Genomic DNA, 115,343 nt, shown 5'->3' on the forward strand with positions numbered 1-115,343 from the left:
CGAAGAGAGGAGTCAATCCACTGGATTGGCTCTTTTTCCTATAAGAGAAGGGGAGCACATGGAACCAAAAGCAGAGAAGAAATATGAAGCTGACATGTACGAACCGATTCGGAATTATTTTGTCACACAAGGATATGACGTTTTTGGTGAGGTCAAGCATTGCGATTTAACGGCCATCAAAGGCGAGGAACTGATTATTGTTGAGTTTAAGCGCAACCTAAGTGTGGAGTTGCTCATACAGGCAACCAAGCGACAACGCTATACCGATTTTGTTTATATGGCAATCCCTAAGCCCAAATACAAATTGTTTTCGAAAAAATGGCAAGATATATGCTACTTGGTTAGACGCCTCGAGCTTGGTCTCATTCTCGTGTCCTTTCCAAAAAGAGGGCCGGCAGTCATGGAAGTAAATATTTCACCGGGACCGTTTGATCGGGTAAAAAGCAAGCAATTCAATCAAAAAAAGCGAAACCGCATCATTGAAGAGATGCGGGGAAGATACGGCGATTACAATGTTGGCGGCAGCTATCAAACCAAGCTCATGACGGCATACAAGCAGAGCTGCATTCAAATCGCGACGTTGCTTCAGCAGTATGGGCCGTTATCGCCTAAAGTACTCAAGAGTAAAGGGGCGGGGGAGAAAACCTCGTCGATTCTTATTCAAAATCATTATGGATGGTTTGCTCGAGTGCAACGAGGGCTGTATGCGATCACTCCGACAGGAGAGAGAGAAATCGCGGAATATCCTGAGCTTATTGCTCACTATCGTGAACAGGCAGAGGAAATACACGATACGCTTACTGTGGATTCAGAGTTGCCGTCTTCATCAACTACCGAGGGACAAACCAGAAAGAAAAAACAAAGGCAGCCTGCTGTGAAAGAATGACAGGCTGCCTTTTCCTATTGAAGGGATGAATTAGTTCGCGATCCATTCTGCTGTCATTTGCCCCACCAGTGCACGCCCAGCCACAATGTCTGGATGGAACTGAATCGTTGCGTTTTGGCGGACGAATTTCACCTGTTGAATGGCATCCGATAACGGCTGTTCATTCTTCAGCTTCCCCCGAGCTTTTGCGATAGAAAGTCCAGCGACAGTGCCTTGAGCCATTGCCACTTTAGCACTTTCAATTCCCGTGATATTGCCGGCAACATAGAGTCCAGAGACTGGCGTTCGCATGCTTTCATTGTGTAAGGGGACATGCCCGCCCAAGGAGGGAACATAGGCAAAAGGGCACCCGGCAATCGCTGCCAATTCGGCGAGTGGGCTTAATCCACCTGCGATACAGACGAAATCAGCTGGAATGACTTGTTCAGTTCCAGCTATGGGTGAACCATCGGCGGCAACTCGGGCGATACGGACACCCTCGACTTGAGAGGTACCGACGATCTCCAGTGCTGCTGTTCGCAGTTGAATCGGGATGTCCCACATAGAAAACCCGTTTGAGGGGTAGAGGGACACTGCCAGCTTTTGCATCCATGAACTTCCCATTACTTTGCTCCCCATCCGAATCATCAGAGAAGGGGCAAGATGGGCGACGCGCAATAAAGATTGCATCACTGCTTGTGGTTGTCCCGCAGTGCCACTGACAGTCGTACTAGATGGGAGAATCATTCGATCCAACGCAATTCCAGCCAACTGCAATTCCCGGGATATCGCCACCGATAAGATATTAATTCCAATGACTACCCCGCGTTGTCCTACTCGCACGCGCTGCACATTTGTCATGACTTGAGCAGCTCCGATGGACATCACGCCAGGTAACGTCCACCCTGGCACGGGTACGGCTGCTTCAGAAGCCCCCGTTGCGATCAGGAGCAATGGGACTATCATTTCCCCCTGTGTCGTAGAGACGACCCAGCCACTCTGGGATTGCGTCAAATGGAATACGGAGACGCCGCAACAGAGCTCTACACCGAGATGTTTCGCTTCCTCCGTGAGCCGGGCTGCCTCATCCAGTCCATTCCACCACACACCGTCCGGTTCTTCGTGAAGCTGTCCAAGCAAGCGGCCCCCAGGGCGATAAAACTCATCGACTACACGAACAGCCAATCCCTGCCTGGCACTTGCAATTGCTGCAGATAAGCCTGCAGGACCAGCCCCGATGATGAGAAGGTCGATCATGCACCATGCCCTCCTTTTTTCAAAGGGGTAGGAAGGATTGAACCCGCATTCACTTGCATGCCTTCCTGCACAAGCGTCATACAAGCACGCACGGTGGGAACACCATCTACATGGACGCGACATTCATAGCAGTGACCGATATTGCAGTAAATTCCTCGAGGTGTTCCCTTTTCCTCATGCACCCGAAGCGTACGGACCCCTGCGGCCAATAGGGCTCCCGCAATCGTCTCGCCTTCGTAAGCCGTATAGACAGAGCCGTTATAATAAAAAGGAAGCTGCTTTCTGTCACCAAGTGAACCGAGGACCGGATGGTGATCAATTCGTTGGCTCATGTCCGTTGCCCCCCAATCGTTTGAAATGAGACAGGACGGATAGGCGGTTGGTATCCAAGAGGTACAGTATGAGAAGGCGCTTGGCCAGTTACTTGCTGAATGACCTGATCGATCAATGTACGGCAGGTTCTCCCACCGCAGCAGCCCATTCCGGCTCTGGTCCGTAGTTTCAGCTCGCGTGCGGTACATGGATAGGTTTGGGCGGTCTCTACCAATTCAGCGAGAGTTACTTCTTCACAACGGCAGATAATCAATGGATGCGATTCCATGATGATGCCTCCTTTCATTCTTGCTTGATGAAAATGCAAGTGTCGTGCCATGGAGAACCGAGTGAGATCGTCCTGACTGGCACAATACTTGCTGAATATTCTCAAAGAACGAGCCTAATCACGACAAACAAAAGAGGGATGACAGAGATGGAAAAAGTAACAAGACTGCGTGAGCAATTCGATTCACTTGGGATTGACGGGATTTTGATCACCAATGGACAAAACCGCCGATACCTCACAAACTTTACAGGTACATACGGAGTTGTCCTCATTTCAAGGGACCAGGCCAAGCTCTTCACAGATTTCCGTTACACAGCCCAAGCGCAAGCACAAGCAACAAGCTTTGAGATCGTTTATTTGCCGACAAAAGAATCCGTATACAGTGAAGTAGCGCGCCAGGCGGAAGCGATGGGGATCAACCATCTCGGCTTTGAGGAGGAGAATGTCTCGTTTGCCTTGCATCGCAAATACAGCGAGGCCGTCCAAACAGCATTCATTCCGACGTCAGGTGTCATTGAGGGATTGCGGATGATTAAGACAAAGGAAGAACTGGCGATCATCAGAACGGCTGCGCAAATCGCCGATGCGGCATTCTCTCATATTACGTCCTTCTTGCGCCCCGGGATCACAGAGCTTGCGGTGTCTAACGAATTGGAAATGTTCATGCGAAAAGAAGGGGCGTCGGGTTCTGCTTTTGACATCATTATTGCTTCTGGTTATCGTTCCGCACTTCCGCATGGCGTAGCGAGTGAAAAAATGATTGAAGCCGGAAATATGGTCACGTTGGACTTTGGTGCATTGTACCAAGGGTATCGCTCTGATATTACCCGAACGGTTGCTATTGGCACTCCTGATGAACAGCTCAAAGCCATCTACGAGATCGTTTTAGAAGCACGCAATCGGACTGTTGCAGGCATTCGTCCTGGTATTACCGGGAAAGAGGCAGACGCTTTCTCAAGGGACTACATTACGGAGCACGGCTATGGCGAACGATTTGGGCATGGGATGGGCCATGGAGTGGGTCTCGATATTCATGAAGAGCCATTTATGTCCACACGTTGTACCGCTGTTCTTCAAGAAGGCATGATTTTGACCGTGGAGCCGGGGATTTATATCCCAGAGCTTGGTGGGGTCCGTATCGAAGACGATCTGGTTGTTACAGAGAGTGGCAATGAGGTCCTTACACATTCACCGCGCGAATTGATCATTTTGTAAATCGAGAGACAAAAGCCTTGGCCGAGTAAGTGGGCTGAGGCTTATTTTGTCTAATAGCGGTGTCTAAGATTTGAAACACAACAAGGCATACAGTGTACAAAAAAATTTACAACAACTCACTCTAGAATAAAGAGACTGCCGCCTTCCATTTTGGCATACCTCTTGCATTCTGATAATTCTGAAAACCAACACATAACGACTGAACAATGGGGGTTGATCGAATGAAAAAAAGTATGTTCGCAGTAATGAGTAGCCTAGCAGTCATGGGATTAGCGTTAGCAGGATGTGGAGGAGGACAGCCAGCAGCGAAGCCAGCCGAGCAAGCATCACAGACTGGACAGTCGAGCACGCAGCCAGCACCTGTCACCACGTCTAAAGAACCAGCAAAAGCACAAGTTTTACGCTGGAATCTTCACTCCGAACCACCTACAGGTGATCCTGGACTTGCGGAAGACACGACTTCTGCTGCCATCGTCAAAGCAGTTTTTGATGGACTGACACGCATCGGGCCTTCGGGCAAGCCGGAGGAAGCAGTAGCTGAGAAGATTGAAGTATCGAGTGATATGAAAACATACACCTTCAAGCTGAGAGACTCCAAGTGGAGCAACGGAGAACCGGTCACAGCCCACGACTTCGAATACGCGTGGAAGCGAGCTCTCGATCCGAAGACAGCGTCTAATTATGCCTACCAGCTCTATTACATCAAGAATGCGGAGAAGGCCAACAAAGGGACTGGCAGCTTGGAGGATGTCGGCGTAAAAGCATTGGATGACAAGACCCTCCAAGTAGAGTTGACGAATCCAACCCCGTTTTTTCTGGAGCTAACCGCCTTCCAAACTTATTTCCCGGTAAATAAAAAGGTAGTCGAGACAGATGAAAAATGGTCTGGAGAAGCCAAAACACACGTAGGAAATGGTCCATTCAAAATGGAGTCTTGGGAACACAAAAGCAAAATGGTACTCGTGAAAAGCGACAACTACTGGGACAAAGATAGCGTCAAGCTGGACAAGATCGAGTTCTCGATGGTGGAGGATGAAAACACAGAGCTGTCCATGTTCGAAAATGGCGAGATTGACTGGGCAGGCAGTCCGTTAAGCTCGCTGCCAACAGATGCGATGCCAGCGCTTAAAGACAGCGGAAAGCTGCAAGTGAAGCCTGTCGGTGCTACTTACTGGTACAAGTTCAATACTGAGAAACCTCCGTTCAATAACGTGAAGATTCGTAAAGCTTTTGCCTACGGCATTAACCGTCAAATTTTGATCGACAACGTACTCCAAGCGAATCAGCAGCCAGCAATGGCAGCAGTTCCTCCGACAATGGGACTCAATACAGGCGGTTATTTCAAAGACAATGATCAAGAAACGGCCAAACAGCTGTTAGAAGAAGGAATGAAAGAGTTGGGCATCTCTAAACTGCCGCCGATCAAGCTCAGCTACAACACGTCGGAAGGGCATAAAAAGATCGCAGAAGCGATTCAGGACCAATGGCGCCAAAACCTTGGAGCAGAAGTGAAGCTGGAAAATCAAGAATGGAAGGTGTACCTCGAGACCATGCACGAGGGCAACTATCAGGTCGGGCGTCTTGGCTGGTCGGGTGACTTCAACGATCCGATCAACTTCCTGGAGCTGTTCAAGGAAAAGGACGGAGGAAACAACGATACGCGTTGGGAGAATCCGAAGTTCAAAGAGCTGTTGAACCAGTCAGCCACAGAGAGTGATCCGGAAAAGCGCAAGGTGATTCTGCGTGAAGCCGAACAAATCATGATGGACGAAATGCCGATTATGCCGATCTACTTCTATACGCATACATGGGTGAAGAATGACAAGGTAAAAGGAATCTTCCAGGATGGTCTAGGTGCAATCGACTGGAAATGGGCATCAATCGAATAATATTCGAATGGGGGATGGGCTATGAAACAATGGGGAAGTGTGATCGTCGCAGCGATGTTGACTCTAACGCTTGCTGTAGCGGGATGTGCCAATCAAGGATCTTCTTCTGGTGGTGCAGACGCTAGCGAGATACTCGTCGGTGTGATTTTACCAGTAACTGGTAATAACGCAACGGATGGAAAAGACATGCAAAACGCCATCGAAATGGCTGTCAAAAAAATAAACGACAGCGGTGGAGTTGTTGGAAAAAAATTGAAGGTCGAAGTGGCTGATGATGGCTGCGATCCACAAATGGCGACGACAGCAGCCAATAAGCTGGTCTCCCAAAACGTAGTGGCTGTCGTCGGTGGCTACTGCTCAGGCGCGACACTACCCTCATCGGGTGTATTCAAAAACGCCAACATTCCCATGATCGTTCCCGCAGCCAACTCAGCTAAATTACCCGCTCAAGGCTATGACACCCTCTTTTTGATCAATGGCCTAACCCCAGACCAGGCACAAACCGCAGCAGATTATATGGCAGTGAACCAGGCGAAAAAAGTTGTGCTCATCCATGATAATTCTGCCTACGCGAAAGACTTGGCTGATTTTGCCAAAGCGTCCGTTGAAAAATCCGGAGGTACTGTCATTGCGTATGAAGCAATCAATCCAGAAGAAAAAGATTTCAGTGCGCTGGTAACCAAAATAAAAGGCCTCCAGCCGGACGCGACGTATTTTACCGGCTATTATGCGGCAGGCGGACTCATGGTCAAGCAATTCAAGCAAAAAGGCGTATCTGGTCTGTTCTTCGCAGGCGATGGCTCATTCAGTGAGGACGTCATCAAGATTGCAGGCGCAGACAATGCGGAAGGGCTTTTGATCACCGCGACACCTACAGCAGAATTCATCGAGGGAGCAGAAGCGTTCACTTCTGATTACAAGCAGACGTACAACAACTTGGCACCGGGTCCTTTCTCTGCGTTGAGCTACAATGCGGTCAATCTACTGGCAGATGCGATCGGACGAGCGAACTCGACTGATCGTGACGCCATCAAAAAAGCGATCAAAGAAACAAAAGATTTCAAGGCACTCGGTCAATCAATCTCGTTTAATGCCCAAAATACGCTGGATACCTCCAACTTCGCCGTCTTGAAGGTGACGGGTGGCAAGTTCACGTTAGCGAAGTAGGGCATACGTCAATCTTGCTTCAAGTAAGGATGGTGGAGGAATGGACATTCTCGTCCAAACGCTGGCGGACGGACTGGTCATCGGTGCTTTTTACAGTTTGATTGCATTGGGCTACACAATGGTTTTTGGCATTATCAAGCTGCTCAATTTCGCGCATGGCGATTTGTACATGCTTGGTGCATTTGTCGGATATACCTTGCTCAGCGTGCTCGGCGGAGACTCTTCCGGAGCGGGCTTGATGGGAATATTGATTGTCTTATTGCTGACGATGGTGATTGTCGGCGTCATCGGGATGGGGATCGAGAGGGTGGCTTATCGACCGCTCCTGTTGGCTCCACGACTTTCTATCCTGATTACGGCAATTGGTGTCTCTCTCTTTTTGGAAAACGGCTCGATGATTGTTTGGGGTGCGCAGTATCAAGTGTATCCCTTGCAGCTTTCTCACGACGGAATTAGCCTCTTAGGGGCCAAAATCACGTATGTCCAAATCGGTCTTGTCTTCATCTCTTCGCTTTTAATGCTGGGCTTGCATCTTTTCATCAATCGCTCCCTGTACGGCAAGGCTATGCGGGCGATTGCGCTCGATCAGACGGCTTGTCATTTAATGGGCATCCATGTGCATAAAGTCATTGGCTTGACCTTTTTCATTGGTGCTTCGCTCGCAGCAGGTGCAGGCACGATGGCAGGTGCTTATTACGGAACCGTCAATTTCATGATGGGCTTTGTCATTGGACTCAAGGCGTTTACGGCGGCGGTTTTGGGGGGAATTGGCAGCATTCCGGGCGCGATGTTGGGTGGGCTGCTGCTCGGGATGATGGAGACAGCCGGAACATTTATTTTCGGCGGTTCATGGAAGGACGTCGTGGCGTTTTCTTTGTTGATCTTGATTCTCGTATTGAAGCCAACGGGGATTATGGGTGAGAAAGTGACAGAGAGGATGTAGCGGATGAATCCATCTCGAAAAAAAATCGCTGTTGTCCTGTTGCTCGCCGTCGCGTGTGTACTGCCGTTTCTGTCCAACAACTACTGGCTGGATGTTGCGACACTTGCCTTGTTTTACGTTGTCTTGGCCCAGGGGTTGAATGTGGTAGTCGGCTTTGCTGGATTACTCGATTTGGGCTACGCCGCCTTTTTTGCGGTAGGAGCTTATACGACAGGCATTCTGATGACGGTGTATCAATGGTCGTTTTGGCTGACCTTGCCTGTGGCCATGATATTTGCGGCTATTGTGGGTGTGATCATCGGTGCGCCGACACTTCGACTGCGCAGTGACTACTTGGCAATTGTCACCCTCGGATTTGGGGAAATTATTCGTATTTTAGCGATCAATCTTACTATTACCGGATCAGCTTCAGGCATTTACGGAATCCCACGTCCTTCTATTGGGGGCTATGTTCTTGGAGGCCAGATCGACTTTTACTATTTGATCTTGATCATTGCTGTTTTGGCGGTCGTGGCTGTAAAACGGTTGGGCACATCTCGCATCGGCAGGGCGTGGATGTATATCCGCGAAGACGAGGATGCTGCCGAGGCGATGGGCATTAACCGGATCAATATGAAGCTGTTGGCGTATTCGATCGGAGCTGTCATCGGGAGTCTGGCTGGTTCTGTTTTTGCTGTCAAAATGAGTGCGATTGCGCCGCTCAGCTTTAGCTTTACCCAGTCCATCATGATACTCCTGGCAGTGGTATTGGGAGGCTTGGGCAGCATTCCTGGCGTCGTCTTGGGTGCCGTGCTGGTCATTGCCTTGCCGGAGCTGCTGCGTTCAGTGGAAGATTGGCGGTATTTGATCTTCGGCGCCGCGCTGGTCGCGATGATGCTGTTTCGCCCCCAAGGACTGTGGCCTGCCCGCTATGAGATGAAACGAGGCGCTAGACGTAGCAAGACCGAGGAGGCTACGGAAGGGGGCAGTGGTAATGACGTCAAGCTTGACAATGAAAAATGTAACGCTTAAATTCGGTAGTCTGACTGCGGTAAACGATTTGTCTTTTGATATCAGCGCAGGCTCGATCAGCAGTATCATTGGCCCGAATGGAGCGGGGAAAACATCCGTCTTCAACATGATCACCGGATTTTACCGTCCGACTGCGGGGCAGATCATCCTTTCAGGCAACCAGCTCGTAGGAAAAAAGCCAAGCCAAATCACACGGCTCGGCATGGCGCGAACGTTTCAAAACTTGCGGCTGTTTCCGAATTTGACGGTCTTGGATAATGTCAAATCAGGCATGCACAGCCGCACGAGCCAAACCGTCTGGGGAGCACTCTGGCAGACAAGGGCACAGCGCCGAGAGGAACAGTTGATCGAGGATACGGCAAGGGACTGCCTTCGCTTCGTGGGGATGGAAGACAGTTGCTGGCGCATTGCCAAAAACTTGCCGTATGGCGCCCAGCGGTATTTGGAAATCGCGCGAGCCTTAGCTACCAAGCCGCGAGTGCTGCTCCTCGATGAGCCTGCTGCGGGGCTGAATTATGAGGAGAAGGAAGACCTGATTGCTTTGATCAAGCGAATCCGCACCCATTACGAGTTGACAGTGTTGATTATCGAGCACGATATGGGTTTGATCAAAAAAATTTCGGAAAAAGTAATCGTCCTCGACTACGGACAGAAGATCGCAGAGGGAACTCCCGAGGATGTGCTTAGCAATCCGCGTGTCGTAGAAGCCTACCTGGGAAAGGAGGAGGAGGCGATATGACACCACTTTTGACAATCCGCGGCATTCATTCGTTTTATGGGAAAATTGAAGCGCTTAAAGGCATTGACCTACAGGTGCATGAAGGAGAGATTGTCGCACTGCTAGGAAGCAATGGTGCAGGCAAGAGCACGACACTCAAAACGATTTCTGGAATCGTTCGACCAAGCAGTGGAGATGTCTTGCTTCATGGACAGAGTCTCGTAGGCTGGGCTCCTCACCAAATTGTCGAGGCAGGCATCATCCATGTACCAGAAGGCAGGCGGATTTTTGCTGGATTGACTGTGCGTGAAAACTTGGAGCTAGGCGGTTTTACACAGCGAAAAGAGAAGGCGGCCATCGCAGAGGGGATTGAGCAGGCTTTCGCGCTGTTCCCTCGATTGAAGGAGCGGAGTGAACAAATGGGAGGAACGCTGAGCGGAGGCGAGCAGCAAATGCTCGCAATCTGCCGCGGTCTCATGGCACGTCCAAAGCTCTTGATGTTAGATGAGCCGTCGATGGGGCTCGCCCCGATTATTGTGGTTGAGATCATGAATATAATCAGAGAAATAAACAGGCAAGGCACGACGATCCTTTTGATCGAACAAAATGCCAAGGCAGCGTTGAAGCTTGCTCATCGCGGCTATGTAATGGAGACAGGGCGCATCGTTATGGAAAATAAAGCAGACGTGCTTCGGGCCGACGATTCAATCGTCAAGGCGTATTTGGGCGCGTAAGTAAGTGCCCGATGACAAAGGAGGAATCAACCATGGAATTGATCCGTATTTTGTCTGAGGTGTTGCCGCCCAAAGAGGGGCGAAGGTTTCCTGATTTTTGTTCGAGGTGGCGTGCGTTTTTGGCGTGTAAAAAGCGGCTGTAGTGGAGGGAAGAAGCGTATTTCCAGTCTGCGCTTCGGCCTACGCCCCGCAAGGGGGATTGACTGTCCGCTCCGGAATGAATGGCGGGAGCGCTTCAAACGTAGAAGTTTCGAGGAAGGATTCCATAAGTGAAGCTGAAAACCCCCGCCATTCATTCCTGCGCTGGGGCGGGCTCCAGAGGCGCTTGGACTGGAAATCCACTTCTTCTTACGCAGCTTTGGTAACACATAATTGTAAGTCGATTCAAGAAGGAAAAACGCCTGTTCACGAGCATTGAGTCATCAATACGAACCACAAATGCTTCACGATCATGATTCGATAACTCAAGATGATCAGTTAGCACATGTAATCTACCTTGATCACCCCCAAAAACGGTTTGAAAAGCTGGATGTACACAAAACAGCTCGAAAAGCCCTGTCACATGTTTGGAAGGAGACCGCCCGAACGAAGAGAGGATACAGGCGACTGGAAAACATGTGGCAGGGCTTCCCCATACACAACCGTTGACGAGCAACGTATTTTCTTTTTTACTTACCCAATTTGTTATAAAGAGTAGCACGCGATATGCCAAGTCTTTTCGCAGCGGCCTGCTTGTTGCCGTTTTCCAGCTCGATGGCTCGCAAAATGACACGGCGCTCATGCGCTTCGATTTCTTCTTGCAGAGAAAAGAGATCGGGAGGGAGCTCAATCGGTACCTGTTTCGTCTGACCTTGCAAGGAATACGGCAAATCTTCTTCTTTAATAATACCGTCTGTCGCAAATACCACCAATCGTTCAATGGCATTTCGCAGCTCGCGAATGTTGCCTGGCCAGTCGTATTGGAGCAGGTTTTGCATCACATTTTGCGAGATGGCATGAATGGGACGGTTGTAACGTAAAGAGAATTCATAGAGAAAAAAGTGGGCGAGTTCAATCGTATCTTCAATGCGTTCTCGAAGCGGAGGAATTTTCAGCGTCACGACATTGAGCCGATAGAACAGGTCTTGGCGAAACTTTCCTTCCTTTACTAACTCCTCCAAATTTTTATTCGTGGCGGCAACCACGCGGAAGTCCGCCTCAATCTGCTTGGTCCCTCCGACCGAATAATATTTTTTCTCTTGAAGCACGCGAAGCAGCTTCACTTGCATATCGAGCGGCATTTCTCCTACCTCGTCGAGAAACAGCGTTCCTCCACGTGCCAGCTCTATCATTCCTTTTTTTCCTTTTTGATCCGCACCAGAAAAGGCACCTTTCTCGTACCCGAACAGCTCACTTTCAAACAAAGTAGGCGAAATCGCACCGCAGTTAATGGCGATAAAGGGCGCATTGGAGCCTTCCCGCACATCATGCACGGCTTTGGCGAAAAGCTCCTTGCCGACGCCACTTTCCCCTGTGATCAACACGGTTGCTTGTGTAGCGCTGAGCTTTTGGATCATGGACTTGATATGGCGAATGGGGAGACTCGTTCCCTTGATCTGTGCAAATGGATCAGGGGTCGGACTGAGCTTCGCCATTTCTTGCTGTAAGTGGTTCACTTTTTTGTTGGCGTTCAACAGCTCCTGATTCAGTCGGACCTGGCTCGTGATATCGGTTTCCGCCGCGACAGCACCGATGATTTTGTCATGCAAATAGATCGGATTGGTATTGATGAGCACGACGAGATCCTCCCGCGGCTGATGCTGATGACGGTAGAGAGACTGTCCGCTTTGCAGAGATTTGAGCGTTTCGAGCATCTCGAGCGGGAAAAATTCGGTGATCGGGCGACCAATCGTTTCTTTTGCTTTCAAGGAAAAGATTCGTTCAGCCCCTTCTGTCCAAACCATCACACGTGCTTTTTCGTCGATGACGGATATAGAAGCGTCCATGGTCTTGATCATCGTCTCGAAATACGCTTCCAAGATCTCATGCGAGGAAAAAATGGCTTGTATGACAGCACCTCGATGAAGGTAGCCGACAGGGACTCCAGGCTGTTTTTCGATCAGGAGATAGTTGTGAGTAGCTAGCAGGTGGATAGCGTCAGCCAATGTTGAATCCAGTGTCGTCACAGCAGCTGGTTCCCAAGGGGCTTGTGTGCAATCGATCGTCAAGTTGACGGTTAAATGGGAAGAATTGGCCACATACCAGGTGGCTTGACGCTGGACAAATACAGGAATGGTTTCGTCCAATTGAGGAGGGAGAAGTTCTTGGGCGTTAAAAATCCGCATGTTTGTCTGTATCAACTCGGTTAAGGCAGGAAGTTTGTGATTCAACTCGATCATCCCTTTTAAAAGAGGTAGTTCAAGTGTATAAAATTTTGAACATTTTCTCATTTATTATACATTCGCTCTTTCGGTTGTCAAAGAATTTAGACGAAATATTTTGGGAATCTCGCTTGGAACGATTGGCATGGCTTTTGCAAAAAAGAGTAAGAGAGTAGCAGAATACGCATTTGAGGAGAATCAGCATGACAGTACAAACCCATGCGCAGATTGCGGTAATCGGCGGTGGCATAATCGGTGCGGCGATTGCGTATTACGCTGCGAAGGCTGGATTGGATGTCGTTGTCCTGGAAAAAGGCGAGTTGGCATCAGGGACGTCCTCACGCTGTGACGGGAATATTTTAGCGATCGACAAGGACCCCGGCTTTGACAGTCAGATGTCCCTGAAAAGCCAGATGCTCGTTGATCAGCTGAGCCGAGAGCTGGACCATACGTTTGAATATCGGGCGCCGGGAAGCATTCTCGTCTGCGAATCAGAGGCAGAGATGGAAGCCGCTCATGAATGGGTGAGACGGCAAAAGGAAGTCGGACTGCCATTTCGGATGCTGGACCGATCGGATATTCGGCAGGAGTCGCCTTACTTTGCCGACGACTTGCTGGGAGGCTTGGAATGCGCCACCGATTCTACCGTCAATCCGTACATGCTGACCTTTGCCCTGTTTGAAGGAGCGAAAAAGCATGGAGCGAGGATCATGCGCCGTACAGAGGTCAAGTCGCTTAGACGTGATCAGGTGACGGGGACGTTTCACATCGGGCTTGGTACAGGCAGCATGACAGCCAAGCAGGTCGTCAACGCCGCAGGGGTGTGGGCGCCAGTCATTGGCAACATGGTCGGGGTGGATATTCCGATCGTTCCGCGCAAAGGGCATTTGATCGTCGCCTCGAGACAGATGCCTGTCGGCGTGCGAAAGGTGATGGAGTTCGGCTACCTCATCTCGAAGTTTGGCGGAGTGCGACAAGTAGATGAGGAGACAGAGAAGTATGGAGTCGCGCTCGTATTTGAACCGACAGAAAGCCAGAACTTCTTGATTGGCTCCAGTCGTCAGTTTGTAGGCTTCGATTCGCGGATTGATCTGAATGTCGTCAGGTGCATGGCGAGAAGAGCACTGCGCTTTTATCCGAAGATCGCCGACTTCGCCATCATCCGCACGTATTGCGGTTTGCGCCCGTGGACAGAGGACCACTTGCCGATTATTTCTCGCGTAGAAAAAGTTCCTGGTTACTTTATCGCGGCTGGTCATGAAGGAGATGGAATCAGTCTGGCTGCCGTCACAGGCAAGCTGGTGTCCGAGATGCTAGTCGATCAGACAGACACCATCATTCCGACAGAGCCGCTGCGCTTGGAACGGTTTACGAAAAAAGGAGTGTTGCATCCATGAAAGCAACGAGGGTGTTTACCACCATTGACACGCATACCGGGGGAAACCCTACCCGGACGGTAATCAGTGGTCTGCCAAAGCTTACTGGGGCCACGATGGGAGAAAAAATGCTGCAGATGAAGGACGAGTACGACTGGATTCGCACGTTTTTGATGTATGAGCCGCGCGGGCATGATGTGATGTCGGGTGCCTTGATTGTTGACCCATGCCATCCGGATGCGGATGTGGGAGTGATCTATATCGAGACAGGCGGATACTTGCCGATGTGCGGCCACGATACGATCGGTCTATGCACCGCGCTGGTGGAGACAGGCATGATCCCCGTGACTGAGCCGGTGACAAAGCTTACGCTCGATACGCCAGCAGGACTGGTCGAGGTAGACATACAGGTAGAGGGAGGAAAAGCCAAGGAAGTATCGTTTGTGAACATTCCAGCCTTCCTCTATCAGCAAGATGTGACGGTAGATGTAGAAGGGATTGGAGCGGTGACCTGCGATATTGCGTACGGTGGAAACTTTTATGCCATCACAGATGCACGCAAGCTCAATCTCGAACTGACGCCAGCCCATGCATCCACCATTGTCGATACGGCTGTCACGATTCGAAAAGCGATTAATCAGGCCATGGAGATCGTTCATCCAGAGAAGCCGTTTATTCGCGGACTGACCCATGTGGAGTTCTTTACGGCCCCTGACAATCCGGGAGCGGATGTGAAAAATACCGTCGTCGTACCGCCGGGCGGAATCGACCGATCGCCATGTGGAACGGGCACTTCCGCCAAGCTGGCGACTCTGTTTGCCAAAGGGGAGATCGGGATAGACGAACCGTTTGTGCATGAGAGCATCGTCGGTTCTCTGTTTACAGGAAGAGTGCTGCAGGTGACGGAAGAAGGAGGGCTGCCTGCTGTCATCACCCGAATTGCAGGCTCGGCCTGGCTGATGGGCAAGCATACGATTTTTTACAATCCGGAAGACGAGCTAGCGAATGGCTTTTTGCTCATACCAGCCGCAACTGATCATTAAAACACAAACCCAAACGTGAGAGGAGAATGAAAAATGGGAAGATTTGAAGGAGTGTACGTGGCGATTGTCACACCGTTTACAAGCGACTATGAGGTGGATTACAAACGCTTGACGGAATTGTGTGACTGGTTGATTCAAGAGGGCGTAGACGGTCTGGTACCATCCGGTTCGCTGGGAGAATACGCGACGATGACAGGAGAAGAGCGGGCAAAAGTCATTCATACCGTGATTGCTGCCGCAAAAGGTCGAGTACCGGTGGTCGTAGGCTCTGCTGCTCCGTCTACCCGTCAAGCAGTGGAATGGGTGCAATTCTCCAAGGATGCGGGAGCAGCAGGCGTAATGGCCTTGCCTCCGATTAACTACAAGCCATTGGAAAATGAAGTGTTTGCCCACTATGAGGCACTGAACACAGTCGGGCTGCCGATTATTGCCTACAACAATCCTCACGATTACAAAATCGACCTGACACCGGACATTTTGGCAAGACTGGCGAAGTTTGAAAATATCGTCGCGGTGAAGGAATTCTCCGGAGACGTACGCCGCATGCAGGACATTCTTGCCCTGACGGATTTAGAAGTCATGGTCGGTGTAGACGATCTCGTCATGGAGGGTGGCTTGATCGGGGCGACAGGCTGGATCTCAGGTGTACCGAATGCACTGCCAAAAGAAGGCGTGGAGCTGTTCCGTCTGGCACGGGCAGGCAAGCTCGCCGAGGCACAGGCGCTTTATCGTCGATTGTTGCCGTTGTTCCACTACGACGCGAGTCCACAATTGGTACAGTCGATCAAATACATGATGGAGCTGGCAGACTTCCCAGTAGGACCGACTCGTCCGCCGCGTCTGCCGCTGTCTGAAGAATACTACGCGGGCATTAAAAAGGCGTTTGACTACGCTGTCGGCGCTGCAAGTGGACGATAGGGGGACGGGCAGAATGCACAGCAAAAACTGGATTGGCGGCGAATGGATGACGCCGTCAGGGAAGGAACTAACGGTCAAGAACCCATCGCGTATCACAGAAGAAGTCGGCGTTCTGCACCTGTCTGATCGGTCACATGTTATTGCCGCTGAACAGGCAGCTCGTGCGGCACAGATCGGCTGGGCAAAACAAACGGGGGCGGCTCGTGGCGAAATCCTTTTTCAAATGGCTGCCGCACTGGAGGCAAATGCAGACAGCTTGGCACAGCTGGCAAGCCGGGAAATGGGCAAGCAGCTTGGCGAGATGCGCGGAGAAGTGGCGCGCGGGGTCAGTCTGTTACGCTATTATGCCGGAGAAGGGATGCGTTCCAACGGCAACCTGATTCCCTCTTCAGATACGAACGTTCTGCAATACAGCCGTCGTATCCCGCTCGGAGTCGTGGCGGTCATCACTCCATGGAACTTCCCCGTTGCGATCCCCATCTGGAAGATCGCCCCTGCACTCATTTGCGGGAATACAGTCATCTGGAAGCCAGCGGAAAATGGTTCGCTCACAGCGACACGATTAGCTGAAATATTTGCGGAAACAAAGCTGCCTGCGGGTGTGCTGAATCTGGTGATTGGCAAGGGCCGAGAGATCGGCAATACACTCACGAATGAAGCCGAAGTCGATGCAGTCAGCTTTACAGGCTCATCTGAAACAGGCAGACAGATTGCCATCGCGTGCGCGGGTCGCAATATCAAGTATCAAACCGAGATGGGCGGAAAAAATGCGGCAGTCGTTTTGGCTGATGCTGACCTGGATAAAACGATTCCGATTTTGCTCAGTGGCGCGTTTCGATCGGCTGGTCAAAAATGTACGGCTACCAGCAGGATCATTGTAGAAAAAGCGATCTATCAGCCACTGGTCGAGCGATTGCAATCGGCTATGGAGACGTGCCGGGTGGGAGATGCCAGCGATCTGGAAGCGTATTTGGGGCCAGTTGCCTCGGCTGCACAGTATGAGACGGTTGGGCAATACATCGCATTGGCTAATGATGCAGCAACAGTCATTGCCCAAAGCCCATCATATGCAAAAGAGGAGCAAGGCTATTACATCCGTCCCCAAATTGTCGAGGGTGTCGCTGCCAATCATCGCCTCGTTCAAGAGGAAGTGTTCGGACCATTGGCTGTGCTTTTGACAGCAGACGGTTTTGACGAGGCAGTGGAGCTGTGCAACCAGTCTGTATACGGACTAAGCGCTTCGCTGTTCACCCGAGATTTGGCGAGTGCCCATCGCTTCTTGGATGTGGCGCAGGCGGGAATGGTTCGGGTCAATCAGGAGACGGCAGGTGTGGAATACCAGGCTCCATTTGGCGGCATGAAGCTGTCCAGCTCACATACACGGGAGCAGGGTCAGGCGGCGCTTGATTTCTACAGTACGACGAAAACATGCGCGATCAAATACGCGTGGTGATCCATCGAGCTTTTCGCCAATCGCATAAAAAGGTGAGGATGTTATGCACATCAATCAGTTGTTTACGACAGTCGAGGCCCATACCGGAGGGGAGCCACTGCGCATCATAACAGGCGGCATCCCACCGCTCGCGGGCAAAACGATTCTAGAGAAGCGGCGCTATTTTCGGGAGAAGCTGGACTATATCCGGCGGATCCTTATGTATGAGCCGCGCGGGCATCATGGGATGTACGGTTGTGTCATGACAGAGCCCGTCAGTCCAGATGCGGCATTTGGAGTGCTGTTCATGCATAACGAGGGCTACAGTACCATGTGCGGGCATGGAATCATTGCGGTTGTGACGGCTGCCATTGAGACTGGAATCCTTCGGCTGGAAGATCCAACAGAGCGTATCGTGATTGACAGTCCAGCAGGAAGAATCATTGCACACGCTAACGCGGAAGAATCGCTGGTCCATTCCGTCTCGTTTGAAAATGTCCCCTCTTTTGTTTTGGCACAAGACGTTCCTGTTGAGTGGGAAGGACGTACCTTTTCAGTGGACATTTCTTTTGGCGGAGCCTTCTATGCAGTAGTACAGGCGGAGGATATCGGGGTTCAGGTAGAAATTGAGCAATTGGCCGAGCTGCAAGAGTGGGGCAAACGAATCAAGGAACAAATCGAGGCGAAAATGGAGGTTGTTCATCCGTTGGAACCTGAGCTTAAAGGAATTTACGGGGTGATTATCTCGGATAAGCCGAGAGTGAAAGGATCAGACCTACGTAACGTGACGATTTTCGCCGACAAACAGATCGATCGCTCACCATGCGGTACAGGTACTGCGGCTCGCGTAGCCACTTTGCATGCGCGAGGCAAGCTGTCCGCTGGAGAATCGTTTGTCCATGAAGGAATTGTCGGGAGCCAGTTTATCGGCAAGGTGGTAGCCACCACACAAGTGGGGAGCTATCCGGCTGTCATTCCGAGCATAGAAGGAACGGCGTTCATCACAGGTCTGCATCAATTTGTCGTTGACCCTACGGACCCGCTAAAAGACGGATTTTTACTGCGATAGGATCGTTTGCTAGAAAAAAGAGGTTGCCGATCACAGGCAGCCTCTTTTTCATCCCCCTAAAAGCCTGGTCACAATACTGCCACGCATTGGGATATCAGCATTTTTCCCCTTCTTCTGGTATAATGGACAAGATTGAATTTAGGAGTAAAGGGGTTGAATTTTTTGCCGTACAAAGCGTTAATTGAAGCGCATGTGGGTAGCTGGGAAGTCGCATTCGTGCTCTTGATCGTTGCCTACATCCTGTATCGCGTGGGTAAAGCAAAAGCAGGCAAGATCGTACATATGCTGCTCAGACTCATGATGGTCATCATTCTTGTATCGGGAGCTTGGATGCTTTTCGTGGGTCACGCAACAGATTTCTATTTCTACATGAAGGGCATCATCGCGGTTATCGCCTTTGGTTTGATGGAAATGTCTCTGGGCAAAGCAAAGCGACAAGAAGGCAGCATCGGCTTCTTCATCGGCTGTATTGTCGTTTTGGTGCTGGTTATTCTGCTTGGCTATCGCGTATTTATGTAAGATAGGCAATACGGGAAGGAAAAGGGTTTCCTCGCAAGAAATATTTGCGGGCGAAGGCCCTTTTTTTGTTGGGACGGGCACGGACAAGCCAATTAGCAAAGGGAGGGCCGGGGCCATATCACTCTATGTACATATGTTAGAGGGGAGAGGTGAGGAAAAATGGCCTATCCTTCTGACAGTCAATTCATCCCGTTTATGCTCGGGGGAAGTCCATTCGGAGACGTCCCAAACGATGAAAGTCCCGGCTCTGCCGACATGGTAGGAAACTCTACGTTTCCCGTTGTCTTTTTGGCGTATGATGGAACGAATCTTTACTTTCGGATGAGAGTCAACGAAGATCCAAGAAATTCGCAGAAAACAGGCTTTCAAAATTTTGCCTGGGGATATTTAATTAATACAACTGGGGTGGCTGGCACATACCAGTGGATGTTGGGTGTGCAAGGCTTGCGTAATCGTATTGCGTTGATTCAAAACACGATTGTTGAATTCAACTCGTGGACGGATCAGGCAGAGGGCACAAACGGCAGTGGAGCGCCGAACTGGCAAGCGCCGATTATCAATTTTGACACAGCTCGTGTGCGGCTGACGAATGACGGCTCTAATTTCAGCGGCAATCCTGATTACTTCATTGATCTCGTCATGCCAGCTGCTACTTTTTTTTCAACGATCGGTGTTACCTCCCTTACTTCCCTTCAATTCCTGCCCTTTACCTCTACCAATGACAACAATTACAACAAGGACTCTCTGCGGACCAGTGAAGGTTTTAGCTTTGTCAATTCCTTGAGCAATACGACTACCATAGCGACGGGAGACGTACGGGCCAGTCTCGCAATCGACAAGCAGCTAACAGCAGGACCGGCAGTCGTTACCACAGGACAACTATCGCAATGGACGGGATCGATCAGTGTTACCAATACGGGGAAGAGCCAGGCAACGACAGTCGTTGTCAACGATTTGATTGAGCTGGATCAGGTAACGGCTTTTACAGTAAATACAACAAGTATCGGCTCTGTCATCTATAATCCCCTCACGAAGGTGCTCAGCTGGACGATCGGCAATTTGGCCGCTGGTTCTACTGCCAGCTTGTCATTTACGGTCAATGGGGTTTTCGCGGTCTCTCCAGTCGGAACGCGGCGGTTAAACACAGCGACAGTCACGGGCGTAGATAGCTTTTCTGGCGCGATGCTTTCTCCTGTTCAGGATAATATTGTCATCACGGTTAACTTGGCTGGAAGTGTTGCTGGCGTAGTGCTTGACCAGTCCACGAACTTGCCTGTGGCAGGTGCGCATGTCGAGCTGTATGATTCGATTCCCGTACTAATCGGTACGACGACAACGGACACAGATGGTGCCTATTCGTTTACTGGATTGGCTCCTGGTCTGTATTCTGTGTCGGTGACCGCGTCGACTTATGACCCCAAAATTCAGTTCGTGAGCGTTTTAGCAGGGCAAACCACAAGATCAGACATTCTGCTTCCTCCGAGTCCAGGTCAGGTGAATGGGACGATAACAAATACCGGATTGGCACCCATATCAGGGGCAGTGGTAAAGCTCATTAATACGACAGGCGTGACCGTAAACCAGACAGTGACAGGGGGAGGGGGGACCTATTCGTTTACCAATGTCGTGCCGGGTGCCTATACCCTTGCAGTCAGTGCGGATACATTCCAGCCAGCAACAGTCGCAATCAATGTCATTCGAGCCCAGACGACTACACAAAATGTAGTGCTCCAGACATCCGTTGCCCAGCTATCCGGTCTGGTGACAGGTCCGGGTGGTATACCGATTGCCGGGGCATTGGTGGAAGTGCTGAACCAGACAGGTATTACGCTGACGGAAACGACGACAAATGGAGCTGGCACGTATCTGCTGACCAAGCTCGCAGAGGGTGTTTATCAAATCCGTGTCAGTGCCGCAGGCTTTTCCACACAATTAGCTGGAATCAGTCTGCAAGCGGGCGATGCCAAAGTCCTTGATTTTTCTTTGGCGACTGCATTTGGAACGGTAAGTGGAACCATTTCCGATGCGCAAACGGGTGAGGAAATCCCAAATGCGAGCATCAAGGTGGTAACTCGTTCGGGAATTGCTGTAGGAGAGACATTAACCGACGTGAATGGAGACTACTCCTTATCTTTACTAGGTCCCGAAACCTATGTCCTTGCGGCTGCTGCAGAGGGGTATGCGGGCCAAACGGTTGGGATTGGAATCATTGCTGGAGCTACTACAACGGTTGACCTCCAATTGGAAAAGCTGGCAGGGGTATTGAATGGGACTGTCTCGGACACAGGGAGCAATCCGCTTGGTAATGCCACTGTCATTGTTATGAAGGGAATTGTTCCTGTGGCGCAGGCCATTACCGACAGCGCTGGCACCTTTTCCTTCCCGCACTTGGCCCCAGGCACGTATACCGTAACCGCTTCGGCTTCTGGTTATTCCACTGTTGTGTTGGGGGCAACTGTACTGCCTCAGGAAATAGCGTCCCTTGCTTTTATCCTGCAAGCTTCTCCGGGATCAATCGCAGGACAGGTGGTCGACAGCGGCAATCAGCCGATTCAGGGTGCCACTGTCATCATTAGGGAAAATACGGCAGCAGGTGCTGTTGTCGCTACGGTATTGACTGATGGAAACGGACAGTATGTGGTACCTAATTTGCTACCGCAGGCGTACGTTGTCATCGTATCTGCTCCAGATAAAACGACAGTGATCACAGGGGCAGTCGTCACCTCATTGACGACAACAACGGTGAATGTACAGCTGGCAGATTTGCCGGGAAGCATTTCAGGTTCGATTTTCGATGCTACGTCGGGTCTACCGATCACAGGTGCTTCGATAGAGGTTAGTGTGTTGAACCAAGCTGGGGCAATCATCGCCCATGCAAATAGCGATCTGTCTGGAAATTACGTGATCACAGGGCTTGCACCCGGAGTTTACACGATTACCGCACGTGCAACCAATTATGAAACGAACAGTGCTTCCGCCACTGTACTTGCGAATACGAATACGCCTGTCAGCTTGTCGTTGTTTGCGAGTCCGGGTGAGATCCAAGGACAGGTGCTCGCTGCAGGGACGTTGCAGCCGATTGCCGGTGCACAAGTAAATGCACTCGATTTCAATGGCTCCGTCGTGCATTCGGTATACAGCGATAGTCAAGGAAGCTTTGTTATCACGGGCTTGGCAGCAGGTCAATACGTCATCAGGGCTTTAGCGGATGGCTTTCAAACCAATCATGTCGGAGCCGTTGTGCTCGCGAATACAACTACTCCTGTCCAGCTTCAGCTCAATCAGGATTTCGGTTTTATTAGCGGGACAGTAGCACCTGTCGTTCCGGGAACTACCATTCAATTGTTTGATATCAATAACCTGTTGATTGGTACTGTCGTCGCAGATGGAAATGGGGCATTTTCATTTTCAGGGGTCGCACCTGGCTCTTATATCCTTACAGCTACCGCTCCTGGCTACGCTGTTCAATCTGTTGGGGCGATCGTACAGCCTGGGCAGACGACCAACGTTTCATTTGCGCTTACCCCGAATCCGGCCAGTATTTCTGGAACCGTGCTAGACACGGGGATGCAGCCGATTGTCAATGCCGTTGTCCGTATACTGGATTTGAATGAGACGACAATAGGCTTTGGCTATACGGATTCAAACGGGGCCTATACAATTGGCAACCTGCCTGCTGGATCATTTGTCGTGGTGGCAAGTGCCCCTGCATATGTTACAGGCTCGGTTGGTGTTACACTTGGACCCGGTGAAAATAAGACCGGAGTAGACTTTACCCTTGAGGCAAATGCAGGCGGGATTAGTGGACAGGTGACGGATGCGACGAATCCCGCGATAATCATTGCAAGCGCCGTTGTACTGATTCGTTCCATCAGTAACGGAAATGTAGTGGCTACAGCAAGTACCGACCAGACGGGTAGCTATTTGATTCAACATCTGTTGCCTGGTGCTTATACCGTCACGGTAAGCGCGCCTAGCTATGCTGATCAATCAGTAGGGGCCAATGTAGTCAGTGGAGAAACGACGGGGGCGAGTGTGGCGCTCTTGCCAATGCCTGGGTCCATCGTGGGAAGTGTCATAAACAGCTTGGGTGTACCTGTTATGGGAAGCGAAATCAACGTCAAGCTGATGGATAGCAATCAAGCCGTCATACAGAGCTTGCTCGCGAATGAATCAGGTGTATTTTTCATTGGGAGTGTCGCTCCCGGTGTTTACACCGTTATCGCGTCAGCGCCTGGCTATGCCGTTGGAAGTATCGGCGTGATCGTGACGGCCAATACGGCAACTTCAACGACCGTCACGTTACCTGACTTGCCTGCGGCTATCTCGGGTGTGGTGACCAATCAGATGACGGGATTCGGGATTCCGGGAAGCACCGTGCTCATTACGGATGGCCATGGCGTTGTGCTTGCTCAATTATTGACAGATGATCAAGGCAATTTTTTGGCAGAGAAGCTTCCGCCGGGTGTCGTAAATGTAACCGTTTCTGCGCTGAATTTTGTATCTGTCTCGCAGGCGGTTATTTTGCAAGGGGGCATAACCACCAACTTTCAGCAGCAATTAGTTCCCAATCCCGGCAGTTTATCCGGTGTTGTGACTGATCTGGAGACGGGCTTGCCGATCATTGGTGCAACGGTAATCGTCTTCGACAGCACCCGTGCCGCTGTGGGCTCCGTATTGACTGATGCAACGGGTAACTTTTCACTTGATAGGCTGGCTCCTGGAGGGTACACCGTCAATGTCAATGCAACTGGATATGCAAGCGATGTGGCTGGCGCACAGATACAAGCAGGCGTTGCGTCTGTATTAAGCTTTGCGTTAAACGAGTTGCCCGGTGGGATAGCTGGTACAGTGCGAGAGGAAGGTACGGCCTTGCCGATTGCCGGTGCGGTCATTACTGTTCGACAGGGAAGTCCGTCTGGAACGATTCTGGCTATTGTCCTGACGAATGCGCAAGGTCAGTATATGGTGAGTGGACTTTCCCCGGGGAGCTATACACTGATCGCAAGTGCTACGGGATTCGCTGCTGAGGCTTCAACAGCTATGGTCGGATTGGGAGCGACTACCGGTCTTGATTTTTCTCTGCCGAATCTGCCTGCAAGTGTTACAGGAGAAATTAGTGACGCCATTCTCAGCACTCCTTTGCCGAATACGCTCGTCCGCTTGCTGGGCAACAATAACACGATCCTCTTTTCTACCCAGACAGACGCTCAGGGGATATACTTCATTGATGGATTTGTGGCTGGAAATTACACCATTTTGGCAAGGAACGAAAGCTATCAGAGGGAGAGTGTCTCCTTTGATGTAGCGCCTGGGGGAACAGCTACAGTCAATATCCCACTGGACCCGAATCCTGGTGTTTTGCAGGGCACTGTCAGGGATGCATTTGATGGTACGCCACTGGTAGGGGCGGAAGTTTTGATCTTTTTCCCTGGCACAAACAACTTGTTGTCTCGGACGATTACGGACGGTCTCGGTCAGTTTAAAATCGACGGCTTGGCCCCCTTAACCTATACACTTGCGATTAGCGCTCAAAACTACACCACCCAGCCTGTTGGTGCGACGATCTTTTCCGGACAGACCACTACGATTGAAGTGGGGCTGCCCCCTTTTCCAGCTGCTGTAACAGGTCAGGTACAGGGTGCTGGTGGAGGAGTTGTTCCGAATGCATTGATACAAGTGAAGGATTCTCACGGGACATTGTTCGGCAGTGCGATTACGGATAACCTGGGCAACTTCGCTGTTGGCAATCTGCCGCCAGGAACGTATTTCATAAGCGCAAGTGAAGACAACTACGCAGCGGCAACGCAGAGTATCACCGTGACTGCTGGACAAACACTTGGCGGAGTCATTCTGACGATGTCTCCTCTACCAGGGAGCATCTTCGGACAGGTGACCAATCAGTTGACGGGACTCCCGATTACAGGGGCAGCTGTTGCAATTCAGCTATTTTCTAACGGCTTGTTTGTTGCCAACACCGTTACGAATCAGAGTGGGCAATTCCAGGTGAATGGCTTGACAGCTGGCGTGTACAATGTCATCGCAAGCGCAGATGGCTTCGGTACACATTACAGTACAGTTACGGTCGCAGGTGGACAGACGACCGTAGCGACAGTCGAGCTATTGCCAATCGTGGGAACGATATCCGGGATTGTTCTCTTGCCGGACGGAACCCAAGCTAGCGGAAACAATATTCAATTATCGCTATTCAACTCAGCTCAGATTCGCCTGCAAAATATTCTGGCTGAGCCGGATGGAACCTTCCATTTTGTCAATGTCGCTCCGGGGACGTATACCGTTATCGGGACCATCCCGGGCATTGGTACCGGTCAGGCACAAGCGGTCGTTTTGCCGAACCAAACAACCTTTATCATCATCCGCCTTTCTCAAACGGGTACGATACAAGGAACGGTTCGATCCGGTTTAACAGGTTTGCCAGTTGCTGGAGCGACCGTGTATGTGCAAACGGTGAATCAACCAATCAGAAAGACGGTGGTGGTCCAAACAGACAGCTTTGGCAGGTATAAGGTGACTGATCTTGATCCTGGTACCTACTTGGTTGTTGCCAATGCGATGGGGAGTGGAGAAGCGAGAGGGACAGTGACGCTAGGTGCAGGGGAAATCGTGACGCTCGATCTGGTGCTGCTTCCAGCAGCAATGAGCGGATCTTTGCGAGTCGCAGCATGTCCGACCATTTTGTTTACCCCATTTTGATATTTTGGAGAATTACTCCACTAAAAATAATTAATATGGCGGATAACTCCTTTTTTGATATAATAGCTGTAGAAATACAGCTATTTTGTTTTGGGTAAAAACAACTGAGAAAATCCTGACTTTTATTCAAGGGGGAGCGAGCCATATGGTGAAACAGCAGGAGGAGCTGTCCCCTCCATTGACAGCTACCATCACGAAGACAAATACGCTTTTGCATATTCAGAGTCTCCTTCCCTCCTTTACGAAATCGGAGCAAAAGGTTGCCCACATTGTCCTACAGCAGACAGATAGCGTGATTTATTCATCGGTGATTGACCTTGCCGAAAAGGCGGGAGTAGGTGAGACGACCGTTTTGCGATTTTGCAGGAAAATAGGCTTCCATGGCTATCAGGAATTCAAGCTGGCATTGGCGCAAGAATTGGTTAATCCAGTCAAAAACTTGCATGGCGAAGTAGGAGAAGACGATTCACTGGATATCATCACGCACAAAGTAACCGCAACCAATCAACAGGCGATTGGGGATACCTCAGCTTTGTTTCAGATCGAACAGCTGGAGCGCTGTGTAGACCTTTTGCAAAAAGCAAACACGATCCATTTTTACGGAGTAGGTACGTCAGCGGTAACAGCACAGGATGCCAAGTACACGTTCTTGCGGATCGGGCTTCGAGTGGACGCTTTTAATGAATCACATCTGCAAGCGATGGCTGCAGCGACTCTGGGACCGGGGGATGTCGCGATCGGCTTGTCTGTATCCGGCAGTACGAAAGACACCATTGATTCATTGAAAGTCGCCAAGCAGGCAGGCGCAACTTGCATTTGCCTGACGCACTATCGACGTTCACCGATTACGAATGTAGCGGACATTACGCTTCTGACCGCAGCGCAAGAAGGTCCGTTGCAGGGAGGCTCTCTCGCAGCAAAAATTGCACAGCTGCATGTACTGGATGTTATTAGTACCACAATAACAATGCGCAACAAGGAAAAGGCCCTTTTATATAAAGAGAGAACAGCGAAGGCTGTACTGGAGAGAAAATACTAAAAGCATTCTGAACTTATATTGGATAGGAGTGGTTGGAAATGAAGCTCGTGATCGTGAAAGATTACGCGGAGCTCAGCAGAAAAGCTGCTGAAATGCTCGTAAGCGAAGTAAAAGCAAATCCGAAGACCGTCTTTGGCCTTGCAACCGGAGGCACACCAGTAGGGATGTACCGTGAGCTGATCAAGCTGTCGCAAGCAGAGAGCATCGATTTTTCGCAAGCGAGCAGCTTTAATCTGGATGAATACGTCGGACTTTCCTCGACTCATCCGCAAAGCTATCGCTCGTATATGCAAGAAAACTTGTTCAATCACATCAATATTCCTGCGGAGAAAACACATGTGCCAGCTGGGAATACGACAGATCATTTGGCAGAATGTGCACGCTATGAGGAAGCAATTCGTTTGGCAGGCGGGATCGACATCCAGGTGCTGGGGATCGGCAATAACGGCCATATTGGCTTCAACGAGCCTGGCTCCTCTGCGGAATCATTGACACGCGTGGTCCAGCTCACTGACAGTACGATTGAAGCAAATGCCCGCTATTTTGATAGTGTGGACCAGGTTCCGACTCAGGCAGTTTCCATGGGGATCAAGACGATTCTTGGCACTAAAAAAGTCGTACTTCTCGCAAGTGGAGAGGCAAAGGCAGAGGCAGTGCGATTGATGCTGGAGGGTGAGCCTACGGCAGATGTACCAGCTTCCTTATTGCAACTGCATCCGAATGTAACGGTCATTGTGGATCACGGGGCAGCGAGTAAGCTGACAACCTCCGTACTGGCAGGAACGAAACCAAGCGGCAGCTAATGCGCCCCTTGGTTTTCATTTTTCTTGTTCACCAATCTGTTCCGAATACGCACTTGTTCCTTATGCTATACTGGGAATGTTGCAAGAAGGTCACCAGATTTTTCAAAGGAGCTGATTTAGAATGAGCGCAAACGAAGCGTTGCTTACATTAGAAGGTTGGTATACGTATCATAATTTCCGCACCATCAATTGGGAAAAGTGGAAAGCAGCGTCCGCAGCAGAACGCCAAGAAGCGTTGGACGAGCTGAATACATTGATCCGCACATGGGAAGCGAATGAGGGAGAGAACCAAGGCAGCACGGCTGTCTACTCCATCCTCGGACACAAAGCAGACCTCGTGTTCATGTTCCTGCGTCCAACCATGCAAGAACTCGATGAGATCAAAACAGCGTTCAACAAAACCCGCTTTGCTGCCTATACAGAAGCTCCTTATTCGTATGTATCCGTAGTAGAGCTGAGCAACTATGTACATAACCCAGGTGAAGATCCAAAAGCGAATCCGCACGTGCGCGACCGCCTCTATCCGATCCTGCCAAAATGGGAGCACATCTGCTTCTATCCAATGAACAAAAAGCGTGATCTGCAAGACAACTGGTACATGCTCTCCATGCAGGAGCGCCAAGAAATGATGCGCTCACACGGCTTGATCGGTCGCTCCTACGCAGGTCGCGTGAAGCAAATCATCGGTGGCTCCGTTGGTTTCGACGATTGGGAGTGGGGCGTTACCCTCTTTGCCAACGATCCGCTGGAATTCAAGCATATCGTCTACGAAATGCGCTTTGATGAAGTGAGTGCGCGCTTCGGTGAATTCGGCAACTTCCTCGTAGGAAACGTATTGAACGTAGAAACATTGGCGAAAAAGCTGGAAGTATAATCAACATCCCAAAAAATCCGCTGTGCGAGATCTTCGCATTGGCGGATTTTTTTATGTGAGCCTTTGTTTTTCAAAAATGGTAAAATTAGTCTGTTTGGAATTGGAGAGGAGAGGTTGATTTGTGTTAAAACGTACTTCATCGTGGGGACTTTCACTCGGCGTGACATTGTCCATTTTGATGACGACTGTGTTCGCTACAGGAGCGGCTGGAAGTTTGGCTCCAGTCGTACATGCAGCCGAGAAGACACTTTCGGAGGAAGAGGCAATCGCGCTTGCCCAGAAGCAGTTGAAGAATCTTGGTGAGTACAAGCTGCTAAGTGCCGAATTTGTGGACGGCATTGAAATGTTATGGGGAAATTCAATATGGTATACCAAGTGGAGTAAAGAAAATGGTAGAAATTTTGGTGTTCAACAGGATGCAATATCAGGGGAAATATGGGTATATGAGTATCGTGGGGAAGAACGGAAATTGGATACAAATCAAAAGAAGCTTACGGAAGATCAGGCGTTCCAAGTGGCGACTCAATTTCTTAAGCAAGTAGCGACAGAAGAAGAACGGAGCCGTTTATCCAAGCCCAATGAATATCCTGATTCGGACATTTTCCATACGCGTGCTAAACCGGGAATAGATGTCAACTTTACTCGTATCGAAAACGGGATTCCTTTTCTGGAAAATGGGTTTCGACTGATAGTGGGCTATGATGGGGAAGTGATCTATTTTGAGCGGCGCTGGACAGAGGGGAAACTACCAGATGCTTCGAAAGTCATAGAGATAGCGGAAGCTGAGAAGAAATGGGATGAAGGGGCGACTCCAACATTTTTGTACAAGAATATGGCGTCCAGCTTTCGTAAGGAATCTGAATCATACCAGCTCGTGAATGAATTCCAGAGAATCGACCCGCAGTTTGTCGATGCCATCACAGGAAAGATGCTCGATTCGTATGGACAGGTTGCTAAAGAAAGGAAGATACAGCCTTTAGGGAAAACCGTTCCTCCAACCCCAATAGAACGAAAGCTCATTACGAAAGAAGAGGCGCAAAAAATAGCAGAGCAACAGCTCAAAAAGCTCCCTGGTACATACCGTTCGAATGGCAGGATCACTGAATCAAACTCAGGATCTGATGAAATGAGCTGGTTTTTCGAGTTTATTTCGCAACCAGGGGATGGTGAAAAGTCAGATACTGTAATAATAGCGATTGACGTCCTTGGAAATTTAGTCCATTACAGTGTGAATGCAAAAATCAGGTTCAACGAAGAGAGCAAGAAAATAGAAAAGGGCATTACCTGGGAACAAGCACAAGAGAGTGCGCGAAAACTCGTACAAACATTCTACTCCGATCAGTTAGGAAAAATTTATGCGGTCGATTACGTTCCGCGAGAGAAAAGGATCAAAGAAATCTGGGAAAACGATGAACCGTATGAAATCGAATTTGGCTATCTCATAAACGGCATACCGGTATATAATACTATCTTTCAAGTCGATGTTGACGCTGAGTCAGGGGAAGCAGTGGATCTGTATAACTCTGAGTATAACGATGTACCTTGGGGTGATTCATCTCTTTCTCCCAAAAATAAAGATGGTATCGATCTGAATACGGCGAAAAAAGTCGTGAAAGAGAACAAGAAGCTCATGCTCACTTACTTTCATCCAAAAGTAGATGGGAGCTATGGAAGAGATAAAATGCTCGAACAACCACTCCTCGTCTATCGTTATGTGGGAGAGAAAGGGATCGTCACAGCAGATGGCAAGTGGCACAGTTTTGCAGAGGAGCGCAAGAGGAATAGACGCCTTTGAAAATTAACGAAAGCTTGTCTTTGGTTCCCTGGTACTTTTTGATACAGTATAGTGAGATGAAACAGCAAAGTATTTTTGACAGCGGAGGGGAACAAGACTGGGCTTTCTCAAGTTTAAAATTGGTTATCGTACGTTAAAAACAGCCATTGGAACGGCTGTCTCGATTCTGATCGCCCAGCAGCTAGGCTTGATGTATGCTTCTTCTGCGGGGATCATTACGATCTTGTGTATCCAAGTAACAGTCAAGCAATCGTTTCAGACAGCGTGGAATCGGATTCTAGCTAGTTTATTGGGGCTGGGAATTGGGGTTTGCCTGTTTTCCCTTATGGGCTATACGCCGCTTGCCATTCTCCTTTTCATTTTGCTTTTCTTGCCGCTCGCAGTGCGATTTGGCATTCAGGAAGGCTTCGTCAACAGTATGGTTGTACTCATGCATCTGTATTCTTCCAAGAGAATTGACGGGATGCTACTGCTGAACGAGGTCGCTTTGCTCGTCATCGGTGTGGGTGTAGCCTTATTGGTCAATCTGTACATGCCGAGCCTCGATAAAGAGCTAAAAGGAATGCAAGTAAAGGTGGAGAAGCTGTTCAGCAAAATCTTGCGGGAGTTCTGCTATTACTTGCGTCACGGAGAAAGTGATTGGGACGGGAAAGAATTGATTGAAACAACAGGGGTATTGGAAACGGCGATTCGTTTAGCCTCGCGAGATGTTGGCAATCGATTGGGCCGCCGCAATGATTCGTACTACGAGTATTTTGTGATGCGACAAAAGCAGTTCGAGTTATTGGAACGCATGATGCCGATCGTCTCTTCCTTGGATCATCAGGTAACAGAGAGCCATCGGATCGCAGATTTTCTCGAGCGAATCAGCGCCTCGGTGCACCCGGGCAATACCGCTTACCGCTTTATCGACCAACTGCGCGTGATGCAAGAGGAGATCAAGGCAGCAGATTTGCCGCGAACGCGAGAGGAATTTGAGACGCGTGCCTCGCTGTTCTATCTTCTTCGAGAGATTGAGAGCTATTTGTTCATCAAACATGAGCTAGGCAAAAACAGGGACGAAAAGGCTCAGACGGCAAAGAGTTAGACAAGCAAGAGTGCGTAACTATGAAAGAATTGTAGAATATCGAGGGAGGGGCTGCGAATACGTTCGCAGTCTTTTTTTGTTTTTCGATAAAAATTCCGTGAACTTTTCATTAAAATCAAAAAATTGCACCGTTGTCCTAGTACGCTTTTGAACTTACTTGTATACCGTGTACAAGCGGCGAAAAATAAATCAAAAGAGTAGGATCAAGGAGATGAGAGTGACCAGATGAAATTAATTGTGAATGAAAAAGAGTTGAAAGAGTATTTTCAAGGGCTGCGGCGTCTCGTCTGGGGAAAAGAACGGACAGACGAAGGACACGCAAATGACAAGGAAGAAGCCATTCGCAGTTCGCTTCGCAAAGAGCTGTATGCAGATGAGTTCGCCGCATTTCTGCAAGAAAACCACAGTGATTTGCGACGTGATTCTTTTCGAAAAGTGCTGCTGCGTTATTTGCATGAAACCGTTGAGCTGGGAACAGATGCAGGGAGTGTCACAGGCGTCCTGGATGAGGTTGGTCGGGACTATGCTGAAATCATAGAGTCAGGCGGTACTCGTGTGCTGATTCGTTTCGCGCAAATTAACTCTGTTCAAGAGGTGTAAGGAGGAGAAGACAAATGAACTATGTACAGAAATTGAGAACGTTTATAGGCGATAGTGTACAAGTTGTAACTGGATTCGATGTGGTTTCCGGTGAGTTGCTCGGCGTGACCAATTCGACATTAACCGTGCGTGCAGCAAGTGAGCCAGGCTATGGCGGTGGTCAAACAGTCGTATTTCAACTGGACCGCATCACGTATGTGCGTGTCGTCTAATGGTGGGTCGGCAAGGGAGAAGGGGCCAAACGCCCCTCTCCATTCTCATTCCTGCCATGCATGGGACAGCTCATCTGCCAAAGCTGATTGCCGTATGTAAGCAGCTTGCACCTCTGGAGATCATTGTGATTTCGAAAAGGACCCTGGAGTATGGCTCTGGTATTCGCGTCGTTCCTGCAGAGGATGCTGAGAATCTGTTTTCATGGAGGAGAGAGGCTGCGAAGCATGCGAGAGGGAGTGTCCTGCTTTTTCTCGGCGAAGAGCAAATCGATTCTCTGTCTGGATTGCAGCGCTTCTTGTTCCCGATTTTATATGGAAAGGCACAGGTCGTTTTGCCCCAGCATGATTCTCGGAACAGAAAGTTAATAAAACCACAGCCCATCCACAGTTTTTCCTTGCTGGTAAATAACCTCTTCGGTCGCTCTGACCTACGTGAAGCTTCCTTGCTGGACACACCTCACGCGATGACCAGAGAGGCACTTTCCAAAATCGGAGTGGAACAGTTGGCACAGCCTGCACAAGCCCACAAGCGGGCAGTTGTGGGCGGGCTGTCTATTACCGCGCAAATCATAGGAACGGGGACGGAAGAAAGGTTGTTTTTGCCTCAGCTCCACGGTTCGTTGCTTAAAGAGCTCTCTTTGTATGAAAAGCTGGTGATTGCCGAACAGCTTGATCTTGTCTCACATCTTCCTTTTCGTGGTGGATTGTCCGATGGAGGCAGGCGAAGAGATCTAGCAGAGAATGTGAGCGGTACAAACAGTGGTATACCTGTTAGGCAGGTAGGGAAATGTCCCTTACGACAAACAAGTCTGTACAGCGGGAAAACGGTATCCGTGATCATTCCAGCCCTTAACGAAGCAGCAACAATTCAGCAGGTGATCCGTGAAGTTCTTCGGCTGGAGCCAATTGAAATTATAGTGGTCGTCAATGGCTCGGATGATCAAACAGCACAGCTTGCCCGTGAATGCGGAGCGACGACCGTAGAGTTCCCATACGCATTGGGAGTAGACACAGGACGGGCGATTGGGGCAAGTCTGGCAAAAGGAGACATCCTACTGTTTGTCGATGCGGATGTGATCATGACCGCGCATGATTTGTATCCATTTGTACTCGCATGCCAGTGCGGCGTGGATGTTGCGTTGAATGATGTTTCTGGTTTTTTGAATCAGCCTTGTGCTGACAACGTTTTTGTGGCTTGTCGCCAAGCTCTCAACTTGGCTTTGAATCGTAAAGATTTGGGGATCGGGTCTATGGTGACCGTCCCCTTTGCCTTACGCAGGGAGGCGGTTGCTCCGATCGGGTGGCCCATACTGCTTTGCCCGCCTAAAGCACAAGCAGTATACGCACAGGCAGGTGTAAAGATGGAATTGGTTCATCAGGTGAACAGCTTCTCCTCCAACCGACTCCGGCCAGAAAAACACTTCGCCAGCTCCGGAATGCCCCCAGCCGTTGAACAGATTGCGGGTGACCACGTGGAAGCCTTGCAGTTTCTGGTGAAAGGACGGTAGCGAGGATGCGTTGTGAAATCAAGAAGACTGGAAGGAGGGAATGAAATTGGCAAAACAGCGAATAGAGGGTCTCGTAAGTGTCGTTATTACGAATTTCAACAGGGCTGCTTTTATACGAGAGTGTCTGGACAGCATACTTCAGCAAACCTATGAGAATTGGGAAATTGTCCTGATTGATGATGCTTCGACGGATCAATCGGTAGAAGTCGCCAGAGAGTGGCTGGAACAAAATGAAAGGTTTTTTCCAGGAGACAATCAGGTACTGATTCATGCGCTCCCTCGCAATGTTGGCTTTGCGGGTGCCATCAACTTCGGGCACTACATGAGCCGAGGTGAGTTCATTGCGAATCAGGACTCGGATGATTTCTCTCATGTCCTGCGCCTTTCGCGGCAGGTTGAGTATTTAAAAAGTCATCCCCAGATTGATTTGGTCGGTACGAATTATTACGCGTTTTCGTCCGATCACCCGGAAAAAAAGGAGCTTGCTACTTGGATCAAGTACGGCGATGACATTCGAAAGGTATATGGGAAAGGCGGACACTGTGTCTGTCACGGTACCTGCATGTTTCGGGGGCGCTTGTTTGATCAGGTTGGTGGCCCGACTCGTCGGATCGACGGTGCAGAAGACTACGAATTTATCGCCAAAGCCTTGAATGCGAGAGCAGACGTCAACAATATCGCAGAAGCATTGTACTATTACCGAATCCACGCTGAGCAGCGTTCGGCGCACTATTATCGGAAAAAGGGGGTGTGAAAATTTGAATAGCAGTAATGATCGCATCTTGATGGTGCTGGATAATTTGGGGACAGGCGGAACCGAGACACATGTTCTTAGCATAGGCAAAGCGTTGCAAAAAAAGGGCGCCCAACTGTTTTATGCTGGCGGGAACGGCCCCCTCTATCAAGCGTTTGTCGATGCAGGTTTTTTAGTTGAACGAATCGACTCCGCACGGGACCCCCTCTCGGCACGCGGGCAGCATTTGATCGAGAGTTACCAGGGGGTTATGAAGAAGCATGGCATTAGCATCGTCCATGTGCATCAGACTCCTTCAGGCTTACTCGCCGCTACTGCCGCTAATCAGTTGGGCATACCCGTCGTATTTACCTTGCATGGCACGTACTATCCAAAGGATGAAGCGATAAAAGTGGCACAGCTCTGTTCCGCTGTCATCAGTGTGAGCAAACCTGTCCAACTATTCTGGGAAAAGCTAGGGGTGAAAACCACACTCATTTCCAATGGGATTGATGTGGAAGATTTCCGGCCTGACTCTGCAAAAATGGTGAAGCTGCCTTCCTTGCCTTCTGATGCCACAGTGGTGACGTATGTCAGCAGGCTGGCTTGGCAAAAAGCAACGGTGTGCAACATGGTGTTGCGAGCAACCAAAACATTGCGTAGTGAAATCCCCAACCTGCATATCGTGGTGGTGGGTTCGGGTGCCCAGTCCATTCATGTACACGAGCTGGCAAAAGCGTTGAATAAAGCAGCAGGGCAGCCCTATATCCACATTGTGGGGGAGCAAACCGATGTCCGACCGTATTACGCAATCAGTGATTTGGTGATTGGAACAGGCAGGGTCGCACTCGAAGCGATGGCGTGCGAAAAGCCAGTGCTTGCGATCGGAAATCATGGCTACGTCGGGTTGGTCGCGCCTTCGTCTTACGATTTAGCTTGGGACTGTTACTTCGGTGACCACTCCTCTGTGCAGAAGCCATCTCCTCAGCTGATCGATAGCGCTCTGCGTCAAGCGTGCCGAAACCGGAGTCAGCTGAAGGAAATAGGAGGTCTGGGAAGAGCATGGGTCCAATCCAATTTTCATATCACGCAGAAATGTGCCTCCTTGCTTACGATCTACGCTCAAGTGAAGAATGGGGGAGGTCAGACGAATATGAAAAAAGTCTTGTACGTAGGTTGGCTAGGGTTCAAAAATTTGGGTGACGAACTGATGTGGCATGCCTTTCACGATTTGTCCCGCAAATATCTCGACCCAGCTAAATACAAGGTGATTCCTTCGCTGCCAGGGGTTGACCTCAACGATTTAAGCGAATATGACACCGTCGTTTTGGGGGGAGGCTCGCTTCTTGTCCCCGGTTATGTGGATGTAGCCTATCGAGCAGTTGAACAGAAAAAGCGGCTATGGATCTGGGGGAGCGGATTCGATTCACAGGATAAGGTGCAGCTCGATTCCTCTGGCATATTAACGACGAAGCTCATGACAGACAATGAAAAGATGAGCCAGACGCTGCAAAAAATCGCGGAACACGCTACGTTCTTTGGTGTACGAGGACCGGTTACTCTTCAATACCTCCAGCAAGCGGGAGTAGGCGGCAAAGCATGGATCAGCGGAGACCCAGGAATGCTGCTCCTTCCTGCATCACCAGCAGCAGAGGTAGACAAAAGCAAGCGATTAACCATTGGTATCAACTGGGGGACATCCTATAATCGCATCTATGGGAAAAACGAGGACGCCGTAGAGGATGCGCTGGTGTATGCAGCCAAGAGGCTCATCAAGTTAGGCTACGATATCCATTTGCTGACGATGTGGGGACCGGATCGGGAAGCCATAAAAAGACTGCACAAAAAAATCGGCGATCCAACGCATACGATCCTCGACTTGGAGCTACACGACCATTCAAAAATGCTGGAGTTGATGAAAGGGTTTCAGGCGACGATTAACTTTAAGCTGCATGCCAATGTGCTGAGTGCCGCTGCTGGAGTTCCATTCGTCTGCTTAGCGTATCGCATCAAAAGCATCGACTTCGCTTACTCCTTGGGTCTACCGGAGCTCCTCGTCTCAACAGATGAGCCACTATTAGCGGAACGAATTCTCATTTGTACCTGGGATGCAATCGCACGCAGGGAGCAGATCGCAGCAAAAATAGCAGCCAGTCAAAAAAAGATGATGGAGAATTTGGAGCAGCCGTTTATCCAAGGTCTGCTGTAAATCAAAAGGGGACCTGTGATTCGCTACAGGTCCCCTCTTTCATTCATGAAAAGTGACGAAAATCAGTACTCACCGTGCTCCCGCAAGCTGGCTACAGGAACACTCATCTCCTGATCCGGCTGGTTGAGCGGGTAAATCCTTGCCATGTCGTTGTCATCATCGATGTGCTGGATGTATACGGGTATTCCATCGCAGGTAACATTCGCCATAACGGGTGAAGCGGCGATTTCTTTCGCGCGCTGTTTATTCATTTTGACTCCTCCTGTCATTCGTAACAGCTTTAATATGTACGTCAGCCAAGCAAGGTATACTTTTTGCGCCTGTTGACATTCCCTAAAATATGTAATAAATTGAAGGGGAAATTACTACGAAATCGTACTAAAAGGAGTCACCGGTATGCAGCAACTATACGACCTCTTTCTGAAAACCGGTTTGCGTCCGTTCGCCTTTATGTCTGATACGATGCAGCTTGAAGAAAAACTGACTCGCTCCGATTTGTCGACCCTCCTCATATTGCTGTTCCGCGGAGACTTGACCATGTCAGAGCTGGCGCAAGAGATGGGGGCGCCGCTTAGTTCGATGACCAGCATCGCGAAACGGCTTGAACGCAAAGGATACATCGCGAGGGCGACCTCTGTAGAGGATCAACGGGTGAAGCTCGTCACACTGACACAACCAGGCAAACAGCTCGCAAAAGAATCGGAGCAAATGATGTTGGCGATGCTGGGCAGGCTTCAGGAAGCATTTACACCGGAAGAAATGGAGCAATTCACCACCCTTTTACTCAAGGCAGCCAAGGTATTTCAGGAGGGAGGACCTGTCAAGCCTCGCGAAACAAAGGTTCGTTCCATCAAGATCAACATTGAGGAATAGTCGGTTCGAGCCTGCTTCTTTTTTTGTCAAATTACTACGAAATCGTATTAAATGGATCGGAAGGAGAGAGTCGAGATGAGAATCGTCATTTATACCGGAAAAGGTGGGGTTGGGAAGACGAGTGTCGCAGCAGCAACGGCTGTTAAGCTGGCAAAGCAGGGAAAGAGGACGCTCGTACTCAGTACGGATGCCGCACACAGTTTGGCAGATTCATTGGGGACTGTGATCGGACCAGATCCCGTACCAATCAGCGAAAATTTATGGGGCCAGGAAGTAAACAGCTTGCGGGAAACCGAGCGCAACTGGGGAGCCGTTCAGGGATGGCTGACAACACTGCTCGACAAAGCACAGCTGACTGATATTACAACGGAGGAGATGCTCGTTTTTCCTGGTATGGAGGAATTGTTCAGTTTGCTACAGATCAAGGAACACGCCATGAGCGGGCAGTTCGACGTCCTGGTAGTCGATTGTGCCCCAACCGGAGAAACACTGCGTCTGCTCAGTTATCCGAACGTATTGAATTGGTGGTTGGAGAAAATTTTTCCGACGGAGCGCAAGCTGATCAAACTCGTTCGCCCAGTGGCCAAGATCGTCAACAAAGTAGAACTTCCTTCTGATGATGTGCTAGACAGTGTCGAGCAGCTCGCTCGGGGGCTGGAGGAAATGCAACGAATTGTTTTGGACCCGGAGATTACATCAGTGAGGATCGTCGTAAACCCAGAAAAAATGGTGCTCGCGGAAGCAAAGCGCTCGTTCACGTACTTGAATCTGTTCGGGTTCAATACGGATGCGATCATTGTGAATCGGGTGCTTCCGGATGAAGCGGGAGAAGGATTTTTTGCCCACTGGCGAGAGCTGCAACGAAAGTATGAGAACGAAATCGTGGAAAACTTTCAGCCGCTCCCGATTTTGAAAGCACCAATGATGCCAAAAGAAGTGATTGGGTTGCCCATTCTAGAAGAATTGGCTGACATCGTTTTTGGAACAGAAGACCCATCCGCCAAGCTTTATCAGGGCAGAACGGAACTGATTCGAGAAGTGGACGGCGAGATGTATTTGGAGCTGACGATTCCTTTTGTAGATAAAGCAGCCTTGGATTTAACGCAAACAGGGGATGAATTGACTGTAAATGCGGGTGCCTACAAACGAAAAGTCATCTTGCCACGAGTATTAATGGGACGACAGGTTACGGGAGCGAAATATGCGGAAGATCGGCTGATCATTCGTTTTAGCGCAAGGGAAGGGGCTGCCCAACATTGAGACCTACTGGATTGAATAGGGTGCTGACGATTCTCGGGAACATGGAACAGCATGGAACCGAGCGACATGTGAAAAATGCCTGCAAAGAATGGCTACTCGCATCGCGGTCAGTGATCGACAGCATGATCGATGCGTTACAGGATGAACAGGAACGTCCGAAAGCTCATAAAATCAACATTTCCAAGGAATAGAATAGGCCAAATTGAGAGGAGAGAAATGACATGGTAAATGGGATCAAGCGCCAAATGGGTTTCACTCTCATCCTGACAGGACTGCTGCATACGGTTGTCGGACTTTTTTTCTACGCGGAGCCACTTCAGCAGATCGTCGCAAATGGCTTTTGGAATGCGGTAGGGCGAGAGGAAGATGCTGCTTTCTGGTTTATGATGTTTGGCTTTTTGTTGATTTTACTCGGATATATGGCGGATTGGCTGATGAAAAAGAAGGGAATGGAGCCGCCGGCTACCTTCGGGTGGACGATTCTTGGCATATGTGTGGTCGGGGTGATTGCCATGCCTGTATCGGGCTTCTGGCTAGCCTTACCACAGGCAGGCATCTTGCTTCGCAAGTGATGTAAGAAATTTGCGGATAGGTAGATGGTTCAGATAAAATGAATGTACCATTTTCCATATGTTTCAATATCCGAGGATGGGATTGTCTATAAAAGAAAGATGGGGATAACACGATGGAGCACATGTATAACGTCCAAACCTTAATCAAAGAATCGCAAAAAAACAGAGTGAAATACTTGTTCTTTTGGGGACATACACAGAAGGAGTCAGGCACTATCGATAAATCATGCTTCAGCCAATGGTATCCGGCCGCTTTTGTAGAGGACGGTATCACGTACTTGACCGCTGAGCATTACATGATGGCGAAAAAGGCTGAGCTGTTCGGTGATCTTGCCATTCGTGATGAAATACTCAGGAAAAGCCATCCAAAACAAGCGAAGGAATTGGGACGAAAGGTTCATTCCTTTGACGAGGCTGTGTGGAATGCGAACAAGACAGCGATCGTTCGCCAGGCAAACCTATTAAAATTCAGCCAGCATGCCGATTTGAAAGCGTACCTCTTAGACACAGGTGACCGCATTATTGTGGAAGCGAGTCCTTATGATCGGATATGGGGAATCGGGATGGCCCACGATCATCCGCATGCGGAACAGCCCGAAAAGTGGCGGGGAGAAAATCTGCTCGGTTTTGCATTGGTAGCAGTCAGGGAGCAGTTACGTTCGTGATCCAGGTTGCCCATCTTTTTTGGGGGGAGCAAAACAGAAATAGACGTACAAATACGCCATTCTTTCCTATGCTTATTCAGAAAGAATAGCGTATTTTTTCCTTTTTTACCCACTTGCTAAATTCTGCAAGTAACATATTTTTAAAGTTAGCTTTACCCAAATTGTTCAAATTGACGGTCAACATATGCTTGCCTCCAAGTGTACCCCCAACAAGAGTAATAAACCCTGGAATGCTACCTGTATGTCCCCATATTGAAACACCGTTTGGAAGCTTCGTTTCATAGATTCCAAGACCATATCCGCTGATCTCAGCACTTCCTGTAGGAACTGTAGTAAGCATTTCTTTTAATTGCTGCTCCTTCAGTAATTTGCCACTGAGTAAGTAAGAGAAGAATTTATTTAAGTCGTCGGCAGTAGAAATCATATCTCCAGCCGAGCTAGCTATACTTGGGTTATAATAAGTAACGTCTTTTAGCTCACTTGCTCCGTCTGGATGGAAATATCCACGGGCATGGTTGGTGCCTGGAATAACGCTCGAATTGCCAGGTAGGAATGTATTCGACAATTCAAGCGGTTCAATAATCCGATTTTCAATCTCTTCCGCATAGCTGTTTCCGGTTATTTTTTCAATAAGGATACCCAGTAATACGTATCCTGTGTCTGAATATGACCAGCCCTTTCCTGGGGCAAAGTCTGGAGGCAGAGAAAGCCCAATCTTTACTAATTCTTCAGCGGTATACGATTTTTTGGCATTCATCATATCAGCATCTTTTGATCTTAAGTATTCAGCGATACCACTTGTATGGTTCAATATCTGCCGGATAGTAATCTGGTTACCATCATATCCGTTTCCTTGAATGACACCAGGCAACCATTTTTCGATGGAGTCGTCTAGATTCAGGCGATTCTCTCCAGCTAATTGAAGTACAACTGTTGCGGTGAACGTCTTCGTCACGCTGCCAATGCGAAAGCGAAAATCTGTTTCCATTGGTTTCTTAGTGCTCAGATTCGATACCCCAGCGGCGTAACCCCATGTTTTTCCATTCTCATAAGTTTTAGCGAGTATCCCCGGGTTTCCAAGTTGCAATATATCCCGCATTGCTTGCTTGACGGAATTACGATCTCGTTGAGTGCTTGTTTGTAACGAACCGGATACATTTTGAGTGGGCTCTGCTTTTACAATTGAGGTTGGCGTTATGTATAACAGGGAACTTCCAGCTATTAAAAGGGCCAGACTTGCAAATGTAATTTGACTACGTTTTTTCATAAGGCATTTCTCTCCTCTATTTATATTGTATAGGTGATTGCTTGTTCTTTTCCTTGAAACACTCTTGTTAAATGGTTTGTTTTTCATATATAAGTCATATCTGTTCCGCCTTTCACGCAGCGTTGTTTTTTTATCATACAGAATGAAAATCTCTTTTTTCTTACGCATTCCTTACAAATTACTTATGTTTAAAATAGCTTGACATTGTGCTGCATTAAAATTTGTCTTTACACGAAAAAGTGGTTGAGCAGACATCGTGCTGCCCAACCACTTTTTTCTTTATTGCACAGAAAACGCAGCTTTGACCTGGTCCAAAGACATGACCATCTGCCCATATAGCTTCCCGTCTGGAGTTGCTGGATCATAGGGATTGGACTGAGGCAAGGAAACGACGTATACCAGCCCATGCGTTTGTGCCAGTACATCACCAAGCGGCGGTCCTTCCAATTTGGACAGGTGATTCCAATGTGGTACCGTCATGACAAAAATGGTGAGGAGTGAGGATCGCTCCTCCTTTCGTTGATTGGGAGCGAACATAAAATGCGCTTCGTATTTCGTCGGCACATCCAGCTTGCCCTCCAGTGGCTGTTGGCGAGGGGGGCGCTTAGTCGTCGATGAGAACTCTTCCACGATGTAATTTCCGGTCCAAGAGGGAGGGATGGCAAACGTAAATGTCTCGGTGATCGGGATCGGCACCGTGAACTGATTGTTTATGGTTCGACCTTTGATCTCATCGGTTGTCGGTCTTTTGACTTCCCGCTCAGGGTCAGATGGAGCCGCTTGCTGTGGCGGTGGCGCTGCTTGTGGACCTGTCAGTGAACAGGCGGAGAGCAGAAAAATGAGGATGAGTCCTACATAGAAGTACGTTGCTACTTTCATCACGGTCCTCCTTGATGTATAAAACACTCCCGCTTATTCATTCCACGCAAGGAGGAAAACTATTCCATAGTCTTATCGTGAATATTTATTCAATAAAACATATTTTTCTTGAATATCAGAAAATATATAATTATAATTTAAATCAGAAATCATTTCCGGTATTCGGAAAAATTAATGCGCAATTCATCCGGGACATAAATGGGGGATAGCAGGATGATTGAGGTTAAGCAGCTTGTCAAATCTTTTGGCCCGTTAACCGTGTTGAAGGGCGTTACGCTCACGGTGGAAGAAAAGGAAGTTGTCGTCTTGCTTGGAGCCAGTGGTTCAGGAAAAAGTACTTTACTCCGATGTTTGAATTTTCTGGAATTTTATGACGGCGGAGAGATTCGAATCGGTGGTCAGCAAATTGATCCACACAAGACGAATCTGAATCAGTTCCGCGCCGAGGTCGGCATGGTTTTTCAGCACTTTAATCTGTTTCCGCACAAGACAGTTTTGGAAAACTTGATCGAGGCACCTGTTCACGTCAAAGGGATAAATGTAGCAGAGGCCAAACAATTAGCGTACGAGCTCCTGAAAAAAGTGAATATGCAGGATAAGGCCGATGTCTACCCGGACATGCTCTCTGGTGGACAAAAGCAACGGGTTGCCATCGCCAGGGCGCTTGCGATGAAGCCGAAAATCATGCTTTTTGATGAGCCAACCTCTGCACTCGATCCCGAGCTCGTCGGTGAAGTGCTACAAGTCATGAAGCAGCTCGCCAAAGAAGGAATGACAATGATCGTCGTGACACATGAAATGGGGTTCGCTCGTGAAGTAGCAGATCGGGCGGTGTTCATGCACGATGGGCAAATTCTGGAGCAGGGACCACCGAGTGAATTCTTTGAGAATCCGCAGCATGATCGTACCAAGCAGTTTTTAGGTAGCATCCGTTAAAATCCGCTACATCTAAATAATATAGAGATGAAAAACAGGGGGAATCACCAATGAAAAAACGTGCAAAATGGTCCGGAATTTTGTTGTCCACGGTTCTAATGGGCTCGCTGCTACTCTCAGCTTGTGGATCACAGACAAGCACACCGGCAGCAGGTGGACAAGCTTCTGGAGACGGTGGAAAGAAAGATTTTACGTACGCCATGAGTGGCGTGTACAAGCCGTTTAGCTTCAAGGAAAACGGGCAACTTACTGGCTTTGACGTAGAAATTGGACAAGCACTGGCAGAAAAAATGGGCATGAACGCAGTGCCGATCACCAATCCATTTGAAACGATCATCCCCGGTCTGGACGCGAAAAAATACGACGCTGTCATCGGGAGCTTGACCGTCACACCTGAGCGTCAAAAAGCTGTTCTGTTCACCAATCCGTACTACCGTTCCGGTTCGCAAATTTTCGTGCAAGAGGGCAATACCACCATCAAGAGCAAAGAAGATTTGAAGGGCAAAAAGATCGGCGTAGTAAAAGCATCCAACTACTTGGATTGGGCGAAAAAGCTGACCGATGAAGATAAAATCACGCAGTATGATAGCGATATCACCGCTTTGCTCGACCTGCCGACAGGACGCCTCGATGCCGTGATTACCGACCAGGTAGTTGGCTTGCGATTCATTAAAGAAGGCGGAGGAAAAGTAATTGACGTAGGCGAACCACTGAGCTTTGACGAGCAAGCGATCGCTGTGCGCTTGGGTGACCAGGAGGCAGTAGATCGCCTCAACAAGGCGTTGGACGAGATCGTTAAAGACGGTACCTATGAAAAGATCAGCCAAAAATGGTTTGGCCGCAATATCCTGCAAAAACAGTAAGTGGGCAACGGGGTGTCCGTGATGGATGCCCCCCTTTTTAACGCTTCATGTGAGGAGGATTGCACGTGATTATTGATATTTTTCTATCCAGTTATCCCCTTTTTCTAAAAGCGACATGGCTCACAGTTCAGTTGACGGCCGTTGCCCTGATGCTCGGTTGTGTGGTAGGTCTTGTCATTGCCTTTTTCCGGATATCCGATAACAAAGTATTGAACTACATTGCACACGTCTACATTACCGTCATTCGCGGGACGCCTTTGATCGTGCAAATTTGTATTCTGTACTTCGGCTTGGCAAATTTGGTGACGCTCTCGCAGTTTTGGGCAGGAGCCATCGCGCTGGCAGTTCATAACGGCGCGTATATTGCAGAAATTTTCCGAGGCGCGATCCAGTCCATTGATCGTGGGCAGATGGAGGCATCCCGATCACTCGGAATGTCGTACCCGTTGGCGATGCGCAGAATCATTTTGCCACAGGCGTTCCGTCGGGCGATCCCATCGCTTGGCAATCAGTTTATCATCGGGCTCAAAGACTCATCGCTGGTCGCCTACGTAGGGATGCAAGATTTATGGGGAACCGGTCTGGGTGAAGCAGCCTCCAACTACAAGCAGCTAGAGACTTATATGGTCGTAGGCTTGTACTATCTCGTATTGATCATGATCTTCTCATATTTCGTAAACAAACTGGAAGCACGATTAGCCAGAGGCAAAGCCCCCAATAAACAAGCGAAAGACAACACGAGTGTGGCGGCGTAACTCTTAGTCATGGAGGACGAAAGAAAGATGGTTCAATCAGTCGAACGGGCGATGAAAATTATTTGGGTACTGATTTCAGACGAAAAACATGCTTGGCCGATTTCGGAGCTGGCGAGCGCAACGGGTCTACCAATCAGTACGCTCCACCGTTTTCTCGAATCCATGATCCAGTTCGGATTGGTTGAACAGGACCCAGTCACCAAGCATTACAAGCCGGGATATACGTGGATGGAAATCGGTTTTATCCTGCATGAAAAGCTAAACCTGCGGGCTGTGGCGAGGCCTTTCATGGAGGAGCTGGCGAATGAAGTCGAGGAGAGTATCTTTCTCAACGTATTGGCGGGGACGGATTCGATGCCGATCGAAAAAGTAGAAAGTCCACTGAAAATACGCATAGACGAGAACCTGGGGGAGCGGATTCCTCTCACAATCGGCGCCCCTAGCAAAATCATTCTCGCGTATTTGAAGCAGGATGCGATCACGAAAGTCGTTTCAGCCCAGCTTTCGCCAGACAAGCAGCCGTCATTTTTGGACCAGCTGAGTGAAGCGAAGAAAAGTGGCTATGCGATCAGCTACGAAGAGAAGACGGAAGGCACCATGGCAGTCGCTGCTCCAATCATCGGCTACGGAAATCAACTCGTCGGAGCGCTCTCGATCAACGCCCCGTGCTTTCGGGTGACAGAAGATCGATTGCCCCTACTCATCGAAAAAGTGAAACGCCAAGCTACGACGATTTCGGCAAGAATCGGCGGCGCATAAGTTAACCCTCCATTCCAGCATCTGTGGATGGAGGGTTTGCTTTTTTTTATAGTAACCATCAGATCTTTCAATTTTTTCGCCTCGAAAAACTATGTTAGTGTGAAAGAAACAGTGGGGAGGGGAGAGAGACATGTTTCCATTTCGCGTTATTAATCAGGAAACAACGGAAGATGTGCTGGATATGGCTAGTGTCATCGAAGTGGTGGAGCAAGCCTATCAAATGAAATCGAGTCAGCAGGCGACGTTGTTTCCACTCATTTTTCATGAGTTCGTAGAGGGCAGAGCCGACATGGATATCAAATCCGGTCATTTGCCGCAAGCCGATATATTTGGACTCAAGCTCGTCTCGTGGTTCGGTGACAATGACAAGAAAGGTCTGCCACAACTAGTCGGTACTGTGATGGTAGTAGACAGCCGAACTGGCGTACCGCAGGGGATTTTGAGTGGAGAGCACATTACTTGCATGCGTACGGGAGCTGCCGGAGGAATCGGTGCAAAGTATTTGGCACGTCCCGAATCGGAGAACCTGCTGATTGTCGGGACGGGACATCAGGCTCCTTTTCAAATCATGGCGACACTGATGACGATGACAGAGATCAAGCGGGTGTACATCTGCAATCCGCGATCACCAGAAAAGGCGCAAAGCTTTGCCGCCAAAATCAAAGAGAACCTCTTGACCAGATTCGTCTCCAAGTATGCGGGAGAAGAGTACGAGCGGTATGCCAGCCGTTGTGACGTGGAGTTTATCGCGGTGGACAATCTCGAAGAAGCGACTAGACAAGCAGATATGATCATCACCGCAACTCCTTCACGTGAACCGATGATCCAAGCGGAGTGGGTAAAGCCGGGGACGCATATTACCTGCATAGGGGCAGACATGGAAGGAAAACAGGAAATCGATGAACGGCTTTTTGCAAAAGCGCGCGTCTTCGTTGATGATGTCGGACAGTCAGTACGGGTGGGAGAGACAAAGGTAGCTGTAAAAAAGGGGCTGATAACAGAGGGCGATATCGCAGCAGAGATTGGCAATGTCATCCCCGGTCGTGCCCAAGGAAGACAACATGTAGAAGAAATCACGATTTTTGATAGCACCGGGATCGCGTTCCAAGATTTACTGACAGCTGCACACATTTTGAAAGTGGCGGATAAGCGCGGTATAGGAACGATCGTTGATCTGTAAGGGTGAAAGGATAGGATTAGGAGGGGAACGACAATGAGAATTGCACCTTTTAAAGTAGAAGAATGGATGAACGCCTATGAGATGGAGGCTGTTTACAATATTGCCGAAACATGCGTCGATTCGCTGACGGTAGAAGAGTTGATCCGCCTTTCCGATGAGCCGGAAGATTTTTTCCGCGAGATGGCCCAGAAGAAGCTGACGTACGGTCATATCGAGGGTTCGCCGGAATTCCGCAGCCTCGTCGCGAATATGTATCAAACGATGAAGCCGGACAACATTTTGGCGATGAACGGGGCGATCGGAGCGAATTTTCTCACCTTGTTCTCGCTCGTTGCGCCTGGTGACGAAGTAATTACAGTGCATCCAACGTATCAGCAAATTTATTCGGTACCGGAGTCGTTCGGAGCGCAGGTCAAGCTGCTCAGACTTTTGCCGGAAAATGATTTTTTGCCTAATCCGGTTGAGCTGCGTTCACTCATTACAGACAAGACCAAGCTGATCTGTATCAACAATCCGAACAATCCATCTGGAGCTTTGATGGGTGAAGGTTTGCTGCGAGAAATCGTAGAGATTGCCCGCTCCGTAGATGCTTACTTACTGTGTGACGAGGTGTATCGAAATTTGCACCAAGACCCGGAGGTTGTGGTACCATCTATCGTCGACTTGTACGAAAAAGGGATTGCGACAAGCAGCATGTCCAAAGTGTTTTCATTGGCGGGCTTGCGTCTGGGGTGGATTGCAGCACCTCAGGATGTGATCAAAAGCTGCTTCCAGCACCGCGATTATACGACCATCAGCTGCGGGATGCTGGATGATATGCTGGCTGTCCATGCACTGAAAAACCGCGACAAGATCATGGAGCGCAGCCTAAAGATCGTGCGGGACAACCTGCAGATTCTCGACGAGTGGGTAGCGAAGGAGCCGTTGGTCTCTTACGTCAAGCCGCAGGCTGGAACAACCGCAATGCTCAAGTACGAGCTGGATATCCCTTCGGAAACGTTTTGCATTGACCTGTTTAAAACGACAGGGGCGTTTTTGACACCAGGCAGCTGCTTCGACATGGAAGGGTGGTTACGAATCGGGTACGCCTGCTCGTCTGAAGTGCTTCAAGTAGGTCTATCAAAAGTATCGGAGTTTTTGGAGTCACGCAAATAAGGGATAAAGTAGGAGAGGGAGTGTCTCTTCGGTGGAAGAAAAGAGACACTCTTATGCTCGCAAGCTGGCGGAGATGATAGGGGAGCACGCATAGGGTATCGGTTGAACATAGAGCCACTCTCGGCTACACTTTTTCTAACAGAGGTTGTTCAAAAAGCCGACTTTTTGAACACGCACTTACACGAAGAATGGGTGTCGTTCGGTGAGGGAGTGGATAATCAATCATGGAGTTACGCAATCTGAAGACATTTCAGGTCGTTGCCGAGCATTTGAACTTGACGAAGGCTGCAGAGCAACTCGGATACAGCCAGCCTACGATTACACTCCAGATTCAAGCATTGGAGCGGGAGCTGGGTCACCCTTTGCTCAATCGGGTAGGCAAGCGCACGTTTTTGACACCGGCCGGAAAAATAGTGAAACAACATACGGATCAGCTTTTCTACGTTCTCCAGCACATGGCGGAGGGACTTAATCACTTAGACATGCCTGTAGGACCGCTGGTCGTGGCGGCCCCGGAGTTTTATTGCATCCAATACATGCCCCAAATTCTGAAAGCATATGTAGAGACACATCCACAGGTCAATTTGCAGGTGATTTCATGCACCAGTCAGGAGACTTTGAAAAAAATCCAAGCCCACGAGGCGGATATTGGGATCATTGCGGGCATCACCTCGCAACCAGGTATTGATTCCAGCGTCGTGGACTTGGAACAATTCACCTTGATTGCTTCTCCTGATTTGATGAAGGACAAAACACTGGCAGACGCACTCGTGACCTTTCCTTTTTTGTCTTATCAGGAGGGGTGCAATCTCGATGAATTTATTACCCAATGCCTATTGGAATTAAACTACATCCCACCCTCAGTCATTAAATGTAGCAGCGAAGAAACGATCAAACGGTCAGTCCTGAATCAAACAGGCATAGCCCTGCTCAGTAAGGTTCTAGTGGAAAAAGAGCTTCGAACAGGAGAACTAATGGAGTTGTACCGCTTTTCCAAGAAAGCAGAAACATCGCTGGTCTGTCTGGGTCGCCGAAGAGAAGAGCCTGCAATCCAGACCTTCATGGAACTGGTCAAAGACATTTGGTTATCGATAAGAGAAGAGTAGTCATGACAAGGGGCAGTCTAAGGAGTCCCTCAAAAGTAAAGAAGCTGGGAAAAACGGTTTCGTTTTTCCTAGCTTCTTTTTCTGTGTGGAACGGCAATAATATTGTAAAATGAAAGAAGGTAAGAGAAATAGGAGATGACAACAAATGAGTAAGCAAGTAAACGAAAAGGAACTCGTTTCGCATTTAGCTACCAAAACAAAAGTAGATCCGCAAAAAATCATGATCGTACTCAAGCATGAGCAAGCGTACATGAACAGTGCGAAGGCAGATGCAAAAGGTGATGTCGACGTTGATTTTGATGATCTCGTAGATTACATTATGGGTAAGTCAGATGTGAAGCTAGATGAGATCACCGTCGAGAAGATCCTGGATGTAGAGATGGAATACTTGATTAAAAAAGGAATCGCCGGATATATAGACTAATAGAGGACGTCTGGTTATCAGGAAAAGAAGAGTAGTGTTCCAAGCACATTCCCCTTGTAGAGGGTGATGTGCTTTTTTATTACCACAACGCAAAAGGGTTATCATGGTAAAAAATCTAAAAACCATCTGAAAGACGGTGGCTGCAGTGGGGAGAAGAATATTTCCAGTCTAGGCTCCAGGCTCCGTCCCTCAGGGAAGCTTTGACTGCCCGCTCCAAAGGAATTAGCGGGGAAACGCAAAAGTGGTAGCCGCTACGTCGCATGAGCACGGTTGCGTTTCTTTTACCCGCTAATCCCTTCTCCGCTCGGTAGGACTCCACAAGTCGCTACGTCTGGAAATATTCTTCTCTGGCGTATCTGATTACGTTCTTCGTTCTTTTCAAGCTTTTAAAAAACGAATAACTTTAACAGCTCGTAGAGGAAACAGGAGAAATAAGCGAAGATCTTTGGTACACCGACCGAGACGGAATGCAAAAAGCGAAACACGCCCTTAAGCGTCCACCTCTGAAACACATCCTGAATGGACCACTTTGGACGCGGTTTCGCTTATTGCATGGAGTCGGGCAGTGAATCCCCCAGCGGGTGGGACAAGAAGCTGAGCGTTTTCTCCTGTTTCCTCCCCACCACAACAGAGTGACAAGTGGATTTTTAGTATTTTTTAACAAGGGATATATACACTGAAAATCCAAAAAATATCTGAAAGACAAATGTAAATTGTTTGACTATTGGTAGTCGTCGTGTCTATAATTTGGTTATCTTTGTTAGTAATGTTAACTAACTGTGTGGCGGTGATCGAAGAAGCGTGCAAGCTCCCAAAAAAACAGGTAATAGCAAACTCGTGAAAAAACTGAATAAAGAAGAAGTATTGCAACAGGTCGTCTTGCACGGGCAAATTTCCCGCGCAGATATCTCCAAGCAGACACATCTTAGCCGTCCATGTGTTTCCGCCCTCGTAGATGAAATGATCCAGGAAGGACTCCTACAAGAAGTAGGAATGGGCGATTCCAAAGGCGGTCGCAAGCCGATTTTGTTGGAGTACAACTATCAGGCGTACGCCATTGCAGGCGCGATTTTTGAAGGATCTACCCTGGACATGGCCATCGCAGATATGAAAGGTGAGTTCTTGGCTCGCTATCGCAAACGGCTGGCACAACCAGCGAATGGCGAAACCGTCATCGAAGATTTGGCAGCCGGACTGGATCGCTTGCTGCGTGAAAGCGGCATCCCGCGAGAGCGTCTACTCGGAATGGGCGTCGGTTTGCAGGGAGTCACACAGCGTGGCAGTGGAACCGTCAGTTTTTCGCCCAGCACAGGATGGATGGGTTCACCGATTCAGCAGACCATCGAAGCGCGACTCGGACTGCCCGTCATTATCGACAATGACGTGAATATGATGACACTGGGCGAGTATGTCCGTGGAGCAGGGGTCGGCCATACCAACGTCGTCTACATGTATGTAGGAACGGGGATTGGGGCAGGGATCATTTTGGATGGACAGTTTTATCGGGGGAGTCGTGAGGCAGCAGGAGAAATCGGCTTCATGATGATCGGCCCGGTACATAATCGCCCGAATGGCGCGTCAGGCGTGTTTGAGACGCATTATTCGATTCCGGGTATCCAAGAGCAGGCTAAGGGATTTCTCTCTGACCTTCAGGAAGGGTCGAGTGTCATAGAAGAGCTGATCCGGCACGCCAAACAAAATGCAGAAGCAAAAGAGCTTCTTGCAGATGTGTATCGACATTGGGCGTACGGAATGGCGAACATCATCAGTATTTTGAACCCGGAAATATTGATCCTGAGCGGGGAGATGGTCCACGTCGATGGTGAAGGGGTGAAGCAAATTCACGAATGGCTGAGAGAATGGGTGCCCGAGGTGCCTAATCTTGAAAAAGCGAGTCTGGGGGAGCGAGCTGGTTTGATTGGTGCTGTCCATAGTGTTTTGGAAGCGTTTCCTTTCACACGACTGCTTGACAAAGAGTGAGAAGAACAAAAGGGGGAGTTCGTTTTGAAAAAGACAACTAGCAAGCTGAAAACATGGATGAAGGGCGTATTTGTCAGTTCCTTGGCTCTGACTGTGGCTGCGTGCGGCAGTGGAGGACAGGAAGCAAAGCCTGCGGACAACAACGCAGGCGGCCAATCAGGCACGGCTGCTCAACCTGCTGATTCATCGGGTGACCCACAAAGACTGGTGATTTACACCGGACGGGACAAAAACATTTTTGAAATCGTATTGCCAAAATTCAAAGAAAAGTACCCGAACATTGAAGTGGAAACACTCGAGATGGGTGCCCAACAAATTTTGGAGCGCGTTCGTGCAGAGAAGGCGAACCCGCAGGCTGACTTCTGGTGGGGTGGTACCCAATCTGCTCTAGCGACAGCAGCCAATGAAGATCTGCTGGAGCCTTACAAGCCGACTTTTGCAGACAAGGTTCCAGATTTGTACAAAGATCCACAAGATCGCTGGTACGGCGAAATGCTTTTGCCAGAGGTTATCATGTACAACTCGCAGGTGCTGAAGCCAGAAGAAGCGCCTCAAGATTGGGACGAATTGATCGATCCGAAATTCAAAGACAAGATCGTTATCCGAAACGTACTGCCGTCCGGCACGATGCGTACCATTTATTCTGCAATGATCTTCCGTCAAGGGGCGGATACTCCTGAAAAAGGTTATGAATGGCTGACCAAGCTCGATGCCAATACAAAAGAGTACACGCAAGACCCGACAAACCTGTATTTGAAGCTGGATCGTCAAGAGGGCGTCATCTCCTTGTGGAACCTCCAAGACGTGCTGATCCAAAGCAAAAAGAACAACCATCCGTATGACTTCATTTATCCGAAGAGCGGGGCACCAATTCTCGTAGACGGCGTGGCTCTGGTAAAAGGCGCGAAAAACCAGGACGCAGCGAAAAAGTTCATGGAATTCTTGATGAGTCCTGAAATGGCTGCCCAATTGGCGAAGGAGCGCTTCCAGTTCCCATCTCGTACGGACATCAGCAAGGACCAATTGCCAGATTTCATGAAAAATCTCGAGCTGAAGCCAATGGAACTCGATTGGGCTGTCATGGCTGCAAAAGAAAAAGAGTGGATGCAGCATTGGGATGAAAACATCAAGGGCAAAGGCAAGAAGTAAGGAAGGTTTTTTTCAAGCAGCTAGGCGGGAAGGCGTTGTCCTTTCCGTCTAGTCACTTATAGAAGTTGTTTGAAAACGGACGCAGCTTGAAATGACTTGCGATGAAGGAGGAAACACAACCCGATGAGCAGCGTAACACTTGATCACGTTCACAAAAGGTTTGGCCAAGCAAAAGGGGTCGAAGATGTTCACATTCATATCGAATCAGGAGAGTTTTTTACTTTTCTCGGTCCGAGTGGCTGCGGCAAAACGACTACCCTGCGCATGATTGCCGGCTTTTATTATCCAACGGATGGCCATATCCGCTTTGGATCAGAGGAGGTTACATCTCTTCCTCCGCATAAGCGCAATACCGGGATGGTATTCCAAAACTACGCGTTGTTCCCGCACATGACTGTTTTTGAAAATATCGGGTTTGGCTTGCAGGTTCGGAAAGTGAACAAAACCGATGCAAAAGAGCGCGTAGAACGGATCATGAAGCTGGTCCGTCTGGAAGGCTATGGCGAACGCCGCATTGATCAGCTTTCTGGAGGACAACAGCAACGGGTAGCACTGGCACGGGCGCTGGTCATCGAGCCGCAGATTCTGCTGTTGGATGAGCCGCTGTCCAATCTGGATGCGAAGCTTCGCGAAGAGACGCGTTTTGAGATCAAGAGACTCCAGCTGGAGTTGGGGATTACGACGATTTACGTTACGCACGATCAGGCGGAAGCGATGTCGATGTCAGACCGGATTATGGTCATGCAGAGCGGAGAGGTGCAGCAAATAGGCACACCGCATGAGATTTATCATCGTCCTGTAAACCGTTTTGTCGCTTCTTTTATCGGCGAGACGAATCTGTGGGAAGGGACAGTTACAGGGTTTGATGGCGACGAAGTGCTGGTTCGCACGGCTTCTGGACAAATGCTCAGCGGATTTAAGAAAAACGCTTCTCCACGTGCACAGCTGTCAGTTGGGGAGAAGGTGACAATGTCGATCCGTCCTGAATCCGTCCTGGAGAGTACAGGCAACGAGGGACAAAATGTAGTGACAGGCTCTGTTGTCATGTCTGAATTTACAGGGGCGTGTGTCAATTACGTCACGGAGGTAGGAACGGAGAGCCTGCGCAGCATGTCGATCAACCTGGGACGACCGATTAAACAGCGCGGCGATGCCATCGGCCTACATATACCGAAAGAGAGCATTTATTTTGCCGGATAAGGGGGAAGAAGCTTTTGAGAGCAGAGTTGCAGCAAGCGCCGACAGCAGCCAGACGAAAGTCCATCACCGCTTCACCCGCCTTCGTCTACGTGCTGGTATCGCCACTCTTTTTAATATTGTTGGCTTATGTCGTTTATCCATTGTTCGAAACGTTCGTTGCGAGTATCAAAATTGATGAAGAAATTACGTGGAAAAACTATATTCGCTTCTTCAGCCTGGAGCATACGGCCAACCTGGAAGCGTTGTGGAACAGTGTCTACATATCGGTTCTGAGTGTCATTACATGCGGAATCGTTGGCGTCGCGATGGCGTTTTTATTGGAACGCTATGATTTTCCTGGACGAAAAATCCTTTCTGTTCTGGCTTTGGTTCCGATGGCGCTGCCTCCACTCATTGGCGTTCTCTCGTTTACCTTTTTATACGGGGAGAGTGGAATCATTCCACGGGCGATCAAAGAGCTGTTCGGGCTTGCCCAGGTTCCTTTCTCGTTAAAAGGAATTTGGGGTGTGGTCGTCGTTCATACGTTTACGATGTACACCTACTTCTTCATGACAGCTACAGCAGCAATCAAGGGACTCGACCCGTCCTTGGAAGAGGCGGCAGCCAGTCTTGGAGCGAATCGCTTTACCGTTTGGCGGCGCATTATTTTGCCGATGCTTACGCCAGCTATGGTCGCGTCTTCTCTGTTGGTTTTCATGATTTCGATGGCTTCTTATACGGCGCCACTCATTTTCGGAATTGACCGGACAATGACGATGCAAATCTATCTGTCTCGCACCAATGGAGATTTGGACATGGCTGCGACACAGTCTACGATTCTTTCGATTGTTTCCGTGGCTTTTCTTTTGATCATGCGTTGGTACCAAGGCGCGCGCAACTACCAGAATTTGAGCAAAGGGGTCAGCGTGCACCGTACCGAGATCAAGAGCAAAGCAGGACGCTACACCACGATTGTGCTGTCGTTTATCGGTACAGTCATTCTGATGCTGCCAATTCTCGTATTGGTACTCATCTCCTTCTCGGTGGATGGTACCTGGACGGTGCAAATATTACCTCCGGAGTATACCTTGTCGCATTACATGGATTTGTTCACGGATAGCAAGACATGGCGTCCGATTCTCAACAGCTTGCAGTTGTCTGCTATCGCGGTAATCGGGATCATCATTTTCGGTGTAGCTGCGGCTTATGCCATGGTTCGCCTCAAGTTTCGCGGGAAAACGCTTCTTGATGTGTTGATCATGCTGCCATGGGCATTGCCAGGGACAGTTGTGGCGATCAACCTGATTGCAGCGTTCAGTGAGCCGAATGCATTCAGCTTTGGTCAGGTTTTGATCGGAACATTCTGGATTATCCCGTTGGCGTATTTTGTCCGACATCTACCACTTGTGTTTCGCTCTACCAATGCGACTTTGATGCAGATGGACCCATCCGTCGAGGAGGCTGCGCGGAATCTGGGTGCTTCCTGGTGGTACAGCTTCAGACGTGTCGTGTTCCCGATGGCTTGGGGTGGAATTCTCGCAGGTACGCTCTTGGCATTCGTCCAGTGTATCGGGGAGTTTGTGGCTTCGATTCTGATCTTCACACCGAAGACAACGCCATTGTCTGTCGCGGTATTCCAACGCATGTACAGTAATGAATTCGGCACCGCTTGCGCCTATGGTGTCTTGCAAATCGTGGTCATCATCATCGTATTGTTCATCTCCAGAAAACTGACCGGAGATAAAGCGGGAACTGCCGTGTAAAAGCTGGATGCCTTCGTGAAAAAGGGGGAGCTTCACGTGGATGTCAGTGAATCGATGGACAAGAAATCACCGATGGTGCAGCCGACTAAATTGCCCTGCCCGCCCATTCCCGCATCTCTTCGCACCATGCAGGGGGAACACGGACTGCTCGATCTATGGAAAGCGATTAAGCCGCTCGCTACCATTGCCAGTGCCATGAACACAGGTGCCCATCCAGACGATGAGCACAGTGCCATGCTCGCTTACTTGGCGCTGGGGAGAGGCGTGTATACCACGAGTGTGATCGCGACAAGAGGGGAAGGCGGCCAAAACGAAATCGGCTGCGAGCAAGGTACCGCGCTTGGGATTATCCGCACGCGCGAACTGGAAGAAGCCTCATCTCTCGGCAATGTGACGCTTGGCATCTTAAGCGAAGAGCTGGATGATCCCATTCATGATTTCGGGTTCTCCAAATGCGCCGAAGAAACCTTCCGCAAATGGGGCGAAGAGGTCGTGTACGAGCGATTGATTCGAAAAATCAGGGAGCTGCGCCCCGATGTCGTCATCGCTTGCTTTGAAAATGAACCGACGACACACGGACATCACCGGGCGATTACGTTACTGACACAGCGTGCTTTCCACGAAGCGGCCGATCCACAGATCTTTCCGGAGCACAGGCAGGCTGGACTTTTGCCGTGGCAAATGAAAAAGCTGTATTTGCCTATCATGGACAACGATGATTATCACGTGGCTGTACCCGTGGGGGAATACGACCAAATCTACGGCTCATCCTATGTCCAGCTTGGTGAGCGATCGAGGTTTATGCATAAGACACAGGGCATGGGTGTTCATTACGACGAAGGCCCGACCTACAATTACTACCGCTTGGATGCATCTGTTTCCCCGGCACCTGAAAAAGAGCGCGACTTTTTTTTCGGACTGCCCTTCAGTTTTGCTGATCTGGCGCAGAGCATCGCTGCAAAAGGCGGGCAAGAACTCGCCGAAGTGCTTCACCGTATGCACGATGCGGCTACAGATATTTTGAATGCCTACCCACGTTTTGCTGAGGTGGCACAAAGGGTTCATCGCATGAAGGCTTTGCTTGCGTCTGCACAACAAGAAGTAGGCAAGGCTCCACTCGATGAAGAAACAAAGATTGATTTGATGTATCGGCTAGGACTCAAGGAAGCGCAGCTAAACCGTGCCAGTGCCGAGGCTCTGTCATTGGTCGTGAAAATCAAACCGGAGACGGGCGAGTGGGTGGCAGGTCAGACGACAACCGTCACCGTAACGGCTTACAACGGCGGCTCGCTTGAGGTTGAGCATGTGCAGCTGCGTATGCGTGTCCCCGCTGGATGGACGGCGAAACCACTCACGCCAACTGCGTTTCCACGACTTGCTTACAATCAGACGGTGTGCACCGTATTTGAGGTATCGATTCCTGCACAGACGGAGCTGTTCCATCCTTACAAGCCGTCCGTTCTCGATGTCGAGGTGCTCTATTTCGCCTTCGATACAGCCAGTACGATTCGCGTGGAGCCGGATAGCCGTGTAGCTGTGCTTCCGCCGTATGCCGTCACGCTGACACCGTCAGATGTGGTGCGAAACACGCTGCATACGGATGAGGCGATCCCGGTTAAGGTAACACTGAAACAGTACCGTCCGGGAAGCTCTACAGCCAAGGTCGCTCTCGTTGTTCCGGCAGGCTGGACGGCGGAGCCAGCCTTTGTCGATGTCCCGTTTTCTTTCCGCAGCGAGACGAAAACGATTGCGTTTACTGTTCATACCACGCCGCAAGTGAAGAATGGCAAATATCAGATCAGCGCTACGGTCGCGGGGACAGACGGTGTGACAGAGATAGCGCAGGATGTGCAGGTCATTGAATACCCGCATGTCGGTCGCACGTATTTCATCCGACCTGCTACGCTGACTGTTCAAGCCTTTGACCTGGCCATCCCGAAAAATCAACGGATCGGCTATGTATCCAGCGGCTTTGACAATATGGATAAATACTTGCGCGCGGTTGGGGTGAATTGCCTCAATCTCGACGCAAACGAAATACAATCGGGCGATTTGTCCCGCTACGACACGATTGTTCTCGGCATTCGCGCATACGGATTCCGCCGCGAATTAATCGAGAGCAACCAGCGTCTTTTGCACTATGTAGAAAACGGCGGAAATCTCGTCGTTCAATATCACAAGCCGGAGGACAAATGGAAGCCGCACTTGGCACCTTACCCTATTTTTATCGGCGAATCGCTGATCGATTGGCGGGTGACCAATGAGCAATCAGACGTCCGTATGCTGGCCCCTGACCATCCGATGTTCCAGGAGCCAAATGTGATTACCCAAGCAGACTGGGATGGATGGGTGCAGGAGCGCTCCATCTACAATCCTTCTCGCTGGGGAAGCGAGTATACCGAGCTGATTGCGACAAGTGATCCGGGAGAACCGGAGTTCCGCGGCATTTTCCTCACGGCGCACTATGGAAAAGGGACGTACACCTACAGCTCGCTTGCCTGGTTCCGCGAGATTCCACAGCTAGTCCCTGGCGCTTTTCGTTTGTTCGTCAACATGATCAGTCAGAAGCAGTAATGCCCCATCCACTCCGGGCCAACCGTGGGTCGATCCATGGCTACATCAATGAATTACAAACGTACAGACCGCCATGATTGATATAGACATCAATCTGAAAATGGAATGGAGGAACGTTCATTGAGTAAGGGGAAACTTGCCAAGCTGTACACGATTACGACTGCAGCGGTGCTAGCCACGAGTCTGATTATGCCGGTAGCACCCGAGACCGCCCATGCAGACCGCGGGGTTGTCGACCTGTGGAAAGCCATCAAGCCGCTCACCACGATTGCCAGTGCGATGAACACCGGAGCACATCCGGACGATGAGCACAGTTCGATGCTCGCGTATTTGTCGCTTGGCAAAGGGGTGGACACATCCAGTGTCATTGCGAACCGAGGCGAGGGAGGACAGAACGAGATAGGCAGCGAGCTGGGTAATGCGCTGGGGATCATTCGTACCCGCGAATTGCAGGAAGCTTCCAAAATCACGAACATCCATCTGGAGAACCTCAGTGAAAAAATCGATGACCCTATTTTTGACTTCGGCTTTTCCAAAAGTCCGGATGAAACTCTTCAAAAATGGGGCGAGGATGTCGCGTACGAAAAGCTCATCCGCCGTATCCGGACACTGAGACCCGATGTCGTGATTCCCGCATTTTTGAACGAACCTTCGACTCACGGTCATCATCGCGCGATTAATGTCATTACGGTACGGGCATTCAAGGATGCCGCAGATCCAAACGTTTTTCCGCAGCATGCAAAGGAAGGCTTGGCTCCTTGGCAGGTGAAGAAGCTGTATCTGCCTGCAAAGGAACAGGATTACTCGGTCAAAGTGCCTGTTGGCGACTATGACGAAATTTATGGTGCCTCTTACGTCCAACTCGGCGAAGAATCCCGTTTTATGCACAAGAGCCAGGGCATGGGACGTCACTATGACGAAGGGCCAAGCTTCAATTATTACAAGCTCGATCAATCCATCGTAGAGACAAAAGACAAGGAAGCGGACTTTTTTACGGGAATTGCCTATTCGTTTGACGATTTAGCCAAGGAAGTTGCCAGACAGTCTGGCGGGGAAAAAGTCGCGGGTGAACTGAAAAAGCTGCAAAAGGATGCCGCAGAAGTCATTGCTGCGTACCCAAGCTTTGCCTCAGTAGCCAAGGAAGCACATGAAATGCTGGCGGATGTGGAAAAAGCGACGGCAGTAGTCGAAGCGTCCTCCTTGCCAACTGACACGAAAACAGACTTGCGCCATCGTTTGGGAGTGAAGAAATCCCAGTTGAACAAGGCTAGTGCCGAAGCGCTCTCGCTCGTAGCCAAGGTTAAGCCTGAGACAACTGAGCTGGTAGCAGGCCAAACGACAAAAGTAACGGTTACGGCTTACAACGGCGGCCAAGCAAAAGTCGGGAAGATCAATCTCGCGCTGAATGTACCAAAAGGCTGGCAAGCCAAGCCGCAATCGTCCACCAGTTTCGCATCGCTCGGCTACAATCAGACGGTGAAAACGACATTTGATGTTACGGTTCCTTCTGATGCCGCTCTGTTCCAACCGTATGCCGCTCCAGCCATTACGGCAGATGTCAGCTACAACTTCGCAGGCTCGACGGCGAATAGCCATGTGACACCAGCAGATGCCATTGCAGTTCTTCCATCTTTTTCTATGGTGCTGAGTCCAAATGCGACGGTTTTGAATACGCAGAAGCCAGAGGAGCCAATCCCGGTCAAGGTTACGGTGAAAAACTACAATCCAGGTGCAGCGAAAACAACCATCTCTCTCGATGTGCCAAAAGGCTGGAGTGTAGAACCACAAGCAGCACCGCTCGCCTTTGAGGCCAAGGGAGAAACGAAGTCGGTTGCCTTTACAGTCAAAGCAGATGCTTCGGTCCAACCGAATAAGTATACGGTGACAGCAGTAGCATCTGGCAATGGTAAAGAGAGTCGACACGGCGCCCAAGTCATCCGTTACCCGCATATCGGCACGACTTACTTTGTTCAACCAGCGACGCTTGCGATCCAGGCATTTGACCTGAAGGTGCCGGAAGGATTGAAGGTCGGTTACGTATCCAGTGGCTTTGACAATATCGATCAGTATTTGTCCCAATTGGGAGTCAATGTGACCAATTTGTCGGCAAAAGACATCGAGTCTGGCGATTTGGATCAATACGATACGATCGTGTTAGGCATACGTGCTTATGGTTTCCGACCTGAGTTGATTCCTTCAAATGCACGCTTGTTGAAATACGTGGAAAACGGCGGAAATCTGGTCGTGCAATACCACAAGCCAGAGGATAAATGGAAGCCAGAGCTGGCTCCTTATCCGATCAAAATCGGTGCTCCGCTGATTCAATGGCGTGTCACAGACGAAAAATCCAAGGTAACAGTATTGGCGCCTGATCATGCATTATTCCATACGCCAAACAAAATCACGGAGGAAGATTGGGACAACTGGATTCAGGATCGTTCCGCTTACAATCCTTCCGAGTGGGGCAAGGAATACACAGAGCTCATCTCCAATGGAGATGAAGGTGAGAAGGAATTTACGGGTACGTACCTCACTGCCAAGTATGGAAAAGGAACGTATACCTACAGCTCGCTCGTGTGGTATCGCGAAATTCCGTCACTCGTACCGGGTGCGATCCGATTGTTTGTCAACATGATCAGCCCACAGCAGTAATCATAATAGAAGGGAAGGCGATCGTTCGGCGGTCGCCCCCCTCCTAAAAGAAGATCAGACGCAAAAATAGAAGCAGCATACGAATGGGTAGGAAGGAGATGCAAGAAAGATGAATTACAGAGATCGAATTTTTCAACAGGAGGGAGCCAGTTTCCCTGGCAAGACATACGTGGAGGCGGTTTTGGAGCCTGCATTCAATGAAGCGAAGCACCATTTGCTGCATCCGATGATGGCGATCAACAAGGCACATTTGATCATGCTTCGTGAACAAGAATTGCTCACAGACGATGAGGCCAAAAGAATTGCTGGTGCACTGTGTGGGATCGAAATGGAAGAGCTGCGCCAATCGCATTACACCGGACAGTTTGAAGATTTGTTCTTTCAGGTAGAGAGCCGTTTGCTGGAACTGGCTCCTGATGTGGCAGGAAATCTGCATCTGGCTCGCAGCCGCAACGACATGGGGATTACCATATACCGTATGGTGCTGCGTGAAAAATTGTTGGTGACCTTGGCTTCTGCCCTCTATCTGAAAGAGCATTTGCTCCTCTTTGCAAATGAGCATGTGGATACGATCATGATTGGCTACACGCACACACAGCAGGCACAGCCGACGACCATGGCGCATTACATCATGGCGGCTACTGACATGCTCAGCCGTGATATCAAACGACTGATCCAAGCCTATCACACAGTCAATCGCTCACCGATGGGGGCAGCGGCCTTGACGACTTCTGGCTTTGCGATCAGCCGGGAGCGGATGCGCGAATTGCTCGGATTTGATGAGCTGGTGGAAAATTCCTATGATGCAGTCTGCGGCGCTGATTATTTGGGGGAAGTAGCGACAGCCGTACAATTGGCAGCGATTAATTTGGGGCGTACGGTTCAAGATATGCTACTGTGGTGCACACAGGAATTCGCGGGGTTAAAAGTCGCGAGTCCATACGTGCAGATCAGCTCCATCATGCCGCAAAAGAGAAATCCGGTTTCCTTTGAACATATGCGCTCTCTGTTGTCCAGTGCAGCAGGCAATGCGACGACAGTGCTTACGATGATGCACAATACGCCTTTTGGCGATATCGTGGACACCGAGGATGACATGCAGCCGTACGCGTGGCGGAGCATGGGAGTACTCGAGCAGATGTATCGCTTGATGGCGAGTGTTGTGGGTACGATGGAAGTGAACAAGGACGTCCTCTTGGAGCGGGCAAAGGGCAGCTTTGCGACCGTCACAGAGCTGGCGGATACATTGGTGCGCACGGATCAGCTTTCGTTCCGCAAATCTCATCACATCGTGAGTCGTGTGGTAAAAGAAGCGATGAGCGAGCAACTCGCTGCAAACCAAATCAGCTTGGAGCTGGTAAACCGTGCAGCCGTGGAAGTAATCGGGCGGGAGCTGTCGCTCACAGCAGAAGAGCTCAGACTGGCGCTTGACCCCGTTCATTTCGTAATGATCCGCAAGCTTCCTGGTGGACCAAATCCAGAGGAAATGAAGCGCATGATCGCCGTTCGCCAAGCGGTTCTCCAGCAGGAAACAGAATGGCTGGCACAGAAGAAGCAGGCGAATGCGAATGTGATGAAAGGGCTTGATCAGATGACAGCTGAATGGAGTGTGGGGTAATGGCAGTGGTGCGAATACCTCTTCTGGCAGTGGACGGAGGGGGCACCAAGTGTCTGGCGGTACTGGTGGACCGCTCCAGAAATGAAATCGGTGCAGGACGCTCCGGTTCATGCAATTATCAAGGGATCGGGGAGGAAGCGGCAGCTCGTGAGTTGGTTGCCGCGATCAGCCAAGCTCTGGACGATGCGATCGCTCGTCAAACAGTTGCCCCCTTTATGAGCGGCACTTCGACACTGGATGGACCAATCGAATGGGAAATCGAGTGCGCGGTGTTCGGGATCGCTGGCCTGGACACAGAGTATGATCGACAGGTAATCTCGCGGATGGTGAGCAAGGTACTGCACCAGCTCGATATTCGCGTCCAGCACCTGATTGTGGAAAACGACGGATTTGCGGCATTGCTCGGTGCGACCGGAGGCAAACCCGGCATTCTGGTCATCGCAGGCACAGGTTCGATTGCCTTTGGTGTAAACGATGAACAGGAAACGGCGCGAGCAGGAGGCTGGGGGCATCGGGTCGGTGACGAGGGTAGCGGCTACTGGATCGGCAAACAAGCGATTATGGCTGTATTAAAAGCAGCGGATGGCCGTGGCGAGCCGACCGTATTGAAGGAGCTGCTCCTCCCGCACGTTGGACTGGGACGCGTAGATGAATTGTTTAACTGGACGTACAGTGAGCATTATTCCGTAGAGAAGGTAGCAGAGCTGTCGCCGTTGGTCAGTCAAGCGGCACTTGCCGGAGATAAGGTGGCAGCAGCTATTTTGCAGGTCGCAGGCGAAGAGCTTTTCGATGCTGCTCGGGCTGTCATTGATACGTTGCAAATGAAAGCCAAGCCGTTTCAGATGATCATGCAGGGGGGCGTTTTGCAAAACGATGATCGCGTGCGAGAGATCGTCGTAGAGCGCGTCCGAGAGTACGCTTCGCAGGTCGTCATCGAAAATGCACAAAACGATCCAATTTACGGTGTCATAGCAAAAGGATTGGCTTATTTAGAACGCCAATCGGGCGGCAAGTGAGGTGCTAGAAATGAAAAAAGTAATGGTTGTCTTTCCACATCCGGACGATGAGTCTTTTGCCTGCGGGGGAACGTTGGCAAAGTGCAAGGACGCCGGACATGAAACGTGCTATTTGTGCATTACCTCCGGCTGCAAAGGACGCAGTGGTCCATTCGATATCGATTGCCGAGTCAAGCTGGCAAAACATCGAGAGCTAGAGCTGAAAACAGCGGCGGAAGTGCTCGGAATCAGTCGTCTTGACTTGTTCCGGTACCCGGATGGTTCCTTGCAAAATGCCGATCTGGATGAGCTGGTGGGTAAGATTCGGGAAGCGATAGAGGAATGGAAGCCCCATGTCGTCGTGACGTTTCCGCCGGACGGGGTAACGGGTCATCCCGATCATATCGTCACGTGCGAGGCGACGACGCGAGCGGTCGAACAAGCGGAGGCGAGCTTGACTCCCGCAGAATATCCTGATCTGTACTATGTTTCGATCCCGCACTACTACGATCATTGCCCGGATCATGGTCCAAAGCCAGCAGTTCCGATTACAGGCAAGGTCGATATTTCGAGCTATCGGAAACAAAAAGGAGAGGCGCTGAAGGCTCACTTGAGTCAGGAGTATTCCGTGAATCGCGCTTATCCGGGTGTGATCGATGGGGACTTTGGTGTCATTGGCTGCTATGAGTACTTTACTTTGGTGCGGTCAGCGGGCAAGGCGATCGAGCCGGTTAGTGTGGGTGGAAGTATTCCTCTCATTGACCTGTAATCTAAAAAGTAGAAAGGGCTGACCAGCATGATTTTTGCTTGTCAGCCTTTTTCGTTGGATAGAACATCAGTCGGATTGTTTTGCCCTGCTAGATTTGCTTACAATGTGATCAAGTGCAAGTGGAAATCAAAGGGAGAGAAGACATGTCACACAGAGTCTATGTATATAACGTCAGTGAGCCCTCTCAAGCGCAAGACAACGACACGATGATGGTGGAATGGGGCTATGAGGTCCCACTACTCTTGCAGCCGCTCTTCATAGAAGGTGGTTCAATCGCCGGAAACAATTATAACAACCATACCGAGCCGGACAATTCTGGACTCTATTACGACGCGCAGACAGGCATCGAAAACGTGAAGCGATTCTACGATTTTCTGGAGAGACAGGAAGGGCTAATCCGTAACAAAGAAGCATTTTTATATGCGAGAAATCAGCTTCTGAGCTATCTGGAAAAACGAACGCTTCCGTATTTTCACATCGATGCCTGGGATGTATTCAATATGGATGACATCCCTCATGACGAGCAGGCGGAAACTTTGCGCGCCAATATTGCCCATAACAACGAGATCATGACAAAGGCAATGGACAACGATGACATCTCATTGCTGAACTACTCCGAATTGATGGACGTGAACCCAGGCTTTCGTTCTTTTGCCGAGGTGCTCAATTATGAGGACTACCAATACGGCTGGGGACACATCTGGCAGCCTTATGAAGAGCATTCCGACGTGGAGATTTTTGAGGAAGCTGGCTTGCTTGGTCTAAAAGACGCAGAGGGAAACGTATTGCTCGCTCCTCAGTTCGATGCCTTTTACGATTTCGCTTCCGAAGATCTCGCTGTGGTCGCCCGAGATGGTAAATACGGCTATGTACATAAATCCGGGAGAATTGTCATTCCATTGGAGTGGGAGGATGCCTACGATTTTGAATACGGCTCTGCTGGTGCCATCGTCAAACGAAACGATCGATATGGTCTGATCAATCTGGAAGGCAAAACAATTGTCCCTACCGACTATGAAGAATTGGAACCGCTCGATTACCAACGATTTTATACGGCAAAGAAAGACGGAAAATGGGGCGTGCTGGGGGAAGCTGGTTTTGTAACGATAGATTTTGAGCATGAAGAAGCTTTCAAGTGTGGGGACGGATTTTACCATACAGCGGTTAAAGGTAGGAAAAATCAGAAAATCTTTAACGAATATTGGAAATACATCGGGGAATTCCCTCTGGCGGCGGTGGAACAGATCGACGAAGGGCTTATCCTCGTCAAACCACATAAGGATGCAAGTCATAGCACCTTGTACAAAAGAGACGGCGCTGTCGGCGCATCCGGCTTCGATAAATTGAATCGGCAAACCCATTTTCCGAATCTACTTGTTCTACGCAAGGGAAAGAGGTACGCCGCTTATGGCAAGCAGCAGGAGAGCCTTCTGTTGCCGTATGAATACGATGAACTGATTGATTTGCAGGTTTATACGGAGACAAGGCAGGGCAATCAGGTGCTGGCCAAAAAAGATGGAAAGCTAGGCGTTTTTTATGGAGATGCCGTTCAGCCAGCATGGTTATTCCCCTTAGACGATTATGAGAATATTTTTCGGCTGCATCAGGATGCGTATGCTTTGAAGAAAAATGGATTATGGAGCATTGCCTTATCGCCGGAAAAGCGATGGAGTGATTTTGAATTCGATTTGGTGGTGAAAAAGGCATTTGTCGGGGGTTTTGCTTATGCCCTCAAGGGTCACGACGTTTATGTAGTAAGCGAGTATGGGCTGTCGAGGGCAGAGAAAACGCTCGTTCTGGAGGATGTAGAAGATCGTTATTCCAGCTATTATTTTGATGCTGAGGTTCGCAAGCGACTGCTGGCCTATGCCAAAGGGGAGCAATCCGATGTTGACAGTGTAGATCAGTACACGCCAGTAGAAACGTTGTACAATCTGGGCATGGAAGCGTATGAAGCAGGTGATTATGAGAAAGCCATTCTGTACGATACGCTTGCTGCTAAAAAGGGCTATGCCCCATCCATGAACAACCTTGCGCATATGTATTACAGTCGAGAAGGCTTCGAGGATGCTGATAAAGCTTTTTACTGGTATGAATTAGGGGCTGCGGCAGGCAACCACCATGCTATGAATGGATTAGGCTGTTGCTATCGACACGGGGTAGGCACGGAAGCTGATGCCGATCAGGCAATGTACTGGATGGGCAAGGCGGCAGAACACGGTCATGCGCTGGCTCACAACAATTTGGGCGCCATCTATTATGACGGAGAACTGGTGCCGCAAGATTTGGACAAGGCCCTCTGGCATTATGAGCAGGGGGAGTTATTGGGCTCGCCGGTTTATGGTTGGCTTGGCTATCTTCACGATTCAAAAGCAAACTACGAAAAGGCGCTGCATTATTATCACCAAGATTACGAAGTAGGCGGCGATATCAGTGCCTATAATTTGGGGATCTTCTACTATAATGGCTACGGTACAGCCAAAAATATCGACGCCGCTATCACTTATTTTCACGCTGCTTTGGAAAGAAACTACCCGCATGCGCATCTCGAACTGGCAAGGATTTACCGGAATGAAGAACAATTTACGGACGAGCTCCTGGTGAAAAAGCACATCGAAGAAGCGGAAAAGGCAGGTCTTGATATTCCTGAGGAGCTTGCACAATCGTAGAAAAAGCAAAAAGCGGATCGACAGGAAAAGTCGTCGGTCCGCTTCCAACTAACCAGCATGCTAAATAATGGCTTCCACTTCAATTTCAACGAGCAGACGCGGGTCAATCAATGCCTTGACCTCAACCATCGTAGCGACAGGCTGAATCTCGCGGAAAAACTCCCCGTGTGCTTTTCCGATCTCTTCCCACTTGCTGATATCCGTTACAAACATCCGCGTTCTGACCACATGAGACAAATCGGCATCTAATTCTCGCAATGCTTTCTCAATCGTCTCCAGGATGAACCGCGTTTGTTCATAGGCATCGCCCACACCAACGACTTCCCCGTCCTTCATGGCGGTTGTGCCAGCCACTTCAATCCGGTCGCCGATTCGGATTGCGCGACAATAGCCTACAACCGGTTCCCAAGGTGAACCTGTGAATACTTTCTTTCGATGCATAGTAGAAAGCCCCTCTCTTTTCCGCAATAATTGGAATATACTACAAAAAGGAAGGCGAGTGGAGCGGATGATAGACTTTTTTTTCACCCTTTTTTCCAAGTACAAGTGCTTGATACACACCGCGTTTGGTCATGAAGAATACATCCGCGTGGTAAACAAGCTAAGTGCTCATGGCATTCGTTTTCGGACACGCAGTCACCCTCAAGCAGTTCGTCATTTAGGGGGAGTCATGGGGATGTTGCCCCAAGAACAAGACCATAAGCAGTATGACATCTACGTGGCGAAAGAAGATGAACACCAAGCACATTTGGCGATTCATTCCCGTTGATGGATACCTATACGATCATGACAAGCTCTTATATAATGAGTGGGATCAGTAAGAAAATGGTACACCCGAGGAGGAACCAATATGTCCGTACTAGAGGCACTCAAAAGCAGAAGAGCCGTGCGTAACTATATTCCAAAAGAAGTAGAAACAGAAAAAATCCAAGCGCTGCTAGATTGCGCAGTGTTAGCGCCGAATGACCGCTTGCGTCAGCCGTGGCATTTTTACGTGATCAGAGGAGAAGCAAAGCTGCGGTTTGAGGAAATCGCGAAGGAATTTTTGCTGGAGCGTTTTCCGACCAAGCCGAATCTCGTGCAGGATTCCTTGGCCGTCCTGGAAAAAACACCGCTCGTCATTGTCGCGACTGCTGATGTGATCCCAGGAGATGAAGCATCTTCAGAGGATAATGAGTACGCGGTTTGCTGCGCGATTCACTCCATGTGGCTGGCAGCGAAGGAACTCGGACTTGGCATGGTATGGCGCACAAGAGGAGTCGGCTTGGTTCGCGACGAGCGCTTGCTGCAATTCCTCGGATCGCCTGAAAATAAAAAGGTCGTGGGCACGCTGTTCATTGGTTATCCCGAGGCAGATGCGCCTGAGACGAGTCGGGTAGCGGCGGAAGAAAAGACGACCTGGCTGTAATCAATAGAATAGCAATCGAGAAGAAGCCTCCTATTGCATCTGTCGATTATCATAAAGACTAGAAGCACCATCACTTTTGGGAAGCGGAGGACTATTCATGAATCAGCAAGTAACGGATTATATCCAAAACATAACCAATGAATCTCAGGTAGAAGTTTGCAAGCGGATTCGCCAGCTCATCCATGAAAATATCCCGAATGTAGAAGAGCAGGTGAAGTATAAACAAGCCTTTTATGCCATTCAGGGCAAGCAGACATGTGTGTATTTTCCGGCAAAGGATTGGATTAATGTGACGCTGTTTCAAGCGGCGAATCTGGATGCTCCAGCTGGCTTTTTTGAGAAGTCTGATCATGCTGACCGGAAGACCATCAAAATACGGAACGGAAAAGAATTTGATTTTGATGTTCTTGCAGGCCTCCTCAAAAAACTGGGTGAAGCGCAGTAGTTGTTTGCAACTAAGTCTCCCCACACACGTATAAATGGATAAGGTTAGACCGTACATATCGAGGGGAGATGTTTCATTATGTTTGGAAAGCTTGCGGCAGATGCGCTTGGCTTGAGCAATGTGGGAATCGTGGTAAAACCAGCAGATTACGACAAGGTGGATGCTGATGATTACATCATGCACGAGGACAATGAGAAAATTTATTTTTTGATCAAATCAAAGTCCGACGAGTATTGCTTCACCAATCTGGGGCTAGTTCATCTGGATGGAACGAGTGCCACCAGCAAAAAACGCATGCTGCGCCGCTATTCCTACCATACACACCCGATCTCTGACGTGTATCTGGAAACAGCGGGGACCGTCGATTTGGATGTAGAAATCAAGTTCACCATGGGCAATGAGCACTACTCGATCGATGTCAACAAAAAGCATTTGGAGGAGCTAAAAGACCTCTACAAAGCTCTTGTGAAGATCGCATCGATTATGCACGATAACGAACTCGCGCTCCAGCATGCAAAAGAAAGCCTCCACGTCGCCCAAAGCACACTGGGCCGCGTAACAGGCCAGCAAGCAGACGTAGCTTCACAATTCAAGTCCATCAACCAATACACCTTCGATTGGTTGGAAGACATCCGATACAAGTATGTCGTGAAAGACTTTGGGAAAGTCTTTGAAAAATACATTCAAAACTAAAAAGGAAGAGCCTCTTTGAAGAGGCTCTTTTTGTATTTTAGCGAAATCTTCGATAAGCCCCTACTTCTTACGAGTAGAACTAATCGGGCAAAACAAACAGCTGTACGGGAAGGCGTGTCACATGTTTGGAAGGAGACCGCCCGAACAAAGTGAGGATACAGGCGACTGGAAAACATGTGGCACGCCTTCCACCCGACCACAGCAGCAGGAAGACAACGCTCCTTCGAGCTCTACTCCTTGTGCAAAAGCTTGCCGATCTTGAGCGCCAGCTGGATTTGAAGCAACTCCTCCGAGTTTTTCAAATCCATGTTCAAAATCTCTTTGATCTTTTCGATCCGGTAAATAAACGTATTGCGGTGAATGAACATTGCTTTCGCCGCTTCACTGACGTTTTGATTGTACAGAAAGTAATTGTCCAAAGTCACCATGAGGCTCGTGCCGAACTCTTGATCATGCTCGTACAGTTTCCCCAGTCGCTTCAAAAAGAAGTCTTCCAGTTCAATGTCCTTAATGTTGGAATCCAGGAAATGATAGACGGAGTAATCATCGAAATGAGAGACGTCGCCCTTGCTGTTGAACTTCTGCATCAGGCGGATCGCTTCATGTGCTTCGGAAAAGCTTTTATGAAGCGAAGCGATGTTTTTATACTGACGTCCTACCCCAATAAAGAACAAGGTTTTCTTGATTTTATCCACGAGAGCGCTGTACAGCTCATTGGCGAATTGTTTGGCTTCACTTGCAGACACCACGGGTTTTTGCTCATTTTGTCCGATAAGGATGATGATCCGATTGTTTCGATAAAAGCAGGTGATTTCTCCAGGAGCTTTGCTCGAATGGTCATAGACGAGATCGACGCATTTTTTGGCGATCCGATCCAGCTCGTACTTGCGATCGATTATATCCTCCAAATTTTCTAGCTCAACCGGCTCGATATTAATAACCATACAAAAATACATGTAGCTCGATTGCAGCCCGTGTAAATCGCACAACGTTTGAAGGGAATCAGCCGACGTGATTTTTCCCGTTAATAGATCATCGAAAAAGTCTTGTCTGATCTTCAGCTTCACTTCCTCGATTTCCCTCGCCTTGATCCGCTCCAGCGCCACGATGGTGGACGCCTGTTCCAGCACAATGTAGTCAAATTCAGTTAGCTCCCAAATGGTTTGCCAGACGACGATGTATCCATAGATGTGATTGGCCACAGCAACAGGTAGAATCCTGCATTTAATCTCATCATCCTTTACATGGTAGATACGCTTGATCGACTTTTTGATCTGGCTAATATTTTTCGGGACGGACTCCGTGAAGTCACGGGTAAAAACAGGTCTGTTTTTGATCAAGGTCAGGCAGGAGTCAAGCGGAATCGGATTGTGCCAGATTTCTGTGTAATGAAGCAAATGCCAGTCCTGATCCAGAATAAGGATCGGGTTGTTGATCGTCTCAGATAGCTCGGAAGCGATGCGATCCAGTCCGCCACCTTCCAGCGCAATGCGAAACAGTGCGTTATGCATGTCCAATGTTTTGCGGTTCAACAAATCATAACGCCCAGAGGCTTTTTCGTTAATAATGGCAATCACTTTAGACAACGTGTATTCAAAAGGCAGGGCCAAGAGCGGCAGCCCGTACTTGTTGGCATGCTCAATCATGTTTTGCGGGATTTGATCGAAATAGCGATGCATCTTGATTACGAGCCCGGAGCAGTTGATTTCCGCCAGCTCTTTGATGATTTTATTTTGTAATTCAGGATTGTCCTTGAAAATATACCCGGTGGAGAGCAAAAGTTCGTTGGAAGACAGCCAGTCAAAAGCATCCGGGTTTTCCATAATATTGACGATGGAGATAATGTTGTTGATGCCTTGCTCTCCGGCGATGATTTTGATGCCGTCTATGGATTGAATGGTAAGCAAATCTTTGATGGTCAGCACCATGTTCACTCCTTTGCCACAAAGGGATTCCTGTAATTGTGCAATGTGCACAAGTGAACCTCAGTTTTTTTAGTTTCGATACACAATGACGATTCCATTCACCATGTCTAAAATAATGATGTAAGTACGAGGGCTTGTCTAATTGTTTTTTAAAGAGCAAGCGCTCAGCCAATCTTGGCGGGTTGTTCAATCACGAGATCATGGAGGGCTTACTATGACAGACAAAAGCGTAGTACAAGCATTTCTCGAGGCAGCGGCTGAGGGGAATATCGAAGCACTGAAAAAGCATTTGGAGCAGGGCGTAGATATCAACGCAAGAAACAGACAAAAGCGTACAGCGATTCTGACTGCTGCCATGAATGACAAATTGGAAGCGGTATCGTTTTTGGTAGAGGCGGGTGCAGATGTAGATTTGCAGGATGAGACATGCTTCAACCCGTTCTTGTTCGGATGCATCAACGGTAAGCTGGAGCTTGTCAAAATGATGATCAAGGCAGGAACAAACCTGGAGCTGTTGACTCGTTTTGGAGGAGTAGGGATTACACCAGCGTGCGAAAAAGGCCATGTGGACATCGTACGTGAGCTCGTAACGACGACTGACATCAACGTAAACCATACCAACTTTGTGGGTTGGACACCACTCATCGAAGCGATCATCCTCAATGATGGCGGTGAGAAGCAACAAACGATCATCAAGCTGTTGATTGAGCATGGCTGCAATGTGCAGATGGTAGATAAATACGGCGTAACACCGCTTGAGCTTGCGAGAAGAAAAGGCTACACCGAGATCGAAAAAATCTTGCTGGAAGCAGGAGCAAAGTAAAGCGTCCCATGTACATCCAGGCGTTGTCTGGCGATGCCGGTTTCCTTGAGCGATTGGCACGAGCAAACTTTAGCGGGACCGTACACAGTATTTTTGAGCGGACGATCAATCTGACATGCAGCGAAAACGGGGAATTGTACACCATTGGAAACTATCAGCTAGACAATGCACCGAACACGCTCATCATTGATAGAAAAGGCTTTTCAGAGCTGGGGCTGTCAACTAACGCTCCGGTTATGACCGAAAATAACACGCTCGTTATCGGAGCGAATTTACGAATATGGATCCAGCAAGCAACAAAGTGGGAAGGTGAGCTTCCTTCCTATCCTTGTGACATAGAAGGCGTAGATGTATTGCGCAGAAATGTGGCGTTCACGAAAAACTACGTGGACGTATACGGCAAGACGGGGGGCATGAAAATGTCCTCCCACCCTGCCAGTCCGTTTGAGAAAGAGATGTCCCGTATGCTGATCCAGCGTGCAGGCATGCTTTCCGACGATCTGGCGAACAACCGCATAGAGTCAGCTACTCAGCATGCGATAAGTCTTATCGGACTGGGGCCGGGGTTAACACCCTCAGGTGACGATTTTTTAGTGGGATTGTGCAGTGTATACAAAATGCGAAACATTTCCTCTTGTTTGTCATGCCCATTTTTCGATGAAATCGTCCGTAGGTCCCAAGCATTAACGAACGAAATCAGTGCGATCACGCTGAAAAAAGCAGCCCATGGACAAGTAAGAGAGTCGCTAAATGACTTACTTTCATGCATGGTGTCCGGCTCCATGGAAGAGCTTGTCCCTGCTTTAGACAAAATCATCGGGATCGGCTCGTCGTCGGGTACGGATATCCTGCTTGGCATCCTATGTGGTTTGGAACGAAATCTAGAAGCTGGAGGTAACGTATGTCTACCAAAGTCGTAATCAAGCAAAGCACGTATTTTGACTCGGTATCCCTGATGTCTCTCTCTACAAAAGCAAATCAAATTGAAGGTGTCGAACAAGCGGTTATTGCGATGGGCACCGACATGAACAAAGAGGTATTGAAAAACGTAGGCTTGCTCACACCTGAGCTGGAAGCAGCGAAAACGAGCGACCTGATGATCGTGGTGAAGGCGGCGACAGACGAGCTGTGCGAGAGCGCTCTCATCGCCATCGATGAACTGTTCAAGAAAAAAGGCGGCAGTAAATCCGCAACGGAGATCAAATACTCCACGATTGATTCAGCGGCAGCCAGCATTCCAGAGGCGAACCTCGCTGTGATCTCTGTAAACGGCGCGTTCGCGGCGAGAGAAGCGAGAAAAGCGTTGGAAAACGACCTGCACGTCATGCTGTTCAGCGACAACGTGAGCATTGAGGAAGAGATCGCTCTGAAGCAATTCGCGCATGAAAAAGGCCTTTTGATGATGGGACCTGACTGCGGGACGGCGATCATCGGCAATGTAGCGTTGTGCTTCGGAAATGCCGTGAGAAAAGGCAACATCGGCATCGTAGGTGCATCGGGCACAGGCAGCCAAGAGGTGAGCGTGCGCATTCACGACTTCGGCGGCGGTATCACGCAGCTGATCGGTACAGGCGGCCGCGACCTCTCCGAGCAAGTCGGCGGCATCATGATGCTCGACGGAATCAAAGCATTGGAAGAGGATGAGGCGACAAAGGTTATCGTGCTCATTTCCAAGCCACCAGCACCGAGCGTTCAGGAAAAAGTATTGGCGCAAGTGAAAAACTGCAAAAAGCCTGTGGTTGTGTACTTCATTGGTGGAGAAGAAACGCCAGTTCTGGAAGCAGGCGGGCATTTTGCAAAAACGAGTAAGGAAGCAGCCATTAAAGCAGTTGTATTGGCAGGTGCCAACGAAGACGAGCTCAACAAGCGCGCCCTCAACTGGCCACTGATTGAAGAAGTTCGGGCAAAACTGACACCTGAGCAAAAATACGTTCGAGGTCTGTTCTGCGGCGGTACACTGTGCGATGAAGCGATGTACCTCGCGATGGACAAGTATGAAGACGTATACAGCAACATTCAAAAGAAAGCAGACTACAAGCTGAAAAATATCCATGAGAGCAAGGCTCACACTTTCCTCGACATGGGCGATGACGACTTTACAAATGGCAAGCCGCACCCGATGATCGATCCTTCCACGCGCATCGCGAGATTTTTGGAAGAAGCAAAAGATCCTTCCGTCGGCGTGATTTTGATGGACTTCATCCTGGGCTTCGGTTCCCACGAAGATCCTGTTGGTGTCATGCTGCCAGCGATCATCGAAGCAAAAGCACAAGCAGCAAAAGAAGGCAAACACCTGGAAATCTTGGGCTACGTGCTGGGGACTGACCTCGATACACCTAACTTCGACGAGCAAGTGAAAAAGCTGATGGATGCGGGTGTAACGATTGCGAGCAGCAGTACGAATGCAGGTCTTCTTGCTAGAGAATTTGTTGCGAAAGGGGAATAATCATGAGCAAAATCAACGAGCTGTTTAACGGAAAAATTCATGCGATCAACGTAGGGATCGAGTTTTTCAAAGACGATATCATCAAGCAAAATGCGAATGCGTCTCATCTGGATTGGAAGCCTCCAGGCGGCGGAAAGCCTGAGCTGATCAACGCTCTCGACAGACTAGAAAACGCTGCTGTCGCTGATAAAATCGCTGCGGCAAACAAGCTGGCGGTAGAGCGCATCATCAACTCCCAGCCGATGCTTGTTGGCTTCGACCAAGCGATCAATGTGGTGCCAGGCATGACAAAAACCACGATTCTGCACGCGGGTCCGCCTATTACGTGGGACAAAATGTGCGGCGCGATGAAAGGTGCCGTAACCGGAGCAATCGTATTCGAGGGCTTGGCAAAAGACATCGAGGAAGCTGAACAGGTAGCTGCTTCCGGCGCAATCACGTTCTCTCCATGCCACGAGCATAACTGCGTTGGCTCCATGGCAGGTGTCACATCCGCTTCGATGTTCATGCATGTAGTCAAAAACAAAACGTACGGAAATGTCGCGTATACCAACCTGAGTGAGCAAATGGCGAAAATTTTGCGCATGGGTGCCAACGATGAAAGTGTCATCGCCCGTCTGAACTGGATGCGCGATGTATTGGGACCAATGCTGCGTGATGCGATGAAGATTGCAGGTGAAATCGATCTGCGTCTCATGCTGGCGCAAGCGCTGCACATGGGCGATGAATGCCACAACCGCAACAACGCGGGTACGAGCTTGTTGATTCAAGCACTGACTCCGTACATCTTGGAGACAGATTTCACCAAAGAACAAAAACGCGAAGTATTCGATTTCGTAGCAAGCAGCGATTACTTCTCCGGTCCGACATGGATGGCGATGTGCAAATGCGCGCTGGATGCAGCACATGGAATCGAGAACAGCACGATTGTCACCACAATGGCGCGTAATGGCGTAGAGTTCGGTATCCGTGTAAGTGGTATGGCTGGCAACACTTGGTTCACAGGACCTGCTCAAAAGGTAATCGGTCCCATGTTCGCAGGCTACAAGCCAGAGGATTCCGGTCTGGATATCGGAGACAGTGCGATTACAGAAACGTACGGTATCGGCGGCTTCGCGATGGCGGCAGCTCCAGCAATTGTTGCGCTCGTAGGCGGTACGGTTGAAGAAGCGATCGGTTTCTCCACCACGATGAAAGAAATCACGACAGCAGAAAATCCAAACGTCACGATTCCTCTCCTGGACTTCCGAGGTGTAGCAACAGGCATCGATATTCGTCAGGTGATCCAAACGGGCATCCTGCCAATTATCAACACTGCCATTGCGCATAAAGACGCAGGGATCGGTATGATCGGTGCGGGTATTACGTATCCACCGATGGAAGCTTTTGAAAAAGCATTGCTCGCAGTAACGGAAACGGTTAGCTAATTGCTTTTCATCCTAGGTGACTCAGCTTTCGCAGCAAAAGAAGGTTGCGAAAGCTGGGTTGAATGAGGAAGGTGAATGAACATGGGACAGGCAAACGTAAAGGAATCATATGAAGAATTCAAGTCCTATGGATACGCGGACGATATTTTGCCAAAGACTTCCGAAAATCGAGATTGGGGCACCTTTAACTACGTGACCGTGTGGATGGGCGCTGTGCATAATCTCATGTCGTACATGACTGTAGCCGGATTCTTTGTCCTCGGATTATCCGTTCCGCAAGTCTTGTGGGCAGTCATGATTGCTGCCTTGATTGTTTCGGCGGGCTATGTGTTGAATGGCTATGCGGGACAGAAATACGGGATTGGCTATTCGATGCTGTTGCGCAGCTCTTTTGGTGTAAAAGGCTCGATCATTCCTGCTATATGTCGCGGGCTTATCGCTGGTGTTGTGTTTTTTGGGACAAAAACAATTATTGGCGCACAATCCTTTAATGTCATTTTTGAGAAAATATTCCCTGGTTATATGAATATGGTTCCAGGTTTTGATTTTCTCGGATTAGATTTCCCGACGATGCTTTCTTATGTGATCCTCTGGGTCATTACAGTTGGATTGTTTTTAGGTGGAATGAAAATTCTCAGTCTGTTTAGTAAATGGTCTTCCCCGATCATCTATATTTTCATTGTAGGTGCAGCGATTTGGGCGATCAGCGTTGCTGGCGGATTTGGTCTGATCTTTGCTTATGCTCCTGCCAAACCGATGGAGAATTGGCTTGTATTTATCGCATGTGTAAGTGCATTGGTATCGAACTGGGGTGGCCCGATTGTAAATATTGCAGACCTTACGCAAAGGGCAAAACACCCGAAAGCTCCGATGATTGGTCTGCCGCTTGGAATGATTACATCCTATATCCTGTTTGGAATTACGTGTGTAGGATTGTTGGTTGGAACGCAAATTGCGTTTGGCATCAAAGACTTTAATGTCGTCGCTGCCATTGATCAAATTGGGAATCCTGTTGCCGTCATTGTCTTGTTGCTGGCACTGAATATAGGTTCGACGAGCTATGTTGTGTTTGGGAATTTGCTTCCATCTGGTCTACAGATGACAGCGCTTCTTCCAAAAATGTTTACAGTGAAATCAGCGGCTATCTTAACAGCTGTATTGGGGACTGTCATTTTACCTTGGAAGCTGGTGAATGGTACCGCCGCGCTGTATATGTTCTATAGCTTTATCGGCTCCATGTACGGTCCGATTACGGGGATCATGCTGGTTAGTTTCTTCATTGAAAGAAAAAGAAAGCTGGATTTATCCAGCATCTACGTAAAACCAGGTGAAAACGGAGAATACAAAAACGGCGTTAATATGGTGGCATGCGGCGTATTGATTGTCAGCTTCTTGATTACGCTATCCGGCTCTTTCTTGCCAAATGTGCCACTATTGGCAAACATCAGCAAGTCTGCTTTCCTTAGCGGGATGATTATCTCCAGTGTTCTCTATGCATTGAGTTATAAATGGAACAAATCAAGTGCGATCACGCAGCGTGAAACCACTGCAAAAGTATCTTAACCAAAGGAGAAGTGCCCAGTGGAAAAACTCGTAATTGTTGCTATCGGCGGCAACTCGTTAGTGAAAGATAATGGTCGCAATACCATTCAAGACCAATATGAAGCCGTATGTGAAACCGCGGCAAATATCGCGGATATGGTGCAAGAAGGCTACAACGTTGTCGTTACTCATGGCAACGGACCGCAGGTTGGATTTGCTTTGCAAAGATGCGAAATTGCCAATGAAGTGTCCGGGATGCCTACGATCCCGCTAGTCAATTGCGTGGCGGATACGCAGGGGGGAATCGGCTACCAAATCCAGCAGGCACTCACCAACGAATTCGCCAAAAGAGGAATTAACAAAAAGGTTGCGAGCGTCATCACACAGGTAGAAGTCAGCAAGGATGATCCGAACTTCGAAAATCCAACGAAGCCAGTCGGCTCCTTCTTCACACTGGAGCAGGCGGAAGAGATGCGCAAAGAGCATCCGGACTGGGTATTTATCGAGGATTCCGGTCGTGGCTACAGAAGAGTGGTTCCTTCCCCGAAGCCAATCGACATCGTGGAAAAAGACGCTATCAAATCGTTGATCGAAGCGGGATATGTGGTAGTCGCTGTTGGCGGCGGCGGTATTCCGGTTGTGAAAACGGGCGAAAATACGTACGATGGGATTGATGCTGTCATCGATAAAGACTTTGCTACCAGCTTGCTGGCAGAGCAAATCGATGCACAGACATTGATCATAACGACAGGTGTCCCGCAGGTATGCATTCACTTTGGCAAGCCGAATCAAAAGGCGCTGGAGCGCATCACCGTAGAGGAAACGAATCAATACGTTCGTGAAGAGCACTTCGCAAAAGGCAGCATGCTGCCAAAAATCGAGGCCAGCCTGAGCTTTTTGGAGAAAAACGGATCAAGCGTGATCATTACGAACCCAGAGAGCTTAAAGGATGCCATTACGAACAAAGCAGGGACACACATCGTAAAATAAAGGCCTCTTGAGGGAGGGTGCAAGACAATGGATTACATGAAGCTGGCAGTGGAAAAAACGATAGAAGGCATGAACAACAAGCTCGGTGGACCTTTTGGAGCGGCTGTGGTGAAAGGGGACGAAATCATCGCCGTATGCAGCAATCGCATGATGGCCGATATGGACCCGTCCCAGCACGCAGAGATGGTAGCCATTCGTGAAGCGTGCAAGATCTTGGGCACGATGGATCTGACAGGCTGCGAAATTTACGCGACATGCGAGCCTTGCCCGATGTGCGTGGGGGCTATCATTTGGTCTGGCATCAAGGTCGTTCATTACTGCTCGACTGCGGAGGATGCGCATGAGAATGGTTTTTCGGATAAGCATCTGCGCGACTATTTTTCCGGTAAGGATACGAGCGTTTTGAACATGATCAAGGTCGAGAAGCGTGAGGACTGCGATCAGCTGTTTACCCACTTTCATCAGTTGAACAAAGAGTAGAAGGTAACTGAATAGCAGACAAGAAACACGGATGTTCGGAGCATGAAAAAAGGGCCTTATAAGGGCCCTTTTCTTCTTTGTTATTTTCCCTAAATTCAAAAGTTTTGATGCTATCTCATTTTGTTCAATCTGAATATAGTGCAGCTAGTCGAGCTGCGTTATGAACGGAAATGACTCCTGATTATGGTATAATCTACCTAATCAGGAGGTATTAAAGATATGTCAATAAAAATGAAACGGAGTTTACTCCTAGCTTCAGTTTTGGTGATTTGCGTGAGTATATGGACGATTGTCATACAAAATATGACAGGTTCGAATTCATTATCAAAGCCAGCCTTCACTTCTACTAATCAACAACAGAAAACGATTGTTAATGAGGAACTACTTATTAAGGAACCGGAGCCTGAAGATAATCAAGAACTTCCAAATCAGCAAGAAGATACTGCTAGTAGCAATCCTAATTATAGAGTACCTAGTGAGGTGGAGCAGCCATCAATAAATACTCTTCAAGAACCCGAGGTATCTATGAATCTCGATTATGAACAAATTGTAAGAATTGGCCCGAATGTTAAAATTGTAGCCATTTCAGATGATAAGATGGCTTCTGATGAAGCAAGACAGGCAAGAAAAGAATTAGAGGCTTTAGTTCCTCAATTCAACGCACTATTTTTCATTGATGCCGCTTCTGAGAATGAATTAGATATTCTAAAATTATTTTTGAAAGCTGGAATGGACCCTGATGCATATGTAGAAGTGAAAGAAGGTTCCAAGAGTACTGCACTCGATCTAGCAGTTTCAAACGGCCACCTTGATGCTGCAAGGTTACTTCTAGAAAACGGGGCAAATCCGAACTTACTGATAGAAATTAAAGGAGGTTTCAAGAGTACTGTACTCCAAACAGCAGTTTCAAACGGCCGACTTGATCTTGCGAGGTTACTTCTAGAAAACGGGGCAAATCCGAACTTACTGTATGATCAGTTCACCATAATCACCTTAGCAGTAGCAAAGAATAATTATGACATGGTAAACGAATTACTTAAGTATGGCGCTGAGCCTGATTTGAATTATCAGAACTTTAGATCACCACTAATGCGTGCAGTTCAAGATAACCGCTTACATATTGCAAAGTTGTTATTGGAACATGGAGCTGATCCTCTTCTTGCTACACAGTATGCCCCAGAGCACCCGACCAAGTTGGGGAGTCCGATCGCAGAAGCAAGAATGTTGGGGAATCGAGAAATGATTGCTTTGCTAGAAGCATTTATCCGTGATTAGAACCAGAGATTGCTATCAATCAAACCTCATTTTCAAGGGATCATGCTCAAAAGCGGCAGGAATCACGCTAAAGGTAGCATTGCTAGGTTTCAATGCATACCTGTGGCAGCAAGCAAGCCTGAATCGAAAAAGCAGTCGTCGACAAAGGCCGTGCAGACGGCTTCTAGCAAACAACCAAAGAAAGCGGTCAAAAAGCCTTCAACCCCATCGAAACAGTCGGATGGTCCAGACGTTCAGATAAGCTTTACAGTTGAACCAACTACGATACATTATGAAGAGACGACTTATACAACAACGAGCAGCTACGGCGGTGGGTCGTTCAATATGCCGCTCGAATATAATCCGTATACGGGATGTCATTTCACATGTTCCTCATGCAGGAACATTTTTTTTGCAAAAAATTGGTCGAATTTGAATTTAATAAGGGATAGTTGTCCAATTAGATTATTTGGAGGATATGGATTGATCACCATGGAAAGCCAGAGCAATGAATTTCGTTTCTACCTAAAAATTTGAATCGTGCATGAGGCGATTCCACGAGTGATGTGACAATTTTTGCCAAGCGCCGTCTTATTGTGTAAGCTTCAACTTCAAGAAAAAATGGAGGATAGACGTATGACCTCTCAAAGGCGTTATCCTGTACTAGCAAGCTGCGTACTAACAACCACACTGCTCCTGTCACCAGCCTCGGACACAGTCATGGCAAATCAGACAGGGAACCAACAAGCAGCCGCTCACCTTCAGGAAAATCAGTTAAGCGAAAAGGCAAAACGAACGGAGCAAAAGCTGCAAATGCTCTTCCCAACGCTCGATGACACATCAAGACAAATTACCTTGGAAACGAAAGACCAGCCTGTGTACGATATCGGTTATGAAAAAAATAATGAAATCTTTGCCAGAGCCAATATCCATGCAGAAACCGGGAAACTGCTTTCGTTTTATTGGGATAGTAAGGTTCAGGATTTTAAAATTCCTGATGATAAGCTGGCCTATAAGAGCGCCGATACCTTCATGGAGGGCTTGATCGGTGAAATGCGCAGCTTGTACGAGGTAACGCGGGCTCCTGTAGGCGATGTCATCTATCGTCGCTATGTAAATGGCATCGAGGTAGATGGCGATGAGTTTCGGGTGGCAGTAAACAGTGCGGGACAGGTAACCGGCGTTTCGGCAGGTGAAAACACGCTGACCAACGTCAATCCCGCTGACTTCCTTCCTCCAGCCCAGGCGATGAAGAAAGATCAGCTCAGTCGCTGTATCCCACCCCTACTGCAACTCATGTACAAGACTGGTGAAAATCAGACCGATCTCGTCTACTCCGCTGTATTCTCCGGTTATGTGGACGCAGTAACAGGAGCTGAGCTGATCACTGATCGGCAATACAGAACCTGGAGGTGGAAACCAATCTCCCTCACGCCTGGTGGAAAGGTAGTAAAGGTGAAGAATGAGCAGGAGGCAACGCGGATTTACGAAAGCGAGTTTGGTATCAGCCTGAAGGGTAGGACCTTCAACAGCAACGGCGGCAATAGCGAGAAGGAAAGTGTTTATTTTTCCCCTGATGAAAAAGAGTTTTTATTTACGAAGGATGACGTTGTGATCGGATTTCAAAGCTATGCGAACGGCCAACCCCAAAAAGGGAAGGCAACATTGTCGGAAAAGCAGGTTCTTGAGAAAGCTGTTCAGTTCCTGCAAACCTATCTCAAACGGGAAGAAAAGGAGTTCTACTACAGGGTGAATCATCCTGGTACGCAGAATCCACATGTGTACGTAGTAACGTTTGTGCCATCTGTTGAGGGACTTCCTTTGGACTACCGAGGAGGCAGTGGTATGGGTGTAAATGGAGAAACGGGGAAAATCACATGGTACAATCAAAGCCTCGACCAAAAGCCCGCCAAGCTCCCGGATAAGAGGAAGGCTGTCTCCATAGATGCAGCAGCCAAGGCCCTGCTGGCGAAACCCACTGAACTGCGATACATCTACCCATTCGTTAATGGTGAGAGGTTAGCCAAACCGGTCCTTGCCTATTCAATTCATATTAACACTATCAATGCCCTGACAGGTAAGGTCGAAGAGTAGGTAGAATGAAAATCGACAGTTAGAACACATCATTTGTGATAAGATAAGAAAAAATGAGACGTAACACGAATGAATAGACAGCGAGTGAAAAGAAATCTATTATCTGCTAGCGTTCTTTTAAACTAGAGGTGGCAACATGTTAAAACGTTTATTTGTTTCAGGATACAAAGCTCACGAGCTTGGCATTTTCGATGAAAAAAATCCGGGGTTAGCCATTATTAAGAAAGCACTGAAGCGGGAACTCGTAAGATTCCTTGAGGAAGAATTGGAATGGGTCATCATATCAGGCCAACTCGGGGTAGAAATGTGGGCAGCCGAAACTGTTCTGGAATTGAAAAAGGACTATCCACATCTAAAACTGGCGGTAATTACTCCGTTTTTAAATCAAGAGGAAAAGTGGAAAGAAGAGACCCAGGATTACTACCGAAATATTGTGATGCAAGCCGATTATATCAATAGTGTCTATCAAACACCTTACCAGGGTGTTTGGCAGCTTGGAGAGAAAGACAAATTCTTGCTATCCAATTCAGACGGTATCTTGTTAGTTTACGATGAAGAAAACGAAGGCTCGCCGAAATTTCTAAGTAAGCTCGCCGCAAAAAAATCAGATATGGGCGATTATCAGTTTTTTCGAATTAACGCATATGACTTACAGAACATTGCAGAGGAACAGCAGCAAGAATTATATAATGACTATTTCTAAACAAAGAAACCAGCTATGAAAAGCTGGTTTTTATTCTTGGAAAGTCGCTCCCGTTTGTCCAACATTGGTTTATTGCTTTAATCGTCCATTGTCTGGGGCAAACAATCATATTCATGTCACAACCTATCAACAAAGGGGACCTGTCGGGTTCCCTTTTGTTATTTCAGACTCGTTTAGATAACATCTTTTTCTGCTCGCTCCAGGGGACTGGGAAGACCCTACCCTGCACGAAAAGAAAATTTTTTATACCCGTAACAAAGTGATCTATAAGTCCAAAAGATGAAATGATTACTAGCAGGAAGGGAGTCCGAGAGGCTCATAGTAGACCACACACATAGTGTTCCCAACGCACCAACCCTAAAATCTAGTGACCTTCACCTGAAATCTAGCGGATATATTACATGACAGGTTCCTCATATAATGTTAACAAAGTCCAGCAATTACCACGATCACGCTCATCACCACCAGCGGGTGAACACTCCAGCAAATGCATAAGTGCGCCGGTGCTTTCCCGCCTTTATTTTTTTGCTGAATTGCGAAACGGGAGGCCTTCTATGCCAAGACCGAGGATCAAGCTCCACAACGCGAAGGACATGCCGGCGACGACCAGTTCAAACACGACTACGACAACGACGGATTCGACGGGTAAAAAGCCATGAAGCGACGGTATCGCGTTGACTTGCTGCTGAATGAAATCGTGGAATCTCCCGAGTAATGACGAATTAAAGGAGATAATCGATGACGATACCATCGACTATACAATACGAATAGCCAAGCTTTGCGAACTACTTTCTCTGACGATTGGGGGAAGTAAGCAAGGGGCATAGGGGTAAGTGGACGGGAGTGGCGCAGCACACCTTCGCCCTCCCTTCATCACTCCGCTTGTTCGGTTCGGACAGACGATTAATGAATGAACGGGTGAAAGTTTGTATTTGATCTTCACTTTCCTAATTTGGACTAACTAAGGGGGGACACACTGTGGAATTGCGCCAGCTTGAATATTTTATTCAAATTTGCAAATCAGGAAGTTTCACCAAAGCTAAAGAAGAATTAGGTGTGACTCAGCCTACATTAAGTCAGCAAATGCGGGTTTTGGAAGATGAGTATAATATTCAATTGTTCGATCGGGGAAGTAGGGGAGTTGAAGTAACGGAAGCGGGAAAAATTCTCTTGAATAAGGGCAACGCTATTATGAATCTTCTTGAGGAGGCGCGAAATGAAATAAATGGCCGAAACAAGAAATCTAGAGAAACAATTTCTATTGGATGTTGTCCTACTGAACTTGAATATCTTGCTCCTTACTTTATGAGATTTCACCAAAAGTACCCGAATATTTTATTGAAAATTATCGATGCAGAAGATGCCGAGAAAAAAGTTTTGGAGCAAGAGGTAGATATTGGAATCACTGCATATCCGGTTTCTAATGCTTCGGTCATTTCAACTTATTTGTATAGACAAGAAATGGCGCTATTGATTCACTCAGAACATCCTTTGGCAGATAAATCTTCGATTCCTTTTCGATCTTTGAAGCAAATGAATTCGATCATGTTCCGAGAACAAAACAAATCATTAATTGATATGTATTGTTTCTCTTGTGGTTTTACCTTGAAGTCGAAAATAGAAACGTCCTCCGCTTCAGTATTGATTCATTGGGTTCGTCATGGACTTGGAGCAGCTCTTATACCAACATCTTTGCTCGAAAATCTATGGGACGATTCTTTGCGTATTGTCAAATTAGAAGGCCACACTCCTTATTGGGAAATATCTCTTGTATATCTTAATTCCGTTACTATGAGGTCCACTGCACGCATATTCATTCAAGAGATGAATTCATATGTAAGAGAGGATGAGGTGAATCTTTCATGTTCAGGCAATTAGAATGTTTCATTCAAATTTGTAAAGAAGGAAGCTTTACTAAGGCGGCAGAAGTTTTAATGACTTCTCAACCTACGTTAAGTCAACAGATCCGTTCTCTAGAGGTAGAAGTTGGAACCCCTTTGTTTGAGAGAGTTGGTAGAGGGGTAAAGATTACAGCTGACGGGGAAATACTTTACGAAAAAGCTCTTTCCGTGATGAGGCTCATTGAAGAATCGAAGAAAGAAACTTACGAGTTACGCAATGCTCGGGCAAATAAACTTTCGATAGGGATTTCGCCCATGGACTTTTTTTGTTTAGCACCCCGTTTTTTGAAATTCCATGAACAGTATCCTGACATTACATTCAAATTTACCAGTGCAGAAAATACATCACAGCAATTATTGAATAGTAGTATCGATATTGGCATTACCGACAATTATAATCCAAATAAAGAAATTCATTTGATGCACCTGTATAAAGAAGAACAAGCATTGGTCGTTTATGCAGATCATCCATGGGCAGATCGAACCTTTGTTTCTTTTCAAGAGCTTGAAGATTTAGAATCTCCCTTATTTGTTGGGGATATAAGTTTAATCGAGCATCTTCATACATTCAGCGCTAAAATCGCCAAATCCTTGCAATCAAAGTTTGAGTCAACTTCCACGGCAATTCTTCTTTCTATGGTACTGCATAAGATGGGGGTAGCTATTTTGCCTACTTCTTTAATTGAAAACTTTTCTGGTCAGCAATTGAAAATGATTCGTCTCGTCGCTCCAACGCCTGTTCGTGAGATCAAGCTTATTTTTAAAAAGTATCATTACAATAATCCTTCTGTTCAAAAATGTATCGATTTTTTTCTAGAATAATCAAAAAAGTTTGCAGGCTACGGCCATCGCAAATAGGGCATTATGAGGCTTAAACGCTACCTAGATTTACCTCCCAACCCCTATAGAAACCTTTTCCGAAAAAGAAAAGATACAATCGAGCGAAGCTTCGTGGATACCAAACAGCTCTATAGGAGCAACTTCTCACCCAGAGAAGTTTTATGCAACGGCTGAAGGGTGTTTTCCTTAGAAAGAGGCGGCAGGGAAGATAGATAGATAGATGCCAGCGTGCTGGATATATAGATATTAGCTATACAATGTATAGAGAGGAAGAAGTTGTTTTCCAATTTATTTTGCCCTATGATAGGAATCAAGTAAATGTTTTCCATATACACCGTACCGGTAGGCGCATTTGGTATTTGGAAAGAGTGTCTTACTACGCTGGAGATTATGAATTATAACTAGAATTTCATAGCTAATGAAAGCGAGCCAGGACGAAGGAATATTTCCTTGTCATGCTCGCTTATTCGCGTTGTCGGCATAGGAAATCTGGCCTGCATATAATGTGAGCGTGGGCTCTTTCCTTCTGCTTGCAGTAACTTTTATACTAGAAGGATATATTACAATAATAGGATATTAATTTCACCGCTGTACAGACAAAGGAGAAATATGGATGGATAAAATGCGTAAATCAGCAATGCTATTACTAGCTCTGATGATTTGTTGGACGTTAGCGGCTTGTTCCGGGAACACTAACACGTCGGGCAATGGCACTGCTGAGGATCATGCGAACTCGAACGCTAATCTTGTGGTGGCAAATGCATCTCAAATAAAGCCTTCTCCGGATGAGCCTGCCTGGAAGCTGGACACAACACCGATCACGTTTGACTGGTATATCAACTTCGATTGGTTCACCGGCAAGTGGGGAGGAAACGTCGTTTCCGATTATATAACGAAGAAGACGGGCGTGAGTTTGAACTTTATCGTGCCAACTGGCGACGCCGGCGAGAAGCTCAACACGATGATGTCAGCAAGGTCGCTCCCTGACTTCATCACGTTAGGCTGGTACGAGGATGCCGTGCAGAAGATGATTAATGGAGATATGGTGCTTCCATTGAATGAGCTAGCCGATCAGTATGATCCTTATTTCTTTAAAGTCGCAGACCCCGCGAAGCTTAGCTGGTTTACACAGGCTGACGGCAATGTGTATAGCTATCCGAATGCATCTTCATCCCCTGCGGATTATCGAAAATATGGTCAGCTTTTTACGTCTAATCAGACCTTTGTTGTTCGGAAAGACATATATGAAGCACTTGGGAAGCCGGATATGAGCACGCCGGAAGGGTTTCTCGGTGCGCTGAAGGCTGCGAAGGAGAAGTTTCCGGAAGTGGACGGTCAGCCGCTCATTCCGATCGGCCTGCATGAATTTACGGAAACTGGCAACTATTCGTTGGAATCGTATCTTCAGGACTTCCTGGCTATTCCGCAGCAGAAAAACGGCAAGCTGTACGACCGTCGAAGCGATCCAACCTATCTGAAATGGCTAAAGGTGTTCCGCCAAGCGAATGAGGATGGGCTGATGCCGACAGATGTCTTTCTTGATGAAAAACGATGGGAAAAGGATGAAAAAATATCGCAAGGGCGCTATTTTGCCATGCTGTATCAGTGGTCTGATTTTTCAGATATTAACCAAAAGTTGTATCAGAAGGACCCGAATAAGGTGTATATCGCGATTGATGGTCCGGCGAATGATGCGAATGATGCGCCAACACTTGCAGGAAATGGCATCTCCGGTTGGACGGTGACGCTCATTTCGAAGAATGTCAAAGATAAGAAGCGGGCAATTGCCTTCCTCAGCTATTTGCTCAGCGAAGAGGGAAATAAGGATCTGTTCTTAGGAAAGAAGGGCGTTACTTACGATACGATAGACGGCAAAGATCAGTTCCTACCGGAGGTCATGCATCTCCTCAACACCGACAACCAAGCGTTCGATAGAAAATATGGCGGTAATTATATGTACTGGATGCTAATGGATACGAACATGAAGCTAGCTTGGATGATGGGGATGGATGCTGAGCCTTCCAAACAAATTGCCGATTGGACGAGGGGCAAGACGATCAGCATGAGCGAGTTCGAAAATCTGGATCCTGACCCGACGACGAAGGAAGGTATTGCGTTTGAAAAAAACACGCGGCTCTGGGCCGAAACGCTGCCGAAACTGTTGATGTCCAAGTCGGATGCCGAATTCGATCAACTGTTCACCAAATTCATGAAGAGCACTACCGAGGATCCCGAGTATGAATTCATCCTAGCTAGCCGCCAAGCAGCTTATGAACGAAATGTACAGAAGCTGAAGTCGTCGCTCAATCAATAGTTGTATAAAGGAAGCAGCAGGATGTGAAACAGGAGATGCGATTCACGGCAATCCGATGGTTATTGGGGATACGTGCACTTACGATTAAACTTTCGCTTCAAGTCAAACTGATTCTGTCATTTGTATTCGTTATCTTTATACCGGTTGTTCTATTCTCCTGGTATACGCTCAATGAAGAGTCCGCCAGTGCAATGAAAGAATTGACGGAGAACAACGAGAATGTGCTGGAAGTAGAGAAGATAAACATTGATAATAACATAGAACTGATGAGATGGACCGGTCAGCTTGCGTTATCCAATCGGGAAATGAACAATTACTTGCAAATTGAACAGTTTCAGGATACAGCATATGTTCTTCATATTAAGAAAGATGTGGTCAACAGCTTTCAATATTTTCTGTTCAACAATCCACGAATTGCGAATGTCCGGTTGTTCACGGACAACCTTTATGTGAATGAGATTTGGCCCGTCATCCTACAGGAATCACGTATTCAGGACAAGCCTTGGCATGATGAGGTGATGAAGCAAAGCGGTGTGCCTTGGTGGGAGATACAGGAGAACGTCGCCCTCACCAGTGCGCCATCCGAACCATCGCAGAATGAGCCCTTCATGACGTACTTGCAGGAATTCAAATATGCGGACAACGTAACACATAACGGAATTCTAGAGATATCGATGAAGTTGTCGAATTTCTTCTCTCAAACGTTCAGTAGCGTGCAGGACATGAACTCTCAGCTGATCGTAGTAGCAAGGGGCGGACGGGTATTCAGCTTGAAGGAGTCACCTGTGTTCGAACAGCACAGCGCGGAGCAGTTGATAAACAGCGTGAAGCTGACGAGCAATACAGATATCGAGACGGTACGGTTCGAGGTTAATGGGCAGTCCTACATGGCATTTCAAAGCTACATTCCGTCGATCGACGTACATTTGGTCAATATGGTTAGTCTTGCGGAGACGATGGAAGGCATTAACCATTCAAGAGTTCGTTATATTGTACTCATTTCGTTACTAGTGGCATTTCTCGTACTGCTATCTTACTCGATGCAGGCGATGATTTTGCGCAGGCTTAAGGCGTTAAGAGAATCGATGCAACAGGTAAGAAGCGGTAACTTCAACGTTGAGATACCGCTGATTACCGGTACCGATGAGGTAGGAGAGTTGGGCTTTCATTACCGTATGCTTATACTAAAGATTAACGAGCTCATTCAAGAGCAGGCAGCTAGGCAGGCTGCAGGTAAAGAAGCCGAGCTTCGGGCGCTGAAGAACCAGATAGATTCCCACTTCCTCTACAATACGCTGGAGAACGTCAAGATGCTGGCGGAGATTGAAGGGCAGTACCTTATATCGGACATAATGACCTCGCTAGGCGGTATGATGCGATATTCGATGGAATGGAAGCGGGATTACGTGATGCTAAGCGATGAGATCCAGCAGGTCCAGCATTATGTAGCCGTCATGAACATCCGTTATGATGGAAGACTTGATCTCCGATTGATGATTGCACCGGAATGCCTCAAGCAGGAATCGCTCAAAATGTCACTGCAGCCCGCAGTCGAGAATGCAATCAAGCATGGGATGAGCCTCATGCATTCCAGCGACGGAAATCTTGTCATTACGATCTCTGCCGTCCGGCGTGATCAAGCTTGTGTCATAGAGATCACTGACAGCGGCTGCGGCATACCGGAAGAGAAGCTAGGCTTATTGAATCAAATGCTACGAATGGAAGAGTCCGCTTACCAGGAGGTCCGGCAATTGTTTGTTCGTAAGGATAACCAGGAAAGCAATGGAATCGGTCTGCGTAATGTGGACCAGCGTTTAGTGATGAGCTATGGGGCGGAATATGGTATTCAGATCGAGAGTCAGGAAGGAAGCTATACACGCATTATCATGATTTTGCCGTATCGAGTCATGGGAAGGAGAATGGACATCTATGATTAGCTTGCTTATCGTCGACGATGAGAAGATCATTCGGAGGGGCTTGCAATCGATAATTGAGAGGCAGTTTCCTAATCTGTTCAACTACCGATTTGCCGAGAATGGACAAGAGGCGCTGGAGCTGCTTCGCCAGGAGCCTGCGGATATTATGTTCACAGATATCCGAATGCCAATTATGGATGGGATCGAACTGCTCGAACAGCTGCAAGACCATCCGGTTAAACCCGAGGTAGTATTGCTGTCTGGCTATAATGACTTCGAATATGCGCAGAAAGGAATTCGCTGTGCTGCGAAGGATTACCTCATAAAGCCTGTGGTGCGGGAGGAGTTATTTGCCGTCCTGGAGCAATTAATGCGGGACATAAGGATGAGAGAAGAGAGAGCAAACAAGGCGGGCGAAGATGCCAGCCTTTTTGCTGCCGAGCTAGTTACCATGCATTTGACCCAGAAGGATGTGGGTGATGCTATAAAACAGAACAAACTGAAGCAGGCCGGTTTAAGCTGGTTGAATGCAGGATATACGCTGGGCTTGCTTACGCGACGCGGTGGAGGATCACAAGCTAGCAGTACGGATGCTGCTTCTTTCAGGAATCAAATCGCTGAGCTGTTACAAGGGCATATGGATTGGATGCTCACGCGTGATGGAAAAGGCGGAACGATTATGATCGCACGCGATCCGGTTTTGTTCTACCAGTTGGCACAACGGTGGAGGTTGAGTGTATATGAGCCGCAGCTGCGAATTTCGATTAGTGATTCTGTTCAAGGGATAGAGCAGATAAGGTGGGCATACAACCAAGCGAAGCAAACCTTGAAATACGGTATTCTGCTTCCAGAACTCGATGTGCTGAACTACACCATTATAAGTGAACGCAATGAGCGGCATGTCGTTCCTGTTGAGTTGATTCAACGAATATTGAATCTCTTTGGAATGGGACGCGGGGATGAAATCAAACAGCTTCTCGATCAAATCCTCGATGTTCGCATTATTAGCAGCTGTGAGATCGGCTATCTGGAACGTATAAGCCAGCTACTCAACGAGGAGCTGTTCGACAAGTTGTTCCGCATCTACGGGTATAAGGTACTCTTTCTATTAAGTACGTACGCCCATGTTGGTCACATCGGGAACTTCGATCGATTTGAAGATTATTACATAGCCATCGAGCAGCTTCTCGATAGTCTGGATCGGTTCATCCAAGATCGGAGAGAGCAAGCGCCGACGGAACAAAATACGATGCAAAAAGTTCTCACCTACTTGCAGACGCATTATGCCGAAGATTTGAACATGGCGGTCGTGTCCAACCATTTCTCACTCAATTACTCGTATTTCAGCCATGCTTTCCAAGAATATAGCGGTGAGAGTTTCTCGAACTATGTTCGCCGGTTAAGGTTGAACAAGGCGAAGGAACTGCTGGTGCACTCCGATTTGAAGGTGTACGAAATCAGTGATCAGGTTGGATTCGATAATGTGAAGCATTTTACGAGAATATTCAAGGATACTGAAGGCATCACAGCGCTGGAATTCCGAAGGCAGCGAAGACTGTTTGAAGCCCAAGTATGAGCAAAGATTGCACTGAACTTACCAGGACCCTCAAATCATGCGACTACTCTTAACTCGTTGATCCTTGGCGAGTCCTTCTTCACCATACCGGTCGTGTCACGTCACCGTTTCAGGCTGTGCTTAGGCTTCTTATCGATGGCATCCAGGTCAAAGCAGCCGGGGTTGCCTCCAACTTTCTAATCTGCTCTTCTGTAAATAAGGCTCGTTTCAGCTTTCCCATTTTCGTCTCGCTCCTCATCCATACCTAGATTATAAAAAATGACCCACAAGAGGGTCATTTTTTCAAAGTGTCCTTCTTATAGGTCACAGTTCACACCTTTTCATCAATTCTATGGGTCCTAGTTTATTTTAACTCTCGGCTTTATTCCAATATGAAAAGTCTCGAAGGGCTTTATATGAAATAACTGATGATTCCCGAGACTGTTCATTCATTTTGTATTAAGGAAGTGAATCAAAGCGGTATTGAATTCTTCAGGGTGAGTCGCGTTCAAACCATGTGGTCCACCTTCAATTACGACGAGTTGACTGCCTGCAACAGCTTCGTGGGACAGTTGACCACTTACCTCAAGCGGCACGATCGCATCAGAATCGCCATGGATAACAAGCAATGGGATATTAAATTTCGCCAAATCGCCACGGAAATCCGTCCGGCCGAAGGCATCAATGCAATCCAGCGTCCCCTTTGGCGAAGCATAAGAAGCAATATCAAGGTTGTATGCACGGAAGGACTCGCTCACCAGGTCGGTTCTATCCCCGGCTTTAAAGAAATTGTGACTGAAGCCGTCAAGGAAGGCGAGACGGTCTTTTTTCAAACCGTCTTGGAAGCCCTGAATGGTGGCTTCATCCAGACCGCCTTCCGGATGCTCGGCAGATTTATAAAAGAACGGCGGAACCGCAGCAGCCAACACGGCTTTTTTGACACGGCTTGATCCGTATGTGCCAACATAACGGGCAACCTCTCCGCCACCCATCGAAAATCCGACCAGTGTTACGTCGTTAAGGTCTAGATGTATAATTAGCTTATGGAGATCCATCGCAAACGTATCATAGTCGTAACCGTTCCACGGTTGGGAGGATTGTCCGAATCCGCGGCGGTCATAGGTAATCACGCGGTAACCTGCTTCGATGAGCGCTGGAACTTGACTCTCCCAGGAGCGCCCGCTCAGTGGCCAGCCATGTACTAAAATCACAGGTTTGCCTGCGCCAAGATCCTCAAAGTACAATTCAATGGGTTGCCCGTTTTCTGTTCCGACTTTTAATTTAGCCATGCTTTTCACTTCCTATTAGAATTGGTTTTAGCATAGTACACTCACTTTAGGCATATTCCACAAGCTAAGACAGTCATAATCAAACTGTTTTTGGGATGAATAGGCTTATCCCCCGTGGCCGCCAAACATCGTTTGGGCATAAACAACACCCACACCATAAGCTCCGCTGTGTTCCATTACGATCGACATAACTGCGTCATATGTTTCTTCGCGTGCCCAATCGCGTTGGTACTCAAGCAGAACAGCCTGCCAGGTAACGGGGATTGCTCCTGCTTGTATCATGCGTTGAATGGACATGTTATGCGCTTCCGTAGTCGTCCCACCTGAAGCATCCGTTACAATGTAAACTTCATATCCTTCTTTGATGGCTGCAATTACAGGGAAAGCAAGGCAAACCTCCGTCCAAAGTGCTGCCATGATGAGCTTTTTACGGCCTGTTTTCTTCACAGCTTCTACGAAATTTTCGTCTTCCCAAGAATTCATTGTTGTACGGTCAATCGGTTTATGATCTGGAAATACCTCTTGAATATGCGGATGAATCGGGCCTGAGAATGTTTCCGCAGCTACAGTCGTAAGAATGATGGGTGCATTGAAAACTTTAGCTGTCTTGGCCAATCCAACCGTATTGTTAATGATAGTTTGGCGGTCAGCACTTTGAACACCAAAGAGCATTTGAGGCTGGTGGTCTACAAGAATAATTGCAGAGTTATCAGCCGTAAGTAAATCTGTCTTCCCGTTAAACATACTAATATCCCTACCTTTTCCAGATGTGATTACAACAGGAATTCCTGCTGCATGTACTCAGTCTATTGAAATGCAATTGCGCAAACAATATTCAATTTCCTATATATTCCATAGAAGAATACTATAAATATCAAAAGAATTTTATAAAGTATTTGCATAAGCAATTCCTATGGCTGTTTCTGGAAAGTAATTTGCGTTATCGAGCATCTTCTTTGTGCATGATTAGAAGGGGGACGTCAATATTGTTTGAACAATTCCCCGAAGAAGACGGAATCATTACGTTTCGACCAGTTGGTGGGACAATCGAGTACGGGGAAGATAGCAAGTCGGCAGTCAAAGGGCTTATCGGTCTGAGGGGGAGTGTACAAAACAAGCAGCTAGAGTTCAGGGAGTTCCTGGAGTTACTAATTAAGTATCGGGAGGTCCGTTTATCCATCAAAAAAGGGCTGAGAGTGTTTCTCTCAACCCTTTTCACTATTTCACAATCAGAAGAGGAATCTTCGATTGATGGATCAGCTTGTATGTCACACTGCCCATGATTTGTTCGGCCATCCAGTTCAATCCTTTGTATCCCAACACGATCACGTCTGCTTTTTCGTCTTCGGCCACTTCATTGATGATCTGTGTCGGATGGCCAATCGCTACTTTCTTCCTGTAAGGAAATTGTTCATGCATAAACAGGTTTTCATATTCCAACAGGAGTTCTTCCCCTATGCGTACCAGCTCTTCCCTATCTTTCCTGACCATGTCTGCCAACACGGGAGAGTAGAGCACCGGGGGAGTGACTACATGCACGAGGATACATCTTGCGTTCGTTTTTCTTGCGAGATGCAGCGAAATTTGCGCAGCTCGATGTGATGTTTCAGAACCGTCTACGGCAACCAGTATGGTTTTGATTTCTTCCGACTTTTCATAACCGTTCGGAACCAATAGTACTGGGCAGGATGCTTTTTTCAGTACCGCGTTGCTTACGCTACCCAGGAGAAAACTCGTAATCGGACCACGTTCGTGTGTTCCCATTATGACTAGATCATGTTCGTCTGCGTATTTCGCAATCACTTGAGAGGGTTCCCCGAATTCATACTCAAGTGTATGGGGAAGGTGGTCCTGTTCAACTGATTGCAGCGTTTGTGTTAAAGCAGCGACCGCATCTTCCTTAAGGATCTCCTCAACAACTTTTCGTCCTACGTAATGGATTACTCTGGAAGATGCGAGGGGACGAATAACGTGGAGAAGAGATAAGGCCTGACCTTCTTCCAGAAGAGTTTTAGCAAAAGAGATCGCCTGTGCGGAAACGTTGTCTGAGTCGATAGGCACCAATAATTTATTCATATATACACCGCCTGCTCTTATTTGTCATTATTGTATTGGTTATCGATCGATAATGAGCTCGGGAAACTATAACTCAACAAATAAACACAGCAAAGGTTGTCATCCGTGAATCGACAACCCTTGCTGTGTTAACATGAAGAATTGTTATTCATATCTTAACGATCATTGAAAGCTTTAAGCATCCATATATTTTTCGCAACTGTGCTGTGGATCGCAAGCAGCATGTCGGCTGTTGTTTCATCATTCGCGTTCCCAGCCTTCTCCATCCCTACCTTCAGCTCCTCGACAACAATGTTGAAATCCTCAATCAAAGCATCGATCATCTGCTCGGCACTCTCATTGCCCCTGGCCTCCTTAATGCTGGAGATCTCCAGGTAGCGCTTCATGGTTGCTTCTGGTTTGCCTCCTAAAACGAGCACACGCTCGGCAAGATCATCGATGTAGAGTGCCGCTTCTTCATAGAACTCTTGGAATTTTGTGTGCAGTGTGAAGAACTGAGAGCCTTTCACATACCAGTGAAAGTTGTGAAGCTTTACATACAGCACGTTCCAGTTTGAAACTTGTTTGTTCAAAATATCCTGAATCTCTTGAATTGTTTTATTTTCTACCGTAGTTTTCATGTAGGAACACTCCATTATAAAAGTGACATTACTTCTGTTCTCATATGGCGTTGCATCTATCATCGTTGGCTTGTTTTAACGGATTTCAGCCGGCTAAAACTTTGAAAATCATACTGCTCCCTCGTGCCCACCAAACATAGTATGGGCATACAATACACCTACGCCGTAAGCGCCGCCATGTTGAATAACAATTTCCATAACGGAATCGTAAGTATCTTGGCGAGCCCAATCACGTTGATACTCGAGAAGAACAGATTGCCAAGTAACCGGAATCGCCCCTGCTTGGATCATACGCTGTATGGACATGTTATGCGCCTCTTGAGTGGTTCCGGCAGAAGCGTCAGTTACAATGTAAACTTCGTAGCCGTCTTTAATCGCCGACAGTGTAGGAAAAGCAAGACAAACTTCTGTCCACAATGCAGCGATAATCAGTTTCTTTCGGCCTGTCTTTTTTACAGCAGCTAAGAAGTTTTCATCTTCCCACGAATTCATGCTTGTCCGGTCGATAGGTTTTTGATCGGGAAAAACCTCTTGAATTTGCGGATGGAGTGGACCCGAGAAAGAATTAGCGGCAACGGTAGTTAAAATGATCGGCGCTTGGAATACTTTCGCCGTTTTAGCCAGCCCCACTGTATTGTTGATCACGGTTTGCCTATCGGCGCTTTGTACTCCGAACAGCATTTGCGGTTGGTGGTCGATAAGGATGATGGCAGAGTTGCTGGGTGTAAGCAAATCAGATTTGTCATTGAACATGTATTATTCCCAACTTTCTTTTTTAAATTTGCGACAGCATTTCGTCGCATGTATTTATAGTATTGAAAACCAAATACTTCAATCAATTCTGTTTTCTATATAAAAGATATAGATAGATCCTATGGTTTGAAAGTCTATCAAAACATAGGATCTCCTTATAGTTTATATAGATATACCCATATTGATAGATACTTTATGACGCTAATATAATCAGGGCGAAAGGGCGAAAGAACCTTTTAGTCCAGAGTCTTCCGAGAGAGGAGGCACATTTATGTGGTCTTTATTATTAGCGCTAGGTACCGGGATTGTGATTGGAGTTGTTTTTCAATCCCTGCGTATACCGTCGCCGGCCCCTCCAATGTTAGGGTTGATAGGGCTCATTGGCATGTTTCTAGGACAACGGCTTATCCCATGGATTAAATTGCTGCTGAATCATCAATCATCTTAATAACTCAACTTAGGAGGGGATAAAGGGATGTCGAATGAGACTAACATGATAGAGGCTGACCTATTGATTTTCAACGCTAACATTGTGACGATGGACGAATCTAACCCCATGGCAACGGCAGTAGCTATTAAGGGAGACCGTTTTTTAGCCGTAGGCAGTGATTCCGACATTATGCAGTATAAAGGACCTGTAACGGAAGTCGTGGATGGAAATAAACGCCTTCTGATTCCAGGATTAAATGATTCCCATATTCATCTCATACGTGGTGGATTGAACTATAACCTCGAACTTCGTTGGGATGGAGTGCCATCGGTTGCCGACGCCTTGCGTATGTTAAAAAATCAAGTGGACCGCACGCCTGCACCCCATTGGGTTCGGGTTGTAGGCGGATGGACAGAGTTTCAATTTAAGGAGCGCCGGATGCCGACATTGGATGAAATCAATCTGATTGCTCCGGAGACTCCGGTATTCATTCTTAACTTATACCGACAAGCCTTTTTGAACAAAGCAGCCTTGCGGGTAGTTGGGTATACGAAGGATACCCCTAATCCGCCGGGCGGAGAAATTCAGCGTGATAGTAACGGCAATCCGACTGGAATGCTAATTGCAAGACCGAATGCAACGATATTGTATGCCACTCTTGCAAAGGGACCAAAGCTTTCCTATGAAGATCAGTTGAATTCCACACGGCTGTTTATGCGGGAATTAAATCGCTTTGGAATTACGAGTGTAATTGATGCTGGCGGTGGTTTCCAGAACTACCCCGATGATTATCAAGTTTATGAGGAACTGGATAAACGTGGGGAGATTACCGTCCGTACGGCATACAATCTTTTTACCCAACACCCAAATCATGAACTGGACGATTTTCAATCATGGACAGCCACTTCGCAGCCTTATACAGGCAGCCCTTACTATCGTCACAACGGCGCGGGTGAAATGCTGGTTTACAGTGCGGCTGATTTCGAAGACTTCGTTGAGCCCCGTCCGGAATTGCCTGCTGTGTTGGAGAATGATTTATTCGGGGTAACCAGACATCTGGTGCAACAACGATGGCCTTTCCGGCTCCACGCAACGTATGGTGAATCGATCTCACGTTTCCTCGACGTGTTTGAACGTGTCAATAAAGAAGTTCCATTTAAAGATTTACGCTGGATTTTAGACCATGCTGAAACGATTCGTGAGAAGGATTTGGAACGTGTCGTCGCTTTAGGTGGTTCGATTGCCGTCCAAAACCGGATGGCTTTTCAAGGAGAATATTTCGTTGATAGGTACGGAGCGGAGGCAGCGGAAAACTCACCTCCCATTACGAAGATGCTTACGGCAGGATTGAGAGTAGGTGTAGGTACAGACGCTACAAGGGTAGCCAGTTATAACCCGTGGGTTGCCCTCTACTGGCTGGTTACTGGAAAAACGCTTGGTGGGCTTAGCTTGTACCCTGCTTCTAATCGGTTAGACCGCCATCAAGCGCTTCGTATGTATACAGCCGGAAATGCTTGGTTCTCGAGGGAGGAGGACGTAAAGGGAAAAATTAAAGCAGGCCAATATGCGGACCTGTCGATCTTGTCTGATAATTTCCTCCAAGTTCCAGAAGAAGAAATCAAGAGAATCGAATCGGTGTTTACGGTCGTAGGCGGAAAGATTGTTTATGGATCACTTGAATTTCAAAAACTATCACCCCCGGCTCCTAAAGCCAGTCCGGACTGGGCACCACACAATTACTTTGGTGGTTACTATAAGGCCTCAAATCATGGAGGCGGTGGTGGCGCCGCGTTACATATGCCCCATAGTCATCATAAATGCAATCATCATCACGGCAACGGTTTTTGCGACTTGGATTGCTTCGTGTTCTGATGGAACTTCAGAGGGGTTGCACAAAAGTAAAATAGATTCGAATTCGAAAGGGAATGAGCGAATGTCCAATGTAACAATTAAAGTGATAGACAACGGTCCGTTGCGTGTAACGGGTAATGTAGAATTGGTGGATGCAGAAGGGAACCGCTTTGAGACAAAAGAATCTTTCATTCTTTGCCGCTGCGGACTATCAAACCAAAAGCCATTCTGTGACTTGACACACAAAGGAAAATTCGAAAGCACTACTCGGGCTTAATGAATCTAAAAGGTATCGTGGCGGGGTCATGAGTGACCCCGTAACCTTGCAAGAGTGCTTTACTGAAGTCAGGCGGTCGCTAACAGCTTCTTGACTTGATTCTAATGATTAACAGGGGGCATTTTAATGGGTGTACGCTTTTTGAAAATGGCAGTTATATATATTGTTGTTGGTATTAGTATCGGTGTTTACATGGGTACAACACTGAATTTTGCATTAACTAGCGTACATGCTCATGCGAATCTTTTTGGGTGGGCAACAATGGCTCTTTGCGGGTTTACCTATTTACTTTTTCCAAAAACATCAAAATCTCGTCTGGCTAAATGGCACTTCTGGTTACATGGCCTCGGCTTACCTGTAATGCTTATTACGCTAACCTTAATGGTCCACGGCTATGCACCGGATTGGATTATTATGTTAAAGCGGATTGGTGAAGCTGTGGCTGGAACCGGTGTCTTGATATTTGCTATCAATGTCTTTTCTAACGTAAAGGCGTCTGACATTCAAAATAAACGTAATGATGATGTTTCCATGAATAAAGCAGGGGGAGAACATTTTGGGTAACGAACAATTTGTTAGATCGTCAAATATCGCATTCATTACCGGAATCCTTTTCTGGTGTACTTTAGTTGTTGTATCGTGTGTGTATTTAACTATTCCATTAATAGCAGTGTTTGAAGATGCATTCAAAGTGTCGTCTTCGCAAGCTGCTTGGAGTAGCAGTGCCTTCTCGCTTGCTTTTGCAGGTGGGGGTCTACTGTTTGGAGTGTTATCAGATCGATTTGGACGAAAAAAAATGATGCTATCGGGGTTATTATTGCTTACGGTAATAACACCACTAATAGGTAATGTCGACAGTTTTTCTTGGCTTGTTGCTCTTCGGGCCTTGCAAGGTTTAGCGGCATCGATGTTCCCTCCGTCTGTTTTGGCTTATGCGATGGAAATGTTTCCGTCTGAAAGAAGAGCAACCATTATCGGGTTTATTAGTACGGCTTTTTTAATGGCCACTATCGTTGGACAAATATATAGCAGCTTTGTTGTTTTGGAATTAGGAAATTGGTCCTATGTATTCTACCTACTTTCCGCAGTATATGGAATATCTTCTATCTTGCTTACCTTTTTTATACCAAACGACAAAATACAGCAAACAAATGGCAGCTTTGTTACTTCTTTTTTGCGGGTAGGCGATATTTTCAAACGAAAAGGATTGCCTCTGTGCTACATCGTTTCCGCTTCACTCTTTATTTCGCTTGTCGGATTTTTCGCGACTCTTGGAAGTTACTTAAGCAGCCCACTCTTCGGGTTAAGTCATCAAGATATTCTATGGGTTCGTGCGATTGGTATTTTGGGTATGGCAGTTTCTCCGTTTGCCGGAAGATTGGTTACAAAAATTGGTGTCAAGAACGTATTATGCTGTGGATTAATCTTAGCTGGAAGCGGTTTAGGATTGTTAGGTTTGAGTCTTAACCTCATTTATCTAATTTCGATGAGTGTTGTATTTGTACTGGGAATAGCTATGGCTCTTCCATCATTAATCTCACTAATCGGTCACATGGCTGGGGAAATCCGAGCAATTGCGGTTTCGTTTCATATGTTTATGGTGTTCATAGGCGCTTCTCTTGGGTCGATCCTTTCCATTTACTTAATAGATTTCGGGGGCTATTTATTCACTTTTGAAATCTTGGCAGGATTATTGTTCTTAAGCATGATTGTGCCCTTTTTTATTCATTTGGAAGAACACAAGGACTTGGAAAAAACTAAATAAACTAATTAAACTAAATCACGATATTCATAACCAAATATATATGACCCTTATGATTTATATTCATTTTAGTAATTCATAAGTATAGTGTATTATGGGCATATGAAATCGTGATATAGACACATGTGTCTATATCACCTCAATTTCACATGATCTGTTAAATGCCATCATGACCTGGGGTGAAATAGTGGTAATTCGACAACTTGAATATTTTATTCAAATATGCAAAGCGGGAAGTTTCACTAAAGCTGCGGAAGTATTGATGGTTTCTCAACCTACATTAAGTCAACAGATTCGTTTGCTGGAGCACGAATTTGGAGTCTCGTTATTTGATAGAGTCGGAAGGGGAATAGAAATAACTGAGGCAGGGAAAATCCTATTTCAGAAAAGCATCGCCATAATGGGAATGATTGAAGAAGCTCGCAAAGAAGTGTCACAATTAAAACATATGAAGAGAAACGACCTCATCATTGGTATCTCTTCCAGCGACTTGATTTATCTAAAGCCAAGAATCTATAAATTTCAAGAACAATATCCGTATATTTCAATAAAACTTACTGACCTGCAAGATAACACGAAACAGTTACTGCGAAACAAAATAGATGTTGGCATATCCATTTATCTCAAAACATGCAATCAGGTCGATAGTATCCACTTATTCGACGAAGAACTAGTGCTAGTCGTTTCGGAAGATCATCCTTGGGCAGAAAAATCAGTCATTCCATTTCGAATGCTTACCAATTTACAATCCGTCTTGTTTGTTAAAGATTTCAAAATACGAAAAAAACTTTATGAATATGCAAAAAAGTTAGGCATTTCTCTGTATATCAGCGTAGAAACGACATCAACATCAAACTTGCTTAATATGGTTCAGTCCAAAGTAGGTGTAACCATTCTATCCTGCCATCTCGTTAAAAGTTATGACTGTCCAAATATCAAATTGATCCGTCTAACCGATCCTACACCTACTTGCAAGATTAAGCTTATCTACCCTAAGTATAAAGTGATGCCTCATACAACGAAAGCCTTTATCGATTACATGTCGGAATTCATTATAGACCCTTATTAAAGGAGTGAACTCATATGACATTAGAAACGGCAGGGATCCATCACATTACAGCATTTGCACGTAATCCGCAGGAGAACGTCAATTTTTATGCAGGCATACTCGGTCTTAGGCTCGTTAAGAAAACCATCAACTTTGACGCTCCAGAGGTTTACCACCTTTATTTCGGTGATAAATCAGGAAGTCCTGGCTCCATTATGACTTTTTTTCCTTGGCGTAACTCTCGGCGGGGAGAAATTGGTGGGGGGCAAGTAGGTATAATTACGTTTGTCGTGCCGCACGGCTCACTTGACTTCTGGGAAAAGCGACTTAATAGCTTTGACATTACCCCAATGAAAGCAACCAGGTTTCAAGAAACTTACCTTCAGTTTAGGGATAACGATGGGCTTCATCTTGAACTTGTTGAGCGCGAAGAAGGAAGAAGCAACAGTTGGTCATTTGGCGGAATTCCTGCGAACAAAGCGATTATAGGATTCGGCGGTGCTGTTCTGCTCAGCGTAAACGCAGAGAAGACGATGCATGTGCTCGAACATGTAATGGGGCTGAAAAAAGTAGGAGAAGACGCCGGATATTCACGTTTTCAAGCTTCTGGAGATATCGGGAATCTGATCGATATTCCTCTTGATAATCAGAAGTGGGGGCATGGAGGAGCTGGTACGGTTCATCACATTGCCTGGCGTGCGAAAGACTTCCAGGAGCATGAGCAATGGCAACAAAAAGTAACTGAGAGAGGGTATAAACCAACTCATATTATAGATCGGCAGTACTTCAATGCGATTTATTTCCGGGAGGACGGCGGTATCTTATTTGAAATTGCAACTGATCCTCCAGGTTTTGCACGCGATGAAGCTCCCGAATCTTTAGGTGAAAAATTGATGCTCCCGGAGTGGTACGAATCCGAACGTGAGAAAATTGAAGCTAACTTGACCTCAATCGAAGTGAGAGTGCTTAAAGGGGACAAGAGATGAGACACATCTTTGAAAAGGGCGGCGATTTACACGCACCCACACTTGTCCTTTTTCACGGGACAGGCGGGACGGAGCAAGATTTGTTGCCACTGGCAACACTCGTTTCCCCAAAATCGTCCATTCTCTCCTTAAGGGGAAATGTGCTGGAAAACGGAATGCCACGTTTCTTTAAACGAATCTCGGAAGGCGTGTTTGACGAAGAGGATTTAGTATTCCGCACCAAAGAAGTGAATGAATTCTTGAACCAGTCGGCCAAGGAATACGGGTTTGATCGCGATAATTTGGTTGCTATTGGCTATTCGAACGGAGCGAATATCATTGCGAGCCTTCTTTTCCATTATCAAAATGTGTTCAGAGGAGCGATCCTTCATCATCCGATGATTCCATTGCGCGGTATCCAATTGCCGGATTTGTCTAATGCTACCATTTTTATCGGTGCCGGGAAAAATGATCCGATTTGTTCCCCACATGAGACAGAGGAGCTCCAAAGCTTGCTGCGTGATTCGGGAGCTGTTGTAAGAGTTCATTGGGAAAACAACGGTCACCAATTAATCTATAACGAAGCGAAAGCAGCTGCAATTTGGTTTAGGGAAAAATTTCAAAATCAATCGGTATGAAGGAGACGTCCTTAACTTTTATATGAGAGCAAATAAAGGAAGTACTGAGATTGTAGGCGAGAAAAAAGTAACTTGGTTGGAACTTTTTTATGATTTGCTTTTTGTAGCGGCAGTGTCAAAAGCAAACCATGTCTTGTTACATTCTAGCCATGGGACCATTTCCGTTGAATACTTAATCAAATTTGTTTTAATATTCATTCCAATCTGGTGGAGTTGGGTGGGACAAACACTCTTTAATAATCGCTTTGGCCAGGATATTAGTAATCATCGGATTTTCATGGTCTTTCAACTGTTTTTTGTTCTAATTATGACAGCAAGCCTATCCGTCAATTTTGATCGATACTATATTCCCTTCTTTGTAGGCTATATTGGATCGAGAGCACTGACAGCCATTCAATATCTTACGGTACACAAATCAAATCGAACACATCAGCGAATGACCGCCAAATATTTGGGGACTTACTTTTGGATAGGCATACTCATATCTACCTTCTCGCTTTTCTTTGACTCATGGATCCGTTATGTGATTCTGTATGCTGGAATAGCTGTAGATATCATGCTGCCATTATTCAGCCGGCGGTACCTGATCATTACACCCACACATACCCATCACTTATTGGAGCGCTTTGGATTATTTACACTTATTCTTATAGGTGAGTCGGTTATTAGTATCCTAACGGTCTTGCAGTCTAGTAGCTGGACCTGGACATCTATTTTGTTCGCCTTATTTACATTTGTATTGGTGATTGCAATGTGGTGGCAGTATTTTGATAATCTGGAGAGAAAAGTGAGTAAGGAGATACAAACAGCCGGCCAAACGATTATTTATGGTCATTTATTCATTTATGTATCCATGGGCTTTATAGCTGCTTCGATCCAATTACTTTTTCAGCAGCAACTACATTATCCACTTATGTTGGATTTTATTTTCGGGGCGGTTCTGCTTTATTTTATTTCAACATCATTTGTTTTCCACCGATACAGACCGAAACATACAAGGCTGCGAGCCCGCTCTTTGGCGGTATTATTAGGACTGCTCGGATGTTTCTATGCGTTGGACAACATTTTTTACGTACCTAATTATATTGTAATTGGAGAAATAATGATGTTCTTTATCATCTATGCGAAAGTAACAACTTGAGGATTATATGGGAGAGTGAAAGATATTGAGTGATGATTCTAAGCAATATGTAGGGAAAGATATCGATGTTATATTTCACCCGGGAAGATGCGTTCATTCGGCAAAATGTGTTAGTGGGTTACCCGGAGTATTTAATATTAAAAAGAAACCATGGGTTCATGTTGAGGGAGAAACGGCTGATAAAATAGCATCTCAAATAAATCATTGTCCGAGTGGTGCGTTGGAATATGTATGGAAATCACACCTTTTGAATGGGGGAAAACAAATGTTCGAAATTAAAGAAGGTACAAACGGTTTTTATGTTGGAGAAGAGGATCATAAAGAAGCTGAAATTCATTATGTTCAAAATGGAAATCATATTATTATAGTAGATCACACGATCGTTTCCGATAGTCTAAAAGGTCAAGGTGTAGGACAGGCGTTAGTGAAGAGATTAGTCGAATTCGCTCGGACGAAAGGGATTAAGATTATGCCATTATGTCCTTTTGCCAAAAGTCAATTTGACCGCCATGAAGATTATGCTGATGTACTGTTGTAATAAAATATAGGTCAAATGATTCTAGGAACTATGTAAAAAAGTCGCGCAGCACTGTGCTGTTTCGCGGCTTTTTTACGGAGGTTATTTGAATCTAGTAAAGAATTGCGGAAATAATTGCAGGGCAATTTCAATGAATAATTTTACAGAAATCCCACTATCCTCAAACGACAAAACGGCCATATGAATATTACGATACACTGGGGGATCAAGTTTTCGTATCAGGACGTTTTCAGATAAATGTTCCAGGGTTAATTCAGGCATGATTGCGATACCGAGTCCCTCATGAACCAAATTAATTCCTGTCATGTAGTTATGGATTTCGTATCTCACTTTCGGTTTCCCGCGGGATTTTTCAAACCAATCTATAACTGGAGTTTCAAATCCTGATTTACAAAAAATCAAAGACTGATCCAAGAGATCTGTTGCTTGAATCATATTTTTTGTAGTTAAAGGATGTTCCTTGTTTAGCACAGCATACATTTCTTCTTGGTGTAGTGGAAAGGTGTTGAATTCCTTATCTGGTGGACAAGCAATGATAAAGCCGATATCAATACGTTGAGTATCGATCCATTCTTTCACTTCGGTTACAGTTCCTTCTAAAACGGTAAATTCGATATTCGGATATTTTTTAGTTATGTTGCTGATAATTTTAGGGACGAAATAAGAGGAGGCCTCAGGAAATGCGCCTATTTTGACTATCCCTTTTTCAAGTCCCAATTCATGAGCAATTTCCTGATCAACCTTTTCATAATCGGATAAAATGGCTCTAAAAATACGTATGATGCGTTCGCCTATAGGTGTAAGCATGACTCCACGACGACGATTTCGAATCAAAAGAGTCACCCCAAGTTCGGTCTCAAGACCGTTAACTGCTTTACTTACAGCAGGTTGAGTCATATTCAATTCTTTTCCAGCTTGTGTGAAACTCTTTGTATCAGCAATTTTAACCATTAATTGCAATAATGATTTATTCATAATTCCTCCCAATCAGTATTCCTATTCACTAGCAAGGTATAGAAAGTCGCTATAAACGAGATCGGTGCTTCATTCAATATCGAGATTTTGGGGAGGCACAATTTTTCTGGGCTTTACCCAATCTTAATATATACGGAGGAAGGATGAAAGACATGAGAAAAGTGGATGTGAAGGAAAAAGCCAGAGTTCGAGAGTATCGTGTCTTGAATCAGTGGAAACAAGAGAATACTTTTAGAAAATCAATTGATAATCGGGCGGGGAAACCGAACTTTGTGTTTTATGAAGGGCCTCCTACAGCCAATGGTTTACCTCATATTGGTCATGTTCTCGGTCGTGTGATTAAAGATTTCATCGGTCGCTATAAAACAATGTCAGGATTCAGAGTCGTCCGAAAAGCTGGATGGGACACTCATGGCCTTCCAGTAGAGCTTGGCGTGGAAAAGCAGCTTGGCATTTCGGGAAAACAGGAGATTGAAAATTACGGAGTCGCCAAATTTGTGGAAGAGTGCAAAAACAGTGTGTTCGAATATGAAAAGCAGTGGCGAGAACTTACTGAAGGCATAGCCTATTGGACTGACATGGAGGATCCCTACGTCACTCTGACTAACGATTATATCGAATCTGTCTGGCACATCTTGTCTGTCATCCATAAAAAAGGTCTATTGTATAAAGGACACCGCGTGAGTCCATATTGTCCTGACTGCCAAACGACACTAAGCTCTCACGAAGTGGCGCAAGGCTATGACAATGTCAAAGATTTGAGTGCAACGGTGAAATTCAGAAGCAAGACTGGGAGGGATATCTTTCTTGCTTGGACAACTACGCCATGGACACTCCCGTCTAATGTGGCTTTAGCGATCAACAAAGATATCGAATACGCGCGGGTAAAACAGAACGATGAGGTATACGTAGTTGCTAAAAATCTTGTAGAGAAAGTAATGAAAGAAAACTATGAAATATTGTCTACGCACAAAGGATCAGAATTCATAGGGACAGCTTATGAGCCGCCGTTTGATTTTTTTCATGTAAATAAAGGTCATATCGTCGTAGATGCTGACTATGTCAGCGATACAAGTGGTACTGGTATTGTTCATACGGCACCCGCGCACGGGGAAGACGATTATCGCACATGTATTCAGCACGGACTGGATTTCGTTAACGCAGTAAATCTGGCTGGACGATACACGGATCAAATCAGCGATTACGCCGGACGCTTCGTCAAAGATTGTGACGTCGATATCGTAAAAAACTTGTCTTTCCGTAATCTTTTGTTCTCTAAAGAACGTTATGAGCACAGCTATCCTTTTTGCTGGCGCTGTAAATCTCCTCTTCTTTACTATGCTATTGAAAGCTGGTTCATCAAAACGACAGCGATAAAAGAACAGCTTATTGAAAACAACAGGAAAATTGATTGGTACCCTTCCCATTTACAAGAAGGACGTTTTGGTAAATTCCTGGAAGATCTCGTCGATTGGAATATCAGCCGGAATCGGTACTGGGGAACTCCTCTGAACATCTGGCTTTGCCAGGATTGCGGGACTGAGTATGCTCCAGACAGCCTGAAAAACCTGCGCGAAAAGTCAGTCGAGGTCGTGAATGAAGACCTAGAGTTACATAAACCTTTCGTAGATGATGTCAAATTGCGTTGCTCATGCGGTGGAACCATGAAAAGAACACCAGAAGTCATCGATGTTTGGTTTGATAGCGGATCGATGCCATTTGCCCAATACCACCATCCTTTTGGTGATGAGAAACTGTTCCAGGAGCAGTATCCTGCTGACATAATTTCCGAGGGCATCGACCAAACAAGAGGCTGGTTCTTTAGCTTGCTGGCGGTATCCACACTGTATAACGGAAAATTGCCATACAAAGCGGTCATTTCAACTGGGCACGTTCTTGATGAAAACGGACAAAAGATGTCTAAAAGTAAAGGGAATGGCATCGATCCTTGGGAAGTCATAGAAGAATTTGGGACTGATGCGTTCCGGTGGGCCCTGCTTTCTGACAGTGCACCGTGGAGCAGCAAGCATTTTTCTAAAAGAATGGTAGCCGAAGCGAAGTCTAAAGTGATCGATACGATTCATAATACGCATGTTTTCTATTCGCTATATGCAACGATCGATCAATACAGGCCTGAGGACTACCCTCAAAAAGCGTTTGAGAACGAGTTAGATCGCTGGCTTCTTTCGAGGCTGAATTCCACCCTGCAAAACGTAGTAAAAGGGCTTGAAACATACGACTTTCTAAATCCGGCAAAGCACATAGAAGCGTTTATCGACGAATTTAGTAATTGGTACATCCGCCGTTCCCGTAACCGTTTTTGGAGCAGTGCGATGACTGAAGACAAGGTTTCCGCCTACCAAACACTACACAAGGTGTTATTGACGGTGGCCCGCATGATTGCGCCGTATGCACCACTCATTGCAGATGACATCTATAGAAATCTTGGTGGCGAAGAAAGCGTGCACCTAACAGATTATCCACAGGTGAATACGGCAGTTATCGATGAAACTCTCGAAAGCGAAATGGAAACCGCCCGTCAAATCGTTGAGCTGGCTCGGAACATCAGAAACGAAAGCGGAATCAAGACACGCCAGCCTCTGTCCGAACTTATCGTCTCCATAGACCGCCCGTTCAACATGAGTAGGTTCGCGAACATCATCAAAGATGAGATAAACGTAAAAGAAATCCGAGTAGAGCAAAGTGACAGCAGCTTTATTACCTATCACTTTAAACTTAATTTAAAAGTTGCCGGTAAAAAATACGGGAAACTCGTTGGAACGATTCAAGATCGTTTGAAGCAACTATCCATCACCGAAGCCAAGCAAGTTGTGGACAGGGGTTTCTTGGATGTCATTCTTTCAGACGAAGCCGTCCGTATTACGCTTGATGAACTGCTCGTAGAAAAGCATGGTAAGCAGGGCTTTGCTACTGCTTCGGGTTACCGAATCAATGTTGCTTTGGAAACGACGATAACAGAGGAACTAGAACAGGAAGGGATGGTTCGTGAAGTCATCCGCGTGATTCAAGATTACCGTAAGAAAATGAATTTCCCTATCGAAAAACGAGTGATACTTACTCTTGATGTCGATGACCAGATGAAAGTAGCGTTGGAACGTTTTGATCATGTTTTGCAGGAAAACGTAATATTGTCGGAGATCAAATTTGTTAAAAAAATAGGCATGGAGACGGTTTCGATTGGGGACAAAAACTTCGGGTTACTGATTGAATAACAAAAATATGGAATTATAACCCTAAATACCAAATAGGCAAATTCAATTGGACAAAGGAGTGTACGAATATGAAAACGATGGGTATTCACCATATTACTGCAATTGTAGGTCATCCACAGGAAAATGTGGATTTTTATGCAGGAGTATTAGGTTTGCGTTTAGTAAAACAAACGGTTAATTTTGATGATCCAGGAACATATCATTTGTATTTTGGAAATGAAAGTGGAAAACCGGGAACCATTATCACATTTTTCCCATGGCCAGGTGCTCGCCAAGGAGTAATCGGCGGCGGTCAAGTGGGGGTAACTTCTTACGTTGTCCCGAAAGGTGCTATGGACTTTTGGGAAAAAAGACTGGAGAAATTTCAAATCCCTTTTGTAAAAATGGAACGGTTTGGAGAGCAGTATTTACAATTTGACGATCCCCATGGCCTGCATTTGGAAATAGTTGAAAGAGAAGAAGGGAAAGCTAACACCTGGAATTTTGGTGAAATCACTTCCGCGTTCGCAATAAAAGGATTTGGCGGAGCTACACTTTTATCCATACGTCCGGAAAAAACCGGAGAACTATTGGAAAAAGTGATGGGCCTACAGATGATTGGTACAGAAGGTGATTTCATCCGGTTTCGTTCCACAGCTGATATCGGAAATGTGATTGATCTAAAATTATCACCTATGGCTAGAGGAGCTATGGGCGTTGGAACAGTACATCACATTGCTTGGCGGGCTTTACATGACCAAGATCAATTGGTTTGGAAAAATTATGTTGAAGCACATGGTTATGGTGTTACCCCTGTACAAGATCGAAACTATTTTAATGCGATTTACTTTAGAGAGCACGGCGAAATTCTTTTTGAAATCGCAACAGATCCGCCAGGCTTCGCTCACGACGAGTCACATGAGACCATGGGAGAAAAACTGATGTTACCTGAACAATATGAACCGCATCGAGAACAGATTGAACGTGTGTTGTTGCCATTTCAAGTAAGAGAATTAGACTAACTTACGCTGGGACTTCAAAAAGAGCTTAAAAGGTAACAACTACCCTATGTTTTTATGTCGAATCAGGTTTACCACTTGAACGAGATGGATATCGTAGAGTGTGTTGTATAACGAACTATTTTATTTAAGGAGATTTTTTACATGAATATCAAACTTGCAATTGTGTATTACAGCTCCACCGGAACTAACTTTCAATTAGCTCAATGGGCTGCGGAAGGGGCAAAGGAAGCCGGCGCGGAAGTGAAAATCTTTAAGGTTCAAGAATTGGCATCTCAAGCAGTGATTGATAGGAATCCGGCTTGGAAAGCCCATGTGGAAGCCACAAAAGATATTCCAGTTATTACACCGGATGACATCGTTGAAGCTGATGCCATTATTTTCAGTACGCCTACACGTTTCGGAAACATTGCCGCCCAAATGAAACAATTTTTAGATACAACAGGTGGAATCTGGTTCCATGGAAAAACGGTTAATAAAGTGGTAAGTGCAATGACTTCTGCTCAAAACGCTCACGGTGGTCAAGAAGCGACTATCCTTAACTTATACACCTCCATGTATCACTGGGGGGCAATCGTGGTTGCTCCAGGATATACTGATGCTTCCTTGTTCGCTGCCGGAGGGAATCCGTATGGAACAAGCATATCTGTCGATCAAAACAATCAAATTGTTGGAGATAAGGAAGCTTATCAAAATGCCGTTAAACATCAAGCGAAGCGTGTGGTTACGGTAGCTGAATGGGTTAAAAAAGGAATGCAATAAAAAATTATCTCTATACAAGGAAAGCATATAATCGTGATCCGAATGAACGTGAGACAACTAACGTACGGGTAATTCACGGGGTATCTACAAAAACGCCTGGTAACACGGGCGTTTTTTGTTTGTGCGAGGGGGAAGTGTTGTGTGATACCATGGGAAATATTGCTGAGTCATTCTGTAGAGAGAAAATTACATTGGCGTATTTGGAAAGGGGAGAAGGAAATGTCCACGATCGAACAGATTACCGAGCATATCTTGATTATGCATGCAAGTCATGACACGGATCGCCCCATCCTAGCAGCCATTACGGGGGCAAGAAAAACCCTCTTGATTGATGCTGGAAATTCACCAGCGCATGCCGATTTGTTTCGTCAGGAGTTGCAAAGGCTAGGCGTTCGTCTTCCAGATCTGCTCATACTGACTCATTGGCACTGGGATCATACATTCGGAATGTCAGCATGGGATCTACCTACCATCGCGCAGGCAAAAACCGCAGATTCATTGAGCAAACTGATGGGGCTGGAATGGTCGGATGAAATCATGGAACAGCTCTGTAAGGAGAAGATCATCAATGCCAGCACGATGGCGAACATCAAAAAAGAGTACGGAATGAACCGGGACTTGATCCGAATAGTCGAGCCGGATATCCTATTCGATGAATCGATCACGATCGACCTTGGTGGCGTGACATGTCAGGTGAACCGTGTCGGAGGAGATCATTCGGAAGATTCGTGCTATGTGTACGTAAAAGAGGATCAAACGCTGTTTTTGGGAGATGCTTTGGGTCCCTCAGTCTATGGCGGACCGCGCAGTTATACAGCCTCTCGTTTTCTACGCGTGTTGAAGCAAGCGTACCAGTCTGAAGCAATCCTTTTCGTGGAATCGCACGGCCGGCCATTGGATCGAGCTGCCTTTCAAAAGGAGCTCAGTGATTGGGAGCAGCTAGCTCTGCTCACAGAGCAATACGGGCAAAACAGAGAACGGATCGTAAGCGAGATGTGTACCTTCCTCCGGGTGTCAGAGCTTCCTCGTGAATTTTCAGAAGCTCTCGAATGGTTCATGGTAGGGGCTGCCTATCAATGATCCGATTCATTGGGTTGGTACCGCAAAATTGAAAGTAAGGTATATGATTTGCAATATTGTACAAACTGATAATAAATACGGAATTGCAGATGTGTTTCCTATAACCCACGGCTGGTTAAGCCATACACAATTAGTTAGGCCATTTGATTTCGTTCGTGACCCATAATTCTTAATTGAATGATGGGTTTTTTTATTTTGTATGAGTAATATCGTTTTGATTGTTTCAAGTGAATCCCTGTTGGTGCTCTTTTTCATAAAGGTGATTGGACTATTTATACGTCGCTCTAGATGGGAGATAGTGGTATATTGGATCATAACGGAAATGGAAGGAGACAGCCATGGAGAGACACCGAGTATTGTTGCTCGGGGGAAGCGGCTACTTGGGGAGTCAAATCTATCATGAGCTTTTGCAGCGATACTGCAAGAGTTTTCACGAACGGCTACAGACCCGTTGTCGTCAGGCGGGATGGGAAAATGCAAATGGCAACGATAGCGACAAAGGAGAGTAGAGAACAATGAAAACAATCGGATTAATTGGCGGCATGAGCTGGGAGTCCTCCTTGGTCTACTACCGTTTGATCAATGAAACCGTCAAGGCGAGGCTGGGCGGTCTGCATTCGGCGAAAAGCATTATGTATTCCGTTGATTTTGCCGAGATCGAAGAAATGCAACGAGAAGGACGATGGGAAGAAGCAGGCGAGCGGATGGCGAGTGCGGCGAAAAGTCTGGAAGCGGCAGGCGCCGACCTGATCGTTCTCTGTACAAATACGATGCACAAACTGGCGTATGCCATCGAGGAAGCGACCAGTTTGCCGTTTCTTCATATCGCGGATGCGACAGCCCAAGCGATCACGAACCACGGGCATAAACGAGTGGCACTGCTTGCGACGCGATTTACGATGGAGCAGGGGTTCTACACAGGACGGCTGCGTGACATACACGGATTAGAGGTACTGCTTCCGGATGAAGAAGAGCGAAAACTTGTCCATGACATCATTTATCATGAGCTGTGCGTCGGAACTATTCGTGAGGAATCCAAGCGTACATATCAGGCGATCATTGAGCGATTGGTCAAGGAAGGTGCTGAGGCAGTCATCCTCGGTTGCACGGAAATCGGTCTGTTGATCACAGCCGAAGATTGCACGGTTCCGGTATTTGATACGACTGCGATTCACGCAGAGGCGGCTGTGGAGGCTGCTTTGCAGTAGAAGATAGGAAAAAACAAAAGACTTAGCGCATCCCATTTTCTACCTGAATGGATGACTGAGTCTTTTTTTGTGCAAACGAAATGTGAATGTCCTTTATTTGTCCTTGAGTAAATCCGAAATCAAGATTCCGTTTATTTTCAACCCAGTAATGTCGCAATCCGTTATCTCCACATTGGATAAATCACAATTTTTGAATTGCCCACGAGTAAGGTTACAGCTGTGAAAGCTTACCGGTTTATACTGCCCATCGGGATTATAATTCCCATCTCCCTCATTCGGAAGAACCACGTTATGAAATTCTGTTCCAAACAAATGTGCCTGATCAATAACAGCGTGGCTAAGATTAGCATGCTGAATGTCTAAGCCTGACAAGTTTGCGTTCGAGATTTTGATTCCACTCATATTCACATCATTCAAAGTCATTTGACTCATATTTACGTTGTTGATTTTGGTCTTTGCCAAGCTGACATTATCCATATCAAGTTCCTCAGCTCTAACCTCCTGCCATTTAGAACCTGATATATCCGCCATTTGCAAATCCAACGGTTCCACCTTTAGGTCCATCCTCATATCCCCCTTTGAATTATGAATGAAGGCGTTTGTAACTTCGACATACGCCTTATATTTCCTTTATTACCCAGTTGTTTTTATTTGTGTTAAAATCCAACTAAACACAACTAAATACACATAAAAACAATCTATTAACGTTTCGTTCACATCCGCTTAATATTTTCCCCGTAAGATTGGTTTCGTAGGAAACAAGCAATGAACAATCCGCAAAGAGGAGAGGTTCTTATGAAAAAATGGCATTATCCTTTACTTGCTTCCGTTCTATCAATCGCGTTTTTAGCAGGATGTGGACAATCAACAGGATCGCAACCAAACACACAAGCTTCCAAAACGGAAAGTACAACCGCCTCAGGAGAGATTACTGTTTATACGGCGCTGGAGGATGACCAGATCAAAACGTATTTGGAATCCTTCAAAGCAAAATATCCAGATGTAAAGGTCAATATCGTCCGTGATTCTACAGGGATCATCACAGCAAAGCTGCTGGCGGAAAAAGACAACCCACAAGCAGACGTCGTATGGGGAACAGCAGCGACAAGCCTACTCGTACTCGAACAGCAAGGCATGCTCGAGGGGTATTCGCCAAAAGGAATCGAGAAAGTATCCCCGGAGTTTAAGGATTCCAAAGAACCTGCTAGTTGGGTAGGAATCGATGCGTGGGAGACAGCGATCGCGGTCAATACCAAAGAGCTAGAAAAACGCAATTTGCCTATCCCACGCTCATATGAAGACCTGATCAAGCCGGAGTACAAAGGATTGATCGTGATGCCGAATCCAGCGTCTTCTGGAACTGGGCTGCTCACGATTAACGGAATCATGCAACTGAAAGGCGAGCAAGAAGGCTGGGCGTACCTTGACAAGCTGCATGCAAATATGGCGATCTACACACATTCAGGCTCGAAGCCAGCGAAAATGGCCGCATCGGGCGAATATCCAATTGGCATTTCCTTTGGCTACCGTTCGATTACCGAGAAGAAAAAAGGTGCACCCGTTGAAGTCGTCTTTCCAACAGAAGGCTCGGGTTGGGATGTAGAGGCGAATGCCTTGATGAAAAAGAGTGAGATCAAGCCAGAAGCCAAGCTGTTCTTGGACTGGGCCATCTCCGATGAAGTCATGAAAGCTTATAACCAGAACTTCGCCATCGTCAGTGTCAAGCAAGAAGGCGCGACACTCCCGGAAGGTTACGCAGTAGATCCAATCAAGCAATTAATCAAACTCGACCTGAATCAAGCCGCACAAAATCGTGACAACATCTTGGGTGAGTGGGAAAAACGATACGCGACCAAGAGTGAACCTAAGTAAGCAGCGAGGAGAACAGCATGACACAATCCTATCTATCCATTCAAGGGGTCAGTAAACGCTTTGGTTTGTTTGCCGCATTGGAGCACATTTCCATCGAAATTGACAAGAATGAATTTGTTTGTCTGCTCGGTCCCAGTGGCTGCGGTAAAACGACATTACTGAGAATGCTGGCTGGATTGGAGCAGCCGACGACAGGCAAGATGATCCTGGGAGGCAGGGAGATTACTTCCCTGCCACCAGCGAAACGAAACATTGCGATGATGTTCCAGTCGTACGCCTTGTTTCCCAATTTGACGGCTGCCGAAAACATTGCCTTTGGCCTGCAAGAAAAGAAGCTG

General features: G+C 47.5%; 101 protein-coding genes (1 of these 101 running past the window's edge). 85 read left to right on the plus strand and 16 right to left on the minus strand.

Features of this window, described 5'->3' with window-relative positions; all coding sequences use genetic code 11:
- Positions 1 to 58 precede the first annotated feature (58 nt).
- The gene (locus HPY28_RS15985; RefSeq protein ID WP_174230920.1) at positions 59 to 886 is read left to right on the plus strand and encodes a DUF2161 domain-containing phosphodiesterase; all 828 of its coding nucleotides are present in this window, start codon (positions 59 to 61) and stop codon (positions 884 to 886) included.
- 30 nt (positions 887 to 916) lie between these two features.
- On the opposite strand, the gene HPY28_RS15990 is transcribed toward HPY28_RS15985, so the two are convergent.
- The 3 genes from HPY28_RS15990 to HPY28_RS16000 are packed head-to-tail and all read right to left on the minus strand — an operon-like array spanning position 917 to position 2,723.
- The gene (locus tag HPY28_RS15990) at positions 917 to 2,122 is read right to left on the minus strand and encodes an NAD(P)/FAD-dependent oxidoreductase (RefSeq protein WP_174230921.1); all 1,206 of its coding nucleotides are present in this window, start codon (positions 2,120 to 2,122) and stop codon (positions 917 to 919) included.
- Positions 2,119 to 2,454 (minus strand): (2Fe-2S)-binding protein, encoded by a 336-nt coding sequence (locus HPY28_RS15995; RefSeq protein WP_017252217.1) that lies wholly within the window; start codon positions 2,452 to 2,454, stop codon positions 2,119 to 2,121. Before HPY28_RS15995 ends, HPY28_RS15990 begins: the two co-directional genes overlap by 4 nt.
- Positions 2,451 to 2,723: a (2Fe-2S)-binding protein gene (locus HPY28_RS16000; protein WP_174230922.1), complete on the minus strand. Its 273-nt coding sequence runs from the start codon at positions 2,721 to 2,723 to the stop codon at positions 2,451 to 2,453. The genes HPY28_RS15995 and HPY28_RS16000 overlap by 4 nt, the downstream gene beginning before the upstream one ends.
- A gap of 147 nt (positions 2,724 to 2,870) precedes the next feature.
- On the opposite strand from HPY28_RS16000, the gene HPY28_RS16005 reads away from it, so the two are divergent.
- The 7 genes from HPY28_RS16005 to HPY28_RS16035 all read left to right on the plus strand — a co-directional run bounded on the left by HPY28_RS16005 (position 2,871) and on the right by HPY28_RS16035 (position 10,400).
- The gene (locus HPY28_RS16005) at positions 2,871 to 3,938 is read left to right on the plus strand and encodes a M24 family metallopeptidase (protein WP_174230923.1); all 1,068 of its coding nucleotides are present in this window, start codon (positions 2,871 to 2,873) and stop codon (positions 3,936 to 3,938) included.
- Positions 3,939 to 4,159: 221 nt separating this feature from the next.
- The gene (locus HPY28_RS16010) at positions 4,160 to 5,827 is read left to right on the plus strand and encodes a peptide ABC transporter substrate-binding protein (protein WP_174230924.1); all 1,668 of its coding nucleotides are present in this window, start codon (positions 4,160 to 4,162) and stop codon (positions 5,825 to 5,827) included.
- A 21-nt stretch (positions 5,828 to 5,848) separates the two neighbouring features.
- Positions 5,849 to 6,994, plus strand: coding sequence for a branched-chain amino acid ABC transporter substrate-binding protein (locus HPY28_RS16015; RefSeq protein ID WP_174230925.1), 1,146 nt, complete (start codon positions 5,849 to 5,851; stop codon positions 6,992 to 6,994).
- A gap of 40 nt (positions 6,995 to 7,034) precedes the next feature.
- On the plus strand, positions 7,035 to 7,937 hold the full coding sequence (locus HPY28_RS16020; protein ID WP_174230926.1) for a branched-chain amino acid ABC transporter permease: 903 nt from the start codon (positions 7,035 to 7,037) through the stop codon (positions 7,935 to 7,937).
- A 3-nt stretch (positions 7,938 to 7,940) separates the two neighbouring features.
- Positions 7,941 to 8,948: a branched-chain amino acid ABC transporter permease gene (locus HPY28_RS16025; RefSeq protein ID WP_174230927.1), complete on the plus strand. Its 1,008-nt coding sequence runs from the start codon at positions 7,941 to 7,943 to the stop codon at positions 8,946 to 8,948.
- On the plus strand, positions 8,911 to 9,687 hold the full coding sequence (locus HPY28_RS16030; protein WP_174230928.1) for an ABC transporter ATP-binding protein: 777 nt from the start codon (positions 8,911 to 8,913) through the stop codon (positions 9,685 to 9,687). Before HPY28_RS16025 ends, HPY28_RS16030 begins: the two co-directional genes overlap by 38 nt.
- Positions 9,684 to 10,400 carry an ABC transporter ATP-binding protein gene (locus HPY28_RS16035; protein ID WP_017252209.1) on the plus strand — a complete coding sequence of 239 codons (717 nt, stop codon included), beginning with the start codon at positions 9,684 to 9,686 and terminating at the stop codon, positions 10,398 to 10,400. The genes HPY28_RS16030 and HPY28_RS16035 overlap by 4 nt, the downstream gene beginning before the upstream one ends.
- A 668-nt stretch (positions 10,401 to 11,068) precedes the next feature.
- On the opposite strand, the gene HPY28_RS16040 is transcribed toward HPY28_RS16035, so the two are convergent.
- On the minus strand, positions 11,069 to 12,829 hold the full coding sequence (locus tag HPY28_RS16040; protein ID WP_174226021.1) for a sigma-54 interaction domain-containing protein: 1,761 nt from the start codon (positions 12,827 to 12,829) through the stop codon (positions 11,069 to 11,071).
- Positions 12,830 to 12,963: 134 nt separating this feature from the next.
- Here HPY28_RS16040 and HPY28_RS16045 point away from each other — a divergent pair, with 134 nt between their 5' ends.
- The 17 genes from HPY28_RS16045 to HPY28_RS16125 all read left to right on the plus strand — a co-directional run bounded on the left by HPY28_RS16045 (position 12,964) and on the right by HPY28_RS16125 (position 36,691).
- A complete protein-coding gene (locus HPY28_RS16045; protein WP_174230929.1) occupies positions 12,964 to 14,157 on the plus strand; it encodes an NAD(P)/FAD-dependent oxidoreductase in 1,194 nt (397 codons plus the stop codon).
- Positions 14,154 to 15,179, plus strand: coding sequence for a 4-hydroxyproline epimerase (locus HPY28_RS16050; RefSeq protein WP_174230930.1), 1,026 nt, complete (start codon positions 14,154 to 14,156; stop codon positions 15,177 to 15,179). The genes HPY28_RS16045 and HPY28_RS16050 overlap by 4 nt, the downstream gene beginning before the upstream one ends.
- Before the next feature lie 33 nt (positions 15,180 to 15,212).
- Positions 15,213 to 16,097: a dihydrodipicolinate synthase family protein gene (locus HPY28_RS16055; RefSeq protein WP_017252195.1), complete on the plus strand. Its 885-nt coding sequence runs from the start codon at positions 15,213 to 15,215 to the stop codon at positions 16,095 to 16,097.
- Between the two features lie 13 nt (positions 16,098 to 16,110).
- Positions 16,111 to 17,550, plus strand: a complete 1,440-nt coding sequence (locus tag HPY28_RS16060; RefSeq protein WP_017252194.1) for an aldehyde dehydrogenase family protein — start codon at positions 16,111 to 16,113, stop codon at positions 17,548 to 17,550.
- Between the two features lie 43 nt (positions 17,551 to 17,593).
- Positions 17,594 to 18,598, plus strand: coding sequence for a proline racemase family protein (locus tag HPY28_RS16065; RefSeq protein WP_017252193.1), 1,005 nt, complete (start codon positions 17,594 to 17,596; stop codon positions 18,596 to 18,598).
- A 153-nt stretch (positions 18,599 to 18,751) separates the two neighbouring features.
- Positions 18,752 to 19,117, plus strand: a complete 366-nt coding sequence (locus tag HPY28_RS16070) for a YisL family protein (protein WP_017252192.1) — start codon at positions 18,752 to 18,754, stop codon at positions 19,115 to 19,117.
- A 159-nt stretch (positions 19,118 to 19,276) separates the two neighbouring features.
- Complete coding sequence (locus HPY28_RS16075) at positions 19,277 to 25,831, plus strand: carboxypeptidase regulatory-like domain-containing protein (RefSeq protein WP_174230931.1); 6,555 nt, start codon at positions 19,277 to 19,279, stop codon at positions 25,829 to 25,831.
- A gap of 145 nt (positions 25,832 to 25,976) precedes the next feature.
- Entirely contained in the window at positions 25,977 to 26,870 is an 894-nt protein-coding gene (locus tag HPY28_RS16080) for a MurR/RpiR family transcriptional regulator (RefSeq protein WP_017252190.1), read from the plus strand.
- 38 nt (positions 26,871 to 26,908) lie between these two features.
- On the plus strand, positions 26,909 to 27,673 hold the full coding sequence (nagB, locus tag HPY28_RS16085; protein ID WP_017252189.1) for a glucosamine-6-phosphate deaminase: 765 nt from the start codon (positions 26,909 to 26,911) through the stop codon (positions 27,671 to 27,673).
- A 121-nt stretch (positions 27,674 to 27,794) separates the two neighbouring features.
- Positions 27,795 to 28,547: a hydrogen peroxide-dependent heme synthase gene (gene hemQ, locus HPY28_RS16090; RefSeq protein ID WP_017252188.1), complete on the plus strand. Its 753-nt coding sequence runs from the start codon at positions 27,795 to 27,797 to the stop codon at positions 28,545 to 28,547.
- Positions 28,548 to 28,668: 121 nt separating this feature from the next.
- Positions 28,669 to 30,342 carry a YcdB/YcdC domain-containing protein gene (locus HPY28_RS16095; RefSeq protein ID WP_371813486.1) on the plus strand — a complete coding sequence of 558 codons (1,674 nt, stop codon included), beginning with the start codon at positions 28,669 to 28,671 and terminating at the stop codon, positions 30,340 to 30,342.
- Between the two features lie 118 nt (positions 30,343 to 30,460).
- Positions 30,461 to 31,429: an aromatic acid exporter family protein gene (locus HPY28_RS16100; protein WP_371813490.1), complete on the plus strand. Its 969-nt coding sequence runs from the start codon at positions 30,461 to 30,463 to the stop codon at positions 31,427 to 31,429.
- Positions 31,430 to 31,654: 225 nt separating this feature from the next.
- Positions 31,655 to 32,029, plus strand: a complete 375-nt coding sequence (locus HPY28_RS16105; RefSeq protein ID WP_017252184.1) for a hypothetical protein — start codon at positions 31,655 to 31,657, stop codon at positions 32,027 to 32,029.
- Between the two features lie 14 nt (positions 32,030 to 32,043).
- On the plus strand, positions 32,044 to 32,241 hold the full coding sequence (locus HPY28_RS16110) for a hypothetical protein (protein ID WP_144612861.1): 198 nt from the start codon (positions 32,044 to 32,046) through the stop codon (positions 32,239 to 32,241).
- A complete protein-coding gene (locus HPY28_RS16115; protein WP_254613140.1) occupies positions 32,241 to 33,749 on the plus strand; it encodes a glycosyltransferase in 1,509 nt (502 codons plus the stop codon). The genes HPY28_RS16110 and HPY28_RS16115 overlap by 1 nt, the downstream gene beginning before the upstream one ends.
- Positions 33,750 to 33,795: 46 nt before the next feature.
- A complete protein-coding gene (locus HPY28_RS16120) occupies positions 33,796 to 34,503 on the plus strand; it encodes a glycosyltransferase family 2 protein (RefSeq protein WP_173624041.1) in 708 nt (235 codons plus the stop codon).
- A gap of 4 nt (positions 34,504 to 34,507) precedes the next feature.
- Positions 34,508 to 36,691 carry a polysaccharide pyruvyl transferase family protein gene (locus HPY28_RS16125; protein ID WP_174230932.1) on the plus strand — a complete coding sequence of 728 codons (2,184 nt, stop codon included), beginning with the start codon at positions 34,508 to 34,510 and terminating at the stop codon, positions 36,689 to 36,691.
- A gap of 62 nt (positions 36,692 to 36,753) precedes the next feature.
- Here the strand turns inward: HPY28_RS16125 and HPY28_RS16130 are convergent, their stop codons facing one another.
- A complete protein-coding gene (locus HPY28_RS16130; protein ID WP_017252179.1) occupies positions 36,754 to 36,942 on the minus strand; it encodes an H-type small acid-soluble spore protein in 189 nt (62 codons plus the stop codon).
- A gap of 145 nt (positions 36,943 to 37,087) precedes the next feature.
- On the opposite strand from HPY28_RS16130, the gene HPY28_RS16135 reads away from it, so the two are divergent.
- The 5 genes from HPY28_RS16135 (at position 37,088) to HPY28_RS16155 (ending at position 40,061) form a co-directional block, all read left to right on the plus strand.
- Positions 37,088 to 37,564: a MarR family winged helix-turn-helix transcriptional regulator gene (locus HPY28_RS16135; protein ID WP_069848208.1), complete on the plus strand. Its 477-nt coding sequence runs from the start codon at positions 37,088 to 37,090 to the stop codon at positions 37,562 to 37,564.
- 75 nt (positions 37,565 to 37,639) lie between these two features.
- A complete protein-coding gene (locus tag HPY28_RS16140) occupies positions 37,640 to 38,824 on the plus strand; it encodes an ArsA family ATPase (RefSeq protein ID WP_174230933.1) in 1,185 nt (394 codons plus the stop codon).
- The gene (locus tag HPY28_RS16145; RefSeq protein ID WP_173624038.1) at positions 38,821 to 39,015 is read left to right on the plus strand and encodes a hypothetical protein; all 195 of its coding nucleotides are present in this window, start codon (positions 38,821 to 38,823) and stop codon (positions 39,013 to 39,015) included. The genes HPY28_RS16140 and HPY28_RS16145 overlap by 4 nt, the downstream gene beginning before the upstream one ends.
- A 30-nt stretch (positions 39,016 to 39,045) precedes the next feature.
- Complete coding sequence (locus HPY28_RS16150; protein WP_173624037.1) at positions 39,046 to 39,396, plus strand: DUF6463 family protein; 351 nt, start codon at positions 39,046 to 39,048, stop codon at positions 39,394 to 39,396.
- 113 nt (positions 39,397 to 39,509) lie between these two features.
- The gene (locus HPY28_RS16155; RefSeq protein ID WP_174230934.1) at positions 39,510 to 40,061 is read left to right on the plus strand and encodes a riboflavin biosynthesis intermediates N-glycosidase; all 552 of its coding nucleotides are present in this window, start codon (positions 39,510 to 39,512) and stop codon (positions 40,059 to 40,061) included.
- A 76-nt stretch (positions 40,062 to 40,137) separates the two neighbouring features.
- Here the strand turns inward: HPY28_RS16155 and HPY28_RS16160 are convergent, their stop codons facing one another.
- Together HPY28_RS16160 and HPY28_RS16165 are read right to left on the minus strand one after the other, a co-directional pair.
- The gene (locus tag HPY28_RS16160) at positions 40,138 to 41,328 is read right to left on the minus strand and encodes a serine hydrolase domain-containing protein (protein WP_174230935.1); all 1,191 of its coding nucleotides are present in this window, start codon (positions 41,326 to 41,328) and stop codon (positions 40,138 to 40,140) included.
- A gap of 279 nt (positions 41,329 to 41,607) precedes the next feature.
- Complete coding sequence (locus tag HPY28_RS16165) at positions 41,608 to 42,207, minus strand: hypothetical protein (RefSeq protein ID WP_017252172.1); 600 nt, start codon at positions 42,205 to 42,207, stop codon at positions 41,608 to 41,610.
- Between the two features lie 213 nt (positions 42,208 to 42,420).
- Between HPY28_RS16165 and HPY28_RS16170 the strand changes: the two genes are divergently transcribed.
- The 18 genes from HPY28_RS16170 (at position 42,421) to HPY28_RS16255 (ending at position 66,733) form a co-directional block, all read left to right on the plus strand.
- A complete protein-coding gene (locus HPY28_RS16170; RefSeq protein ID WP_174230936.1) occupies positions 42,421 to 43,143 on the plus strand; it encodes an amino acid ABC transporter ATP-binding protein in 723 nt (240 codons plus the stop codon).
- 50 nt (positions 43,144 to 43,193) lie between these two features.
- On the plus strand, positions 43,194 to 44,006 hold the full coding sequence (locus tag HPY28_RS16175) for an ABC transporter substrate-binding protein (RefSeq protein ID WP_173624035.1): 813 nt from the start codon (positions 43,194 to 43,196) through the stop codon (positions 44,004 to 44,006).
- Between the two features lie 65 nt (positions 44,007 to 44,071).
- Complete coding sequence (locus tag HPY28_RS16180) at positions 44,072 to 44,761, plus strand: amino acid ABC transporter permease (RefSeq protein WP_017252169.1); 690 nt, start codon at positions 44,072 to 44,074, stop codon at positions 44,759 to 44,761.
- Positions 44,762 to 44,788: 27 nt separating this feature from the next.
- Positions 44,789 to 45,520: an IclR family transcriptional regulator gene (locus HPY28_RS16185; RefSeq protein WP_174230937.1), complete on the plus strand. Its 732-nt coding sequence runs from the start codon at positions 44,789 to 44,791 to the stop codon at positions 45,518 to 45,520.
- Between the two features lie 130 nt (positions 45,521 to 45,650).
- Positions 45,651 to 46,700 (plus strand): ornithine cyclodeaminase family protein, encoded by a 1,050-nt coding sequence (locus tag HPY28_RS16190; protein ID WP_174230938.1) that lies wholly within the window; start codon positions 45,651 to 45,653, stop codon positions 46,698 to 46,700.
- Positions 46,701 to 46,733: 33 nt separating this feature from the next.
- On the plus strand, positions 46,734 to 47,855 hold the full coding sequence (locus HPY28_RS16195; protein WP_174230939.1) for an aminotransferase: 1,122 nt from the start codon (positions 46,734 to 46,736) through the stop codon (positions 47,853 to 47,855).
- 224 nt (positions 47,856 to 48,079) lie between these two features.
- Entirely contained in the window at positions 48,080 to 48,961 is an 882-nt protein-coding gene (locus tag HPY28_RS16200; RefSeq protein WP_174230940.1) for a LysR family transcriptional regulator, read from the plus strand.
- A gap of 145 nt (positions 48,962 to 49,106) precedes the next feature.
- Positions 49,107 to 49,385 carry a hypothetical protein gene (locus HPY28_RS16205; RefSeq protein ID WP_017252164.1) on the plus strand — a complete coding sequence of 93 codons (279 nt, stop codon included), beginning with the start codon at positions 49,107 to 49,109 and terminating at the stop codon, positions 49,383 to 49,385.
- A gap of 801 nt (positions 49,386 to 50,186) precedes the next feature.
- Positions 50,187 to 51,365 (plus strand): ROK family protein, encoded by a 1,179-nt coding sequence (locus HPY28_RS16210; protein ID WP_069848182.1) that lies wholly within the window; start codon positions 50,187 to 50,189, stop codon positions 51,363 to 51,365.
- Positions 51,366 to 51,389: 24 nt separating this feature from the next.
- Positions 51,390 to 52,514 (plus strand): extracellular solute-binding protein, encoded by a 1,125-nt coding sequence (locus HPY28_RS16215; protein ID WP_173624030.1) that lies wholly within the window; start codon positions 51,390 to 51,392, stop codon positions 52,512 to 52,514.
- Between the two features lie 123 nt (positions 52,515 to 52,637).
- Entirely contained in the window at positions 52,638 to 53,714 is a 1,077-nt protein-coding gene (locus HPY28_RS16220; RefSeq protein ID WP_174230941.1) for an ABC transporter ATP-binding protein, read from the plus strand.
- Between the two features lie 14 nt (positions 53,715 to 53,728).
- Positions 53,729 to 55,456 carry an ABC transporter permease gene (locus HPY28_RS16225; protein WP_017252160.1) on the plus strand — a complete coding sequence of 576 codons (1,728 nt, stop codon included), beginning with the start codon at positions 53,729 to 53,731 and terminating at the stop codon, positions 55,454 to 55,456.
- Between the two features lie 54 nt (positions 55,457 to 55,510).
- Positions 55,511 to 58,030, plus strand: a complete 2,520-nt coding sequence (locus HPY28_RS16230) for an NEW3 domain-containing protein (protein WP_217444823.1) — start codon at positions 55,511 to 55,513, stop codon at positions 58,028 to 58,030.
- Positions 58,031 to 58,150: 120 nt separating this feature from the next.
- A complete protein-coding gene (locus HPY28_RS16235) occupies positions 58,151 to 60,682 on the plus strand; it encodes an NEW3 domain-containing protein (protein WP_174230943.1) in 2,532 nt (843 codons plus the stop codon).
- Between the two features lie 109 nt (positions 60,683 to 60,791).
- Positions 60,792 to 62,300 (plus strand): argininosuccinate lyase, encoded by a 1,509-nt coding sequence (gene argH / locus HPY28_RS16240; protein ID WP_069848172.1) that lies wholly within the window; start codon positions 60,792 to 60,794, stop codon positions 62,298 to 62,300.
- Positions 62,300 to 63,316: an N-acetylglucosamine kinase gene (locus tag HPY28_RS16245; protein WP_017252156.1), complete on the plus strand. Its 1,017-nt coding sequence runs from the start codon at positions 62,300 to 62,302 to the stop codon at positions 63,314 to 63,316. The genes argH and HPY28_RS16245 overlap by 1 nt, the downstream gene beginning before the upstream one ends.
- A gap of 10 nt (positions 63,317 to 63,326) precedes the next feature.
- On the plus strand, positions 63,327 to 64,064 hold the full coding sequence (locus HPY28_RS16250) for a PIG-L deacetylase family protein (protein ID WP_174226040.1): 738 nt from the start codon (positions 63,327 to 63,329) through the stop codon (positions 64,062 to 64,064).
- A 143-nt stretch (positions 64,065 to 64,207) separates the two neighbouring features.
- A complete protein-coding gene (locus HPY28_RS16255) occupies positions 64,208 to 66,733 on the plus strand; it encodes an SEL1-like repeat protein (protein ID WP_174230944.1) in 2,526 nt (841 codons plus the stop codon).
- Positions 66,734 to 66,793: 60 nt separating this feature from the next.
- Here HPY28_RS16255 and HPY28_RS16260 read toward each other — a convergent pair whose 3' ends face one another.
- Entirely contained in the window at positions 66,794 to 67,174 is a 381-nt protein-coding gene (locus HPY28_RS16260; RefSeq protein WP_174230945.1) for a RidA family protein, read from the minus strand.
- 67 nt (positions 67,175 to 67,241) lie between these two features.
- Here HPY28_RS16260 and HPY28_RS16265 point away from each other — a divergent pair, with 67 nt between their 5' ends.
- The 4 genes from HPY28_RS16265 (at position 67,242) to HPY28_RS16280 (ending at position 69,279) form a co-directional block, all read left to right on the plus strand.
- Positions 67,242 to 67,502 carry a hypothetical protein gene (locus tag HPY28_RS16265; RefSeq protein WP_174230946.1) on the plus strand — a complete coding sequence of 87 codons (261 nt, stop codon included), beginning with the start codon at positions 67,242 to 67,244 and terminating at the stop codon, positions 67,500 to 67,502.
- Between the two features lie 81 nt (positions 67,503 to 67,583).
- Positions 67,584 to 68,141, plus strand: coding sequence for a nitroreductase family protein (locus HPY28_RS16270; protein WP_064202701.1), 558 nt, complete (start codon positions 67,584 to 67,586; stop codon positions 68,139 to 68,141).
- A 97-nt stretch (positions 68,142 to 68,238) separates the two neighbouring features.
- Positions 68,239 to 68,586 carry a DUF1801 domain-containing protein gene (locus HPY28_RS16275; protein ID WP_017252150.1) on the plus strand — a complete coding sequence of 116 codons (348 nt, stop codon included), beginning with the start codon at positions 68,239 to 68,241 and terminating at the stop codon, positions 68,584 to 68,586.
- 78 nt (positions 68,587 to 68,664) lie between these two features.
- Positions 68,665 to 69,279: a PH domain-containing protein gene (locus HPY28_RS16280; RefSeq protein ID WP_173624021.1), complete on the plus strand. Its 615-nt coding sequence runs from the start codon at positions 68,665 to 68,667 to the stop codon at positions 69,277 to 69,279.
- 230 nt (positions 69,280 to 69,509) lie between these two features.
- On the opposite strand, the gene HPY28_RS16285 is transcribed toward HPY28_RS16280, so the two are convergent.
- A complete protein-coding gene (locus HPY28_RS16285) occupies positions 69,510 to 71,204 on the minus strand; it encodes a PucR family transcriptional regulator (RefSeq protein ID WP_017252148.1) in 1,695 nt (564 codons plus the stop codon).
- A 214-nt stretch (positions 71,205 to 71,418) separates the two neighbouring features.
- Between HPY28_RS16285 and HPY28_RS16290 the strand changes: the two genes are divergently transcribed.
- From HPY28_RS16290 to HPY28_RS16360, 15 genes are all read left to right on the plus strand, one after another.
- On the plus strand, positions 71,419 to 72,027 hold the full coding sequence (locus tag HPY28_RS16290) for an ankyrin repeat domain-containing protein (protein ID WP_017252147.1): 609 nt from the start codon (positions 71,419 to 71,421) through the stop codon (positions 72,025 to 72,027).
- Between the two features lie 8 nt (positions 72,028 to 72,035).
- Entirely contained in the window at positions 72,036 to 72,947 is a 912-nt protein-coding gene (locus tag HPY28_RS16295; RefSeq protein WP_173624020.1) for an oxamate carbamoyltransferase subunit AllH family protein, read from the plus strand.
- Positions 72,929 to 74,473, plus strand: a complete 1,545-nt coding sequence (gene fdrA / locus HPY28_RS16300) for an acyl-CoA synthetase FdrA (RefSeq protein WP_174230947.1) — start codon at positions 72,929 to 72,931, stop codon at positions 74,471 to 74,473. Before HPY28_RS16295 ends, fdrA begins: the two co-directional genes overlap by 19 nt.
- Before the next feature lie 2 nt (positions 74,474 to 74,475).
- Positions 74,476 to 75,900, plus strand: a complete 1,425-nt coding sequence (locus HPY28_RS16305) for a YlbE family protein (RefSeq protein WP_173624018.1) — start codon at positions 74,476 to 74,478, stop codon at positions 75,898 to 75,900.
- An 81-nt stretch (positions 75,901 to 75,981) separates the two neighbouring features.
- Positions 75,982 to 77,463: a cytosine permease gene (locus HPY28_RS16310; RefSeq protein ID WP_174231018.1), complete on the plus strand. Its 1,482-nt coding sequence runs from the start codon at positions 75,982 to 75,984 to the stop codon at positions 77,461 to 77,463.
- A gap of 18 nt (positions 77,464 to 77,481) precedes the next feature.
- Positions 77,482 to 78,432 carry a carbamate kinase gene (gene arcC, locus HPY28_RS16315; protein ID WP_174230948.1) on the plus strand — a complete coding sequence of 317 codons (951 nt, stop codon included), beginning with the start codon at positions 77,482 to 77,484 and terminating at the stop codon, positions 78,430 to 78,432.
- 27 nt (positions 78,433 to 78,459) lie between these two features.
- The gene (locus HPY28_RS16320; protein ID WP_174230949.1) at positions 78,460 to 78,912 is read left to right on the plus strand and encodes a nucleoside deaminase; all 453 of its coding nucleotides are present in this window, start codon (positions 78,460 to 78,462) and stop codon (positions 78,910 to 78,912) included.
- A 219-nt stretch (positions 78,913 to 79,131) separates the two neighbouring features.
- Positions 79,132 to 80,187 (plus strand): ankyrin repeat domain-containing protein, encoded by a 1,056-nt coding sequence (locus HPY28_RS16325; RefSeq protein WP_173624015.1) that lies wholly within the window; start codon positions 79,132 to 79,134, stop codon positions 80,185 to 80,187.
- A 615-nt stretch (positions 80,188 to 80,802) separates the two neighbouring features.
- Positions 80,803 to 82,260, plus strand: coding sequence for a YcdB/YcdC domain-containing protein (locus tag HPY28_RS16330; protein ID WP_017252139.1), 1,458 nt, complete (start codon positions 80,803 to 80,805; stop codon positions 82,258 to 82,260).
- Between the two features lie 136 nt (positions 82,261 to 82,396).
- Complete coding sequence (locus tag HPY28_RS16335) at positions 82,397 to 82,963, plus strand: SLOG family protein (RefSeq protein WP_017252138.1); 567 nt, start codon at positions 82,397 to 82,399, stop codon at positions 82,961 to 82,963.
- Between the two features lie 978 nt (positions 82,964 to 83,941).
- Positions 83,942 to 84,841 carry a LysR family transcriptional regulator gene (locus HPY28_RS16340; RefSeq protein WP_017252136.1) on the plus strand — a complete coding sequence of 300 codons (900 nt, stop codon included), beginning with the start codon at positions 83,942 to 83,944 and terminating at the stop codon, positions 84,839 to 84,841.
- On the plus strand, positions 84,826 to 85,686 hold the full coding sequence (locus HPY28_RS16345; RefSeq protein ID WP_017252135.1) for a LysR family transcriptional regulator: 861 nt from the start codon (positions 84,826 to 84,828) through the stop codon (positions 85,684 to 85,686). The genes HPY28_RS16340 and HPY28_RS16345 overlap by 16 nt, the downstream gene beginning before the upstream one ends.
- Before the next feature lie 631 nt (positions 85,687 to 86,317).
- Positions 86,318 to 88,018 (plus strand): type 2 periplasmic-binding domain-containing protein, encoded by a 1,701-nt coding sequence (locus HPY28_RS16350; protein WP_017252134.1) that lies wholly within the window; start codon positions 86,318 to 86,320, stop codon positions 88,016 to 88,018.
- 35 nt (positions 88,019 to 88,053) lie between these two features.
- Entirely contained in the window at positions 88,054 to 89,955 is a 1,902-nt protein-coding gene (locus HPY28_RS16355; protein WP_026043376.1) for a sensor histidine kinase, read from the plus strand.
- Positions 89,948 to 91,510 (plus strand): response regulator, encoded by a 1,563-nt coding sequence (locus HPY28_RS16360; RefSeq protein WP_017252132.1) that lies wholly within the window; start codon positions 89,948 to 89,950, stop codon positions 91,508 to 91,510. The genes HPY28_RS16355 and HPY28_RS16360 overlap by 8 nt, the downstream gene beginning before the upstream one ends.
- A gap of 428 nt (positions 91,511 to 91,938) precedes the next feature.
- On the opposite strand, the gene HPY28_RS16365 is transcribed toward HPY28_RS16360, so the two are convergent.
- From HPY28_RS16365 to HPY28_RS16385, 5 genes are all read right to left on the minus strand, one after another.
- A complete protein-coding gene (locus tag HPY28_RS16365; RefSeq protein WP_017252130.1) occupies positions 91,939 to 92,778 on the minus strand; it encodes an alpha/beta fold hydrolase in 840 nt (279 codons plus the stop codon).
- Positions 92,779 to 92,883: 105 nt separating this feature from the next.
- Positions 92,884 to 93,522, minus strand: coding sequence for a hydrolase (locus tag HPY28_RS16370; protein ID WP_017252129.1), 639 nt, complete (start codon positions 93,520 to 93,522; stop codon positions 92,884 to 92,886).
- Between the two features lie 474 nt (positions 93,523 to 93,996).
- Positions 93,997 to 94,854: a universal stress protein gene (locus HPY28_RS16375; RefSeq protein ID WP_017252128.1), complete on the minus strand. Its 858-nt coding sequence runs from the start codon at positions 94,852 to 94,854 to the stop codon at positions 93,997 to 93,999.
- Between the two features lie 155 nt (positions 94,855 to 95,009).
- Complete coding sequence (locus HPY28_RS16380; protein WP_017252127.1) at positions 95,010 to 95,474, minus strand: Dps family protein; 465 nt, start codon at positions 95,472 to 95,474, stop codon at positions 95,010 to 95,012.
- Positions 95,475 to 95,582: 108 nt separating this feature from the next.
- Positions 95,583 to 96,227 (minus strand): hydrolase, encoded by a 645-nt coding sequence (locus HPY28_RS16385; RefSeq protein WP_017252126.1) that lies wholly within the window; start codon positions 96,225 to 96,227, stop codon positions 95,583 to 95,585.
- A 271-nt stretch (positions 96,228 to 96,498) separates the two neighbouring features.
- Between HPY28_RS16385 and HPY28_RS16390 the strand changes: the two genes are divergently transcribed.
- From HPY28_RS16390 to HPY28_RS16435, 10 genes are all read left to right on the plus strand, one after another.
- On the plus strand, positions 96,499 to 96,675 hold the full coding sequence (locus HPY28_RS16390) for a XapX domain-containing protein (protein ID WP_017252125.1): 177 nt from the start codon (positions 96,499 to 96,501) through the stop codon (positions 96,673 to 96,675).
- A 27-nt stretch (positions 96,676 to 96,702) separates the two neighbouring features.
- Positions 96,703 to 98,529, plus strand: a complete 1,827-nt coding sequence (locus HPY28_RS16395; RefSeq protein WP_017252124.1) for an amidohydrolase — start codon at positions 96,703 to 96,705, stop codon at positions 98,527 to 98,529.
- A gap of 61 nt (positions 98,530 to 98,590) precedes the next feature.
- Positions 98,591 to 98,785: a CDGSH iron-sulfur domain-containing protein gene (locus HPY28_RS16400; RefSeq protein WP_017252123.1), complete on the plus strand. Its 195-nt coding sequence runs from the start codon at positions 98,591 to 98,593 to the stop codon at positions 98,783 to 98,785.
- A gap of 126 nt (positions 98,786 to 98,911) precedes the next feature.
- Complete coding sequence (locus HPY28_RS16405; RefSeq protein WP_017252122.1) at positions 98,912 to 99,349, plus strand: hypothetical protein; 438 nt, start codon at positions 98,912 to 98,914, stop codon at positions 99,347 to 99,349.
- Positions 99,342 to 100,550, plus strand: a complete 1,209-nt coding sequence (locus HPY28_RS16410) for an MFS transporter (protein WP_017252121.1) — start codon at positions 99,342 to 99,344, stop codon at positions 100,548 to 100,550. The genes HPY28_RS16405 and HPY28_RS16410 overlap by 8 nt, the downstream gene beginning before the upstream one ends.
- Positions 100,551 to 100,734: 184 nt before the next feature.
- The gene (locus tag HPY28_RS16415) at positions 100,735 to 101,616 is read left to right on the plus strand and encodes a LysR family transcriptional regulator (protein WP_174230950.1); all 882 of its coding nucleotides are present in this window, start codon (positions 100,735 to 100,737) and stop codon (positions 101,614 to 101,616) included.
- A 14-nt stretch (positions 101,617 to 101,630) separates the two neighbouring features.
- Positions 101,631 to 102,581 carry a ring-cleaving dioxygenase gene (locus HPY28_RS16420; protein WP_174230951.1) on the plus strand — a complete coding sequence of 317 codons (951 nt, stop codon included), beginning with the start codon at positions 101,631 to 101,633 and terminating at the stop codon, positions 102,579 to 102,581.
- Positions 102,578 to 103,198, plus strand: a complete 621-nt coding sequence (locus tag HPY28_RS16425; protein WP_017252118.1) for an alpha/beta hydrolase — start codon at positions 102,578 to 102,580, stop codon at positions 103,196 to 103,198. Before HPY28_RS16420 ends, HPY28_RS16425 begins: the two co-directional genes overlap by 4 nt.
- 22 nt (positions 103,199 to 103,220) lie before the next feature.
- Entirely contained in the window at positions 103,221 to 104,339 is a 1,119-nt protein-coding gene (locus HPY28_RS16430) for a low temperature requirement protein A (RefSeq protein WP_174230952.1), read from the plus strand.
- Positions 104,340 to 104,364: 25 nt separating this feature from the next.
- Complete coding sequence (locus HPY28_RS16435) at positions 104,365 to 104,877, plus strand: GNAT family N-acetyltransferase (protein WP_017252116.1); 513 nt, start codon at positions 104,365 to 104,367, stop codon at positions 104,875 to 104,877.
- 81 nt (positions 104,878 to 104,958) lie between these two features.
- On the opposite strand, the gene HPY28_RS16440 is transcribed toward HPY28_RS16435, so the two are convergent.
- Complete coding sequence (locus HPY28_RS16440) at positions 104,959 to 105,852, minus strand: LysR family transcriptional regulator (protein WP_174226055.1); 894 nt, start codon at positions 105,850 to 105,852, stop codon at positions 104,959 to 104,961.
- Positions 105,853 to 106,004: 152 nt separating this feature from the next.
- On the opposite strand from HPY28_RS16440, the gene ileS reads away from it, so the two are divergent.
- The 6 genes from ileS (at position 106,005) to HPY28_RS16470 (ending at position 113,133) form a co-directional block, all read left to right on the plus strand.
- The gene (ileS, locus tag HPY28_RS16445) at positions 106,005 to 109,085 is read left to right on the plus strand and encodes an isoleucine--tRNA ligase (protein ID WP_173624004.1); all 3,081 of its coding nucleotides are present in this window, start codon (positions 106,005 to 106,007) and stop codon (positions 109,083 to 109,085) included.
- Between the two features lie 68 nt (positions 109,086 to 109,153).
- The gene (locus tag HPY28_RS16450) at positions 109,154 to 110,086 is read left to right on the plus strand and encodes a ring-cleaving dioxygenase (protein WP_017252113.1); all 933 of its coding nucleotides are present in this window, start codon (positions 109,154 to 109,156) and stop codon (positions 110,084 to 110,086) included.
- 141 nt (positions 110,087 to 110,227) lie between these two features.
- Positions 110,228 to 110,845: an NAD(P)H:quinone oxidoreductase gene (gene wrbA / locus HPY28_RS16455; protein WP_017252112.1), complete on the plus strand. Its 618-nt coding sequence runs from the start codon at positions 110,228 to 110,230 to the stop codon at positions 110,843 to 110,845.
- Between the two features lie 219 nt (positions 110,846 to 111,064).
- Positions 111,065 to 111,925, plus strand: a complete 861-nt coding sequence (locus tag HPY28_RS16460) for an MBL fold metallo-hydrolase (RefSeq protein WP_174230953.1) — start codon at positions 111,065 to 111,067, stop codon at positions 111,923 to 111,925.
- 338 nt (positions 111,926 to 112,263) lie between these two features.
- Positions 112,264 to 112,434, plus strand: a complete 171-nt coding sequence (locus HPY28_RS16465; protein WP_017252110.1) for a hypothetical protein — start codon at positions 112,264 to 112,266, stop codon at positions 112,432 to 112,434.
- 6 nt (positions 112,435 to 112,440) lie between these two features.
- A complete protein-coding gene (locus HPY28_RS16470; protein ID WP_174230954.1) occupies positions 112,441 to 113,133 on the plus strand; it encodes an aspartate/glutamate racemase family protein in 693 nt (230 codons plus the stop codon).
- 93 nt (positions 113,134 to 113,226) lie between these two features.
- Here HPY28_RS16470 and HPY28_RS16475 read toward each other — a convergent pair whose 3' ends face one another.
- The gene (locus HPY28_RS16475) at positions 113,227 to 113,697 is read right to left on the minus strand and encodes a pentapeptide repeat-containing protein (protein ID WP_173624001.1); all 471 of its coding nucleotides are present in this window, start codon (positions 113,695 to 113,697) and stop codon (positions 113,227 to 113,229) included.
- Positions 113,698 to 113,928: 231 nt separating this feature from the next.
- Between HPY28_RS16475 and HPY28_RS16480 the strand changes: the two genes are divergently transcribed.
- Together HPY28_RS16480 and HPY28_RS16485 are read left to right on the plus strand one after the other, a co-directional pair.
- Complete coding sequence (locus tag HPY28_RS16480; protein WP_017252107.1) at positions 113,929 to 115,005, plus strand: putative 2-aminoethylphosphonate ABC transporter substrate-binding protein; 1,077 nt, start codon at positions 113,929 to 113,931, stop codon at positions 115,003 to 115,005.
- Positions 115,006 to 115,022: 17 nt separating this feature from the next.
- On the plus strand, positions 115,023 to 115,343 hold the beginning of the coding sequence (locus HPY28_RS16485; RefSeq protein WP_173624000.1) for a putative 2-aminoethylphosphonate ABC transporter ATP-binding protein. It continues 729 nt past the right edge of the window; only the first 321 of its 1,050 coding nucleotides appear in the window; its start codon is at positions 115,023 to 115,025; the stop codon falls past the right edge of the window.

The sequence above is a fragment of the Brevibacillus sp. HB1.2 genome, assembly GCF_013332495.1.
Lineage (GTDB): Bacteria > Bacillota > Bacilli > Brevibacillales > Brevibacillaceae > Brevibacillus > Brevibacillus porteri.

Coding starts and splice junctions, on each gene's coding strand:
- HPY28_RS15985 (WP_174230920.1), top strand. CDS start 59: ATGGAACCAAAAGCAGAGAAGAAATATGAAGCTGACATGTACGAACCG.
- HPY28_RS15990 (WP_174230921.1), bottom strand. CDS start 2,122: ATGATCGACCTTCTCATCATCGGGGCTGGTCCTGCAGGCTTATCTGCA.
- HPY28_RS15995 (WP_017252217.1), bottom strand. CDS start 2,454: ATGAGCCAACGAATTGATCACCATCCGGTCCTCGGTTCACTTGGTGAC.
- HPY28_RS16000 (WP_174230922.1), bottom strand. CDS start 2,723: ATGGAATCGCATCCATTGATTATCTGCCGTTGTGAAGAAGTAACTCTC.
- HPY28_RS16005 (WP_174230923.1), top strand. CDS start 2,871: ATGGAAAAAGTAACAAGACTGCGTGAGCAATTCGATTCACTTGGGATT.
- HPY28_RS16010 (WP_174230924.1), top strand. CDS start 4,160: ATGAAAAAAAGTATGTTCGCAGTAATGAGTAGCCTAGCAGTCATGGGA.
- HPY28_RS16015 (WP_174230925.1), top strand. CDS start 5,849: ATGAAACAATGGGGAAGTGTGATCGTCGCAGCGATGTTGACTCTAACG.
- HPY28_RS16020 (WP_174230926.1), top strand. CDS start 7,035: ATGGACATTCTCGTCCAAACGCTGGCGGACGGACTGGTCATCGGTGCT.
- HPY28_RS16025 (WP_174230927.1), top strand. CDS start 7,941: ATGAATCCATCTCGAAAAAAAATCGCTGTTGTCCTGTTGCTCGCCGTC.
- HPY28_RS16030 (WP_174230928.1), top strand. CDS start 8,911: ATGACGTCAAGCTTGACAATGAAAAATGTAACGCTTAAATTCGGTAGT.
- HPY28_RS16035 (WP_017252209.1), top strand. CDS start 9,684: ATGACACCACTTTTGACAATCCGCGGCATTCATTCGTTTTATGGGAAA.
- HPY28_RS16040 (WP_174226021.1), bottom strand. CDS start 12,829: ATGAGAAAATGTTCAAAATTTTATACACTTGAACTACCTCTTTTAAAA.
- HPY28_RS16045 (WP_174230929.1), top strand. CDS start 12,964: ATGACAGTACAAACCCATGCGCAGATTGCGGTAATCGGCGGTGGCATA.
- HPY28_RS16050 (WP_174230930.1), top strand. CDS start 14,154: ATGAAAGCAACGAGGGTGTTTACCACCATTGACACGCATACCGGGGGA.
- HPY28_RS16055 (WP_017252195.1), top strand. CDS start 15,213: ATGGGAAGATTTGAAGGAGTGTACGTGGCGATTGTCACACCGTTTACA.
- HPY28_RS16060 (WP_017252194.1), top strand. CDS start 16,111: ATGCACAGCAAAAACTGGATTGGCGGCGAATGGATGACGCCGTCAGGG.
- HPY28_RS16065 (WP_017252193.1), top strand. CDS start 17,594: ATGCACATCAATCAGTTGTTTACGACAGTCGAGGCCCATACCGGAGGG.
- HPY28_RS16075 (WP_174230931.1), top strand. CDS start 19,277: ATGGCCTATCCTTCTGACAGTCAATTCATCCCGTTTATGCTCGGGGGA.
- HPY28_RS16080 (WP_017252190.1), top strand. CDS start 25,977: ATGGTGAAACAGCAGGAGGAGCTGTCCCCTCCATTGACAGCTACCATC.
- nagB (WP_017252189.1), top strand. CDS start 26,909: ATGAAGCTCGTGATCGTGAAAGATTACGCGGAGCTCAGCAGAAAAGCT.
- hemQ (WP_017252188.1), top strand. CDS start 27,795: ATGAGCGCAAACGAAGCGTTGCTTACATTAGAAGGTTGGTATACGTAT.
- HPY28_RS16105 (WP_017252184.1), top strand. CDS start 31,655: ATGAAATTAATTGTGAATGAAAAAGAGTTGAAAGAGTATTTTCAAGGG.
- HPY28_RS16110 (WP_144612861.1), top strand. CDS start 32,044: ATGAACTATGTACAGAAATTGAGAACGTTTATAGGCGATAGTGTACAA.
- HPY28_RS16115 (WP_254613140.1), top strand. CDS start 32,241: ATGGTGGGTCGGCAAGGGAGAAGGGGCCAAACGCCCCTCTCCATTCTC.
- HPY28_RS16130 (WP_017252179.1), bottom strand. CDS start 36,942: ATGAATAAACAGCGCGCGAAAGAAATCGCCGCTTCACCCGTTATGGCG.
- HPY28_RS16135 (WP_069848208.1), top strand. CDS start 37,088: ATGCAGCAACTATACGACCTCTTTCTGAAAACCGGTTTGCGTCCGTTC.
- HPY28_RS16140 (WP_174230933.1), top strand. CDS start 37,640: ATGAGAATCGTCATTTATACCGGAAAAGGTGGGGTTGGGAAGACGAGT.
- HPY28_RS16150 (WP_173624037.1), top strand. CDS start 39,046: ATGGTAAATGGGATCAAGCGCCAAATGGGTTTCACTCTCATCCTGACA.
- HPY28_RS16155 (WP_174230934.1), top strand. CDS start 39,510: ATGGAGCACATGTATAACGTCCAAACCTTAATCAAAGAATCGCAAAAA.
- HPY28_RS16160 (WP_174230935.1), bottom strand. CDS start 41,328: ATGAAAAAACGTAGTCAAATTACATTTGCAAGTCTGGCCCTTTTAATA.
- HPY28_RS16165 (WP_017252172.1), bottom strand. CDS start 42,207: ATGAAAGTAGCAACGTACTTCTATGTAGGACTCATCCTCATTTTTCTG.
- HPY28_RS16170 (WP_174230936.1), top strand. CDS start 42,421: ATGATTGAGGTTAAGCAGCTTGTCAAATCTTTTGGCCCGTTAACCGTG.
- HPY28_RS16175 (WP_173624035.1), top strand. CDS start 43,194: ATGAAAAAACGTGCAAAATGGTCCGGAATTTTGTTGTCCACGGTTCTA.
- HPY28_RS16185 (WP_174230937.1), top strand. CDS start 44,789: ATGGTTCAATCAGTCGAACGGGCGATGAAAATTATTTGGGTACTGATT.
- HPY28_RS16190 (WP_174230938.1), top strand. CDS start 45,651: ATGTTTCCATTTCGCGTTATTAATCAGGAAACAACGGAAGATGTGCTG.
- HPY28_RS16195 (WP_174230939.1), top strand. CDS start 46,734: ATGAGAATTGCACCTTTTAAAGTAGAAGAATGGATGAACGCCTATGAG.
- HPY28_RS16200 (WP_174230940.1), top strand. CDS start 48,080: ATGGAGTTACGCAATCTGAAGACATTTCAGGTCGTTGCCGAGCATTTG.
- HPY28_RS16205 (WP_017252164.1), top strand. CDS start 49,107: ATGAGTAAGCAAGTAAACGAAAAGGAACTCGTTTCGCATTTAGCTACC.
- HPY28_RS16220 (WP_174230941.1), top strand. CDS start 52,638: ATGAGCAGCGTAACACTTGATCACGTTCACAAAAGGTTTGGCCAAGCA.
- HPY28_RS16230 (WP_217444823.1), top strand. CDS start 55,511: ATGGACAAGAAATCACCGATGGTGCAGCCGACTAAATTGCCCTGCCCG.
- argH (WP_069848172.1), top strand. CDS start 60,792: ATGAATTACAGAGATCGAATTTTTCAACAGGAGGGAGCCAGTTTCCCT.
- HPY28_RS16245 (WP_017252156.1), top strand. CDS start 62,300: ATGGCAGTGGTGCGAATACCTCTTCTGGCAGTGGACGGAGGGGGCACC.
- HPY28_RS16250 (WP_174226040.1), top strand. CDS start 63,327: ATGAAAAAAGTAATGGTTGTCTTTCCACATCCGGACGATGAGTCTTTT.
- HPY28_RS16255 (WP_174230944.1), top strand. CDS start 64,208: ATGTCACACAGAGTCTATGTATATAACGTCAGTGAGCCCTCTCAAGCG.
- HPY28_RS16260 (WP_174230945.1), bottom strand. CDS start 67,174: ATGCATCGAAAGAAAGTATTCACAGGTTCACCTTGGGAACCGGTTGTA.
- HPY28_RS16265 (WP_174230946.1), top strand. CDS start 67,242: ATGATAGACTTTTTTTTCACCCTTTTTTCCAAGTACAAGTGCTTGATA.
- HPY28_RS16270 (WP_064202701.1), top strand. CDS start 67,584: ATGTCCGTACTAGAGGCACTCAAAAGCAGAAGAGCCGTGCGTAACTAT.
- HPY28_RS16275 (WP_017252150.1), top strand. CDS start 68,239: ATGAATCAGCAAGTAACGGATTATATCCAAAACATAACCAATGAATCT.
- HPY28_RS16280 (WP_173624021.1), top strand. CDS start 68,665: ATGTTTGGAAAGCTTGCGGCAGATGCGCTTGGCTTGAGCAATGTGGGA.
- HPY28_RS16290 (WP_017252147.1), top strand. CDS start 71,419: ATGACAGACAAAAGCGTAGTACAAGCATTTCTCGAGGCAGCGGCTGAG.
- HPY28_RS16295 (WP_173624020.1), top strand. CDS start 72,036: ATGTACATCCAGGCGTTGTCTGGCGATGCCGGTTTCCTTGAGCGATTG.
- fdrA (WP_174230947.1), top strand. CDS start 72,929: ATGTCTACCAAAGTCGTAATCAAGCAAAGCACGTATTTTGACTCGGTA.
- HPY28_RS16305 (WP_173624018.1), top strand. CDS start 74,476: ATGAGCAAAATCAACGAGCTGTTTAACGGAAAAATTCATGCGATCAAC.
- HPY28_RS16310 (WP_174231018.1), top strand. CDS start 75,982: ATGGGACAGGCAAACGTAAAGGAATCATATGAAGAATTCAAGTCCTAT.
- HPY28_RS16320 (WP_174230949.1), top strand. CDS start 78,460: ATGGATTACATGAAGCTGGCAGTGGAAAAAACGATAGAAGGCATGAAC.
- HPY28_RS16325 (WP_173624015.1), top strand. CDS start 79,132: ATGTCAATAAAAATGAAACGGAGTTTACTCCTAGCTTCAGTTTTGGTG.
- HPY28_RS16330 (WP_017252139.1), top strand. CDS start 80,803: ATGACCTCTCAAAGGCGTTATCCTGTACTAGCAAGCTGCGTACTAACA.
- HPY28_RS16335 (WP_017252138.1), top strand. CDS start 82,397: ATGTTAAAACGTTTATTTGTTTCAGGATACAAAGCTCACGAGCTTGGC.
- HPY28_RS16345 (WP_017252135.1), top strand. CDS start 84,826: ATGTTCAGGCAATTAGAATGTTTCATTCAAATTTGTAAAGAAGGAAGC.
- HPY28_RS16350 (WP_017252134.1), top strand. CDS start 86,318: ATGGATAAAATGCGTAAATCAGCAATGCTATTACTAGCTCTGATGATT.
- HPY28_RS16355 (WP_026043376.1), top strand. CDS start 88,054: ATGCGATTCACGGCAATCCGATGGTTATTGGGGATACGTGCACTTACG.
- HPY28_RS16360 (WP_017252132.1), top strand. CDS start 89,948: ATGATTAGCTTGCTTATCGTCGACGATGAGAAGATCATTCGGAGGGGC.
- HPY28_RS16365 (WP_017252130.1), bottom strand. CDS start 92,778: ATGGCTAAATTAAAAGTCGGAACAGAAAACGGGCAACCCATTGAATTG.
- HPY28_RS16370 (WP_017252129.1), bottom strand. CDS start 93,522: ATGTTTAACGGGAAGACAGATTTACTTACGGCTGATAACTCTGCAATT.
- HPY28_RS16375 (WP_017252128.1), bottom strand. CDS start 94,854: ATGAATAAATTATTGGTGCCTATCGACTCAGACAACGTTTCCGCACAG.
- HPY28_RS16380 (WP_017252127.1), bottom strand. CDS start 95,474: ATGAAAACTACGGTAGAAAATAAAACAATTCAAGAGATTCAGGATATT.
- HPY28_RS16385 (WP_017252126.1), bottom strand. CDS start 96,227: ATGTTCAATGACAAATCTGATTTGCTTACACCCAGCAACTCTGCCATC.
- HPY28_RS16390 (WP_017252125.1), top strand. CDS start 96,499: ATGTGGTCTTTATTATTAGCGCTAGGTACCGGGATTGTGATTGGAGTT.
- HPY28_RS16395 (WP_017252124.1), top strand. CDS start 96,703: ATGTCGAATGAGACTAACATGATAGAGGCTGACCTATTGATTTTCAAC.
- HPY28_RS16400 (WP_017252123.1), top strand. CDS start 98,591: ATGTCCAATGTAACAATTAAAGTGATAGACAACGGTCCGTTGCGTGTA.
- HPY28_RS16405 (WP_017252122.1), top strand. CDS start 98,912: ATGGGTGTACGCTTTTTGAAAATGGCAGTTATATATATTGTTGTTGGT.
- HPY28_RS16420 (WP_174230951.1), top strand. CDS start 101,631: ATGACATTAGAAACGGCAGGGATCCATCACATTACAGCATTTGCACGT.
- HPY28_RS16425 (WP_017252118.1), top strand. CDS start 102,578: ATGAGACACATCTTTGAAAAGGGCGGCGATTTACACGCACCCACACTT.
- HPY28_RS16430 (WP_174230952.1), top strand. CDS start 103,221: ATGAGAGCAAATAAAGGAAGTACTGAGATTGTAGGCGAGAAAAAAGTA.
- HPY28_RS16440 (WP_174226055.1), bottom strand. CDS start 105,852: ATGAATAAATCATTATTGCAATTAATGGTTAAAATTGCTGATACAAAG.
- ileS (WP_173624004.1), top strand. CDS start 106,005: ATGAGAAAAGTGGATGTGAAGGAAAAAGCCAGAGTTCGAGAGTATCGT.
- HPY28_RS16450 (WP_017252113.1), top strand. CDS start 109,154: ATGAAAACGATGGGTATTCACCATATTACTGCAATTGTAGGTCATCCA.
- wrbA (WP_017252112.1), top strand. CDS start 110,228: ATGAATATCAAACTTGCAATTGTGTATTACAGCTCCACCGGAACTAAC.
- HPY28_RS16460 (WP_174230953.1), top strand. CDS start 111,065: ATGTCCACGATCGAACAGATTACCGAGCATATCTTGATTATGCATGCA.
- HPY28_RS16465 (WP_017252110.1), top strand. CDS start 112,264: ATGGAGAGACACCGAGTATTGTTGCTCGGGGGAAGCGGCTACTTGGGG.
- HPY28_RS16470 (WP_174230954.1), top strand. CDS start 112,441: ATGAAAACAATCGGATTAATTGGCGGCATGAGCTGGGAGTCCTCCTTG.
- HPY28_RS16475 (WP_173624001.1), bottom strand. CDS start 113,697: ATGGACCTAAAGGTGGAACCGTTGGATTTGCAAATGGCGGATATATCA.
- HPY28_RS16480 (WP_017252107.1), top strand. CDS start 113,929: ATGAAAAAATGGCATTATCCTTTACTTGCTTCCGTTCTATCAATCGCG.